The following is a 115343-nucleotide window of genomic DNA, read 5'->3' on the forward strand; positions in this document are numbered from 1 at the left end:
CCCCTTTCCCGGAAATTCCTTAAAATCCTGTATCGAAATAGCAGAAGAGACATTCAGCCACTTGACAATCTCACGGCTCAATGGATGGCTAGAGTTTCTACATACCGCATTCAGTAACTTTTTGTCAATTGCTGAAAGACTACCTTCAAAATAAATTGAAGTTGCTTTAGGCGATGATATTGTGCCAGTTTTATCGAACACCAAAGTATCAATCGTTGCCATCTGCTCAATTGCGGCCGTATTTTTCACATAGAACTTATTTCGATCAAAAATACTTAGCGCTGCAGAAAGGGTAAATGGAGAGCTCAACGCCAGCGCACATGGGCATGCAATAATCAATACCGCCGTAAAAGCTCCCCAAGCCCTACTTGCACTACCATCAACGGCCCAAAATAAGGCAGCCAATAGTGCAATAGCCAATAAAACAACAGTAAAATATTTACTTATAAAGTTGACAAATGTTTGAAAATGTTTGTCATAATCTTTATAATTCTCATTATTCCATAATTTGGTCAAATAGGACTGTGAAATCGGTTTGACCACTTCAAGTTCTATCGCTTCCCCCGTCTGGCGTCCGCCGGCATAGATAATTTCGCCTAAGGTCTTACTGACCGGACTTGATTCTCCCGTTACAAAGCTAAAATCTATCGCAGCATCGCCTTTTAAAAGCATGGCATCAGCGGGTATAATTTCATTGTTCCGAACCAAGATACGGTCACCGATATGAACGTCAGCTAATTGTACAGGTTTGTCCCCTGATTCCGTCAATACTGTTACAGCCACGGGGAAATAACTCCGGTAATCCCGTTCAAATGAGATATGATAATAGGTACGTTGTTGTACCCATTTTCCGATCAATATAAAGAATACAAGACTACAGAGTGTATCCGTAAAACCAGCTCCTGTCTGTGTGATCACCTCAAACGCGGAACGCAAAAATAACACGAGGATTCCTAGAGCTAATGGCACATCCAGATTCAATCTCTTTTGTTTCAGACTCCAATAGGCCGATTTGAAATAATCCGATGCACAATACAATAAAACAGGGAGACCAAAGGCCAGGTTTATATAACCAAAGAAATTGGCATATTCCTTTTCAAAACTCCCCATTCCAAAATAATCAGGGAAACTGAATAACATAGAATTTCCAAAACAGAAACCGGCAACAGCAATTTTTGCGACCAAAGGATTCAAATTATTTCTATTCCCTTCCTTTACAACATCCTGCAAAGTGATTTTAGGGTCATAACCGATATTGACCAAAAGATAAACCAGGTCTTTCAATGGCAGCTCATTGTGATTGAATGTAATGCTCGCCTGTTTCTTCATAAAGTCCACGCGCGACTGCAGTACGTTGGGATTTAGTTTATATAAATTTTCGAGCAACCAGATACAAGAGCTACAGTGAATAGCCGGAATATAAAAGGTGATGATAGTCATCTTATCATCTTTATAATCCACTAATTTACCGGCAATCTGTGGTTCATCCAGATAGGAAAAATCTTCTTGCTTGGATTTATTTGATTTACCCGGGTGCTGATTATAGCGATAATATTGCTGCATACCACTATCGTTCAGTACTTGGTAAACGGTCTGACATCCCAGACAGCAAAAATCATGATGATCGAGCTGATAACCCGTTTCCTCAATTTTATCGCCGCAATGGAAACATTTTTCTGCAAGTTGTATTTCATCCCTTAGCTCTGCCATACCTTCGTTCTAAATTGCCTGACTAAATAATTGATTTTGTGCTTTTGAACGCAATAATCGCTGATCAAAGGCCATACAGATATTTCTTAAAAAAGAGCGTCCAATAGCAGTACATTGAATTAAGTCGCCGGTTATGGAAACTAAACCATCTGCAACAAGTTCAGACAATTCGTCGATAATCTGCCCATTCAACGGCGCACCTGTCGGCAACTGCACTTTACCTTTACACATCATATCGAGGATATAACGCCTTACAAGAAGATCCTCCTCGTTGAGTATATGTCCTTTTACAACGGGCAATACCCCTGCATCGATAAGTTTATGGTATTCTTCTACGGTCTTCACATTTTGGGCAAAAGCCCCCCAAGCATCACTGATCGAAGAGACGCCAATACCGATTAACAGGGGGCTAAACCGATCAGCATACCCCATAAAATTGCGATGTAATCGCTCTTGTTGAAAAGCCACAAATAACTCGTCCTCTCTTTTCGCAAAATGATCCATACCGACATCTTCATAGCCATGGGCTAAAATCATTTTTTTTCCAAGATTATACAGGGCAAGTTTGGCCGCACCATTCGGTAGATCTGCTTCGGTATAATGTCGTTGACCGGGTTTTATCCAAGGCACGTGGGCATAGCTATAAAAAGAGATCCGGTCTGGAGCGAGCAGCATCGACTTTTGAATGGTATCGGCGACGGTCGCAAGCGTCTGCTTAGGCAATCCGTAAATCAGGTCAAAATTAATGGACTCAAATCCGATTTTCCGCGCATTCAGCATAACCTCTTCCACTTCCGCTGATGTTTGATGCCGGTTGATCACAAACTGTACAAGTGGATCAAAATCCTGTATTCCCAGGCTCAGGCGCCGAAATCCCAAATCGAATAAAGTTTGTAGATGCGCGATCGTTGTATTGGCGGGGTGAGCTTCAAAAGAGAAGGAATGATCAGGAGCCAGGTCTGAAAGTTTAAGGATTCCCTCAATCAGTACCCTCAAATTATCTGGGTGGAAAAAGGTCGGAGTTCCACCACCCAAATGTATTTCTGCCAATAACGGTCTTTCTCCTTTAAATAGAGCGACGTACATTTCCCATTCCTTCAAAAGAGACGCAATATAAGGTTCTTCAACGCGATGGTTTTTTGTAATGCGCGTATTGCAGCCACAATACGTACAGAGGCTTTCACAAAAAGGAAGATGGATATACAGGCTGATTCCTTTCTCCTTCGATTGCCCAAAGGTATGATAGACTTGATTAGTCCATGCCGTCCGGGAAAATGCTTCATTATCCCAAAAGGGAACGGTTGGATAACTTGTATAGCGCGGTGCGGCAACATTATATTTCTGCACCAATTCTTCCATTATAACCTGCGATGTAATCATTTTATTTTATTTTTTTTGCACAGTCGTTTAGACAACAACAGGCTTTACCCACACATTTTTCTATTCCCCATAAGTTGAGATTCCGGACGGTCTGCTCAGCCAGTCCTTTGGGACTCTGATCTTCGAACGGCGCATTGGCAATCTGAATATGCAGATCTCCAGCTTTCACTAAATCGATATGAGCAGTATCTTTACTCCGGGTCATAATTTTATTGATCCCTAACCCTTTTAAATTAAGTAGCATGCTCTCGTCCAAAATATCGCTCACGGAAATAACTACCGCATCTTTTCCACGCGCATAATTCTGTGTCTCCGCATTTAATCCATTTGAAATCAAAGTTAAGTCATGTTGTTTGGCATTTGCCAATGCCCAAAACTCTTTTTCAAATGACCTTACATTATATACTACTACTTTCATTCTGATTCTACAATCACCAATTAAGGTTTATCCTAAGAACAAAAGTAAATTATGCATATGGGCAAAAAGATGATGTAGCACCACACCTTAAAATGATATTTATCACAATTCACAAAAACTTGCATGATTTCGCAAATACCAACAGTTATGTACTAAAAAAGGCGTGTTCAGAAAAACTGAACACGCTTTTTTTTGTTGATTTTTAAATCTTCGTTTCTGTCACCTACTGCTTCACATCCCGCAGGTTCTTGATGGAATTGATGTATATTTTGCCTTTTTCTTTTGAAATCAATTTTTCTTCTTTAAAATCAGAGAGCATACGGGAAACAGTTTCATTGGCTGTCCCTGCAATTGAAGCCAGACCATCCCGTGTCACGTCAATTGTACATGCATTGACCTCGTTTATATTGATTCCACTTTTTTCAGCAACACTGATCAACGCGTTTGCGACCCGCTTACGGACAGAATGATAGGCAAAGCCAAGCAATTGTTCTTCCTTTTCCCGTAAATCGACAGAAAGAAGCTTAATAAATTTACTGGCTATTGCAGGCTTTTTCCATAACAGCTCCAGAAAACTGTCTTTTGGTATCAAGACAATTTCACTTGGCTCAACTGCTTCGGCGTAGTCTTCATAATTATCATTCAACAAAATCGAGGCATAGCCAAAATAATTTCCTGAAATAAAAATACCCGTAGACAGCTCGCGTCCATCTTTATAAGACTTAAAACTGCGCACCTGTCCAGATTTCACAAAATAGACATATGTTGGCGAATCGTCTTTTTCATAAATAGACTGTTTTTTCTTCACGGTTTTCACGCGTGAATTAGCGAGAAGTTCATGTAGCAATAATACCTGCTCTTCAGCACTCAAACTCAAATCATCTTCCTGCGAAACATCTGCTGCCAGCTGCTCATGTCTTTTGAGGCGCACATCTATTGCATTCATCAATTCAACATCATCAAAAGGTTTGGTCAGATAATCATCTGCTCCCATCTCCATCGCTTTGCGCATATCTGCGCGTTCCGCTTTGGCAGTCAGAAAAATGAACGGAATTTTGGTTGTACTTTCAATTTTGCTTAACATAAATAAGACGCCGTAACCATCCAATTCAGGCATCATGATATCACAGAGAATCAAATCAGGAATATGTCTTGTCGCCAGGTCGACGCCAACGCGCCCATTTTCGGCTGTAATGACATCATACCTACCTGTCAACTCCAATATTTCGGTAGTCCCTTCTCGGATATCGATATTATCTTCAATAATTAGAATTGTCTTTTTATTTCTCATCTGCAATTATTTATTCAGTTATGCGAATCTGCAAGCTCACCTTTATTTAAAGCTTACTCTGAATGAAGTTCCTTTGTGTACTTCCGATTCAAATTCCATCTGCCCCGCCATCAATTCGATGTATCGTTTTACAATATTCAGACCTAATCCCGTACCAGGGATATTACCTGTATTATGTGCTCTAAAAAAAGGCTCAAACAAATGTACCTGATCTTCCTCGGGTATACCAATACCATTGTCTTTCACGGATATTAAGCAGCCTTCTTCGTCGATACAGGTTGTGAATTCGATCAAGGTATCTTCTCCGGAATATTTGATCGCGTTGGAGATTAAGTTGACCAAAGCATTTTTCAACAAATTTGGATCTAGGGTGAAATGCCCAATTTCTCCGGTATGTTGGTATACAATATGCTGATTTTTCTTACAGATCAATTGCATTTCTTCGGTGATCTCTTCTGCCAGCTCAACGAGATTGATGTATTGCTTATTCATCACAACAATACCCGCTTCCAATTTTTCAAGTGACAGAAAGTCGTTCAGGATACTTGTGAGCAATTGAACTGCACTTTTAATTTTATTGGTGTGTTTAATGATATTAGCCTTATCATCCGGTCGTTCGGAATACTTTTCAATCAGAGAAGCCGAAAGCTGAACCGAGCTTAAAGGTGTCCGGAACTCATGCGAGGCCATGGACACAAACCGTGATTTCAGCTGGTTAAGTTCAATTTCTTTTTCCAAAGACTTTGAGACTTCTGCTTTAGCTTTTTCAAGTTCAGATACCAGAGAGATCAGGTCGCGTGTACGCTCACTGACTTTATGTTCAAGTTCGGTTGCATGTTGCTTGAGCATATCCTCGGCAGCTTTCTCACGCGATAAATCGTGAATAAAGCCAGTAAAGATATTCTTATCTTTTAACCAAACCTCACTGACTGCCAAGCGGAATGGAAATGTTTCTCCATTTTTCTTTAAGCCCATCACTTCACGACCGATTCCGATAATTTTCTTGTGGCCTGTGGTTTGGTAATTATGCAGATAACCATCGTGATTACCACGATCAGGTTCAGGCATTAACATGGAGATATTGTGTCCGATCACTTCTTCAGCCTGATAACCGAACAATTCCAAGGCAGCAGGGTTAATGCTTTCCACATTCCCCCTGTTGTCTATGGTAATTATTCCATCAATAGCGTGATCTATTATAGCAGCTAAAAGCCTTCCACCGTCCATGATCGTTGCTTATTTTACCAGTTTCTTGTATTTAATACGGTGCGGTGTCACGTCACCAACACGTTTTCTACGGTTTTCTTCATATTCAGTGTAGTTACCTTCAAAGAAATAAACCTGTGAATCCCCTTCAAAAGCAAGGATATGTGTACAGATACGATCCAGGAACCATCTATCGTGGGAGATCACAACGGCACAACCGCCGAAATTCTCCAAGCCTTCTTCCAGTGCCCGTAAGGTATTTACATCAATATCATTGGTCGGCTCATCAAGTAAGAGCACATTTGAGCCTTCTTTGAGTGTAATAGCCAAGTGAACACGGTTACGTTCTCCACCGGAAAGTACACCTACTTTCTTTTGTTGATCAGCACCGTTAAAATTAAATTTGGAAACGTAAGCTCTTGAGTTTACCGAGCGATTGCCCAGCATCATATTGTCGCTGCCACCCGTAATATTTTCCCAAACCGATTTTTCAGGATCGAGGTCGTGGTGCATTTGGTCTACGTAACCCAATTTTACTGTTTCTCCGACCTTGAACGAACCCGTGTCAGGTGTTTCCTGACCTGTAATCAGACGGAATAAGGTTGTTTTACCCGCACCGTTGGGTCCAATAATTCCTACGATACCCGCAGGCGGCAACATGAAGCTTAAGTTCTCAAATAAAATGCGATCGCCATAGGCTTTGGAGATATTCGTTGCCTCAATGACAGCGTTCCCCAGACGTGGCCCCGGCGGAATAAACAATTCCAATTTTTCTTCGCGTTCTTTCGTTTCCTCAGAAGCTAATTTTTCATAGTTATGCAAACGTGCTTTCGATTTAGCATGACGTGCTTTCGGTGCCATACGCACCCATTCCAGCTCACGCTCCAGGGTTTTTTGACGTTTGGTTTCCTGCTTTTCTTCCTGCGCGAGACGTTTTGCTTTTTGATCTAACCAAGAAGAATAATTTCCTTTCCAAGGAATACCCTCACCACGATCCAATTCAAGAATCCATCCGGCTACATTATCCAAGAAATAACGGTCGTGGGTAACGGCAATGACCGTTCCTTTATATTGTTTTAAATGTTGTTCTAACCAATCAATCGACTCGGCGTCCAAGTGGTTGGTCGGCTCATCCAGGAGTAATACATCAGGTTCCTGCAACAATAAGCGACATAATGCTACACGTCTGCGCTCACCACCTGACAAATTGACAATCTTCGCGTCTGGTTCGGGGCAACGTAAAGCATCCATTGCTCTTTCCAATTTCGAATCGATTTCCCAAGCGTTAGTGGCATCAATGATATCCTGAAGTTCCCCTTGTCTAGCCAACAATTTGTCCATCTCATCGGCATTTTCATAGACCTCTGGCAAGCCAAATTTTTCGTTGATTTCTTCGTATTCCTGTAAGATGGCTGTAATTTCAGCGACACCTTCCTGAACGACTTCAAGAACAGTCTTTTCAAGATCCAATTGAGGTTCTTGTGCTAAATAACCCACAGAGTAACCTGGGGAGAACACCACCTCGCCTTGGTAGGATTTATCCAATCCAGCGATAATTTTTAATAGGGAAGATTTACCTGATCCGTTTAAACCGATCACACCGATCTTCGCGCCATAGAAAAAAGATAAATAGATATTTTTTAACACTTGTTTTTGAGGCGGATAGATTTTGTTGACACCCGCCATCGAAAAAATGATCTTCTCGTCTGACATAAAATTTAAAAAAATTCGAAAACTCTTATTATATTAACATACAAATGTAATCTTTTATACTGACATTTTGGACGTATAACGGTCATGGCTTAATTGTTGATGACATTATTTAAAATAATTTTAAGGTTTGAAATGCAGAATTTACTACATTTATATATCCTTAATATAAAACAGAAAGGTATTCAATGGAAGCAAAATTTTCACCGCGCGTAAAGGATGTCATATCGTACAGTAGAGAGGAAGCTTTGAGATTGCGTCACGATTATATAGGAACGGAGCATTTATTGCTCGGATTAATTCGTGAAGGCGATGGTATGGCGATAAAGATCCTTAAAAACATAGGCATTGACACGACAGCACTACGTCAATCTGTGGAGGACGCAGTGAAGGGGGCATCGGTTTCACGCGCTCCTATTGGCAATATGCCATTAACAAAACAGGCTGAAAAAGTTTTGAAGATCACTTATTTGGAAGCTAAAATATTCAAATCGGATATCATCGGAACGGAGCATCTATTATTGGCTATCTTACGGGATGAAGATAATATTGCTTCTCAGATTTTACAACAATACAATGTGACTTACGACATCTTCAAATCTGAAGTTGAGCAAAATAGAACGACGATCAAGGACGAAGCTCCGGGCTCTCCTACCGGCGATGATGATTTTGCAGAGGATGATCAATATATCCAACCTAAAAAAGTTTCGGATATTAAATCCAAAACTCCAGTATTGGACAACTTTGGCCGTGATTTGACCAAAGCTGCCGAAGAGGGTAAATTGGATCCTATTGTAGGTCGCGAAAAAGAGATTGAGCGTGTGTCTCAAATTTTATCCCGACGCAAGAAGAACAATCCGTTGTTAATCGGTGAACCGGGAGTTGGTAAATCAGCTATTGCGGAGGGACTTGCGCTTCGCATTGTCCAACGCAAGGTATCGCGTGTACTCTTCAATAAGCGTGTAGTTACATTGGATCTAGCTTCATTGGTTGCCGGGACGAAATATCGCGGTCAATTTGAAGAACGTATGAAAGCGGTTATGAATGAACTGGAGAAATCACCGGATGTCATCTTATTTATCGATGAGATTCACACCATCGTTGGTGCAGGTGGCGCTTCAGGATCGTTAGATGCTTCCAATATGTTCAAACCAGCCTTGGCAAGAGGAGAAATCCAATGTATTGGTGCAACAACATTGGACGAATATCGTCAATACATTGAAAAAGATGGTGCTTTGGACCGTCGTTTCCAACGTGTAACGATTGAACCGGCTACACATGACGAAACAGTTGAAATATTGAATCGTATCAAAGAGAAATATGAGGATCACCACAACGTGACCTACACTCCAGAAGCGATTGAAGCCTGTGTGTCGTTAACAACACGTTACATTACAGACAGGTTCTTACCAGATAAGGCTATTGATGCTTTGGATGAGGCAGGCTCTCGCGTGCACTTAAACAATATTCATGTACCGCAGTCCATTATTGACATTGAGAATAAAATTGAAGAGGTCAAATTGGAAAAGAACAAAGTCGTTCGTAGTCAAAAATACGAAGAGGCTGCCAAATTGCGTGATACGGAGAAAAAATTGATCGAGGAGCTCGAGAAAGAAAAAATCGCTTGGGAAGAAGAGACGAAGTCTAAACGCTATACTGTTTCAGAAGAAAATGTTGCTGAAGTAGTGGCCATGATGACAGGTATTCCAGTACAACGTGTTAGTCAGACAGACAGTCAAAAGCTGTTGAATATGGCTGAGTTGATGAAGGGAAGAATCATTGGTCAAGATGACGCTGTAGGTAAATTGGTGAAAGCTATTCAACGTACCCGTGCGGGCTTGAAGGATCCTAAAAAACCAATCGGGTCATTTATCTTCTTAGGTCCTACTGGGGTTGGTAAAACAGAGTTAGCTAAAGAATTAGCACGATTTATGTTTGATACAGAAGATGCACTGATCCAAATTGACATGAGCGAATACATGGAGAAATTTGCGGTATCTCGCCTTGTTGGAGCGCCTCCAGGATATGTTGGTTATGAAGAAGGTGGTCAATTGACTGAAAAAGTACGTCGTAAACCTTATGCGGTTGTCTTATTGGATGAGATTGAGAAAGCTCACCCAGATGTGTTTAACCTCATGTTACAGGTGTTGGACGAAGGCCAATTGACAGATAGTTTTGGCCGTAAAGTAGATTTCAGAAATACCATAATCATTATGACTTCAAATATTGGTGCACGCCAATTGAAGGAATTTGGTCAGGGTGTTGGTTTCACCACTGCGGCAAAATCACAACAATCTGATGCGCATTCACGTGGAGTTATCGAAACCGCTTTGAAAAGAGCCTTTGCTCCAGAATTTTTGAACCGTATTGATGATGTGATTGTGTTCAATTCATTGACAAAAGAGAATATCTTCAAAATCATTGATATTGAGTTGAGGTCATTGTTCAAACGTATCGCTGATTTGGGTTATACGATCAATTTGACAGATGAGGCAAAAGATTTCATTGCGGACAAAGGTTATGACAGTAATTTTGGTGCACGTCCATTAAAACGAGCAATCCAGAAATATCTCGAAGATCCTATTGCAGAAGAAATCCTCAAAGGAAATGTGCAAACTGGTTCAGTTTTGACCGTGAGCATTAATCCGGAAACCAAAGATATTGAGGTTTCTAGCTCAGATTCGAAGTCTTCGAAAGACACCGCTGAGAAGTAAGCTTTAGCTGTATCAAAAATAATTTCAATAAAATGCACCTTTATGGTGCATTTTTGTTGTAAAGAAAGTTGGCGTTAAACTTTCGCACTATTTTATCGTCCTATAATAAAATTGTCACAAATAACACGAACAATATGAAAAGACTTTTATTAGCAGCATTAATTGGAACCGCAGCCTTGGTTTCATTTTCTTCTTGTAAGAAAGAATACGTGTCGAACTATTTACCTGGTCGATCATTTATTTATACAGTAAAACCGAATGAATGGACATCCGACAACAACAAAAGAATAATTCATAAGGTAAATCTACCTGAACTTACTGATTACTATATAAAGCAAGGGACGTTTCTGTCCACATGAGTTTAAACAATGAAGCTTCATACAAAATTCTACCAGCATCTTTGCATTTGATGACGGCAAGGAAATTAATCCGGTTAGTTTTCATGTAGACTATAAAGTGGGTGAAGTATCAATCATCGGTGAGGATCCTACCAACGATTTTTCAGTTAATTTTCCTACTCAAAATATAATTGTAAAGATCGTTTTAACAGATACAGATTACGTACAATAAAAAAAGTGAGCCTCAGAGTAAAACTCTGAGGCTCACTTTTTTATTGTACGTACCAACTGTAATTTCTTTTAGGTCTAATCCATCAACAAATCTAAATCATTTTCTCAATATATCTGCTCCAAATTATTTAACCAGTATTTTTATCATATTTAAATAATTAACAAACTAATTTCAAAACAAAATACACAAATGTGTAGTATTTCTTTTAAAGAATAAAATAATAAAAAAAAACAAGTATTTTTAAAATAAAAAAACAAAGATATTTTATTATTGTATTACGATATAAAAAAAGAAATGAAGAAATTAAACTTAATATTCTCTATCCTTTTCTCACTTTTATTTTGGAGTTGTAAAAAGGATATAAATTCCGCAGAAGTTACATCTAAATTGAATGATAAAGCAGAAATAAATTATTATGATCAATTCGCGATAATTCTTTCAAAAGCAGTAAAAGAAATCCTGATATAAGGAATTTTATACGGCAAAATGCTCTTTTTGAAATAGATTATGACCATGATGTATTTTATCAATTTATAAAAGATGAAAAAATTACAAATGATTCAACATTCAAAGATATTCTAAAAAAGTATGAGTCTTCACCAAACCAGCTTGATGAAATTGAGCGCGCAGCGCCGCTATTGACAATTTTTGTTCCTACAATAGAACCTAGTAAGTTTTCTCCAGAAACATGGAAGAGTGCTTCGCAGATACCTCTTGTGGCAACTAATATTATGGGAAGTGATAAAAAAATACCTATTTATAGTGACGGGACAAGGTTCTTTCGTTAAAAAGTAATGAAATACCAGGTTTTCCGTTTTAGTTATTAAAGGAAACGAAAGAATTAAGGTAAAATCCAATTCGAAAGCTTCAGCTAAAAGTTTGCTTGCTTCTCCGGATTTCGAATTTATATCCCCTATATTGATAATCTAAAGAATGCTAAAGCTATTTTAGCGACAAACCGAATAAAAGCTTCAACTTCATCAAGAATAACAAGTTCAAATGAAGCTGTATTAACTAATCCATTACCGATAGAACAATCGGTTATAGATGCATATAATATTTTTGGTACAGAGGTAGATAAATGGCAGCGAGACCATGTTTATTATAAATTGACACAAACTGATACCGTTGGCCCATTACAATCTAACATGGTAGAATCTGTGGTAGCATTAGGATTATCGACAGATGCTTTTTATAAAATTAGCGATCAAGCCGAAGACCCCAAACCCAACCCAAATAAAAATCCGATAATAAATCTGCCAGACAATTATACGAGATCCACTATCATTGATCTTATTCAAAAGAATATGTGGACAGATGGAAAATTTGAATTTAGATTTGACTTTTTAATCAATAATAAAGAAGGTATTGGTGCAACTTATCAATATTTCCTACCACTAGCACCTAAAGATCTTTTTAGAGTACAATATAATTATACTACTCGCACGACAAACGGAAAAAATCCTCAACTATTGATAGTATACACATCCGTAGAGAGTGCTCCGGGAGATCGTCGTACGATGGTAAATCTTAATATCCCAATCATAAATTGGAATATCAAATCTAATGCGCCAATTTGGAAAATCTCTTTAGCAGAAGTTGATACTCAGGAGGAAATTTTGAAAAAGAGACCTGTAACTAATGAATTTGCGACTAATTTTGGAACAAATTTTTCCATCTTCAAAATCGGATTTAATTTTGGTCACTCAAATAAAGAAACTTTCTCGAGAGAAATATCTACCAGAAGAACTTTAGGAGAAGATAATTTAGGTAGTTTTTTAGTAAATTTTGGTGATCCTATTCTTAAAACGACCAAAGATAGATTCGGAGCTGATACGTATGTATTAAACTCATATAGTAATGCTTATTTTACTATCTCCGTGATGCCGGTCAAGACATTTTAAAATAACGAAGAAATAGGGAATTCCTTTAAAAATTTAGAAATTCCCTATTTCTTCGTTACTAATGATAGATTATACTAATACAAATCCCGAGCTATTTTCAGGGTTTAAGAGATTTTTTCAACAATAACTCTGCGTGTTCAAGTGCCGCATCTGTTGGATTAGCGCCACTAAGCATCTGAGCAATTTCCTTGACTCTCCCCTCTTGATCTAAACGAACAATGTTAGATATGGTTCGGTTGGCTTTGTCTTCCTTATATACCTTATAATGCGCAGCACCTTTAGCTGCAATTTGGGGCAAATGGGAAATAGCAATAACCTGCATATTCTCAGCAAGACTTTCCATCACCTCTCCTACGCGTAGCGCAACCTCTCCAGAGATTCCTGTATCGATCTCATCAAAAATAATAGTAGGTAATGCGGAAGTTTTAGCAACTAAGGATTTAATGGCCAACATAACACGAGAAAGCTCTCCTCCGGATGCAACCTTATGAATGGATTGCAATGCCTGTCCTTTATTGGCCGAAAATAAAAACTGTATTGAATCCATCCCCGATTCCCGCATATCCCCTTCCTTCAATGGTTCTAGATTAATTTGAAGTCGTGCATTCGGCATACCTACATTTGACAAGGTCGCCTGCACATCCTTTGCGATCATCTCCAGTACCTTTCTTCTGGCTGCTGATAGTTCCTTTGCATTTTTTTGGGCAATGGCTAATTTAGCCACAACCTCTTTTTCCAATCGCTCCAATTGCTCATCCGAAGAATTTATAGCAAACAGTTTGGATTCAAGATCATCACGTAATTTGATCAGCTCCTCAACGGAGTCCACATGATGTTTTTTCTGTAAGGAATACAATAAGCTCAAGCGCTCATTGATTTCCAATAAAGTACCTTCGTCGATTTGGGTATCCTCCTCAAGAGAGCTCAGCTCTGCTGCGACATCCTTCAGCTCAATCCATGTGCTCTTCAATCGTGCAGCCAAATCTGCAGCCTCAGGCAGAAATGAGGCAATGCCTTCCACCTGGCTCATCGTCTCTTTTAAACGGCTTAAAACTGCTGTATCTTCGTTTTCCAAAAGATGTGATGCCCCAGTTAGTGCACGCTTGATATCTTCTGCATTTTCCAACTGCCGCTGTTGTACTTCGAGTTGTCCCTGTTCATCTGCTACCAATCGGGCGGCGTCAAGTTCATCAAATTGAAACTGAAAATAATCCTGTTCTATTGCAGCCTTTTTTACAAGATCTTTAAATTCTTCGAGTTCTTTTTTTGCTTTCTTATAAGCGAAGAAGCTCTCTCGATAGCTTTGCTTCAGTCCGAAAGAGCCTGCTACACTATCCACTACCAAAAACTGAAAATCTTCTGTATTAATCTGCAATGTTGCATGTTGAGAATGCACATCAATCAACTGCTCGCCTAAAGCTTTAAGGATAGCAAGGGTGACGGGAGAATCATTAATAAATGCCCGGGATTTACCATCGGGAGATATCTCTCTTCGAATAATCGTGTGGTCCGCGTAATCGAGATCATTTTCCTCAAAAAAACGAAGTAGCTGGTAAGGACCAATTTTAAATTCCCCTTCAATCACACATTTCTTGGTTGGGTCGAAAAAATGCTTGCCCTCTGCTCTATTTCCTAAGATCAACGATAACGCTCCCATGATAATAGATTTACCAGCACCGGTTTCACCGGTAATCATATTTAAACCTTTATCAAATTGGATTTCCAATTCGTTGATGAGCGCATAATTTCTAATATGTAAGGTATCTAGCATATTCTTGAAGGTCTTATTACAGTTTAGAGGAAATACCGTTCCTCAATCGGATCCTATGTTTCATGAACCTTTCTGTAGGTAATTTACCTAAAACTCAGGCGATTTCAATATATTTTATTAAAAAAAACAGCTACTCTGCTCCAATAACATGCCCACTTTTAATATTCGCAGGTACTAAATACTAAAAATAATATCATTTTTCCAAATTAAAAACTACTATTTTTAGCAAAATGATTTTATTTTTGACAAAAGAATGTTCTCATTTAGCACTATTGACATGAATAAATTCCTATTTTTATGTCATGCAAGATTATAGTGCTACGCTTAAAAAATACATGCCTGAAGAAGCTGCGCCGATTATATCCAACTGGATTAATCATACCCGCTGCTTATTTAAGATCTCTCGTTCAAGGAGTACCAAACTAGGAGATTACCGTGCACCGTTTAGAGGAAGCCCACACCGCATCTCAGTCAACCATGACTTAAATTCCTATTCATTTCTGATTACGACGATCCATGAATTTGCCCATTTACAAACCTGGAACAAACACCAGCATCGTGTCAAGCCACATGGTACTGAGTGGAAAAATAATTTCAAGGAATTGATGGAGCCCTTCCTTAAATTGAATATTTTTCCAATCGATATTAGCAGTGCCATTCATCGCTACATGGAAAACCCCGCGGCTTCAAGCTGCACGGACCTTCACCTGTTTCGCACCTTAAAATCATACGATACCGTCAAAACCAGTGCCCTTACGGTGGAATCTTTGGAGGATGGCCATTTCTTTAAACTAAAAAATGGTCGTTCATTTCAACGCATTGAAAAGATAAGAAAACGCTATAAGTGCATGGAATTGACCAGCAAACGCATGTACCTATTCAATCCAATAGCGGAGGTATTTCTGTTGGAACAATGATTTTTGATAAATACATTCATTATATTTTTATCTTTGCTAACTTAGGAAATAATTAAAGAGAGCTTTTATGTTACACTTACACTCGACTATAGCAATTGTATTATTGCTAGCCCTGGTGATATCGATCGTGATCACCCTATCAAACTACCTAGGCAACAAACCGTACAACCGTAAAATTGCTTTATTGGGTTTTATCGCATCGCATATTCAATTATTGGTGGGATTGATTTTATTCTTTTATTTAAAGTATCCATCGATGATCTCTGGCGCCGTAATGAAAGATCCGACATTACGTTTTAAAATCATCGAACACCCTTTGACAATGATCATTGCTATTGTATTGATCACAATTGGTTACTCTAAAGCTAAAAAGATTGAAAATGCAAAAAAAGCAAACCAAACGGTTGTTATTTTCTATATCATCGGTTTGATTTTGATCCTTGCTCGTATTCCTTGGTCTACTTGGTCACTTTTCGCATAGTCTGCGATAATCATACAAAAGAAGGCCTCACAGTTGTGAGGCCTTTTTTGTGCCTTATAGATCATGAAAGCATAACGGGACGGGATCGTCAACAATGAACTTGAGTTTAAAAAAAGGATTAAAATAAAAAAGCCCCAGTAAACTGGGGCTTTCAAATATCTTAGTTTACTTTTAATTAGTCACGGTTTTTTCCAAATCCCAAAATTCCGAAAACGGTTTTGAATGCGATAAGTGCACCTACGATCATAGCAATATTAGCTATTGCGGAAAACAAAAAAGTTTGTTGGCCCAATGCCGTACATACATCCGGTACAAAACGGATAAATGTACCTATTAAACCTAAAGCGATCGCTACTACCAATGTTTTGTAGTAATGAGTTTGGTTCGCATTATTATCAGTTGTCTTTGGACCTCTTGGTTGTACAGTTTCTGCCATTTCAATTTCGATTTTATTCGATACAAATGTACAAAATAATCTATGTTAGAAAAATAAAAATGAAAAAAGCGGAACCACTGTCATTTCATCCCCCAATACTGATAAATTAACCCCGTTTGACGCATTTAAAATATCTTTAAATGGCGCCGTATAGACGCTTGAAAAATCTACTCAGCGTCACCTTTACCTACAAAACTATCCAACTCTTTATTTACCTCATCCAGCAACTGTTGCTCTGTTGGTAAATAAAGCTCATATTGACTGGCGACAATCTGCTTTTGGTCTTCCGGAAGGGTAAATTTGACGACCGCATCGTTTTTACTGGCACAAAGTAAGATGCCAACTGTCGGATGCTCATGCGGAAGTTTTTCTATACGATCATAGTAATTGACATACATCTGCAATTGACCGATGTCCTGATGCGTTAATTTATGGGTTTTAATTTCAATGATCACAAAACTTTGCAGCAGACGGTTGTAAAAGACCAGGTCAACGAAAAATTCATCGCCCTCGATATGGATCCGTTTTTGTCTAGCGACGAATGAGAAGCCATTTCCTAATTCGAGTAAGAACTCTTGAAGATGGGCAATAATGGCTCCCTCAAGATCTTTCTCATAGTAAGCGCTTTCGCGTTTCAAACCCAAAAATTCCAGTACCATTGGATCTTTGATAATCTCCTTCGCATCAGAAGGTATCTTTTCCTTTTTTGCTACAGCCAGTACACTTTCCTTATCGTTGCTAAGCAGCAGGCGTTCATATAGATTAGTATTAATCTGCCGCTCAAGCTGTCTGACTGTCCAATTATTCTTTATGGTTTCGGCAATATAAAACTCCCGCTGTTCCTCGCTATTAAGACTTAAAAGCAGCTTATACTGGCTCCAACTCAATTGCGTCCACAGTGTAGACACAATTGGAAATGTGCGATAAAATTGGCGGTACCAATTTAGCTGTCTATACGAAAAACCACTACCAAACTCAGGCTGTAATTCTGCTGAAAGATATTTTATGATGTATTTCCCATAATCCGCTCTATCCTTACCTTCCTGCTCCTGTTCAAAAATACGTTGGCCAATATGCCAGTACATCAATGTGCGCTGATGATCGACAGCACGAATCGCATTATCTTTGGACTGCGCAATAATTGCCTTTATATCGGATACTAAAGTTTGATCGGACAACATAATTGTTTATTTTATTGGTATTACTTCTGTAAGTGAGCAATACAAAGATAGCAAAAAAACAAACAATATACTAAATATTTTAGTAAATAAATTAAAAAATAATTTCCTTTAGCATGTCTGACTTTAAATGTATAATACCTCAATAACAACCATCCTATGGAAGGGCTAATCTATTGACTTAGATACTCCAATGCTTTTTCCATTACCTCATCCCTACCTTCGCGAATCCCCTTGATACTCGGTTTGACAATCTCATCAATTTTAATACCTACACGCTGGGTTTCACGTTGATCGGGATAATATATCCCCAGTCCGGAAAGCATTGTCCGCTGATTGCCCGGTAACTCTATGGAACTGACATTGCCATCAGCACCCGCTGTCGGTGATCCGAAAACCTTGACATTGGAAGCTGCCTGATAAGCCATCACATGATATTCCGCAGAACTCTGGGTATCTTCATTGACCAGAATAGCCACTTTCCCCTGATAGCAATCATTGGTATTCTCCCCAACTTGTAATGGGCTGCTCATTACAAAAGTGCCGGGATATTGAAGGCTCGTACTGCTAAAACGAACGAAATCAGTAGGCTTGGTCAACAACAAGGGTGTAAGCTTGAATACTAAAAAATCACCGGGATAATTGCGGTTATCAATCACAATACCTTTTACCTTGCTCCAGTTTGCCATATTTTCTGTGATCATCTTAGCACGCAGTAAACTGTGATTGATATACAAAATATTATTGTCCAGCATCTTAAAAGGCACGGTATCTCTTGAAGCAGGTTTAATTTGGCTAGAGGGTATCGCAGCAATATCTACTTTAATCGGCCGGCCATCACGCACTAACTCACAGGGCACAATCTCGCTATTGCTTGTCACAAGCTTTCGCGCCAGATCACGGTTGGCTACAGCTTCATTCGGTGTACTCATATAAGCCCAAAGCGAATCTCTGATTTCTTCAATCTTTTTATGTTCCTTACTGATGAGCACATCTCCTATGCTAAGTTTATCTCCGGATTTCTCACTATCAAAAACTTTAGTTACCACAGCTTTTCCTTCTATCATTCGGATCTCCACCGGCATACGGTACTTGCCATAATAATTTATCAGTCCTTTGGGCATGCTCCAGAGTCCGGTATGTGCATCTTTTACCTGGGATACCATCTTGAGAAGTGAAAGGCCATAAGAACGATCATCCCGACTCAGGATCATTTCGGGCACAGCGGTCTTTAAAACAGCATCCCATTTCGGATCCGTCAGATGTTTATAGGGGGAAAAATATTCGATCATATTCCAAAAGCGAAAGAGCGCCAATAAACGAAACCCCGCATCTGCAGAAAATACATTTTCATATTTTTTTTCATTCTTGAAAAGAACATTGCCAGCACCTCCAGCAAAACCAAAATAATGATGTTGATCAAAATTACTGTAGCGAATACGTCTTAATTTATTCTTGATATCATTGTTAAAAGAGAGACCATCAATCCAGCTATAATCTACTTCATGAACCACATTTTCAAGCTGTGGCTTGGCATAGTTGGCCGTGGCACCGAGACTGTCTAAGAGCATCGCATAATGAGCCTCAACAGATTTATTATCCTTTGCTCTAATAATAGCGTCAATGGACTTAAACAACTGCTGATCCCAATCATATTTTCCTTGCGCCACAGCGGGATGTCTATATTTCAGGAAACCCCATATTCTCCCTAAATCCACTAAGCGTTGATCAATCTCGGGCGTAGTATTAAAATCAGAAATCCCCGAACTTGCAGGTTCACTGATCCCTTTCGCAAATGGCACAAACATTCCTACTTCTTTGGTAATATCCTTACCATCTACAGTAATGAGCACATCATCAACCCACATCTTACCTTCCCCAGAAAGAAAAAATGCAATGGATATCCCTTCGGTCTGGTTTGGCACCAATTTAGTTTTCAGCTTAATATTTTCCCAGTTTTTTGTCCCATTCATTTGGCGGTTAGCCATATTGTCGAAAAAGACTTTGGGATCGATCCGTAGCATCATCGACGCATAAGACCCTGCGATGATATTCTCACGCTTGATCATCGCAGACACTTCAATGGAATCCCCCTTTAAATTTGATGGTAACCACATCATAATCCCTCCGAAAGCGCTGTTCTTCTTTATACTTTCAATCCGAAGTGCTCCTTTTGCACTATAATACGTATCGTGATCTATACCACTCTTAAAAGCCGTCGTATCCCCAACCTTGAACCAGGGATTTATAATCGGTTGATCAAATGAAAAGTTAAAATTTTGTTGACTAAACACAGGAGTAGCTACCGTTGTTAGAAAAACAACAAGGAAAATAAATAGGCGATTAGATTTCATAATTGAAAATTTTCATTAAATTAACCATTTAATGAATTATTAACAAAACATTTTTAACTTTCCACAACAATCTTTTTCTCGCTTTCCTCCGAGATTTTAAAATTTTAGGTTCGTTATAACAAGCAGACAGAAAAGGAAATACACTACAATTTACTTTTATTCTATCATCAAGTTTGACTAAATTCACAAACAAGAAGAAAAGCAAATGAAAATAGTAGACAATTATTTATCTGGTTTAAAGAAAGCATACTATAGTAATGGTGGTGAAGAAACCTGGGATCATTTTGAACGGATTAAACATGGTGCAAGCAAAATAGATCTAGCGAAACTCCAGGAAGCATTTCCGGCAATCCCTCAGGGACTGGTAGATTTGCTCGAATTTGTCGACGGGACTTATTGGCGGACCTGACAATAGACTAGCCCTTTAATGAAAATGAGTCGAATAGCTTAATTATAGAACCTGTTCATATAATCAATCCAGATCAAAAAATAGCAAGATAAAGCTGATTTACAAAACCTATTGGATGGATGAAGATGTATAAAAAAACTCAATGACTGCCTTTACATTAAGATATCCCATCATATTGATCCACGGCACGGCTGCTGGGGATAACAGTTTATTTTGGGGCAGGATCCCCAAGACTTTCAAAAAAAACAATATCTCATTTTTTTATGGCAAGACCGATGGTTGGGGCAGCGTGGCTAACAATGCACAGATGCTGAAAAGAAATCTGTCAGATCTTGCAGAAAAAACAGGTGCCACTAAATTTAATCTCATCGCGCATTCTAAAGGAGGGATCGACGCCCGCTATTTTATTTCAACGCTAAAGGGACATCAAATGGTAGCCTCCTTAAGCACAATATCCACACCACACTTAGGAACACCAATAGCAGACTATCTAATGGAAAAACATCTATCCAGAGATTGTGTTACAAAAAAACTGATCCAACGTCTTTCTTTCTTATTTGGAGGGCAATCTCCCGCACCAATCGAACTAATTCGAGATCTCAGTGTAAAAGAAATGCGTGTTTTCAACCAGCTCAACCCCAATATGGACAATGTATTTTATCAGAGCTTTGCTTCGACAATGACTAAGCCACAAGATGATTTGTTCTATGCTTTGAGTTTTAAATACCTGAGGCGACTGGTAGGTGAAAATGATGGGATGGTCCCATTAGAAAGTGCAGTTTGGGGAGCAAACTTTAAACATATTCATGCTTCTCAGGGTATCTCACATGCTGGTATTACCGATGTCATCCGTAAAAATATTGGGGATGTGGATATACCGCAAATCTATTTAGACATTATTCGTGGATTAGGAGCTTTAGGATTATAACTATTAACAAATGTATACACTATACACGCTGATTTTTTTGATATGGTTTGGCATCCCAGGCCTATTCATCTATTTCACGTACTGGATCCTAAAAAAGTCTGGCCGTAAAAAGTTGGGAACTATCGTCTCGATTATTTTAATCTTGCATTTTCTTATATTCACGCTATACTTGCTATTTGATGATCTATTATTCTCTAAATCTGATGCAAGAAAACTACTCAGCGAACACCATATCACGCTAAAAGATGATTTTAAAATTATTTCCAATCAAAGTGGCGGCTTAAGAGATTACACACATCAATTTGAACTATCTATCTCCGAAAAAGACAAACAATCTTTTATTGATCAACGAAGCTGGAGTGACAAAATGGATGAAAGAATAGAAGTTCATACCACTGCAGTAGACAGATATGAAGGTGACACACTACGCGCTAATTATCACGACAAAGATTCCTATATTTATTCCATGTAACGTCCGAATGGCAAAGGTATCGTTCCGACATTTATAACTATTCGCGTATCAAAGAGTAAAAACACATTGACATACGAAGAGATCTTAGACTAATTCAATAACTGGCTGGCAGCCGTTGACTGTCGAACAGCGGATCCTCTTTCCTTGCTATCTGCATCTACAGCACCATTCTCAGAATAGCCTTTTTTAGTCTTCTCCGCAATTAGTTTTTCAGCATCCTTTAGACGGGCTTCCTCAGAATCAAAGGTTTTACTTTGCCCAGCCGTTCCGTTTCGTCCGTAGTTGACATCAATTAATTCGCTTACTGTTTAAATATAATGAAAGTAGCGCAAAAAAACGTATATTGACATTAAATCACAGACAGATCATGCGTATATATTTCTTATTCAGTTTTTCACTGCTATTAGTTACATTAACTTCAGAAGCCAAAATTTCAACAGTGGAAGAGTATACCCGAATATGGTCCGATCCCCCTTCTGACAATATGAAAAAGTACATGATTAAAATGGCTATTTCAGAAGGCTTAGATAAAAAATCCATAAAAATAGAAACCGATAGCTGGGGAGAAGTTATTCTTTCAGATATGTGGAGAAATACCATTAAATTTAGACGAGGTAGCCTGGGTGAATATACAACCGTAAATAAGAGTGGTATTAAACTGACTATAAAAGAAGACTTTTCAGGAAATATTGCCGTAAAAGATGAGGATGGAGGTGAAACTACTGTCAGAAAAAACAGTAGCGGCGATTTCGATCTTCCTAATCTAGACAGAAGTCCGTCCACAGTTTTTAAAAATATACACGGCAATTTAGAAATACGTGATGAAAAAGGAAATGTAAAAACTGTATCAAAAAATATTTTTGGAGGTCTCGACATCCGAGATAATCAAGGCAATAGCTCAACGATATCTAAAGATATTTTCGGCAATATGGAGATTCGAGATAACAAAGGTAATTCAAGCCGGATAACAAAAGATATTCTTGATAATCTCACTATCGAAAATAGCAATGGTCAACGTACCACAGTGAGAACTGATATTCTAGGTGGTAAAACAATTGAAGATAACAGGGGAAATCGTGTTTCCGTTCGAAAAGATATATTTGGAAATTATGAAGCTAGCGACAACAATGGAAATAGTGCATCCATGAAAAAAGACATTTTTGGCAAAATAGTTATTGATGATCCAAAAGGTATTTTAAATGACGCAGTGAAATTGCAATTGATCCAAGAACTTTCAAAGAACTAATTTTTTTCGAAAATTCACCTATTTTACAAGTGAATAATCCAAAATTACGATGGATCAAATATTATCGATTTAATTATAAATGAACTAACAAAACATCCTGAAATATCATACCGCAGGTCAAACACAAATGAGCTAAATATCTTTTGCACTCCTACTCAGGATTTTGACAGCACCTTTTTTTGAGGAATGATGAAAGGCTCAAGAACGTATTTACAAAGGTTTCAACATTCGCATAGTTAAAGATTTTCAAAAGAAAATTAAAATCCCTAAAATTGCAGTCTCATTTCAAGGAAATCGGATTTGATGTATTGATGCTATCAATCCTCAAATGATATTAGCGCTATGCAAATAGACCCTAAAAAGGGAAAACGCGAATTGAATAAAAATAAAACGATGAAAAAGATTATATTTTTTCTATTACTGATACCTTTTTGGGCAGCTGCTCAAGAACAAAATATTCAAAACTTTATCGTAAAAGAAAACCTTTCCAAAAATGGAAAACTGGCTGTAGTTGCATTGGATTCATTGGGAAACACCAATGAGACCATTAATGGCAATTACCTATTTACCATCAATGGTTTTTCGCAACCACTACAATTTCATGAGGGTGTTGCTGTCCCTAATCAGAAAATTGAGTCATCAACCTTTGTTTTCTTTAGCCATAAGAATCAACAAACTTCCAAGGGACGTTTATTCTATATCTATAAGAGCGATAGCGGACTCTCTCCTTTTGCCATTAGCGGATTGATGTTTTTGATTATCCCGGCCATTGTGTTAGGAATAGCTTACATGTTTAAAAAAGTGATTATGACGGCCATCGCGCTGGCTATAGTTTTCTTTTTATTCAACCATTCCCAAGGTTTGGATTTGAGTAAAATTTTTGAATCAATATTTTCAAGTCTCAAAAATCTCATCGGTTAACAAAGCGGTTTGTCTGAATGTCCCATCAACTGGTGGGATCAACGTAAATCATAACGAAACAGTTAGACATTAGAACGGCATACCGATTCCAAAATTGTATTGAATAAAATTGTACCTGTCGGGCCTATGGGTTTCATAATATTGGGCCTTAAATTCTTTTGAATCAAAGAAATGCTTGATAACCCATTGATCAGCACCTGAGAATTGCGGATCTTTTAGTTTAAGCCCGGCATCTAAGCGAATGACAAAATAGTCCCGAATCGAAACGAAGTCCGAAGCCGGTACCAATGGCGACCTGCCCAAGAAATTTATTGAATTTAAACTCCCCCCCGGATTTAGTTCTTCATCCTTCTTCAGTCGCCAAACATTTCCCATATCCAAAAATGTTGCTCCATTCATCTTTGCGCCCAGGAAGTTATTGAGTAACCTGAATCGATATTCGGCATTTGCTTCCAGTTTAATCTCCCCCAGTTGATCCAAATTACGCAGGTTTAAACGCAAATCCTCACTAAGACTCTGCCGGTTATAGGCACCTGGCCCCAAGGTACGTGCCTGCCATGCGCGTATGCCATTCATCCCGCCGCTATAAAAGCTCTTTTCAAAAATCAACAGTTTAGAGTTATTACCATAAGGAATCGCTATCCCCGGATTAAAACGGAAGACAAACTGCCTATTTCCACCGAGATTTCGGTATAAACGATAATCGAATTCTGTCTTGGCGTATGAAGAAAGGGCACACCGAATATTTTTTTCTCACCATCGCATTCTTAGGCAATTTTGCCAAGGAGCTAATAAGATCCAATACGTTTCCACTCACGTCCAATGTTCCTCTGAAATATTGAAAGTCCTCCTTGCTATTCAATTTTTTACCATTCAGGATAAAGGTATATTGTGTCCCTAAACCAAAATACTGACGGTCGTTGCTACGTACATACAGCTGATAACCTTCCTGTACAAGCTTGTTCCGAAAATTGGAATCCAAGCGTCCATCCCGATACTCCAACACAATAGGCGTAAAACTATGGTACTTATTTTCTGTTTCATACCATGAGTAATTCAGCGACGTGATGAAATAGCGGTTTGAATAGGTTTTATCTTGATCGAACAACTGCAATGTCATCGAGTAGGTCGTTTTGGGCAAACCAAACTTTCCACCTGGATTAATATGAAAGGGAACCATCAGACGAGGAATGACCAAATTTACGCCCGCTTGAAAATCGTTATTGAATATTTTGCTGGAAAGCCCACCTGCGAGGCGCGGATCAAACAATACACCATAACGTAATTTCACTTCCAATTGCTCCGAACCACCAAAGATATTACGTTGAGAGTATGTATTTCCAATATTAAATCCGCTCATACCCGAACTAAAGGTATACTCGCCCTCTATCTGGTTTCCCATCCGCGGTCTTGGAACGAAATCATAGTGCACATCGAGTTTATTGGAATCTTTTTTGACAAACTGCATCTTGACAGAACGAAAACCATTCATCTCATACAATCGGTCATAGGATTTATTTTCCTCCCGCAAGGAATAGTACTGACCTGAGCGTAGATACATATAGCGTTCCAAAGGTTTCCACCTGAAACTATTTGTTTCATCAACAAATAAAAGACGTTTTGCAGAATCTAGGATACGACGAGGCTCCTTCTTCGACATTGTTCCATAATTCCTTATCGTCATATAAACACTATCTATTTGATACTTTTTATGTATCGTTGAGTCAGACGGATTTTCGACATTAATTTTCAAGTCGATCAAAGGTCCATCGATCGTTGAATCTACCCCAGCACGCATATATTGCCTTACATAATCGTAATACCCATTGTTACGCATCGAAATATAAAGTTTCTCCCGCTCATCGAGCAACTTTGCGGCATCGTACTGGGTATTGGATTTTACAGCAGTTTTGGGGAGTACCTCCCGTTCAAATATTGCCTTAATATCTTCATCCTCAAATTTTCGATCTATATTTCTAACTTGATATGGGACACCTTCATCCACTTTAAAATCGATATGTGCTCGCTTTTTGGAAACTGAAATTGTTGGTTCGACCTTAGCTTTGAAATAACCTTTTGAAAATAGAAAGCGTCGGATTTGATTGGCGGATAAATCGACCATTGCCGAATCCAACAAATGAGGTGGTTCGCCAACATTCCGAATTTTCTTGGTTTTATAACGCCCGTTTTTAGTATTGAACGTATTGTAAATAAATAGATTTACCCTTGAATTAGGTCTTATTTGATTGGAAATATACGTTTCGGATGATTCTTTCAATGCAGGGGTGACACCAGAAATCTGTACTTTTGTAACCAGAGCTTGGTCATCGTCAAGATATTTTGAAGAACGGCATGATGCAAAAAATAACACTAAAAGCGTTATACTTGCAAATCCGATAAAACGAGGATACTTAATCATCAATAAAAATGTTGTCAAAAGCGCAAATCAGTCTAATAACGTCTCTACAAAATAAAAAGTATAGAAAACAACACGGCCTGTTTATCGTTGAGGGTATAAAATCCGTGATGGAATTTATTTCATCAAGCTATGAGGTTGAGTCTATTTTCTACACGGGCGACGCAAACACAAAAGTGGGTAAAATCTCGCATAATATAAAATCCTATGAACTAACGGATACTGAATTCCAAAAGATTAGTACACTGAAATCGCCACAAGGTATCCTCGCTTTGGTCAAACTTCCTTTACAGCAGAAAATTGTACCAAGTAATTTAAAAAACAAGTTTAGCCTTGTACTCGATGATGTGCAGGATCCAGGCAATCTGGGTACAATTATCCGCACGGCGGAGTGGTTTGGAATCGAACATATTATCTGTTCCATTGGAACTGTAGACGCCTACAACCCTAAAGTAGTGCAAGCAACCATGGGCTCACTGGCTAGACTGCAAATCCACTATACTGATTTAACGGATTTTATTCCGGCTACTGGATTAAAAGTGTATGGCGCCCTACTTAATGGTCAATCCATTTATCAGACTGTGTGGGCTAATGAGGGGCTAATTGTTATGGGGAACGAGGGAAATGGCATCAGTGATGAAATAATAGCGTTGATCGATCAAGCTATCACTATTCCGCGCATAGGCCAAGCCGAATCACTCAACGTAGCCGTTGCAACGACCATCTTCTGCAGCGAAATAGTCCGGCAACAGTTGATCTAGTAAGCTATATGATCTGAATTGCCGCTTATAACTTTTGATGTAGCCCGATCCTATTTCCTTCAGAATCTTCAATCTCCGCAACAGCAAATCCCAGATCGGCATGAAAAGTGGCGGGATATAGCTCTTTTCCACCCAAGCTCATGGCCCTTTCCAACGTAGTAGATATGTTTTCTACATGTAAATAAAGGAGTACTCCCTCGCGTGTAGGTTTATAAATTTCGCCTTTCGCCAGGGCGCCAGTAATCCCAGATAAGGTTTCTTGAAATGGAAAGTAAGCCATGTGGTTATCGTCAAAATCTTCCTGTTCAAAGGTAAAATTGAATAACTGGCTATAAAACGCGATTGCGCGATTCAAATCCGATACCGGAATTTCAAAATAAACACCAGGATTTCTAAGTTCTTGCATGTTCTAAATAAAGGGTCTTCCCAAAAATAATCTTTTTTTAGGCACTAACGTCCTCGCCTTCGTATTTTCTATCTTATATAAAGAATTCTATTATTTTTCCACCAAAAGAAACCGCTTAATCGTTCCAAAAACTGTACATTTGCTCCATTCCCTAGAAGGATGGATAATCGCCACAATCCATTATTCTTTTTTGAATACTCACACACGATAAAAATAGCGCCATGCCAGCTGAACAGAAATCCATCTATACGCTTCAATTTATTTTACTTTGCTTAAGCTCACTCCTATTTTCTTCTAGCTTCAATATGATCATCCCCGAACTACCCAATTATCTGAGCAGTTTGGGCGGAGCAGAATACAAAGGGTTGATCATAGCGCTGTTTACATTGACTGCCGGAATTTCGCGGCCTTTTAGTGGTAAATTGACCGATCGCTGGGGACGTGTACCAGTCATGGCCATTGGATCCATTGTCTGTTTCATCTGTGGTTTTCTTTATCCCATTTTAACATCAGTCGCGGGCTTTCTATTCTTACGATTGATACATGGTTTTTCCACTGGTTTTAAACCTACCTCAACTTCTGCTTATGTCGCCGATCTGGTTCCACAAAAAAGATGGGGTGAGGCGCTTGGGATGCATGGATTGGCCTTTAGCGTCGGTACAGCTGTCGGCCCAGCAATTGGCAGCGCTATTTTCGAGGCCTTTGGTATCAATGTGATGTTTTATTGCTCTTCTTTCATGGCACTTCTCTCCATCCTTATCGTCATTAACATGAAGGAAACACTGGCGAAAAAAGAGAAATTCAATCTCTCCATGCTCAAAATAAACCGAAAAGATATCATTGAATGGCGTGCACTACCTGCGGGAATCGTCACGTTTTTATCTTACACCGCTTATGGAGTCATTTTAACCCTAATTCCCGACTGGAGTGAATACCTTGGACTCAAAAATAAAGGGCTATTTTTCCTAGCCTTCACCATTGCGTCAGTATTGATACGTTTTGTTTCCGGCAAAGTTTCGGACCGTTATGGAAGACCTAAGGTTATTGTTGTCGGAATAGTTATTATCGCGATTGCACTCGTTGCTATTGGCATTGGAAATAGTTTCATTGGCATGATGATCGGCGCAAGCATCTATGGTGTAGGCACGGGTATACTCTCCCCTGCTGTGAATGCCTGGACGATTGACCTTAGTTTACCCGAACATCGCGGCAAGGCGGTTGCAACCATGTATATCTCCCTTGAAGCCGGAATAGGACTTGGCGCACTGCTTGCTGGATTGTACTATAGTGATGTTATCCTACGAATTCCAGTCATTATGTATGCCAATGCAGTAGTTTTGCTACTTGCTCTGACCTATATGCTGAGCTGGCAGAAAAGACACAGGGCCGTAAAATAAAGAAATTCAAGCGTCAAAACGACCAACAATCGATCGTTGCAAGGCCGAAATAAAAATAAGGGAACAGTCCCTTGTTTTTAACTTCGATTTTTTACTTTTGATCGTATCATGGTTAGCAATTATTTAAAGCTTCAATATACTTTACTGTCTCGGCATATTCGCGCTACAGGACTGCCGGTTTGGCTCGCCTTTCTCCTGTTGTTTGGATTATGTTATTTTGCTTATTATGCATTGGTTCAATATCCGCTTTTTGGTTGTTATGCCCTACTGCTTGGCAATTTCCAAGCACTGTTTCTGCTCACAGAAAAAAACAGAAATGACTTTCTCAAAAATACATACAGTAAATACGATTTCCACAAAATCAGAATATTGGAAAATGGCTTGTTAACGCTGCCGTCCTTCATCATTCTTTTCCTCCACAACCAATGGGGCTATGCAGTGTTATTAGCTATTTTGGCTATTATCTTTGCATTTTTGACATTTAAGGCTTTCGGAAAATCTATTCCGACACCTTTCGCAAAAAAACCTTTTGAATTTATCATCGGATTCCGACGGAGCTACCTGCTCTTGCTTGTATTGTATCTCTTGGCCGGAATCGGCTTTTATGTGGCCAATTCCAATCTTGTTTTATTTTGTGTGGTTTGCATTGCGCTCGCCTGTGTTTTCTATTATCAATTACCGGAACCTATTTTTTACCTTTGGAATAACCATTATACACCAACAGTCTATCTGATGCGAAAGTTTAAAAGAGGAATTTTACAATGTCTACTCTTGGTACTGCCCCTTCTTTTTCTGTATGTTATAATCTTTCCATCGGATTTATTTAATGTCTGTATTGTATTGGGCGGAATATTACTTTTGCTTCCTTTTGCAATCACCTTAAAATACGTCGCTTATCCACGGGAGATCAATTTCCCCGAAGGTTTTGCATTGGCACTTTGTTTTAGCTTTTACCCCTTGATCCTCGCGCTCTTGCCCTTCTATTATATCAAAGCAATCAACAATCTAAAAAACCACTTATGATCGAGCTTACGAATATCAGCAAGTCCTTTGGACGGCATCAAGTGCTCCACGAGATTACTTACACTTTTGAAAGCGGAAAAGTATATGGTATCGTCGGTGAAAATGGCGCCGGAAAGACAACGCTGTTTCGATGTATTGCTGGACTGGAAACCGCCTCGGGAAGTATAAAATCTGATTTGGCGCCGCTCAAAAACAATTTAGGTTACCTGACCTCCGATCCATATTTCCTCTCTAAGCTCACAGGTGAAGAGTATATTTATCTGCTGACAGATGCGCGTGGTAAACAGATCAAAAACCTCAGTGAAAGAAATATTTTCGAGTTGCCCTTAAAAGAGTATGCGAGCGACTATTCCACGGGTATGAAAAAAAAACTAGCCCTGACAGCTACTTTACTTCAGGACAATAATTATTATATCCTTGACGAACCTTTTAATGGCATTGATCTACAAAGCAGCATTATTCTTACGGAGATTATATTACGCTTAAAAGCGATGGGTAAAACGATCCTAATTTCGTCGCATATCTTTTCCACACTAAAAGATACCTGCGATGAAATCTTGGTACTCGAAAATGGCAGAATCAGTAAATCTGTTAACAAAGAACTGTTCGGAGACTTTGAGGAGGAAATGAAAGAAAAAATACTACAAAAAGATATCGACAAATTGTGGCTTTAGCATGCCTAACACTTGAGATAAACAATATGGAAAAACACTTACCTATACTGGAAACTGAACGTTTAATTATCCGTCCAATAGAGATGGATGATGCCGCTTATTTTTTCGCGATGGATTCACAGCCGGAGGTTCATACCTTTCTGAATAAGGAGCCTGTTCAATCCATTGAAGAAATGAAAAAAGCCATCGCGCCTATTCAACAACAATATGAAAAATACGGTATAGGCCGTCTAGGGGTCGTTGAGAAATCAAGCAATCAATGGATAGGCTGGACGGGATTTAAATATATTGACGAATTGGAGAACGGACGTATCGGTTTTTTAGACCTTGGTTACCGTTTCAGAACGGAATCTTGGGGAAAAGGCTATGCGACAGAAGCTTCACAAGCCTGCATGCAATATTATAGAGAACAGCTGATCCATTTTGAAGTACATGCCATCACACATACGGGAAATCTGGGTTCAAGACATGTCTTGGAAAAAGTAGGATTTCAGGTGACTGAAGAATTTCATTTCGATCTATGGGATATTCCCTGTTATTGGTATGATTTGGCCACTGACAACGAAACAAGCTAATTATATTAGTTTTAAAAACTAATTTTTTTAACTTTTCATAGTTTCGCTGGGATAAAACAAAATGGTTTTGTATTTTTACACGTTCGAATAAAATACTATTTCGAACATTTCTGTATTGTACAATTTAATCTATTGCTGAGTAAATGAGTGACGAAACGAACTTCCCAACGGAAGATAATCAAGAAGAACTGGGATCAGGAAAAACAGAGAGCGGAAGTCAGACGATACCTTTATCAGGACTATACGAAAACTGGTTTTTGGACTATGCATCCTATGTTATCTTGGACAGAGCCGTACCACATATCAATGACGGTTTGAAACCCGTACAACGTCGTATCCTCCATTCCTTAAAGGAAATGGATGATGGAAGATATAATAAAGCTGCCAACGTCATTGGTAACACGATGAAATATCACCCACATGGTGATGCTTCTATCGGTGATGCCATGGTACAATTGGGACAAAAAGATCTCTTGATTGACTGTCAAGGTAACTGGGGTTTCCCAATTACGGGTGACTCTGCTGCTGCTCCACGGTACATCGAGGGAAGATTATCCAAATTTGCAAATGACGTTGTCTTCAATCCCGAAACGACTGAGTGGCAATTAAGTTACGATGGACGGAATCGCGAACCTGTCACCCTTCCTGTAAAATTCCCGTTATTATTGGCTCAAGGTGCCGAAGGGATTGCTGTTGGTTTAGCGACCAAGATTATGCCCCACAATTTCATTGAGCTAATTGACGGATCAATTCAGGTATTACACGGTGAACGTCCGAATATCTTCCCAGACTTCCCTACGGGTGGTATGGCCGACGTTTCAAATTATAATGAGGGGCAACGTGGTGGTAAAATCCGTGTACGTGCAAAAATTGAAGAACGCGACAAAAAGACGCTCGCAATTACAGAAATTCCATTTGGAACGACAACCGGCGGTCTGATTGAAAGCGTGGTTACCGCAAACGATAAGGGAAAAATTAAGATCAAAAAAATCGAGGACAATACAGCGGGAAATGTAGAGATCATTGTACATTTGGCTCCTGGAATTTCTCCCGATGTAACGATCGATGCATTATATGCCTTTACCGCCTGTGAAGTCTCTATCTCTCCTAACACCTGTGTTATCAAGGATGAGAAACCTCACTTTATGAGTGTCAACGACATTCTGACTGAAAACACAATAAACACCAAAAATTTATTGAAACGAGAATTGGAGATTCGTTTAAACGATCTTCAAGAAAAAATCTTCTTCAGTAGTTTATTAAAAATATTTATTCAAGAGGGGATGTACAAGCATCCGGATTATGAAAATGCAGGTGACTTTGAGGTTGTTGTGCAAGTTCTGAATCGCTTATTTGAGCCTTTCTTCGATCAATTTTACCGCGAGATTCGTCCAGAAGATTACAAAAAATTGATCGATAAACCAATGAGTAGCATTACACGTTTCGACGTTAAAAAAGCGGACGAAATGATGAAAACACTCGAAAATGAGATCAAAGAAGTCAAGCGTCATCTACGTCAATTGACGGAATATGCCATTGCATGGTTTGAGAAATTGCGTGATAAATATAGTAAAGACCGCGAGCGTAAAACTGAACTGCGGGTATTCGACAAAGTAGAAGCGACCCAAGTTGCGCTAGCAAATACCAAACTATATGTCAATCGCGAAGAAGGATTTATTGGTTCGGGAATGAAGAAAGATGAGTTTGTATGCGACTGTTCGGATATCGACGATATTATTGTATTCCGCGAAGATGGCAAATATGTTGTCAGTAAAATTCAGGATAAAGTATTTGTTGGAAAAGGAATTATCCACGTTGCTGTTTTCAAAAAAGGTGATGAACGGACAATCTATAACGCCATCTATAAAGAAGGTGAAACTGGAACCAGTTTTATCAAACGTTTCTCGGTAGTAGGAGTTACGCGAGATAAGGAATATGATGTGTCCAAGGGATCCAAGGGCTCAAAAATCCTGTATTTCACAGCCAATCCCAATGGTGAAGCGGAAGTCGTTAATATACAGCTTAAGCCGCACACAAAATTGCGTAAGTTGAATTTTGACATGGACTTTGCCGAGATTGCAATCAAGGGCCGTGCTTCACAAGGAAACATTGTATCAAAATATCCTGTCAAAAAAATCAGCTTTAAAAGCTCTGGAGTCTCCACACTAGCAGGACGAAAAATATGGTACGATACCATCATGAAACGTCTAAACGCAGATGAGCGTGGACAATACCTTGGCGAGTTTGACGGCGACGACAAGATATTAGTAGTCCTTTCGGATGGTAGCTACGAATTAGCAAACTTTGATCTAAGCAACCACTTCGACGAGAAAATGATCCGGATCGAAAAATATTATCCAGACCATATCTATACAGTCGTGCATAAGGACGGCAAGAGCGGAACGTACTTTGTCAAACGTTTTAAATTTGACGATCAGCCTATTGGAAAACGTATTTCCTTTATCAATGAAGATGCAGGATCCAAACTGATCCTGATGAGTAATGCAGCTGAACCGATGGTCAAATTGGAGATTTTAAAAGGCAAATCCCAAACCGAAGAAACCCTTGATCAACCTTTGACTGAAATTATTGACGTAAAAGGAATAAAAGCGCAAGGAAACCGCCTATCTTTCCATACCGTAAAATCGGTTACACTATTTGACAGCGGATGAAGATTTAAGTCAAAAAAAGTAAAGAAAAGGCAGCCGAATCAAGTACTGATACCACAGAACCAACAGTTGATAGTACGACGACAGAAGTTGACAGTTCCGTGAACGAAAAAGAGGTCGAGTCAACCGAAAAAAATGACGACATCAAATTGGAGATCACCAATCCAAATGATATTCAAATCGATGATAAAGGACAGATGGAAATGTTCTAACTCATATTAAATACACAAAAAAAGCTCGAATAAATATTCGAGCTTTTTTTTGGGATACAACACCTTAAATATTGTCTTTTTAAAAATATTGTCTTTTTAAGCTTTAAATTCTTTTAGGAATTTTTGAAGTTTTGGAGCAATGACTACTGAACAAATGGATTTTCAGGATGATCATTGAAATAATTATGATGATAATCTTCTGCCAACCAAAATGTAGACGCAGGTTCTACCGCTGTGACAATAGGGTCCTCGTAAACATCCTCATTTTCCAATTCATCGATAAAATTCTGTGCTAAGATCTCCTGTTCTTCATTATGATAAAAAACAACTGATCGATACTGCGTACCCACATCGTTACCTTGACGGTTTAATGTTGTCGGGTTATGGGTCTTAAAGAAGATTTTCAAGAGATCTTCGTAATTCACCAGCTCTTCGTCATATTCTAACTCGACAACCTCAACATGATCAGTTGTCCCCGTACAGACCTGCTCATAAGTCGGCTTATCTACATGTCCCCCCATATAACCAGGTAATACCGATGTTACCCCTTCAGTGTTTTGGAAAATAACTTCTGTACACCAAAAACATCCTCCTCCAAATGTTGCTTTCATACTTTTATAACCTTGCGTATTTTACTCTTACTTTTATAAACCTATAGCCGATGCATCAGCTGCGGCTATAAGTTTAGACAAATATAATGATTAATCGGCAATGATATACCTTGCTATCATCGCTCCTCGAACCCGTAAGCCCCTATTTTTACTATTTATAGTAGTGCTTTCCTTTAATCAATAAATCTTGTTGTTTACTGTCACAAACCGCATAGGAAAAACCTTGTTGTAGCGCATAGGCACCATATTCCCCTTTTTTATTAATTGCTAAGAATCCAACTTGGATTTCCTTTGCAATTGCAGGCTTCTTCTTAACGATACGCATAACAGCTTCCTTACAGGCATCTTCGGGAGAATAACCCTGACGCATCAATTCGACTACCAAAAAACTACCTACATTTCGGATAACTTCTTCACCAACTCCGGTCGAAGTAGCACCCCCAACTTCATTATCGACATAAAGTCCGGCTCCAATAATAGGGCTATCTCCTACCCGACCATGCATCTTGAAAGCCATACCACTCGTGGTGCAGGCTCCAGAAATATTTCCATTGGCATCCAACGCCAACATACCGATCGTATCGTGGTTGTATTGATTTCCCGGCAAACGTTCTGCGGCAAAAGATTGGTTTTCAATATTGGCTACAGGTTTGTATTTTTTCTCTTTCAACCATTCCTTCCAGGCCTTTTCACCTTCCGGGGTCAGTAGATTTTCTTCCTTAAAACCATTTTCTAACGCAAATTGCAATGCGCCTTCGCCTACTAGCATGACATGGGGTGTTTTTTCCATAACCAGCCGTGCTACAGATATTGGATGTCCAATTTTTTCCATTCCGGCAACAGCACCGCAGTTACCATCCGCATCCATGATACAAGCATCAAGTGTGACGTGACCGTCGCGATCGGGATAACCACCTTTACCCACTGTCATATTCTTGAGATCAGCCTCGGGTACACGCACACCTTGTTCTACCGCATCCAATGCCTTGCCTCCTTTGGACAATATTTCCCAAGCGGCTTTATTTGCTGCGATCCCAAAGTCCCAAGTTGAAATTACAATAGGGTATTTTTTAACACTGCCTTTTGCTGCAATCGTCAATCCTTTCGCATCAAATGCGGTTAATGTCCCCATTGTCGTCGCAGCAATCAAACCTTGCCGAATAAAATCACGTCTTGAACTCATTTCCTTATTACTACTTTATAAAACTATCGCTATTTATTAATCCGGCAAAAAACAATCATTAAAACTGCTTTCAGTCTACCGAATACAAGAAATTTTCATCATTGACTGTACAAGAGCATCACTTTCTTTTCTAGCATATTACACTATCTTGCATCAGATCTCCCCCAAACCTACTTCGTCAATATCCGCTGTAAAATGTTATGCTACATTTTTACAGCTTCGCCGTAAACGGAAGAAGAATGTTGCCGTCACAATCAATAAGCAATATTACAAAATGGTTTTAGCAAATAGATGATTTAATTAAAATTAAACCTAAAAATTCGTTTTTTAGCAACATAACATCAAAATCACTTAAAAATCGACAATAAAAATTGACTTATATTATGAATTAATCCTATCTTTAGAAACAAACTAATTCGCATGAAAAACACTCTTAAATTCGCTATTTTAGCTTATGCAAGCCTTATAGGGGTTGAAAGCAGTCAGGCGCAGCAGCTAGATTCCACGACTTATTTCACGATCAAAGAGTTGCAAGAAAACGTAAAACGTGAATTTGCTCCCGATAAAAGAACCAAGATCGTGGCCATCCAGAAAGCGGATATAGCACAGAACCAATATGTGCTCGAAACAACTGAAAAAGATGCTAAATTCGTTTTAGAGCAAAAGGCAAAAGATATATCAGCCAATATTCAAGTACAGCTCTTGCCCGATGCAAGTGTAGGCGAAAAAACGACTGGAGTAATCAGGCTCTCCGTCGCAAATATGCGCACATTTCCAGATAATGCTGCCGAGCTGACTAGCCAGGTTTTATTAGGAACGCAAGTTGACCTTCTTCAAAAAAAGAGCGGTGACTACCGTGTCCGTACACCCGACGGCTATATCGCATGGGTTCCTAGTTCGTCTATTGAAGCCATGGACAAAACCATGCTGGCCAATTGGCGACAAGCGGAAAAAGTGATTTATACAGCTGAATTTGGAAAATCATATTCTGAACCCAATGAAAAAAGCCAGCGGGTATCTGATCTCGTTTATGGTGACATCCTTCAATTGAAAGGACAGAAAGGCAATTTTTATGAAATTGCCTATCCGGATGGACGTTTAGGTTATATTAAAAAATCAGAAAGTCTAACCTTAAAAAATTGGTTTGAAACACGCCAACCTACGGCGGAAAATATTATTGCCAGTGCAAAAACAATGTTGGGTCTACCCTATTTATGGGGTGGGACATCAGTAAAAGGCGTAGATTGCAGCGGTTTTACTAAAACAAGTTTCTTTATGAACGGCTTCGTAATTCCGCGAGATGCATCGCAACAAGTACTTGCAGGTGAAAAAATCGACATTTTAGATCAAGAAGGGCATTTCGACCCTGAGAAAGCACTTAAAAATCTGAAACCGGCAGACTTATTATTCTTTGCGGCAGGCAAAAATAGCAATCCTAATGCGCGTGTAACACACGTTGCACTCTATATCGGCAACGGAACCTTTATTCATGCTGCAGGCTTGGTACGGATCAACAGCATGCTAAAGGATGCGGCTAACTATGATGATTTTCAAACCCGAACTGTGGTTGCTGCACGCCGTTACCTCGGAGTTCACGATAGCGCAATACAGAAAGTCGTTGAAAACAATTACTACAACAATAAATAAACATAGCGATGAGCAATCAATCTGAATGGATTAGTAAAGATTTTGGGGCCTTTAAATTAAGGTTTCGGCCTTACACGCTAACTTTGCGCCATGTCTTTACAGTAGCTTCCTTTAGCCGAAGCACAACACCGGTTGTATTGACCGAATTAGAGTATGATGGCGTTATCGGTTATGGCGAAGCGAGTATGCCACCCTATCTTGGCGAGTCACAAGATAGCGTGATTTCGTTTTTGAATCAAATTGATCTCACAGGTTTTAACTCACCTTTTCAAACCGAAGAGATTCTGCATTATATTGATCAGCTTGCTTCGAAAAACACGGCTGCAAAAGCGTCCATTGATATTGCCCTACATGATATCCTTGGTAAAATTATGAACCAGCCCTATTATAAGATCTGGGGATTAAATCCTGACCTTATCCCACCGACGTCCTACACCATCGGAATCGATACAGAAGAAATGATCCGCCAAAAAGTTGCCGAGGCTGATCAGTTTAAAATTTTAAAGGTGAAGCTGGGGCTCGACACCGACAAAATGATTATTGATACCATCCGTCAGGTTACCGATCGACCATTATGCGCCGATGTGAACCAGGGTTGGAAAACACGTGAAGAAGCCTTGGAGATGGCGTATTGGCTTGCAGAAAGAAATGTTTCTTTCTTAGAACAGCCTATGCCTAAAGAGCAGATCGATGATAATGCTTGGTTGACAGAACATAGCCCAATTCCCACAATCGCCGACGAAGGATGCCAACGATTGGTCGATGTGCCGGGTTTAAAGGGGGTTTATTCGGGTATTAACATTAAACTGATGAAATGCACGGGCATGCGCGAAGCGAAGCGAATGGCAGAACTTGCTCGTTCTTTGGAAATGAAAGTTATGATCGGCTGTATGACAGAAACTTCTTGCGCCATCAGTGCAGCGGCACAACTTGCACCATTAACAGACTGGGCAGATCTAGACGGTGCTTTATTAATTGCAAATGATATATACGACGGCATGACCGTGGTAAATGGCAATTGCCTTCTCCCCGACCGTCCGGGAATTGGAATTGTAAGAAAATAACCCTATATTCAGTGCAATGTTTTTTTCTTAAAGAAAAGATTGCACTGAATTGCTATCGCAAGTTTGACCAACACTCGACAGCACCAAAATATTAACAACTAAATTAATCAATTCACACTTTTATGAAACAACATGTGCTCACAACGTTGTGTCTCATAGCCTGTAGTTCGATGCAGTCTTTATATGCACAACAGATCCAAATTGCTGGTAAAATAACAGACAGCAACGGAAAACCAATTAGCGGAGTTACGATTAATGTAAAAGGCGCTAATCAAGGGACATCCACAAACGAAAATGGCCTGTTTACCCTAAACGCAAACGCCAATGCAACATTGAGTATATCTGCCGTAGGTTATAGCTCACAAGAAGTACAGGTCAATGGCCGCAAAACTATCGGTATTTCACTTAACAGTGATGAAAAAGCTTTGGACGAAGTCATTGTCATTGCTTATGGAACGGCTAAAAAAAGCACCTATACCGGTTCGGCGGCACAAATAAAATCAGATGCTATTGATAAACAACCTGTCACCTCTTTTGAAAAAGCACTTACCGGTCGTGTCGCGGGTCTACAAATGTCAAATGGATCGGGGCAAGCGGGGGCTACTTCGGCGATTCGTATTCGAGGCATAGGCTCCATGAACGCATCGAATGAGCCATTATATGTTATTGACGGTGTTCCAGTTATTTCGGGAAGTGTCGGACAAATGGGAGATTACATTGTTAATACAAACAACGTCATGAGCACATTAAATCCGAGTGATATAGAATCAATCTCTGTGCTTAAGGACGCCGCTGCCTCTTCTCTTTATGGATCCCGAGCCGCAAATGGCGTCATCATCATCACCACCAAAAGGGGTAAAAATGGAGATCCAAAGATCAATGTCAAGTCTTCTATTGGCATTAGCCCTTCCTGGGCAACAAAAAATAATGAACCTGCTTCCGTACAGGATCAAATCAACATGCTTTATAGCGTTTTATATGATTCTAGAATAGCAGCTGGTCAAACCGCTGAACAGGCGAATAAAAATACTTTATTCCGCTTAAATTCCTTGGACTGGAATCCAAATTCGGCAAATTATGGTAAGCCAACTTCTTCTTATGGTTTTGGTATTCATGGTTATCAATTTAGTACGGATGGGACCACCCAATGGGAGAACGTACATATTTCAGGAAAAACTGATGGTGTCGTGAATAGAGATGGTCAATATTATGACTGGAACAATGCTTTATTCAGAACGGGAATATTCAACAGTAACGATATTTCGGTAAGTGGAGCAACTGAAAAAACCAATTATTATGCTTCCTTAGGCTATACGCAGGACAAAAGTAGGGTGATCGAGAATAATTTTGACAGAATTAATGGGCGGATTAATTTGACGCAAACAATTGGAAAATATCTTGAATTTGGATCAAATGTCAACTACGCCAACAACAAGCTTATTGGAATGAATGACACCCGAAATACAGGAACAAATTACCTGTATCAAACCAGTAATTTATTATGGCAGATGTATTGGCCAACGGATTATAAAACTGGTAAGGAATATACGGCTCGCTACGGTAGTCTTGCATACAATCCTTTATACTATAATAAAGAATGGGAAAACTCTTCGAAAACGAGCAAATTATCAGCTATAGAATCTCTATCATTGAAGTTATTGCCTGAACTTACCTTGAAGACTATTTTCTCCTATGACAGAACAGAGGTCAAAGATCATATTTACTATAGTGCGAAACATTATAACGGAATGGCAGATAATGGCCGTGTTACCGAGGTTTCTACGTCCATTGAGAAATTGGTATCATCCACAACCGCCAATTACAACAAAAGCTTCGGCTTACATCATATCGGGTTGTTAGCAGGCTTCGAGGCTGAAAAAAATACAACGGATTTTATCCGTGCCACGGGGAAAGATCTACCATCCTCTTCCCTTCATACGGTCGCCACTGCAGGTATATTGGATGCATCGGCTTATTCTTGGGGCAATAATATGATGTCTGTACTATCGCGGGCCGAGTACAATTATGATGAACGCTATTTTGCATCAGCATCCTTTAGAAGGGACGGTTCATCACGCTTAGCACCAGGTCCTCGTTGGGGTAATTTTTGGTCTTTAGCCGGCTCCTGGAATCTGGCAAAAGAATCTTTTATTAAAGGGATTGAGGAAATCAACAACCTCAGAATCAGAGGTTCATATGGCGTAAATGGAACATTACCTACCGACCTTTTTGCCTGGAGAAATCTGACAAGCTATTCCAACAAATACATGACGCAGCCAGGAGGTGGTCTAAATAATCTAGGCAATCCGGACGTCGCTTGGGAGAAAAATTACTCCACAAACGTCGCATTAGAATTTGGCCTGTTCCGCAACAAACTATTTGGTACTATTGAATATTTTAACAGAGACTCGAAGGACCTACTACAGAACGTTCCAATCTCCACAATAACTGGTTTCGGCTCCATACTGCGAAATGTTGGTGAAATGAACAATAAAGGGATCGAGATTGAATTAGGTTCAGATATCGTTAAAAACGAAAATTGGAAATGGACATTAAGCGCAAATGCCGCAATCATCGGATCCAAAATTACAAAATTATATGGTGGACGGGATATCGTTTGGTTCGATCCCACAGGGGGAGACGATAGAGCCCGATTTATTTACCGTGAAGGAGAGTCATCCTTATCATTCTTTGGCTTGGAATGGGCAGGTACCGATCAAACCAATGGCAAAAATGTCTGGTATACAAATGATGGCACTAATGGCGACTTTATATTTAATGGAAAGGCGGCAAGTTATGACTACAAAAAAGCGAAACAAACCATCATCGGAAATGCAAATCCTAAGTTATACGGAGGTATAAACTCTGATGTTGACTATAAAAACTTTTCACTAGGATTTAATTTCGCTTATAAAATAGGCGGTAAACTTTATGACGCTACATCCAAAGATGTTGCCGACGATGGCTATTATTGGGAGCGAATTCATGCGGCTTATTTTACGGAAAACAGCTGGTCACCATCAAATACCGGAGGATCTTACCCAATGGTAACGGGAAGAGATCTGGAAGATGTTAACCAAATCAGTAGCAGGCAGCTATTTGACGCATCCTATCTTAGATTAAAAAACATTTCGTTGAGCTATAGATTACCAAATGAGTTTTTAAAGCGGGCCGGCATTTCCAATGCAAGAGTATTTTTCAATGGAAGCAATTTGTTGACTGTTTCGAAATATAAGTATATGGATCCGGAAGTCAACCAGTTTGGTACGCGCGGTTGGGAAACACCATTGGCAAAAACATACACTTTTGGTGTCGAATTTAGTTTTTAATAAAAAAAACAGTATTATGAAAAAGCTTTTTATTGCCTCGTGCATAACAATATCATTAGCAATCAGCTCTTGTAGCAACTTTCTGGATGTCACACCGACTAATATGGGTGACTCTAATTCCTCTATCCAAACTGCTGCCGACGCAAAAGTTATCATCAATGGGTTAATGAGTAAAATGGCAAACGTCGCCTACTACGGACGAAATTTCCCACTCTATGCTGATGCTAAAGGAGGAGACTTTACGATAGCATCTCAGGGTCGCGGTTATGATTATCTTTATGTTTTTAATCATTCAGCCTCTTCTAATCCTTACTCAGGTATCTGGACACAAGGATTTCATGCACTTGTGCAGATTAATAATCTTTTGACGAATATCGATAAACTAGTCGCTGCCGGTTCAACCGAAAATTTTAATACCTACAAAGGACAAGCATTGACCGCAAGAGCCCTCATCAATTTTGATCTTGTGAGGCTATATGGAAAACCCTACAATATGGATAAATCTTCCCTTGGTATTCCTAATGTGACAAAAGTCCTCGAATATAGTACGCAGGAAAAACGCATTTCTGTCGAAGAAAACTACAAACAAATTGTACAGGATCTAAAGGATGCGGAAAACATTTTGCCAAAATCTAAATCGGATGGATATTTTAACTTTTTCGCCAATAAAGCACTGCAAGCTCGTGTGTATCTCTATATGAATGATTATGATAATTCGTTAAAATCAGCGCAGGAGGTCATAGACTCCAAAGTCTACACATTGTATAGCAATGAAAATTGGGTAAAATCCTGGACAGGTATGTTTGGAACTGAATCTATTCTAGAATTGGGTGTTTATCCGAATGAAGCTGATGCAGGGACTAGTTCACTGGGTGCGATGTTCCGCAGAAAAGGACATGGCAGTACAGCCATATTGGGAAACTTTATAGCCGCAGATCCATTCTTGGCCAAACTTAAGAAAGACGAGACAGATGTCAGATGGGGTGTTATGGCGTATGATGAAGTCGGCACCACCCATTTAGGAGCGGTTTATAAATATAGCGGTAGCACCACGCTTGCCGGTGATAAAAATTCAACAGCAAATAGTACCGCTGTCAATATTAAGGTCATCCGTTTGTCCGAAGTATATCTTATCGCTGCTGAAGCTGCTCTACTAAAATCATCTCCTGACAAGGTCCTTGCAGCAAATTACCTGAATGCAATACGCCAACGTTCTCCAAAATTAGATGTCGCGACCTCAGGCACGATTACTTTAGATATGATTGCCGATGAGAGAAGCAAAGAGCTCCTTGGAGAAGGTCATCGCTTCTTTGATATGATGCGCTGGAACAAATCGATAACTTTTGATGATGATTTAGGAAATATAAGCACAACAAATAGACAAAAAACGATCGATAGAACCTTCTTTAAAACCATTCTTCCTATTTCACTGGATGAGATGAATGCAAACCCAGCTATAGCAAATCAACAGAATACCGGCTACTAGTAGTCTCAAAAAAGAAAAAAGGTCACAGCCTATGCTGTGACCTTTTTTCTTTTTTGAGCTATATTAAGCATTCCTGACTTATCTGATTTTTATACTGCTGTTGCCTTGGTTTTTTCAAATCGACCACCCAACCATTAACTACGGCGTAAATGATCTTACCTTCTTTCCGAAGGAAAAAATCCGCCTGAGCTCCGAGAGCTAATTGTTGTGAAAATTCTATAGCTTTTTTAGTTAATACACGAATTGGAAGGTTATGCAAAACTTCTCCCGGGATCACATTTTCAATCATAACAGCGGCATAGCCTTTTTCAAGTAATCCCATCACGATGGCATCATCTAAATCTGCCAACGAAGCAAATGGCTCCATATACATCTTGGCTGGGCCAAACTCCATTCCTGTAACATCAATATCTACATAACCATAAAAATCTTGCAGATCGCCAATATCTTCAACAATACCCTCTACGTAATAGTCTGATCCAATTGTCTTTTCATTCTGCCGGATGGCAACATCGACAAGCAATGTTTTTCCACTCCGCTCAATGGTCAAATTTCTCAGCAACACATCATGGAGCTTTTCATCATTGAAGGGAATTGCATCGTAATCGGTAATCGAATACTGTTTAAAGGATTGGTCAGCAATTTCCTCAAATGCTTTAAACAAAGCCACGAAATTACATTTTCGGACCAGCATTTTTTCGATATCACCAACATAAGCTCCTGATTCAATTAAAATCGTCCTGGCGCCCCATTTTTGAAAATTATCACCGAAACCGCGCGGTGTATGCTCATCGTCATATTTTGCCACTGCATTTGGAACAAATTCCTGAAGGATCTTGTTTATTCCGACAATCACCCGCATCGCATCTCCCCGAGTTTTATTGATACTCCGCGCATAGTCATAAGCAGGCGCCAATAAGGAAATTGTCACTGGCGTATTTGTTCCGGGAATGTTGTAGTAATTGTTTTGGTTATGCAGGTTAAAAGCAAAATCAGGTTTTAGCAACATGGCTTGCGACTTCAATAAGGCTCCTTCCACTGTTGCTGCTGCCCTTGCATCTCTGTTCATATCCACATCCATGGCTGTCCTACGCTGAAACCTTTCGGTTCCATCAGGATTTAGCATCGGAATAAAATATAAAGTCATTTTTGATGCGATGTCATCTCTAAAGGCATCAAAACCATCATTTTTCCCGTTGAAAAAATTAAATAGATCAAACAGGGCCATTGTCGCCGTAGGTTCATCACCATGCATTTGTGACCATAAAAGTATCTTGATTGGCCCTTGTCCGTATTGTAGTCGAAAGATCAAACGATCTTCAGTGGACTTCCCAATTTCCGCTACAGTGAAACGTCCATAGCTCCTGATATTTTCTAATAACGGTAAAATATCAGCATGTTTAAATCTTCTATGCATCAAAGCCTTTTCTTCATATAAAGAAAAGGCTTTGATGAAATCAACTTTTACTAATTTCATATTAATCTTTTAATGCAGGCTCCATTAAAGCAATCGTTCCTTGCGAAGCATCTACACGGACTTTTGCTCCTACGGGCAAAATAAACTGTTCGGCAATATGCCCAACGACAGCCCCTGTATACGCCGGAATTTTCAAAGGTTTGATATAATCATTGAACAGTTGGTCAAGTGTTACGGATCCATAGCCAGCAGATGGTTTGCAATTGGTGCACTTGCCAAAAATAAAGCCCTTAATTACGCCTAATATACCCGCATTTTTCAATTGACAGAACATCCGATCTACCCGTTCCATATCTTCGTCTACCTCTTCAATAAAAAGAATTTTATCTTTAAAGTCCGGCAGATAAGGTGAACCACATAATCCGGTCAATACGGTCATATTCCCACCCAACAATATTCCTTCTGCTATGCCAGGATGAATCGTTGCTATTCGGTCTTTGGTCTGTACAATGGTATCCCCCTTCAACTTGGGATTCTCAAATATCGCTGGCTGATTGGCAACAAACTGGGCTTTAAAAGCCTCTGCAAGTTTTTGGGTCCATGTACTGATACCTACTGCGCCATGAAATGTAACAAGTCCTGTTTTTGTATACAGGGCCAAAAGAAGCGCTGTTATATCTGAATAACCCAATAGAATTTTGGGATTATTGAAAATCAGTTTATAATCTAGCCGATCTAAAAGGCGCGAAGTACCCGATCCACCCCTGATACAGACAATCGCTTTGACAGTCTTATCTGCAAACATATCGTGTATGTCGGCAATACGCTCCTGATCTGTACCGGCCAAATTACCGTAGCGACTGCGAATATGTTTACCTTCTTTTACTCTAAAACCCAGTGTCTCGAATATTTCACGCGCAATGCTAATGGACTCTTCCTCATCCAATACACCTGCAGGTGTAATTAAACCTATGGTATCCCCCAATTTTAACCTCGTTGCAAGCAAAGCCGCTTGGCCGTACAATTCATTTTTGTCTCCGGTTGGCAATCCCATTCCCAGTACAGGAATAGACAACATGCTTAAAGCAACCGATTTTAGAAAGGCTCTTTTTTCCATTGTTAAATACTATCGGTTGAACAACAGACGTTCACCAGCACCTTTCTCAATAAGTCGCCCATTGGAGAAAGCAAGTTTACCTGATACGAAAGTATGTTCAATCGTTGAACTAAATGTGTGTCCCTCAAATGGTGACCAGCCACATTTTGACAGGATATTTGCTTTCGAAACCGTATAAGGTTTATTCAGATCGACCAACACAAGGTCGGCCCAATATCCCTCACGAATGTAACCTCTATCTTCGATTTGGAACAATGTAGCCGTATTGTGTGCAGATTTTTGCACCAATTGTTCCAGGGTCATTTTTCCCGCTTTGACCATATCCAACAAGGCTTGCAATGCATGCTGTACAAGAGGTCCTCCGCTTGGCGCTGAAGCATAGGGCTGCGATTTTTCCTCCATTGTATGCGGAGCATGATCTGTCGCTATCACATCGATATGCCCATCTAATAAAGCTTTTAGAATTTGGTCGCGATCATTGGCTGTTTTTACAGCTGGATTCCATTTGATAAAATTACCTTTTGAAGCATAATCCTGATCAGAAAACCAAAGGTGATGGATACAAGCTTCAGCCGTTATTTTTTTATCCTTTAATGGAATATCATGACTAAATAATGCAATTTCTTTGGCTGTTGATATATGAAGGATATGCAAGCGTGTATTATGCTTTTTTGCCAATTCGACAGCTTTCGACGAGGATAAATAGCAGGCTTCCTCAGAACGAATCAATGGATGCATCTCAATTTTCAATCCATCCTCACCATATTTTTCCTTAAATAGGGCCAGATTTGCCTTTATCGTCGCCTCGTCTTCACAATGCGTAGCCACCAAGGTCGGAGCATTCGCAAAGATCCCTTCCAACGCTTTTTCATTATCCACCAACATATTCCCTGTAGATGACCCCATAAAAACTTTGATACCACAGACATCTCTTGGATTAGTTTTAAGCACCTCCTCAAGATTATCATTAGCCGCCCCCATAAAGAATGAGTAATTGGCCAATGCATTTTTTGCTGCAATATCATATTTATCTTGAAGCAACTGCTGAGTCAACGTATTCGGGACAGTATTAGGCATTTCCATGAAGGAGGTTGTCCCACCAGCAACTGCGGCGCGGCTCTCATGCCATATATCCGCTTTATAAGTTAACCCGGGTTCTCTAAAATGAACCTGGTCATCGATAAGTCCCGGTAGCAAGTGTAGCCCCTCAGCATTTATCTCCTGATCAGCAGGATGATTAATTTCCTGAGCAATCATTTCGATTCGACCATTGCTGATATATACGTCAGCAACCTCAACTTTACCTTCATTGACTAGTTGTGCAGATTTTATAAGAATAGATGACATGTTGAAATTTTTACTTTGCTTTAGGTCAAAAGTAAAGATTTGTTGCGGTGATATCAAGTCATCTCGAGAAAGAGTTCCCTATAACGATGGCAATTCCTTCACTAAATCCGCTCCTTTCTCTTATGTTAAATTGGAAACATCTGCCCCAGATTTGTCCAGATTTGGCGCAAGGCGAATCGTATAGAATCTATACTGCGGAAAGTTAATCAATAAAAAAAGAGGCCAAAGCCTCTTTTTTTTATTCTTTATCAAATTTGTATCCCACTCCTTTTACAGTGGTTACATAATCGTCTCCTATCTTTTCACGCAGCTTGCGGATGTGAACGTCAATTGTACGGTTAGTCACAACAACAGAATCTTCCCAGATGCTCTTTAAGATCTGTTCACGCGTAAACACCTTATTCGGTTTTGAAGCCAACAAATATAATAGCTCAAACTCTTTCTTTGCAAGAACGATCTTTTGTTCCCCTTTGTAGACTAAGAAAGAATCTCGATCAATAACCAAATCGGCAATTTCAATTTTATCCTGAACGGCAGCATCTGACTCTTCGGAAGCATTTCTTCTTAAGATAGCATTGATGCGACTCATTAGCGCACGCGGTTTGATCGGCTTTGCAATATAGTCGTCTGCACCGACATGAAATCCTGCGATCTCCGAATACTCTTCGCTTCTAGCAGTCAAAAACACCATAAATGTACTTTTGAATTCAGGCATTGCGCGCATGATGCGACAAGCTTCAATTCCGTCCATCTTTGGCATCATCACATCCAAAATGATGAGGTCCGGATTTACTTGTTTAGCAACGTTGATTGCCTCTTCCCCATTTTGCGCTGTAGAGACCTGATAACCTTCACGATTTAAGTTGAATGCAATTAAATCCAAGATATCTTTTTCGTCATCAACAATTAAAATCTTTTGTTTCGAAGAACTCATTTGTCTTATTTTTTTTGCTAAATTATAAACAAAATGATAACAATCAGTTAATCTAATGTTACCAAATTATTAAGTAATATAATATTTAACAATAACAGATTGATTATTTAATTGTTTTCTTCAAAAATGCCTCCAGCTCCTCGCCGCGCAGGTTCTTTGCTATAATAATGCCGTTCGGATCGAGAATATAAGAGGTAGGCAAGGCTTTCACACGGTAATCAATCACAACTGGTGAGCTCCAAGCTTTCAAATCTGATACATGTGTCCAGGTTAACTTGTCATCTTCGATAGCACGCATCCATGAGCCAGGATTATCATCAAATGAAACGGAGAGTATATCAAAGCCTTTAGCGTGGTAAGTATTGTACAACCTAACGAGATTGGGGTTCTCCTGGCGACAAGGCATACACCATGAAGCCCAGAAATCAACCAAGGTATATTTTCCTTTAAAACTCGACAATTTTACCTCTTTGTTGGAAGGCGTAAATGAAGTCAGTTCGGGAGCAGGTTGTCCAATAGCCATTTTTTTTAGCTTTTGGGTCTCCTCCTTAAACTGTGTCACATATCTGTTCTCCGTAAATTCATTCTTTATTTTCTCTGCATAGGTAATGATTTCATTTTCGGCGACTTCGGGATCTAAGGTAGAGATCGCATAAAAACCAGCAAGATCATTGTGTTTATTAGCGAAATCGACGGCTTTTTTTGTATATGTACGCAATTCTTCCGCAAACTTTGATTTATATTCAGCACGAATCTTTTCGATCTCAGCTGCTGTTGAATTGGCTGTCAGCTTAGAAAACACCGTCTGTAAGGAGTCCTGTAAATAATCGCGATAATTTCGCTCTTTGGCAAAAGGCTGTATCGTCTTTGACAATTCAGACCCATCCACTTGATAATCATTTACATCTTTATGAAGATCTGTCTTAAATGTGATCGTCTCCCCCGGAGAAGCAATCAAATCGTACCGATTTTTACCTACACGCAAGGACAACAGTCTGGATTGGCTAGCAGGTCGTACGAACTGAAATTTGTTATTATCGCCAAAAAACATTGAATCTAGCTTGGTATCACCTTCATACAATGAAATAACTTTGATATTGCCAGGATTTTCGACATTTCCAGCGATGGTAAATTGCTCTTTATTTTGGCAACCCATCATCAAACCAACGATCCCTACTGCTAAAAAAACTGCCTTTTTCATCCGTTTATTTTTATTTGTTAAGTACCTATTCCCAATTACGCAAATGGCTTTGCTCTGTTTGATTCACGCTACATGTCACAGCTTTAAGAATCGTGAAAACTATCCGATTTATTCGGATCTCCCAAGGAAGGCGCCGAATAAATCCGATGGCTTGGTATTGTATAAAATTTATTTCAAGAAATCTATTGCTCGCTCAATTGCAACCTTTAATCCAGCAGGGTTCTTACCTCCAGCTGTTGCGAAAAATGGTTGACCACCTCCGCCGCCTTGGATATCCTTAGCCAAATCACGAACAATATGACTTGCGTTCAACCCTTTTTCTTTGGCCAATTCATCTGATATGACGACGGTCAAACTCGGTTTACCTTCAAACTCAGCACCAATGACCAAAAACAAGTTGTTAACAGCTCCCTTTACCGCATACGCCAAAGTTTTTACAGCTTCGGCATTGGGCAGATCAACAATTGTGGACAAGAAATTTATAGATCCAACTTGTTGAATCTTCGCTTCCAGATCTGACTTCAATGCCAAGGATTTTTCTGTAATGCTCTTCTCGACTTCTTTCTTCAAAGCGCCATTTTCGTCGATGATTTTACCTAATGCAGAAACGAAATCCTTTGGATTATTCATAAGCTCTTTCAGGTGATGCACCAATTCGAAATGCTCACGGATAACTGAAGCTGAACGAGTGCCGGTAATTGCTTCAATACGACGTACACCGGCTGCAACAGCAGATTCAGAAACAATTTTGAAAAACCCGATTTGACCAGTTGCTTTGACATGCGTACCACCACACAATTCTTTAGAATATTGATCTTCAAAAGTGATCACACGAACAAAATCGCCATACTTTTCACCAAATAGTGCTGTTACACCAGAATCTAATGCCTGTTGATAAGGGACATTACGTTCCTCTTTCAACGGAATATTTTCACGAATTTTAGCATTGACAATATCTTCAACTTGTTTAATCTCTTCGTCAGTCATTTTCGCAAAATGAGAGATGTCAAAGCGTAAAATATCGGCGTTGACCAATGATCCCTTTTGATTCACATGGCTTCCTAGCACCTGTTTTAGCGCAGCATGTAATAAATGGGTCGCCGAGTGATTGTTTTCAGTATCGATTCTTTTGGATTTATCGACCTGAGCAACAAATGTTCCTTTCAATTCTAATGGCAATTTGTTTGTAAAATGTACAAATAGACCATTTTCCTTTTTTGTATCCGTGATATAAATCTTCTCGCCCGTTTCCTCGGAAACCAATTCTCCAGAGTCACCAACCTGGCCACCACCCTCAGCATAAAAAGGACTGACAGAAAGCACCAATTGGAATTGTTCTTTATTTTTTGCTACAACCTTACGGTATTTAATAACCTCTGTAACGGCAGTTAATGTGTCGTAGCCTACGAATTCAAATCCCTCATCATCATTTACCACAACCCAATCACCTGTATCTATAGCAGTGGCAGCACGAGAACGATCCTTTTGAATTTGAAGTGCTTGGTTGAAACCTTCCATATCAACCGTTAACCCTTTCTCCCGGGCCAATAATTCAGTTAAGTCGATCGGAAATCCGTAAGTATCATAAAGCTCGAAAGCAAAATCTCCATTAATTACGCTGTGGTCCTCTACATAATTTTCAAATCGTTGGACCCCCGTAGACAATGTTCTTAGGAAAGAAACTTCTTCCTCTAAGATTACCTTCTGTACAAAATCCTGCTGTTGAATCAGTTCGTCGAATACACCGGCAAACTGTGATGCCAAGACAGGGACGAGTTCATTAATAAAAGGAGTCTTAAAACCTAAAAATGTATAAGCATAACGCACCGCGCGACGTAAAATACGACGGATCACATAACCAGCTTTATTGTTAGATGGCAATTGACCATCGGCAATTGCAAAACTAACCGCACGAATGTGATCAGACACTACACGCATAGCAATATCAGACTTTTCATCTATACCGTATTTTATGCCTGATTTCCCAGAAATAAAATCAATGGTAGGTGTAAATACATCCGTATCATAATTAGATGTCTTTCCCTGGATGCATCGCACCAGACGCTCAAAGCCCATTCCCGTATCAACATGTTTAGCTGGGAGCGACTGAAGTGAACCATCTTTCAAGCGATTAAACTGCATAAAAACAAGATTCCAGATCTCAATTACCTGAGGGTGGTCGGCATTGACCAAACTCTGTCCTGAAGTTTGTGTACGCTCTTCTGCACTGCGCATATCGAAATGAATTTCGGAACAAGGCCCACAAGGCCCAGTCTCTCCCATTTCCCAGAAATTATCTTTTTTGTTACCAAGGAGAATTCTATCTTCGTCAATCCATTCCTTCCAGAAATCGAAAGCTTCCATATCACGTTCTAAACCTTCTTTTGCATCCCCTTCGAAAATGGTTACATATAAACGATCTTTGTCTAACTTATATACTTCTGTCAACAGCTCCCAGGCCCAAGCAATAGCTTCTTTCTTAAAGTAATCACCAAAGCTCCAATTTCCTAACATCTCAAACAATGTATGGTGGTAGGTATCAATCCCTACTTCTTCCAAATCATTGTGTTTGCCGGAAACGCGCAAACAGCGTTGTGTATCGGCAACACGCGGAAATTTGATGGGTGCTTCACCAAGAAACAAATCTTTGAATTGATTCATCCCCGCATTGGTAAACATTAATGTAGGGTCATTTTTTACAACTACTGGTGCTGAAGGTACTATCTGATGCCCTTTGCTTTTAAAAAAGTCCAAAAAGGCTTGACGAATTTCTCTACTTGTCATTTAATTATCTAAAAATATGTGCAAACTTACTCAAAATTGGTAGGTTATGCAATGTAGAATTCCATATATTGACCTTGAAACGACCGTTTTCTCTAAACGAGAAAAACTCCAATATTGACTTTTCAAACAAAAAAATCAGGAGATAACATACAGACAGTTAGAGCACAGGTATTTTATAGGTGACAAAAATCACAAACTGACATTAAATACAACATTTTAAAAGCGTTATTCGTTATTCATATTTGTCTAAAGCTCGTCAAATTCAACATGTAAAACAACAAAAACTATTTGACTTAAGGTCATCCACAATTACATTTGTTTTATTACATTTGATAGTAAAATAGGGAATCTAGTACACTTTCGCGCACATTCCCTAAAGGCAAAATAAATAAGATTAGATTTTGTAGATTAAATTCCTTCTAATGAAAAAAAACATTCTACTACCGATAGATTTTTCGGCTCATTCTAATAATGCTGTAGATTACGCAGTGGACCTTGCCCTCGAAAAGGGGTATTCACTTCATCTTTACCACAATTATACTTCAGCTTCTGCAGTATTTGAGGAGGAAAACAGCCGTAATGAGGCTGATTCTCCAACATTCAAAGCTGATATCCTTATTAAAAATCTGGCAGAATCAATAAAATTAAAACATCCTACGCTTGAAATAACAACACAATGTGAGCGCGGTATGATTACAGAAACACTACCCGAGCTCGCCACTCCTAATCGATTTGATTTTGTCATCATGGGAACTAAAGGCATCACCAATGACGACAGCCAGCTAATTGGCAGCACAACCTATGTTATTAGCAAAAAAGCCAAAATACCTGTCTTGGCCATTCCAACTGAAGCATCCTTTACTCCTATTGACAAAGTTGGCTTACTGTCTAATTTTAAAGAAGAAGAGGTACAAACCGTACAGGATTTTGTCAACATTATCGGCAAGGATTTTGAATTAAAATTGATGCATGTTCACTACGATCATTCCTCAGAAAACAGAATCGAAGACAAGCTTGAAGTATGGAAATATAAGATCAAAAAATATATCGGTGTGACCAATATTGCTATCGAAGTCGATTCAATACAGGGTGATATTGAGGACCTCGATACCGTTCCGGAAGTCATTAATGAGATGATCCATGAGGAAAAGATCAAAATATTATTGGTGACACGATCGAGAAAATCGTTCTTTGAACGTGTCTTCACGCGTTCAGTTGCAAAAGCACTATTTAGTCATCCGTTAGTTCCAATATTTTTCACTAAAGCATAACCTTATAGCCATGTCTAAACTATTAATACCTGTAGATTATTCCGAAAACGCACGAGTTGCCGCATTTTATGCCGCTCAAATCGCAGTGACAACAAACGATGAGATTACACTCTTTCATTCGTTCACTTCACATATCAACAAATTTGCAAATGCGAAGCATTTAGTAGACCCTACCGAGGGAGAAGCCCGCCATCAGATGGAAAAACTTGTAGCTGAACTTCTACAGGAATATCCTTCGCTTAAAATTTCTACCTTATTTGCTAACGGTATTTTAGCGGAAACACTGGATAAACAAGAGATAAAAGAGGTCTATCAAACGGTGATTATGGGTACAAAAGGCGTGACTGGACTTGAATCTGTATTGATTGGAAGCAATACATATGATGTCATTAAAGAGTCGAAGATCCCTGTTTTAGCCATCCCGAAAAACGCGATAAAATTCAAAAATGATAACATTGCGTTATTGACAAATTTCAAACCCGGTGAACTTGAGGTCCTCAAACAAGCCATACCATTGTACGGAAAAAACTTCCACTTACAGCTTATCCATATCAATAAAAACGAACTAGAAATCAACATATTAGGTAAAAAACTTGAAAATTGGATTGAACAGATCATTGCTGAAACCGGTATCGAGGATATTTCCTATATTATCAAGTCGCCAAGTTATTTTGCGGGTTCCCGAGAGAATATTGCAAACGGTATTCATACCATTATCCGGGATGAAGATGTCGATGTTATTTTGATTACAAAAAGCAGGAAAACTTTTTTTCAAAACATTTTTACTGAAAATATTGTTAAGCATCTGGCTTTTTGAAATTGAGGTGCCAAACTTTTTTGGGCGAGTAGAGTAACCAAATAATTTTTGGCAAATTTATTGCAAGAGTGTTCAGTGAGTTAATTTAACAACAGTATTATAGTAGATAATTTTACAAACACGCATTATGAAAATTAGCCTTAAAAAATCAGGATTACTTTTTGCGGCAGGAATTTTATCCACCGCATCCTTTGCGCAAAGCACAAAAGAAGCATCTATTGAAGGCACAACACCATTAGGCTCGGCAACACAATATAGAACGTGGTCGATCGGTGTGGGAGCAGGTGTAACGAGCTTGCAAAATATCGCCAAGTTTAACAATGGTGGTTACGATAAACTGGATTGGAATTTGGGTTATAGTGCTTACATCAAGAAGCAGATCTCCCCATCCTTTGGATTGAAAGCTACTTATTTTGGTGGAAAAACATCAGGCTATGTTAATAGCGATAAACAGACAGGATTTGAAACTAAAACACCTTGGTCTGTAGCGTTGTCGGGCGAGTTTTTAGCAGCAAATACCAACTGGAGATTTTTCAACAGCTTTATTAAACCGTACGCATCCATTGGTGTTGGTGTAATGAACGCCGAGACCGCTGGAATCGCTAACGGGAACAGAGGAGAATATGGTGACTCGTATTCTAAGATTTATGTACCGGCAGATTTTGGTTTTAAATTCGCCGTAGCAAAAGGTATCAACTTTGAACTTGGTTACCAATTGAATTGGGCGAACCAACGTTTTGACAACAGAATGGGTACCGATAACCCAGTGGGTCAACAATACAAAAATGACTTATTCACTTATGCTCACGCAGGCCTAGAATTTGCATTGGGTAATGGTAGCAAACCTGCTTTAAACAATTCTAACCCTGTCGCAACGCTTGTCAATGACTACACGGTTAAGTACGATGACTTAAAGGCTCAAAATGATGCGTTGAATGCTAAAAATCAAGCGTTACAAGGACAGTTAGATGGTCTCAACAATGATCTAAAAGATGACGACGGCGATGGTGTGGCTAACAAATACGATAAATGCCCAGGTACACCTTCTGGTGTCCAAGTGGATGGATCGGGTTGTCCAATTGTCGTTAAAAACGAAACCAAAGTCGTAGAGAAAGTTGTGGTTACAGAAGCAGATAAGAAAGTTGTTGCTGATGCGATCAAAAACTTGGAGTTTGATTTAGGTAAAGCAACTATTCGCTCCAGCTCTTATGCGACATTGAATAGAGTTGCCGCATTATTGATCGAGAAAAATTTTAGTTTAAAACTCGCAGGTCACACCGACAATACAGGTTCACGCGAATTAAATATGCGTTTGTCTAAAGAACGTGCAGAAGCGGTAAAAGCATATTTAGTATCTCAGGGTGCTAATGCGTCGCGTATCGAAGCAACCGGATATGGTCCAGACCAACCAATTGCATCCAATAAAAATGCAGCGGGCCGTCAACAGAATCGCCGTGTTGAATTTACACTTTATTAATAACTAACAAATTACACTAATAAAAAGGTGTTTTTAAACAGAAACACCTTTTTATTTACCAAATGTCATATTTCAACTACAAACCTATAGTGAATTTAATTTTTAACTTATTACTTTTGCATCGGTTTATACAAACACAAATTATATGAAACTAAAATTACAATTCGTACTCGCGCTTGCATCTGCGGGCTTATTTGCGAATACAGCAAATGCTCAAAATGCAAAAGCATCATCCATTGAAGGAACAACACCATTTGGACCAGCTACACAATATAGAACATGGTCTATCGGTATTGGTGCCGGGGTGACAAATCAAACTAACATTGCTGGCTTTAACCGTGCAAACTATGAGGATTTAGCATGGAATTTGGGATATAGTGCTTATATTAAAAAGCAAATCTCTCCTTCTTTCGGTATTAAAGCGAGTTACTTTGGCGGTAAAACAGGTGGCGCATTTAAAGATGGATCACAATCTTTTGAGGCTAAAACACCATGGTCTGCTGCATTGTCAGGAGAATTCCAAGCGGCTAATACGAACTGGAGATTCTTCAACAGTTTCATCAAACCTTATGCGTCAATTGGTGTTGGTGTTATGAACAGCAAAACAACATTGACAACAGGTTCTACTTCTCAAGAAGCCGATGGTATTTCTAAAATATATGTACCATTGGACATGGGTTTCAAATTTGCTGTTGCCAAAGGAATCAACTTTGAGTTGGGTTATCAGTTAAATTGGGTTAACCAAAACTTTGACGGTATTCGAGGTGGTCAATATAAGAATGACTTGTTTACTTACATCCATGGTGGCTTAGAATTTGCACTGGGTAATGGTAGCAAACCTGCTTTGAACAATTCAAATCCTGTCGCGACCTTAGTAAACGACTACACATTGAAATACGATGATCTTAAAGCACTAAATGATGCTTTAAATGCTAAAAACCAAGCACTACAAAATCAACTGGACGGACTAAACAGTGACCTGAAAGATGATGATGGTGATGGTGTAGCTAACAAATATGACAAATGCCCAGGCACACCTTCAGGTGTTCAGGTAGACGGTGCAGGATGTCCAATTGTTGTTAAAAACGAAACAAGAGTGGTTGAAAAGGTTGTTGTAACAGAGGCTGACCGAAAAGTTGTTGCTGACGCAATCAAAAACTTGGAGTTCGATTTAGGAAAAGCAACCATACGTCCTACATCATACGCGACATTAAATAAAGTAGCAGAACTGTTAATCGAGAAAAACTTCAGCTTAAAACTAGCTGGTCACACCGATAATACAGGTTCCCGTGAATTGAACATGCGTTTATCAAAAGAACGCGCAGAATCGGTAAAAGCCTATTTAGTATCTCGAGGTGCTAATGCATCGCGTATTGAAGCGACAGGTTATGGTCCTGACCAACCGATCGCATCAAACAAAACCGCCGATGGTCGTCAACAAAACCGTCGCGTAGAGTTTACGCTTTATTAATCGATATTCTTTGATTTATACAAGCCAAAGGCATCACTTCACGGTGATGCCTTTTTTATTACTCCTTTTCTTATCGAAATCTTATTCTTTGATAAGGTAAACGTAAAAAGATCCCCCTATTTAAAGTAATTATATGCCAATTTGATTTCGATGGAGCCTATTCGCTATTAGAAGCAATACAAAATCTTAAATCAAAACAAATAGAGGAATTGATCGTCGATTTACGTTATAATCCAGGTGATCAGGTTGCTTTTGCAGCATTTTATACCTAGTTAACAGCAGATTTAAATAGGAATATATTTTTGCACAATATCGGAGAAATAGTCAAATATATGTTTACGCCAGTGCTCCAACAATCTATCTTTGGCTTTATCGGAATTAAAGAAATCTATAATTTTATGTTGAGCATCCCTTTCAAATAAGCTAGGCTGTAAATGGTTTCACATTCAAAATAAAACTTGTTAAAGCGCGCTAAATCTAAGTAACACGACCCAATTTATTATCACTTAGTACAAAAGAATCAGATCACCTTAAAAATCAATTGTTTAAATTATTTGTTTATTCCAATATTATTCTTATCTTTGCATCGCCTTAGGCAATAGTGCCTATTGTATAAAATATTTCATGAACCCATTTTTAGAACTGGGAATCCGTGAGGAAGTTGTTAATGCCATCTCAGAATTAGGTTTCGAAAAACCTTCTGAAATTCAGGAAAAAGCCATTCCTGTTTTATTGACTGGTAACGACGATTTTGTCGGATTAGCCCAAACTGGCACAGGAAAGACCGCGGCATTTGGTCTTCCATTATTAGAGCAATTAGACTTTTCTCAAAAACACCCACAGGCATTAATTCTTTGCCCTACTCGGGAATTATGTTTACAAATCTCAAAAGATTTAGAAAAATTTGCTAAATACGTTGACAACGTACATGTTGTTGCTGTATATGGAGGTGCAAATATCTCAGACCAGCTACGTCAAATTAGACGTGGAGTGCAAATTGTAGTAGCGACCCCAGGTCGTATGTTGGATATCATCGGCAGAAATGCGATTGATTTTTCAAATGTAAAATATGTTGTATTGGATGAAGCGGATGAGATGCTCAATATGGGCTTCAAAGAAGACATCAACAACATTTTGTCAGAAACTCCTGACGAGAAAAAAACTTGGTTATTTTCGGCGACAATGCCTGCTGAGGTACGTCGTATCGCAAAGAATTATATGACCGATCCAGTTGAGCTTACTGTAGGTACAAAAAACACCGGTAATGCCAACATTGAACACCACTATTATTTGATCAAAGCAAAAGATAAATATGCTGCATTCAAACGTATTGTGGATTCAAACCCTGATATCTTTGGTATCGTATTTTGTCGTACAAAAATCGAAACACAGGATATCGCTGAAGCGTTGATTAAAGATGGTTACAACGCTGATTCACTGCATGGCGACTTGTCCCAACAACAACGTGATAAAGTTATGAAACGTTACCGTGACCGTAGTTTACAATTATTGATCGCAACAGACGTCGCCGCTCGTGGTATTGATGTAAGTGATGTAACTCACGTTATCAATTTCTCTTTACCTGATGAAACAGAAAACTATACGCACCGTTCTGGCCGTACAGCCCGTGCAGGTAAAACTGGTATTTCGCTTTCTTTGGTAAACGTAAAAGAGCTAAGCAAAATCCGTCATCTTGAAAAAATCATCGGTAAGCCTTTTGAGAAAAAACAAGTACCTCAAGGTGCTGAAGTTTGCGAAAAACAATTGTTCTCTATCGTTAAAAAGATTGAAAATGTTGAAGTAAACGATGAACAAATCAGTCCATTCTTGCCTGCAATTATGGAAAATTTGGAATCACTTTCAAAAGAAGATATCATCAAAAGATTCGCTTCTCTTGAGTTCAACCGTTTCTTGGATTATTACAAAAATGCACCTGATTTAAATATCGAAGCGCGTGATGGTGGTCGTGAAGACCGCGGTGATAGACGTGATGGTCGTTCACGTGAAGGTTCAAAAGGCTACACGCGTTTATTTATGAACTTAGGTTCAGTAGATGAATTCTCTCGTGGAGACATGTTAGGCTTTATCTGTAACAATGCGAATATTTCAGGAAAATCAATCGGTAAAATTGATTTGAAAGGTGTGTTCACATTCTTCGAAGTTCAAGATGCAGAAGTAGAAAAAGTATTCCAAGGATTCCAAGGTGTAGATTACAATGGTCGTCAAGTACGTATCGAAGTATCTGGTGAAGCTAGAGGAGAAGGTCGTAGCGACCGTGGTGGAAGAAGCCGTGGCGGAAGACGTGAAGGTGGATACCGTGGTGGAGATCGCGGTGGAAGACGTGAAGGTGGATATGGTGGCGGCGAACGCAGCGGAAGACGTGAAGGCGGATTCAGTGGTGAGCGTCGTGATCGTGGTGAGCGTAGCAGCAATGGCGGTGGCTTCCGTGATTTCTCTGGAAAACGTAAAGAATCAAAAAGCAAATACTAGTCATTAGTATTTAAAATAAGAGTTTAAAGACTCTGGTATAAAAGCACGTAGCTTGATTTACCAGAGTCTTTTCTTTTATATCCCCTTCTAAAAGTACAGGCACTAATATCTCCTGCCAATATAATAGTCTCTATAAAAAAGCTTAAATTAGCTGTATTATACGAACTGGACTTCTAACATGCCAATAGTAGCAACAAGATTATTTGATTTAGCATACCTGCAATATAATATTGCTCCGGATTTCCCGATGTTTTCTTTCAAAAAAGGTAACGAATGGGTAAAAGTAAGCAATACTTATTTTATTGAACAGGTCAACGAGACATCTAAAGGTTTGATCGCATTAGGCGTTCAGCCGGGAGAGAAAGTAGCATTAATTAGTGAGAACCGCATCGAGTGGAATATCCTTGATTTTGCTATTCAACAAATTGGAGCTGTAGTAGTCGCCATTTACCCTAATATTTCGACCTTAGATTACACATATATCTTCAATCATGCCGAAATCAGGAAGTGTATTGTCAGTTCAAAGACACTATACACAAAGATATTAACGATACAAGATGATTGTCCGCAACTAAATGCTATTTACAGTCTAGACAAAGAGGATGGTCTAAACCATTGGCATGACTTCGTCTCCAAGGGCGAGATCATTACAGATGAAACGCTAAACCAACTACGTGATGGTATAAAAACCGATACATTAGCGTCCATCATTTACACCTCTGGCACAACAGGAAATCCCAAAGGTGTTATGTTGTCTCATAAAAATTTATTGGCAGATACGTTGAGTAGTGAATATTCCTTTCCTGTCGAACGAGGTGATCGTGCCCTCTCCTTTCTTCCAGTTTGTCATGCCTATGAACGCGTATTCCAATATGTATATATGTACAAAGGTTTGACAATCTTCTTTGCTCAATCGATGGATACGATAGGTGAAGATTTTAAATCCGTTAAACCGCATATTTTTTCCGCTGTACCTCGTGTATTGGAGAAAGTTTATGAAAAGATTATGGCTACAGGAGAGCAGCTAACAGGAGTCAAGCGTAAGCTATTCTTCTGGTCCTTGAGCATCGGCGAACAATACAAACTGGAGGGACGTACATGGTGGTATGACCTTCAACTGAACATTGCCCGTAAATTAGTTTTTTCAAAATGGCGCGAAGCATTAGGTGGTGACATCAAAGGGATTGCCTCCGGGAGTGCTGCTTTACAGGAAAGATTAATCCGTCTGTATATGGCAGCAGGAATTCCAATATATGAAGGTTATGGCCTCACTGAGGCGGGACCATGTATCGCTGTAAACTGCTATAAACGAGGCATGAAAATTGGGACTGTAGGCTTACCGTTAATTCATATCGAAATAAAGCTTGCTGACGATGGAGAAATATTGACTAAAGGCGAGAATAATATGATTGGCTATTATAAAAATCCAGAGGCAACAGCAGAAGCGATCAAGGATGGCTGGCTTTATACTGGGGACATTGGTCAATGGGTAGACGGTAAATTTCTTAAAATTATAGACCGAAAGAAAGAGATGTTCAAGACTTCTGGAGGAAAATATATCGTTCCGCAGCAGATCGAATCTAAACTGGTCGAATCTTCATTTATCGAACAGGCTATGGTACTTGGAGAAGGCCGCAAATTTCCTGCGGCGTTGATTGTTCCCAACTATAATAATCTTCTAGAATGGTCAAGAAGTGCTTTTCCCGCCCTTGCCAATCTTTCTAGGCTAGATTTTCTAAATAGTCCTGAACTGAAACAGAAAATGAGATCGGAACTCAACCGTATTAATCAAAATTTTGGCAGCTGGGAACAGATCAAGAAGTTCATCATAGTCCCAGACGAAATGACCGTTGAAACCGGTGAATTGACACCGACTTTAAAAATGAAAAGAAAAGTTATCTTGCAAAAATACGAACAAGAGATTGAAGATATTTATCAAAACTAGTCTACAAAAAAGCCTTTGTCAAAAACAAAGGCTTTTTTGTAATCAACTAAATTATATTCTTTATTTTTTAACAATCCGTTGACGAATCGCTTCATAGATCACTACTGCGGCCGACACAGATACATTTAACGAACCTATTTCACCGTACATTGGTATCTTGGCCAGGTGGTCGGCAATACGGATTAGGTCATTGGAAACACCAACGTCCTCTGCACCCATAATCACACAGGTTGGAGCTGTATAATCCACATCATAAATGCTCGAGGTTGTTTTTTCTGTACTGGCAACTAATTGCACACCTGAATCAATCAAAAATTTACCAACTTTGGACAAGCTATCATGGCGACAGACAGGGATTTTATAGAGTGCTCCAGCAGATGTTTTAATGGCATCGGGGTTAACCTCAGCTGAGCCCTTTTTAGGGACAATGATGGCATGTACTCCAGAACATTCCGCTGTACGTGCAATAGCACCCAAATTGCGCACATCTGTCACTCCATCCAACATCAGAAGTAAAGGAGTTTCACCTTTTTCATAAATCTGAGGGAGAAGTTCTTCTATATCATGATAGGTAATTGGAGAAATAACCGCAATTACACCTTGATGATTTTTACGTGTTATGCGGTTTAATTTTTCAATTGGCACCTGTTGAGAAGCGATATTATGTTCCTTTAACAAGGCTTTCAATTCTAGAATCAAACTGCCGCTCAAACCGCGTTGTATAAATAATGACTCGATCTCTTTACCACTATCGATTGCTTCGATGACAGCACGAATACCAAATACCATCTGATTCACTTCACGTCTTTCCCCGTGGTCGCGATCACGTCTCTGAAAATTTCCTTGCATAATAAATACTAAATATTTCCCTCTTCATGGAAGAGTTTGCAAATGTACAAAAATAAAAAACAACTAGCGTGTTTGAATTAGCTTAGCCCCAAGTTAAACTCCTTCCGCAAAGTATCTAAAAGCGGGTTTTTTGTTGACCATTGCTTGATACTTCTCCTGGGAAGTATAGGGTTTGCGTGAAATAGTATGTTCCATCATCACCCCCTGCAGATCCAACGAAAAATTCTGGAGTTTCACACGTAGGTAGTTCAACACATCAACCTTTGCACTTTGCAATACATCCATCTGAACACCATTTTCGACATCAATTTCAATCAATACCCCATTTAACCGCGGTTGCATAGCCGTCATCATGGTATACAAGTTAATCTTGTTTTCCGCTTTCAGCTGTTCAGCATAACTATTCCAAACAGCAATAAATTGACCGAATGAAACATCACGTTGTTCGCTTCCACGTATTAATTCTGGCTCATCACCTTCTTTGGCAACCGCATTGTTATCGTATATGGTATTCAAATCCGGCAAAGACGGAATAATTGCTGCAGTAGATGCTCCCCACCCGCCTTTTTTTACTTTAGGAGGCACGTTGGAAATAGGATCTTTTTTCACCTCTTCCTTAGTCTCGGAAGCCTGATAATTTACGGGGTTAGCTTGCGAACGCGGTGTCACAGGGTTTTCAACGACAGGAGCATTCGCTGGAGAAGTCGCTTGCGGAGTAGGGACTACCGAGGTTTGTTGCGCTTGTCCAACTACTGGCTCAGGAAGTTTTTTTTTTTACGCCCTCGGTTGCCGAAGGAATCTGTACGGATCCAAGCTGGCTCAATTTAATCGCACTTGCGATATGACATGTCTTGAGGAGTGAAAGTTCAACTTGCAGGCGTTGATTTTTACTTGTCTTATAGTTGATCTCACATTGATTGGAAATATTCAATGCAGATAACAAAAATCCTGGAGAAGCTTTTTGGGACTGCTGCAGATACTTTTGACGAATACTATCACTGACTTCCAATAATTTTAGCGTAGCCGGCTCTTTAGCAACCAGCAAATTTCTAAAATGTGCAGACAGACCGGCTATGAAATGACTGCCATCAAACCCGTGATTTAAAATCTCATTGAAAATCAATAAAGTTTGTGGTGCATCCTCAGTTAAAATAGCATCCGTTAGCTTAAAATAATAATCGTAATCCAAGATATTCAAATTATCGATTACAGCTTGATAGGTGACATTTTTATTGGAAAAACTGACGATCTGATCGAACATCGACAAGGCATCCCGAAGGCCACCATCGGCCTTTTGGGCAATGATATGTAATCCGTCCTGATCATAAGCAATACCTTCCCTGTCAGCGATACGGGCCAAATGACTGGCCATATCTTCCACTTTGATCCGGTTAAAATCAAAAAAATCTGACAGCGCGAAAGAATCGTTGGTAAAATCTTATGTTTTTCAGTAGTCGCCAGGATAAAGATAGCATAGGAAGGAGGTTCCTCCAATGTCTTCAAAAAAGCATTGAAAGCCGCTTGAGAAAGCATATGCACCTCATCTATGATATAGATTTTATATTTTCCAGCCTGTGGTGGTATGCGTACTTGATCAATCAGGTTGCGGATATCATCTACGGAATTATTGGATGCGGCATTCCAGTTCATGAATACTGAAAGAATTTCCATTTTGGAAAGACTTACAGCTAGCACATGCACCACAAGGTTCAGTGCCTGCTAAGATATTTTCACAATTTATTGTTTTAGCTAAAATACGCGCACAGGTAGTTTTCCCCACACCGCGGGGACCACAAAATAAAAATGCCTGCGCCAACTGATTGTTGTGTATCGCATTCTTTAAGGTACCAGTAATGTGTTGCTGACCTACAACCGAATCAAGGTAATCGGGCCGGTATTTACGTGCCAGAAAACAATAAAATTATCCATTGCACGAAGATACGAATTTTAATATTATTTTTCTACGTAACATTAATTTGTAGCGGTAGTGGAGTGCGACAATTTCGCGGTATTATCTCATTTTCTGGCATAAAAAAAGACATCCCTGTACAAAGTAATTATGGACAACCCTTGCCTACCTGCACATTGTATCAAAACAAGTCGTATAGAGATGGTTAGCAATAATACTACACTAAAGTGTTTTAGACTAAGTCATTTTTAAATGTTAATTTCGCCGAACTAAAGACTATTCGAAAACAACTTTATTAATTATTGATAATAAAAAGCAATATATCCCTGCATTAGAATACCTTTGACTGTAGCAGATAGTTAATAGCTTTCGTTAATCTTACAAAAACCAAATTTATGAAGCACTTAACACACCTATTTTACTTTTTGTTATTTAGTACATTTTTATTTGTAGGCTGTAAAAAAGAAGACGACTATGGAGAACTCACTAGCCTAGCAGACGATAAAATCCAACAAGCTGTTAAACTAACTGAAAATCTTTCCTGCAATGACCTAAAGGAATGTCGTATTGACACGCTTTATTACACCTATGTCCCCGTACATCCGAGCTTTGAGCAAGCTTATAATAAATTAATTGCCGAAGCTGCAGACCTTAAAGAAACGGCACAGAAAGTATATAAAGGGCCTATTGTTTACAATACCAGTCCAGCTGAAAATTATCTTCCGCCTCATTTTGGAATACGCTGCATTGCAGGCAAAGTCAAAGTCGCCAGCGCTAGGGATCTGGAGCTGCCTGAAATTAACCCAGCGGCTGGATGAACTGTTACCTAAAATTGACCACATTTTTCAATGACATTCCCTGTACCGACCCAAGTAAATGGCATATCGCCCCTTTCGTAAAGACTGTGAATTTATCTCTATATTGTATACTGACAAAGAAAACTTTGCTGAGTTTGGCAATATGGCAGAACAGTATAATCATTTGGATCATGCAAAAAGAGTGCTGGACAAAAGCTTGAACTGTCCAGACAAAAATGACAAACCAGCCAAAGGGGTGGTTTGTGAAAATGGCAAGCCTAAGATTACCTATTAATAGACCCTGTACCATCAAATCTTATATTCGATAATACAGATCATTCTTTATAGGAATAACTTGATTTAGATAAAGCTCAGTCTTCAGGTGACGGAGCTTTATCTAGCTCTCTACTACTTCATCAGGTATCCAAAAGCTTTGGGTCTAACCATAGTTTCTTGATAAACCTTACCAAAACGATCAGTTACTTTAATTAACAAGGTGCTGGTGGGAGAAGAGGCCTTCACTTTAAACATATGCGCTGTCAGGGTGCTGACAAAGTCCTCGGTGGGGGTAGCATTTCGATTAAGCCGCTGTGCTGAATAGGAAACAATATGCAATGGATCTCGCATACGGACACGGGAGACTGTCAACGGTTGACCATTTTCACTCACTTCGACTTTCCAATTTTTATCGTAGTTCCAAACATTGATCAGTACCTCATTGTTGTTATTGGGATTCGCATATTCCGCCGCATAACTCTGCCATTTCAGATCACTTGTAGGCTTAAAATTGGGGCATATTTATCTTTGGTAAGATGCACCTGATTAAGATCATAAGCCCTAAATTGATAATCAGCATGCTCACCAATACTCTTATACCCCCACTTTAAATCTCTTCCGTCTATCGCCCATATTCCATAGCCTCCTGGGGCCCCATCCTTACAAATATGATTGCCTGCATATCCCGCGTTACCGGTCCACCACCAGGTCGCACAGATGGCAGCTGTATTATGCTCCATGATATGCGGCGTAGCAGCTGTTTCTACGTTATAATTGATATGCGTATGTCCCGTGAGCACATGCACGGTGTTAAATCCATTCAAGGTATTCACAAAATCCTGCGCATTGCTTATCCGATATCCTGTGGTTTCGGCACCGCTCGTATTGAGAATTGGATTGGTATGTAAATGTGCATGCATAGCGATCACAATCGGCGTATCCTTATCCGTAATGGTTGCTAGATCTTTTTTGAGCCATTCAATCTGATCGGCGACAATTTTTGTATTATAGTTCCTTGCATCACCGGCATTAATATATTCAATATTATCTAAAACAATGTAATGTACCTTACCGATATTGAATGAATAATAAGTCGGCCCCAATACATCACGGAACTTATCTTCAGCCCCCCAATCTTCATAAAACTTTGGATCGTTATCATGATTGCCCATGGTATTAAATACCATCGCGTTGATCTTATTCATTTCAACAATATACTGCGGCAGTGCATAATTATTGGTATACCAGTACCCATCCCAAGTCATATCTCCCAATGTCAGCGCATACACTTTATTGCCGCATTTTTATAGTTTTGTATTGATTGATTAACATCGGGCAGGAATCCTTTCTGAAACTGATTCAGGTCATCCGTACGTTTAGCCAAGTGCATATCCCCCAACACCATGACCACATGTTTTTCATTATTTACAGCCTTAAGCTCAAAATCTTTAATCTCAACAATATTAGCCGGCTGCGAAAGGCGTTGAAAGAATTGAGGCGCATTGACGTTTGAATCAACTTCGTAGTTTCCCGGTATGGAGATAAACACATATTTTCCTTTTTGGAAGAAGGTAAATAATATATACCAGCTGCATCCGTCATTGTCACTTCAAAGCCGTCTGATACCACAACATTGGCAACACCTACACCATTAGCGTAAACAACACCCTTTACAGTCATTCCTGTTTTGTCGGGGATATTCGCATTAAAAAATAAATTGACAATGGTTGATCCCAACAAAAATGACTGGGCTCCGCGTTTTACGGATATCCGATAACTATCCGATGGCAAGTCCGTTGGGAAACAAAAACAATATGATCTGCAGAAGCAGATTTGCTTGCGACGGTAAATTTCCCCATTACACCGGGTTTATTCAGTGATTCAAAATATAGCTGATCTCCCGTCTTGAATCCCATTCCTTGTATTGTATATTCGCCCCCTTGGAAGATTCTATCCGGGCGGACAATAGCACACCGGTTATCCGTAATGTATTATCTTCATTCTCCGGTTCGGGTTCACCGGGCTTATTTTCGGGAATAGCTGAAGCTTTGGTGCAGCTGTATAAGTTTAATGTTAGGCCAAGTCCGGTTACCAATGTAGTTCGAATAAAGACCCGTCGGTTATATTGTTCTTTTTTTTCATAAAAAATAGGTGATTAAAGGCTATTAACAATTACTTAGCAGGGGGCACAAAATAGCCCATGCAATTTTTCTGAAGAGAAGTATGCATGGGCCAGGTTTATTATTTAGCGACGGTAACAACGATATCGTCGACAAAGATACGGTTAACAGTAGCTGGCCAATTACCAGCACGCTGATCAAAAGCGCCACCCAATAACCAAATTTGAGTCTCCGCAGTAGCTCCCGTAACAACAAAAGAATAGGTCGCCTCTGGAGCTTGCCATGCAGCCCTGCACGATTCTAGATTCGAATTAGGAGTTGCACGTTCATCACATTAAATTGGCTCACGCTGACCGTTCCCGGTCCTTTGACACCAACGTTGAGTAGATAATGATCACCAGTGGCATATCGTACAGCTTTGAAGGTAACCAATAGATTTTTGTACGCTGTACATTGGCCAGCTTCGGCGAAATTAGATCGCCGCCGTAGTTCGTACGCCCTAATTTAATAAAGCCTGGTCGCGCATAAATCGATGCATAATTACCGCCACCTTCTGTCGTATTGATCGTACTGGTCCAGCCTTTGGCCACTCTTCCGTGCTCCATAAAGCAATCCTGGTTTCGCCTGAAGTCGCATTAAAGATCTCGCTTCCATAGGTCAGCCAGTTAAAGTCCTCCTGAAGAACGACATCGCCCTCTACTTGCAATTTTGGCCTTTCTGATATACCGTTAGCGGAGATGCCTGTTGCACATCGTCTAAAAATAACAATAGATTTGCTGTACGCTCAATGTCGGTATTTTATTTACAGTGATTGTTATCGGGGTATCGCCCTCACCTTCCATAGGGGAAACCTTAACCCAGTCAGACTCGTCCTCCACCGCAACTTCCACTTACCTGTAGAACGGAGAATATATTGTCCATTACTTCCCTCTTCCAGAACTTCCAAACGGTTGGATATGCCATCTATTTTTAAATAGGGATCTTTCACCTGTCCTTGATCTGTGGTTCCTGCCTGTTCTACCTTCAGCACGTTATTTTGTAACTTTCCATCTAAAGTAAAAAACAAAGTCAGTTCACGCGCTCGGGATCGGTATTTTTGTGGACGGTAACGGTAAATGTTCCATTTCCATTCCCCTCCATTGGATCGATTTTAAGCCAGTTTTCTTTTCGGAGGGGCTCAACTTCCATTTGCCTGTCGCCTGAACAGTGTAGGTTTCAGATAAACCATCAGCCGCAGCGGTCAATTTTGATGGGTTATCTTTTAGTGCAAAAGCACCATCTACCGCAAGATCGTCTTTACAGGATGTTAGTATCATTATCAAACTAAGACAAAAGACAACTATTGATTTTGGAAACGTATCCAATTTATAATAATTAATCGTATTCATGAATTCCATAATTTTATTTAACCTGCATTTCAACACGTTCCTTCATAATTGTCGTCACATTGCCTATCGTATATTGATATGACAATAAAACACGTTTGTGCGCATACCAAATGCTTCTTCCACTTTGAATTTATTCGGATACATTGGGTCATTGTCCAATTGTACGACCTGAATATTTTGTAGGGCTTTATCTTTACGTTATTAAAATCATCTATCTCCAACGTAAGACAGTTTTTCGTAATATTAGGTACTTAGATTAAAGGTTTCATTCCGGCGACCATCCGCACGCTATTGCTGGTTAATGGAAATAGCTGTTTATTCGCCGCTGTAGACAAACCATTGGCAAACCCCACCATTGAATACATGGTATTTTTGGCCTGTGATGCATATTCATTCTCTATGATGACCTGATACAATATGGTGCTTTTCTTAGGATTGATTTCAACACCGGATGAACCTGTTGCTTTCAGCCCAATAAAATAGGTAGAGTCCGGAGATAATCCATCTGGTCGCAATTTAACCATGGTACGGCCTGTTAGCTCGCCTGCTTTGATCACAATCCTTTTGTCCATGATGTCATACTTCTCTTTAGGAAGTAATTTGGCATACAGATCTTCCGAATTATCGTAAACAGCAAAATTGTATTTTACTAAAGGTTCTGAATCCTCTTCCAGTGCAATAACAAGATCTTTATCAGGCGCATGGGTACCTCCTGAAGATGCCGCTACATAGCCAATTACCTCTTCTCCCGTCAAGCGAACCACTTCTTTAAACGTATTGTGATAATCAGAACTTATTAATGCTACCTCATTTTTATACATTTCCTTTTCGAATACTTCATTGTCCTTACAGGCAACTAAAGCCATCGAAGCTGTCAGTATAGCGATAAAACTTCGTTTCATAATTTAATATTTTAATGTCTTCCACAAACCAAAACGGTTATGGAAGACGGTTATATTTTCCTTTTTTAATGCTTAATCCTAATTATAGCCCGGATTCTGATCCAATGATGGTAATCTGCGCATTTCGGCACGAGGTATAGGCACCCAAATTAATTTTTTGTCTACCTGACGTGTCAAGAATGACGATGTACCTGGTGAAATTCGCTTGTAGAAAGATTCCCGGTCCGCACCATCGGGGTTCATACCACGAATTGGTTCGCGTTCAGTCTCTTCGTATTTACCCCAGCGGCGTACGTCGTAAAAGCGTCTGTTTTCCCATAGAAACTCCACCATACGCTCACGTTCTATTTGCTTCTGTACCTCTGCCTTGTTGGCAAGCTGCGCAGCAGACAATCCTGGTAAACCCGCACGGTATCGAACAGCATTAAAAGAACCTTTTATTTCACTTTCATCCCGGCTCACGGTATAGGTTTTATCACCAAGCTGTACCGTATGGCTTCCAGTAAGGTTATTTAGTGCTTCAGCGTAGGATAACAATATTTCTGCATAACGTATAATAGGATATGCTTTGGGCATCATTCTGGCCCCCGTGCCACTGATTGCATCAAATGGATTTACCCATTTCTTAATAACATAACCAGTTAATGGATAGTTAGGCGACGATGCCGAGACACCACCTCGACCATCAGGTTCCTGATAAAAATATTTAGCCGTATGTGTATTCAACGTTGTACTCGACAAAGCCTGCCACACAGCACCGTTGAAACCTATCGATGCATAAAAACGCATTTCACGGTTTGCATACATCTTAAATATCCCCGCATTCAGTGGGTAACCTGAAAATTTACGCGGTTGAGCCGTAAATAAATCGCCAAAGGTTCCACCGGCAGGAAGATCAGCCACCGCCTCAAAATACGTATCGCCACGTGCTTCTTCTTTGGTACGTCCGTCATCCATCAGATAAGCATCTACAACTTTTTGTGTCACCGAGAAACGTCCCCATCCTCCTAAAGTTGGCGGAAATGCCCCCTGATTCAAATCCGTTCTAAAATATTCTGTATTACGCCCCCAAATGTATTCGGGATTGATTGAAGCGACAGCCTCACCGGTAAAGACGTCAGAATATGATCTAAATGCATCAATATCAGCCGCCCCATTCGGAAAGCTTCCATAGAAGTTGGGATCGGACGTTACGCCAGCTGGAAGTGTAGGCGTTCTTTCGTCCGCAGGCACTGTATATAATTTATACCGGCCCATATCCATAACACGCTTAGCAGCGGCAGCGGCTACTGCCCAACGTTTTTCATCGTATTGTTGTGATACATAATGTGTGCCATCGGTCTTGCGAATCCAGCTACCAAAATAGGATGCGGCAACAGGTCCGCCATTAAACAATGGACTGGCATGGATCAAGCGCAAACGGGCGATCAATGCAAATGCGGCACCTTTTGTCGGTTTGCCGAAATCCAATAGACTAACATCAACAGGAAGTTGTACAGCAGCCTTTTCAAATTCACCACAGATGTATTCCATAGCCTCATCATACGTCGCCCGGGGCCGGTCATAATACGCAATATCCTCATTGGTATTCACAACTTCATCTCCCAACAAGATTGGTGGGCCAAAATCTATAATGAGGTTATAGTATGCGTAAGCTCTAATAAAACGTGTATATCCTTCGATACGGTTACGATCTGCGTAGCTCATGTCCTTTGGCACATCAATGTTTTTCAATACATTGTTCGCCTTGCGGATAATTTTATAATATTTTCCCCATTGGTTAAGTCCACCATAAAAATCAGGCGTAATATTTCCGGTGACAAAATCCATCCCGTAGTAAATATTGGTTGTCCCAGTACCTGTAAGGCCATTTATAGCTTCATCTGTCGCCATTGGCCCTGGTGTATAGTTGGATCTGATCGTATTGGATTCGTCAGGGAACATTGCTGCCGCCCCCCACATATACGCTTCTAAGTAACGTGTATTTGCATATGCCGAATCAATATTAAATTCATCGTCAAAGTACTGATCAATATTTAGATAGTCCTTACAAGATGTCACCATAAACAACACTAGTATCGCTAAGCTGGATTTGGCAATTCTATTCATGATTATTGACGTTTTCATGTCTTTCGATTATTTCTATGGTATTAAAAATTAATATAAGCCTGTAACGAATAAGTCGTCGGAATTGGGTATTTACGTCCACCCCAAGCCGCCTGTTCGGGGTCAAAAATCTTAACGTTATCCCAGATATATAGGTTGTTTCCAACAAACTGAAGATCCATGGATTTGACACCTAATCGCTTTAAGAAATTCGGGCTTACATTATAGCTCAACGTAAGTTCTTGCAATCGCAAATAGCGGGCATCATCCATCCAAAAGGAGGATAACTGACTGTTGTTCCTGTTATTACCATATTGCAAACGCGGGAATTTGGCATTTGGATTTTCGGCTAAGGATAAATCAATACCATGCTGTAGCGCATAATCTCTCGGGATCCAACGATTGGCAGGATCATTAGCCATGGTAATGACGTTACCATCTGTACCGCCGAAGAAGGGCATATAGCCCATACCCGTATTTTCAGTAACATCTTTATATTTCATCGGCTGCCCAACATAGAAGAAGGAAGTCTTACCTGTTCCTTTGAAAAGGACACCTAATGATAGATTTTTGTAACGGAACTCTCCCCCGAATCCATACATGATTAATGGATAGTTACTATGGGTCAATGGTACTTTATCAAGGGTATTAATGATACCATCACCATTCACATCCTTGTATTTAATATCACCGGGTAATACCGTTCCAAAGCTTTGTGTCGGACTGTATTTAATGTCATCTTCGTCTTTAAATAAGCCTAATGCTTGATAACCACGAATGGAATTATGAGGATAACCATTATACTCTAGGTAAGAATACTCTAGGTAAGCCTGTTCCCAGTTTTGCACAACATTTTTTGAATAAGTGAAGTTACCCCGCAAAGTAAGGGTCATATCACTATTCAACTTGGTGGTGTAGCTAATATTACCATCAGCACCCGAGCTCTTCATACGCCCCACATTGGCATACGGATTAGAAATTACGCCCACATAATCCGGCACTTGCACCCGCGGTTGAAAAATACCGTTCCGTTGATCTTGGAAAAAGTCTATAACAAAATCAATTTTATTATTAAAGAGCTTTCCTTCAATACCCAAATTGGATTTAATAGCTCTTTCCCACGCTAGATTGTCTGCACCGATACGGGTTTCGGTAATCGTTTCTATCCCATCAATTCCCCAGACCTTATTCCGATCTATATCCGCCTTAGTGAGGTAGGGGAAACGTACGTCATCTACAATTCTATCGTTACCTACAGTACCATAAGACGCCCTGATTTTGAAGTAATCTAACCAAGGAGCTACATTCTTCATAAATTGGTAACTTGTAGGTACCCATCCTATCGCTACCGAAGGAAAAAAACCATACTGGCGACCAGGTTGAAAATTCTCGGAACCGGTATAACCGAAATTGGCATCCAATAGGTAAGTATCCTTATAACCATAGGTAAATCTACTGGAAACACCTTGATAACGAACAGGTATCGCCGTCAAATTATTGGTTGCATCATCCGTATTTTTGGCATCGCTCAGGTAATAATAAACTAAAGCTGAAGTACGATGATCTTCTCCAAATTTTTTATCATAATTAAGTGTAGACTCAAAATGATACTTTCGATATTGGCTTACGAATTTTGAATAGGACGCGGGCCTTTCCTGTACCTTTTGAACCATGATCAATGACCCATCCAAATTACGGCCTGTTGCTTCATACAATGCAGGCTGCATCCACCTACGTTCAGAAAAATAGCTCTGGATATCATAAGCACCTTGACCACGGATTTTCAGCCCTTCAAGCACACTGCTCAAGTCCTGATCCAATGCCAGTGTTACCTTACCTTTATAGTTTTGATTATTATAGTTACCTGTACGGTTGATCATCACATAAGGTGATGAACGCTGCCCTGATCCAACCCCGGGTAATAAGCCATTAGAGTACTTAAGCGGGATGGAAATGGGCGTAAGTGTCGATTGTGTTTTCCAGATATCATCCGTATTACCATAACCAGGTTCTTTTTTAACAGATAGAAAGCCATCTGAACCCAAAAATACCTTCGTTGTTTTGGTTAAGTTAATATCAAGATTAACACGGTAATTGTAAGTATTGTAGCCAACATTAGAACTGTAAATACTATTCTTATCGACTTTGTACGCTGCTGTTTCGCTATTACCGCCCAAACTCAGGAAGTATCGTGCTACCTCAGAACCGCCGCGCCCAGAGGCATAATAGCTCTGACGCCAAAAGCTTCGGTTTAGAATCTCATCCTGCCAACTGACATCTGGATACATATCTGGATCTAGATGTTGTTGTATAATACCTAATTCTGTATCATTAAACAAGGGCTCGCTCCCCCGCACTACGGAAGCTTCATTAGCCAATAGGGCATAATCATAAGCACGTAGGTATTTCGGTAGGCGATTAAGTCGTGATAACGTAGAGTTTGCTCGCCCTGTAATCTGGATACGGTCTACGGTACCGCGTTTAGTGGTTACCAATACAACGCCATTTGCACCCCGCACACCATATACCGCTGTTGCCGAAGCATCTTTCAGAATGGAGAAACTCTCTACATCAGCGGGATCGATCGTATTTAAATCACCTTCAAGTCCATCAATAAGCACTAAGGCTTTCGCATTGGCACCAAATGTACCAATACCACGCACCCAAAAATCTGCAATATTTGCTCCAGGCTCACCCGAGGTCTGCATCGAAATAATACCAGCGGCGCGGCCCCCTAACATATTCGCGATAGAAGGTGCGGGACTTTGTAACTGTTTTACATCTACTGTTGTAATGGCACCTACAGAACTAATTTTTCGCTGTTTGGCTCCCAGACCGACAACCACAACCTCGTCGATATTGGTGCTCTTGTCCAGCATCTTTAATTCAAGATTACTGGTGGATTCTACCACCAAATGCTCGGCAACGTCATAGCCCACACTGGTAAATACCAACCAGTCTCCATACACAGCTTTAATAGTAAACTTTCCCTTATCATCTGTAGAAGTTGCTCCTTTCGGTTTATCCTTGACATAGATTGATACTTTAGATATAGGTTGCCCCTTGCTATCAACGACAGTTCCGGCAATCGTTAACTGTTCTTCTGTTTGTTGTGCAAGCGCAGGTGATAGCCAGAGGCACAGCGGCAGCATGCACAAAAAATAAAAAATCTTCATAATATAATAAGTAGGTTAATTATTCGATAACTAATTTACGGATGCGCGCATTGCTCCAATCGGCGATATAGATATCGCCCTGATCATTCACCGCAACTCCCCAAGGTTGGTTGAACTGCGACTCTACAGGCCCACCGTCTTTATAACAGCTTTAGTCGGTTGTCCGGCAACAGTAGAAACAATTCCATCAGCCGATAGCATACGGATACAGTGATTACCATAATCGGCAATAAACATATTTCCGGTCTTGTCAAATTTGATATCCTTTGGATAATTGAAAATTGCATCTTTAACGGGGCCGTCGCGAAATCCCGACCCACCCGGTGCATTGATACGTTTGAAGCCTTCGTTGATATGTTCAGGACGTAGGTCTAATACAGAAATTCCTTGTGCAAACGTGTTCGGGCTAGCGTTTGAGTGTAACGTAATATACAACTCCCAAGGTTTTGCTGGATTAATAGCCTGTCCATATTGTGAACCATAAGGCCCTTTGTGCACGATCGTCGCAGCATATGTCACCGGATCTATTTTAGCGATATGACCATCACGGAAGCGTGTATATAAATGGCCATCGTAGGGCAAAAAGTCACAAAGTTGGCATATCTATCCGCCTGAACAATTTTGCCGTAATCAGCTGCTGAGAACTGTGCATTCCGCTGGCGAAGTGTCCAAGCTTCTCTTGGATCAAAGGAAAAAAAAACACTCCGCAACCGACTCGTGCGAAACTGTCATAATACCTGTTTCCCGATCCACTGTCACCCCGTTGGCATAAGGGTTTGGTGAGGATGCAGCTGAATATAAAGGGGTAAACGATATTTTCCTTTTCGTTGATACGCGCTATCCCAAATGATCCACCATCACGCCAGGTCATAAATAGGTTGCCTTGCGCGTCCATATCTAGGTATTTGCCATAGACATGTGCCTGATCGAGTGTACCTGCTAAAAAGTCCTTATCCCTGTACCGGTAACTGTACTGACCTGCGCCTGATATGATAAGTAAATGATTTATCATAAATCAATGAATCTTTACCGATGACAACCGAAATTTTGGGATCATCACCAGGAAGACGTGGCACAATAGCATAAAATACGTTCTCCACTTGAGGAGACTACTGCAGCCCGTGCATTATTAAAATACACTTTGATCTTATTTGGATCGGATCCAAAGTTTTGACCATCTAATAAGATTTTATCCTTAGCTCCGCCTTCTGCAGGATAGAAAGAAGAGAGCACGACCGGTTTATTGGGATCATGCTCACCTTGCCTTGTTGCAACATCTTCTTTACAATAAGAAAAAAACAGCAACGATAACAAAGAGAATGTTAATTGATTATATTTTTCATAATAATTTTGGTTAAACAAATCTATAACTGGTTCTGACTTGAGATCGAATACAATTCAGAAAAACAAACAAAACAAATATTTCAAAACAAACAAAACAAATGTATTTCTTAAAAATTGAAAGAATAAGAAATAAACAACACAAGTTAAAAACAGGTATAAGATTTAGATTAAACGCTGCAAAACTAACAAACAAGACCACAAAAACTACCATAACAATGATTACCATATTGTTAACATTGTTTTAATTTAAAAATAAGTAGTTAGTTTCATATTTAAGAAAAAAAAAACAAAAAGAAACATCACCAAAAACAAACGAAACAACATTATTGTAACATCTCAATTCACAGTTTACGCAGATACTAAGACAAACCGTGGTGTTTTCTTTCACTTCCCATATTTTGGGGATTTTTGCGGGACATTAAAAAAACAAAAAAATTGGCAGTTAAATGATGATATCGCAACTAGTTCATCCTTTTTCATAAATCCTTCGTACCTGCCTCGCCCCTTATTCGGAGGCCGCCCGCTTTTCTCCACTGTTTCCCTACTCCTTCCCTACTGATTATGTAGGCAATATGTAGATAATCTGTAGGAAATATGTAGGCGCATTCCGAAGATGGCACGAACCAGACACGAAAAAATGGTGAATAAAGGGGAGAGAAAAAGAGCATAATGATTAGCCAATTTTCGGCCACCATATGGCCGCTTTTCGGCCAAAAAAACCTTCCATATCCTTGAACTGGTAACAGTTAAAAATTCAGGAAAATGAAAAAAAATCTAGCGCCATACAGCCATTGTTCAGTGCGAGCATGTCCTAGTCTTGTCCTAATTTCTCCAAAAGTGTCCTTATTTCGCAAGAGGTGCGAGCATTCCCACTAAAATCCAGTATTATGTATTTTGAAAACTAGTGGGCTAGTACGGAAAATGTACAACTCTTTCTCCAGATTTGGACAACTTTTAACCTTATATACTCGATATATTTGGGATCAATTCAGCAGTGACAGGAAGTAGTGTCGATCAATTGAGAAGTAATGCAGTTGATTTAGGAATTAATTCTACAATATAAAACAATCACAAATTCTATGTTTGAATTCACTCATCCATTAGCTGGGATTTAGGCGTAGTCAATAAATAACAGTCAAACCGAGCTATAAAATAGCAAAAATATATTAAATAAACATGTGCTGGACGGTAGTATTTAGTAAATAAATTATAAATACTTTTCCATACCGTAAAAGTTGAAAAATAAACCACGATCAATTATGAAGAAGACCTTCAAATTTATATTACCAAAAGTAGCTTATTTCGAGGACGAAAAACACCCATTTCTCACCCAATTACCTGGTGCCAAGCGTAATCTATATGAGGATCCTTCTATCCAGCTTGTAGAGGAATACATAGATTACCGGCAGACCATATTATATCGGCTACAGGCCCATGTGCCCACTGATTGTATCGTGCAACTTAAAACAAACAGGCCAGACTTTCACCTGATTTATACCAAGAACGCGACGGACGATATTATCGTTCAAAAACATGGTACCAAAAACGAAATAGTACTTCCCCATAGACATAGTACTTTTACCTACATTCCGCGCAGTAAATTCGATATACTGCTAAAGCCCGGGAATTACCTGGTCTACGGGCTATTGATTGATATCGGCCTGGTGCGGGACATCATCTACCATCACGGCCACTTTCTATCCGAATTAAAAAATGCCAGAAAAAGGGATAAATCCAGTCTTTACCAGACCGCCTTATGGCCGATCAAAGAGCTGACTGATTACCAGCTCAACCGCATTGAAACAATCTTTTTCAACTATAGCAAACAAAACGAAGCAAAGGTTGTCGAGCAGATTTACCAGTTATTTGATATCGCCGAATCAAAACAATTTGCATTCTATGAGAAACTGAGCGAAAGTGAAATACTGGCCAGAAAAGCTAGAACAATGATCCATGATATCGTCAACCAAGGTTTTCAGGAAGTGAATATAAGCCTGATTGCCACTATCCTAAGCGTTTCTGATGCCCACCTGACGCGCTGCCATAAACGCCATTACAGACAGACTCTTTTACAGTATAGGGACGAAATACTCCTTCCGCTGGCAAAAGAAAGATTGCTTTCGACTTATAGTATTGGCGAAGTAGCCAATTTTTGCGGATTTAAATACCCAAGTGGTTTCTCCAAATATTTTGAAAAACGGGTAGGCCTGTATCCCTCCGATTATATTGAACTCCATCGTAATCCCGACAATGACAAAAATGAATACATCATATGATCAAAAATGGATAAATGAATTCACCGAGGCTGCCTTACCTTTGAAATACGCTTAAAGAACGAAAAGCAAAAGAGATGGCAGGCGTACAAGTGCCATGCGATCCCCGTCTTTCCCGACTGGGAGTCCAGCTATCTTCGGTACGTCTGCGAAAGGTTGGGAGGAGATAGCTGGAGCAAAATAAAATAGGGACGCGGGTACAGCGATAAAGTGCAAAACAACACAGAGGGCAGGCCGCACCCAGGATGTGCCGCTGCGCTACAGGTTATGGATAGGTAAAATGAACGAAGATGAAAAGTCTACAAACAGTAAAAACGAAAATCAGCCAGCTAGGCCTGCAGATCAGGTCGGGGCTCCAGTCCTTAGGGATCCTACTGTTTGGGCAGTTTGTCCTTCGATTCAGGTATAGAGCCATTCTTTGGTTCAGCACACTGCGCTATGCTCCTATCTGTCTATCCTTGGCCCTAAAGAGAGTCGCAAGCAAGATGTTGTATCCGCGTAAGTTTGCACTGTTCCCGAGTTAGCTGGCTTCTCGGCTTCCAGGAAGCTGGCCGACCATACAATAGGAACCCTCGATTGCATAACTGTGAGGCAAAACCGATGTGCAAAATGATTACCAACAGAATTTCAAATTAAAACATTACACCATGATAACGTTAAAATCAAAAATCATAGCTGGATTTACAGCATTAATACTATTATTCGGAGCTTTCTATATTGTGAGAGCGAACCAGAACAAAACGGAGCCTACTGTAGCACCAAAGATGCTTGCAACGCAATGGTTTGAATTTATCGGGTCTTCATCGGATTCCCCGACCGATCCAACTAAGTATCGGCTCATAGAAGAAGATGAACCGATGCCGACCTGTAACCCAGGGGATCAGGTATGTGCACTACGGGCACCTGTAGATTTAAACGGGCAGCCCGATATAGACAGCACATTGCAGAATGAAATACAGACTGCGACTTCAAACGAGCAACATTCGGCAAACGTACGGGTGAGGGAATAATCTGACTACTCCTGAAAAAGAGAGGAAAGACTGATTGTTTTTCCTCTCTTTTTACTGTCAATTCTGAGTGAGCGACCCATTATCAATCACTTCATCAGGTAGTTTATACAGATACCTGACCACATCGGACGGCTTCATTGTATATGTTTTCCCTTCGGCGGTCCTGGTCATTGTTTCCACCTGTTCACCGAGTAGGATATACCTTCTGATATCTGACCACCGCTGTCCCCTAAATATCAGTTCCCTTTGACGTTCCTTTTTTATGTATTCCAGTGCCCTCCTTTGGTCTGTAAACACTACGGGTTTAAAGTCATCTGTGGAAAAACGCCCTGCCCGAACCAAATCGATGTCTTTTGCCGCATCGTTCAGCCTGTTTTGGCGGATATTCGCCTCCGCACGGATAAGGTACATTTCGGCCGTCGTTGTCCCGCAAAATAACTGGGAGGAATTTAAACCATTATAATTTCCCTTAAAGAGGATTTCCCCGAGGTTGTTCAGGGAGAAAAATGCCACTTTCCTCAGATCCCCCTTTTCATAATTGTCATATTCAAGCATGTTTACCCGTCTCCTTGAAGGCGCAAGGGCTACGCCGCCGTTCATGGCTACGTCGAAAATCACTTCCTTATTCCATTTGGAAAAAGGAAGACTCGCGGTAGCGGTTATTTCCGTTCCATAGTCCATAACTTCTGACCGGATCATCAGGGCGGAATCCGCGTACCGTCCAGCAGTTTCAAATTCGGACATGACCAGGTATATTCTGGCCAGTTCTGCATAGGATGCCGCTTTTGAAGGTCTTGTCGGGATATCGGTTCTGTCCGGCAATAACCCAATGGATGTTTTCAGGTCAGTGATGATAAAATCATAGCATTGACGGACAGTACTTCTTGAGATCTGTTCATCCAGGGATGGCTCAGTCCGTAAGACCACTCCAAGCTGGGCATTGCTCCCCGAAGGATCATAAGGAAGGGAAAATACCTGCAGCAGGTTGAAGAGCTGGTGCGCCCTATAAAAAAGGGCTGCCCCCCGAAGCGTATTCACCTCCGCTTCATCACTGGTGGCCGTTTTTATAGAAGGCAGGTATTTTAGTACCGTATTGGCATACAAGATCGCCTGATAGGGGCCGGTCCATTGGCTGGCCACGGGACTATACGGTTGCCAGAGATAAAGCAGCCTATCTCTTTCGTTGGTCATTCCTGCCCACGAAGTTTCATTTAGGTAGTAACTGTCACAGGCTGTTTCCCCAAGGCCTGTTGTGGCAAAGTTCATTACCACCTCGCTGTTGCCAAGCAGGCCCCGCAGGTCCTGCAGGCTGCTGGGAATGGAGAAACTGTCATCAGGTTTTAAGTCAAGATATCGGGAGCAGCCTGAGAGGACGCATGCTACAAGGCTAATAATTGCGCCACTTTTTAAAAATTTAAGTTTTTTCATTGTTTTCTACGTGTTTTAAAATCCAATCTTAAACCCTCCCGTTAGTGTCAGCGGAGGTGCTATCGCACCGTTGGATACGGGGTCTATCCCTTCTTTGTTCGCTGTCCAGATCAGCCCCATATTTGTACCCATGAGAAATAGTTCCAATGACCTTATCCGCTGTCTTGCGATGTTGGAGAAACGGTAGGAAAGCCTGATATCCTGTAGCCGGATATGGTCTCCCCGCCTGACAAGAACTTCGCTGAGGCTATAGAAAGTTTCCCGGTCTGTATTCAGGGGATAGTACATTGCTGGTACATCGGTGTGCAGTTCATCACCTGTCTTTTTCCATCGTATGGAAATATCTGAATGCCCTGACCAGTTGCTGAAAAAGGAAGAATAGTTGATGCTGTTCTTTCTGAAAAAGTAAACAAATTGCCCTAAGACGGTGAATGCAAACTCCAGGTTCCTGTAGCCTATCCTGTTCCGGTAGGATGCCGTTAGCCGGGGTACACTTGAGCCATGATATACCAGATCATCCAGATCCGTGTTTCTGATTATATTTTGATAATTGATCGAAGGTTCTCCATTTTCGAATCCCCTTGGAGCTCCCTGATCAGCTGTTAATCCGTCCCAGCGGAAGCTGGTCAGCATATTTCGGTCCTTTCCCACAAAATACCCGGCATACATCGCCTGATTGGTCACAGCCAATATCCTACCATGATATTTTTCCAGGGTGGTCCTGTTGTACCCGGTCCGTAATACCCCGTTCCATGACCAGTTGCGGCTGCTTATAGCCGTCGAGACGGTGAGGTCTAATCCCTGGCCTTTGAGTTCCGCGGAATTCATTGTCACGGAGGAGGTACCCAGTGTTGGATCGACAAGAGCGAAACCGATCAGGTCGAGCGATTTCTTTCTGTAATAATCAAATGTAAAATCCAGTCTTTTATTCCACATTTTCCATTCTATGCCTGCATTGAAAGTTTGAACTCTCTCCCAGCGCAGCCCCGGATTCTGCAAGGACAGGATATTGGTAAACGGCTGGTTCGAATAAAAATCCAGATAATTGGCCTGTTGGAGTACAAGTTCAGCAGGGATACTTGCATCCACATTTCCGCTATAGCCGAAGGAAGAACGTATTTTAAGATAATTCACCGCATCGGAATGATAGAATGGTTCCCCCGATATTTCCCATCCACCGCCCAGGGACCAAAGCGGGGACCATTTATTTCTTGTGTCCACGCCGAATATATTGGAGGCATCGCTTCTGGCACTGGCAGACAGAAAATACCGGTCGGCAAAGCTGTAATTTACAGTTGAGTAGATGGATACATATCTATTTGCCGTTCTTCCTGTCCCCAGCCCATTTGGTATATAACCTTTACCGCCGATGGCGGGGAACAGGGGATATGTGTTGGCAAAATCGACTGGCGAAAAAGTATTCCTGTCTGCCTGGACCCCATAAGTTCGGTAGGATGAATTGCTGTTATTGATTTCCCTTACCTCGGCCCCGGCTATCCCCTGAAGGCGGTGCCCCCTGCCCAGCTGCCTGTCGATGTCCAGCTGGGTCCGGAGGGAATAGCCCCATAGTTTGGCATTGCTTCTGTCCTGTATGCCACCATCAGGTATCCCATAGGTCGTCTTGCCTCCGTTTATGGCTGTAAAGCGGTTGTACAGGTTCCGGGTATAATAACTGTTTTCTTCCAGTAATGACGAGGATTCTGTTAGGGCACGGTTCAGCTGCGACTGAAGGGTGAACCGTAGGCCTTTAGCTAAGTCGTAACCCAGATCAAGCCCCGCGACAATCTGCTGATTTTCTGACCTGCTACCGGTTCTTTCGAGCTCATCCAGGGGGACAAAATTCCAATTCCTGGATACCAGCCCCTGATTTTGGTCGATAAACGTTCTGTCATAGTCCGTGTAGAGTATGTCATTAACCCCGTCGCTGTTTTTCAATTGTGCATATGGATAGAGTTCTTTGTTGTTGACCTTGATGTGGCCGTAGCCTACCATATTGGAAGTGTTATACATGGTGCCCGTGATCCTGCTAAAAGAAAGGTCTGTCGAAAGGGTCAGTTTTGATACCGGCCTGTAGGTCTGGCTAAATCTGGCCGTGATCCTATCCTGGCCGTTTGTTGGCATACTATAGGTATTTTTATTGTAACCGAGCGAAAAAGAATAGCTTACCTTATCCACGCCTCCACGCAGGCCTATGGAAGAGCTGCTTTCAATAGCATTTCTGTAAACAAAGTTCAGAAAATCATTTCTTACGTCAATTCCCCGCAGTACTCCTAATCGTTCCTCGAGCTCCTTTTCGCTGATTTCCTGTTTCTGTTGCTGAATGAGAAGCTTTACGACTGGCGTGATCACCGGCTTTTTGCTGTCATTGATCTGTGTACCATAAAAACCTTTTTCAAAAAGAAACCTCTCCATGTCAATAAAATCACTGGACGAGGCGGTCTGGCGCGAGAACAGGTCCGGTTTTCTCGAAACCATCAAGCTGGAGGAAACATCTACGAAAAGAGGCTGGTTCAGTTTGCCTTTTTTTGTTGTGATGACCAGTACACCATTTCCGGCCCGTACACCCCAGATTGAGGCGGCGGCAGCGTCCTTTAGCACGGTAACTGTTTCTATATCCTGGGGATTGATATTTTCAAGCGTGCCCTCAAAAGGGAAGTTATCCACAACGATCAGGGGAAAGGTCTGGCCTATAAGGCTGGACTGTCCCCTAATGGTGAGGTTGGGCTGTTGCGCCGCTCCATTAAAATTATAGCCGGTCCTATCCGTATAGGCACCTGAAATAAGACCATCTATCCTGTCAAGTAGGTTTCCCGATGTATTATACTGTATTTCTCGCTCGCTGATCGTTGCTACGGAGCCGGTAGAAGCCCTTCTGTCAATACGCTGATATCCGGTGTTGATCTTCACTTCCTCCAGCGTGTTTGACCTTGGGAGCAATTCAACAGAAATATATTGCGCGTTTCCCAATAAAATCGGTCGGGATACCGGTACATATTGCACATCCCTGATCAGGATCGTGTCTTGGCCACGGGCAGTCGGCACAAGGGTAAAATTACCTGTAAGGTCTGATGATGTCGACACATTGTTCCCTTTAAGCATAATGGTTGCGCCCCGGATAGGTCTTCCGTTGGATTTATCCACTATCTTTCCTGAAATTGTGATATTGGTCTGCGCAGATAATGAGCTCCACAATATCAGCAGCAGGAGTGTTGTCCATATTTTCAAAGCAGCCCCCCTTTCTTTTGAGTATTGACCTGTTTTCGGCTTTGGATATTTCCGGCTGCTTTGGAGCTTATTGTTGACCAGTCATCGGCTTGTGCCTTTATTATGTTTTCAACGTCAAGATATTTGGCAGATGTGATTGCCCTGATCTTATTGCCCTTGATCCATACAATATGCGGTACAGACTGTACTCCGAAATAATAGGTCAGAACGAAATCTTCGGCTACAGAGAAGGGCTTGTAGTCCTTGAACCAATATAAAATGGTCTTTGAATGTTCGATTTCGTCGGTAGTTTGCGCAGTAACAGGTATCACGGAAACGGATGCTGGCAGTTCTATTTCTTTTAGCTTTCGCAGTGAATTCAGGCAGCTTCCGCACCAGGTTGCCCAAAAGTCCAGTACAATGAGTTCCTGCTTTCCAAAATCATTCAATGTAATCCTTTGTTTTCCGTCTGGGTGGTTTACAGTCAGTAGGTGGAGCCCCCACAATGCGTCTGGAATGGTATCTCCGATCTGTAATGGCTTGATGCTATTTAGCCCATCCGCCCCGCTGTCTTGGCGGAGCGTCTGAGCAGATAAACCAAACATATAAAACATAAGAGCTAATAAGATAAACGCTCTTATGTTCTTCAATGCCTTAAAAGAAAAATATAAATATTGAAAAACTATAGCTGTAAGCAGAAGCAATCCCCTACCAACTCCTGACCAACTTCGCCCTTTCCGCGGGTTTTCATCGAGTCGGCTGCGGAATTTCAGTGGGTCACACCGATGAAAACCCGATGCCAATTCGAAGCGAATAGCATAAAAGGCAGAAGAAAGGCCGGTATTAACTGGGAAAAAGTCCAAAGCCAGTAGGCGTACTTTTTTCAGCACTCGGCCAGTACCCTTACAATAGGATCTGCTCGAGTATCTGGCCAGTGCTTGGCAGATGTAGGTATTTATATTTATCTTGACTAGCGTCAATAATTTTAACGTATTCATAATTTGTTTGTTATTGGTTATTTCGATAACCGACTGAAAAAATCAGCGATTTTTTTGCTCAATTCCAGTTCTTTTTCTATAAGCTCGTCTGCTTCCGATTACAGCTCAGCTTTAGTAATATCTAGTTTACGATGATTGACGATACAGTATACGATCAACAGACGATACACTGCAATTGCAAACTCCTGCATTTCTTCATCTTTCAAAAGCTGACGCCTTTCTACTCCATCATCAACATAAGCACTCAACAGCACTAGGATATTAGCAGATATCGCATTTAAGGCATACCGATCTCAGAATATTTCGATCTCCTTTATAGAGCCATAATCGACCTTGTGGACATCGTAAATCATCCAATCAAAAGCAAATTGTAGCACCAAAATCCTTTTCATTTTTCAGTTTGTAAATCCGTAACCCAAAGTACATAAGATCCCCTTTCCGATCGAAATCAGCTTTTTTGAGGCCTGATCATACTCAGGTCAGTTTGACAATAATTTAATTAATTCAGTAAGCCAGATCGCGTTTGAATGAGGGGTCACACAGGTAAATATATTGGCGTTACGCGATCAATGACTAAAAGAGACCAAATAGTATTTGGCAGAGCCAGCCGAGCTATTCGGGAGCTGTGATGATGTTTTTTTGTAATTGCTTCCGAAAAACAAAAGCACCGATAAAATCACATTTTTGTAATGTTAATTGGTGCTTTATTTTTTTGATTTTATTTCTCATAATTCGTCAAATTAAAACGAACTCAAAGAAATAGTCAAAAATGGATGACTACTTGCTTGTCGTAGCAGCAGAGGCTCTGGCGGAACCTTTACTCATTACCCTAGGAAATAACTTTCAGTACCATTATTAAAAAATAATGGGTGATGCCAAAGATCAAGCAAGCGCCATCCTACCCTAGGAATATTTTCCAAAGATAGGATAAATTGACGCATTACTCACCCTCCATATCACAATAATCGCCAGATCCTGCTACGAGAGTTCGCTATTAAGTTTAGTTTAATTCCTACTTTTTATTTTTTACCATTAAATTCAGATAATTATATTTAACCACCACAAATATATAAAATCATTTAAATAACTCCAAATAAAACGTATCGTTTTATGGAGTGGTGTTTTACCTACAGCTTCCGTTCTTTTATAGAATGGAACATAAAAACAATAATAATATACTAGTTCTTGATGTTGAACAAAAACTAATTGGCCTGCGTTTCAAGCAAATAAGAAAAACCATGGGCTATTCTAGTCATGAGAACTTTGCTTATGATTACAATCTTGACAGAGCTCAATACGGAAAAATCGAAGCGGGATCGTCCAACATGACACTAAAGGTTTTCATTAAACATCTAAATGCCATTGGTTATTCCTTTCCAGAGTTTTTTAATGAAGATTATGACTCAATAAAATTAGATTCTTAAAAGCAAGGTGAAAATTTATAAAATCATGAATCTTCAATCGTAGTAAGTGTCGCTGGATTCTTATCCAGCACACGGCGTTGATCTGCAAGACGTTGATCTTGATAAAGTCCAGAAATTTACGAATAAAGTAAATGCGGCAGTTGGAAAATTTAAAGACGCTCAAGCTGATCGATTAGGAAAATCATGTTACCAGCGCGGCCCTTTTTTATTCGGGAAAGCTATATTGGCTATAATGTCCACGTAGGCCGGCTGAAAACACCATCTTTTATCATCGATGACCGAAATGTTTAATAATGCTCTTTTTAATGTTATTGAAGATGCAATGCGTTTTTGAAAAACTAAATGAAATCAACATGATACAATCCAAGATTATTCAGACCATCTGTATCAAACGAAAAAGCCATCCTCTAAAGAATGGCTCTATAATATTTTATAAGCAAAAAATCCTATGTCAGCTCCTCCACCTGTTCGACAGTCAGTCTTAAAGCTTTAGCAATATCTTCTACAGCTACAACAATTTTCTTAAATTCTAACGCTGATTTAAGCTTTTCAGCTAATTTCTCAGCTTCGGCTTTGGCACGCTCTTCCAATCGGCCTTTCTCCATACCCTCCTTTTCAGCATACGCAATTGTAGCATTATAGACACGTTTCTGTTCTAAGCTTGATATGTATGACATCTTCTCTTCCAGCGTTAAATTTGCCAGTTCTCCTATAGCAAAACTAAGCTAAATTTCAATACGAAAGAAATTTAGCGATCTCTCATCCGCTTTATACATATTATTAAGTCGGATGAAAATACGCGATAACATTCTTTTATCCAAATACTTAGGTGATCCGTCCAGCTCATCCAGATGCTTCATCAGGTACATCCATTGATCTATGATTGTATCCAACCTGGACAGTGGCTTAATGAAATTGGGCAAGACAAACATCTTATAGCTCAGCTTGGGATAAAGAACTTCTTGGTCAAGTTCATCAAAGATCTTGGCACTGTAATAATATTTCGCCCTGTTCAATGGATCAAGCCGAAACCCCAGTACGGCAATAAAATATACCGGTGGCAGCTCATAATTATTTCCCGCAGTTGCTTTCTTGGTCAAGCGACTAATCGTTCGGGAGGTATAGCTTACCCCACGGTCAAAAATCACTTTCCGATCATACGGCAAATCGCCGTCTTCTTCAACATTGCTGTAACTGAGATCCTCGACCACATGCTCTCCCTCAAGCAGACTATTTAACAAATTGATTAAATTCTCTTTATTTTCCTCCCGTCCAAAATATAGCTTCCAGCCAAAATCAGAAAGCATACTAATGTATTTTGATGTTTTAGTAAAAAACACTCACAAATGAATCATATCCACAATATTTAGTAGAAATAACAGACTTATTGCAATCCCAAAAACATTATTCAATAATCGGTATAAAAAGCAACTACAATTTGTTAAATTTACATTACATTAATGTTATCAATTTGTTAATAATTGAATATCAAAGGATACTATATTGCGTTTTTAACCATTTTATTTTGGTTAACCTACAGTCCAAAACTCGTTAGGGCGCAGCATCATGATTTCGATTTTTATGATGGCAAAGTATCTATTGATATTCCATCGTCCTTTAATATTCCATTCAATGACAGCCTAACAATAGCTCACATACAAAAATTCTATCAAATAGCTGATCAAACTAATTACATACAGCTTATAAATAGCCTACTCGAATACAAAGATGAACATCATCTAAATGATTGGGTATATTATCAGCTGATTCGCCGCACCGCACAACAGATTGCTCCCAAAACGGAAAATTACACCCGCTACACATTATATAAATGGTTTTTAATGTGTAAATCTGGTTATGATGCTCGTTTGGCTGTGGGTAGTAATCAGATCATATTTTTCATTCAGAACAAAGAAGATATCTCTGATATTCCCTTTTTTGAAATTGATGGCAAGAAATACACCTGTTTAAACTTCCATGACTATGGAAAGCTCTTTCAACGCGCAGACACCTATATTCCTGTTAAAATTAAAGTACCAGAAGCTATCGAAGATTTCAGTTACAAAATCACAAAATTACCTGATTTTGTACCCGCAAATTATAAGGAGAAGCAAATTGAGTTCAATTATGGACATAAAGCCTACCATTTTAATGTCAAGTTGAATGAAGATATCAGTGATCTTTTTAAAAACTATCCTGGCGTAGATTTTGAAACTTATTTCAATATTCCACTTAGCAAAGAGACTTATCAATCACTGATTCCTGCGCTCAAGGAAAATTTAAAAGGAAAAAATCAGCAGGAAGGTGTCGATTATTTAATGCGGTTTACGCGATATGCATTCTTATACGAAAATGACGAAGAGAATTTCGGATCCGAAAAGCGCCTTTCTGCAGAACAAACGCTATTGAATAAATACAGTGACTGTGATGACCGTGTTGCCCTGTTTTTTTATCTGGTAAAGGAAATCTACAATCTTCCTATGATCACCCTGCTCTATCCCACTCATGTAACGATGGCCGTCCAATTTGAACATCCTATCGGTGATGCTATTTTGTACAATGGAAAATATTATTCTGTCTGTGAACCTACACCACAAGCGCAAACGCTAGATATAGGTCAATTGTCTGAGGAGCTTAAAAATCAGTCTTATCAAATTGTTTATCACTACGAGCCGAGATAAGCGCGGATTTTTTTTCGGATTAGTGTAAGTCATTTAAAATTCCTTTTCGATATTATCCTAAGAAAAGGAATCGAGTTCTTCAATAATTGCAGAACTCGATTCCTTTAATATTGGTCAGAAATAGCTTCTATATAAAATCAGGTTTAATCAACCATTACAGAAAAGAAAGAGGTCATATCGCTTAAATTTTGATTGCTTACACTTTCAATTTTGATCTGTAAATTATAAAAATTATGTCCTCCTGCAGTATAAAGGTTATTGGGTAAATCAAAACTATATGTTCCCAAATTTGGAATATTATTACCAACCATCTTGACCATTTTTTTATTTTGATACAGATAGACATTTATTGCTTCCGTATTTACGAGATTAAGGTTCCAATTTACACCAACCTTATCATCATTATATAGAGCTATATGTGTATATCTTACAGTATTCGAGGAAATATCATAATAAAGCTTTTGCTCAGGATAGGTAATCCACTTATCCAGTAAAGAATATGGATAAATTGTTTGGGTAGCCAAAATATCATATTGGGAGAAACCGTTCCACAAATTTAAGGCTGTACCGCCGTTCATCACGGACGAACCATCTTGTTGTGGCGTCCCTGTAATTAAGGATGCACCGTCCTGATTTTCATTCATTTGCTACCAATTTGTATGTCTAAATCCCAAACAATGCCCAATTTCGTGGACCATATTATAAATTTTTCCAGATTCGCTCACTTGCTGATTATTATTAAAATCTAAATTTATTCGTACTCTAAAACCTACTTCATCATTTGACGGAAACTCTGCAGCAGCAATAACATTATTTGGAAGAATACCGCCGTCATTCATAAAAATTATCCAATTGTCAGTTGGAGTTCTGGACTTGCAAATAAAATCGCAGTGCTAGTTAAGCAGCTTTTTTAATTTTTTGCTCTTTGTTATTAAATTGCTCAATTGTAAGATTTCCCAATGTGGAGTGACGACGTTCTCGATTATACCAGATTTCTATGTATTCGAATAGTTCTGCTTTCATCCGACCCTTGGTATGTCTTGTCCTGAAATAGCTTTACACTAAATTGTAAAGTATATGACAAAAAAGAGTAATGTGGATAAATCCAAGCCGTTCCAAAGAGTTGGAAGGTCTTATCCAGAAGATTTAAAAAAGATCCTTGTGCAAGAAGTTGAGAGCGGTCGGCTCAGTCAACGTGCTGTAGAAAGGACTTATAAGATTAATCGGAGAACCATTGACAGTTGGATAACCCAATTTTCTTTGCTTCCTTTGATACGACCGACTCAAAAGCCGATGAAGGAACCAAATGAAAGCTCAAAGATAAAGCTACTATCCAAACAAGTTTTAGAATTGCAGAAAGCCTTGGAGAAGGCCAACCTAAAAATAAATGGATTAGAAACGTTAATCCAGGTTAGCGAAGAAGAACTTAAAATCAAAATAAGAAAAAAGCCTGGTGCCAAACAGTCAAAAGAATGAGGCAGAGCTATCCCTATGTAAGTCTAGGGGATCTCTGTGCACTGTTTGGCGTAACGCGACAAGCTTATTACGACGCTATCCGACATGCTGAAAAAGCTACTATTGCTAATATGGTTGTGCTGACGCTGGTGAAAGAAATACGGACTCAGATGCCAATGTTGGGAACAAGAAAACTAATGTACGTGCTGGAACCAAAGTTAGTTGAACATGGTATTAAAATGGGGCGGGATCAACTTTTTGATTTACTTCGGTTCCATGGCCTGTTAATCAGACGTCGCAAGCGTATCGCACGTACAACAGATTCCAACCATGTTTTTAGAAGGTATCCAAACCTCATAAAGGAACTAATGATAACTGGCCCCGAGCAGCTGTGGGTAAGCGATATCACATATATTAGGACTTTGCATGGGTTTAGTTATCTCAGCTTGATTACGGATGCCTACTTAAGAATGATTGTCGGCTATTCATTGTATCCGACGTTAGAGGCGATTGGTTGCTTAAAGGCATTGGAAATGGCGATAACAGGTTGGAAGCATTTATCTCCGTTTTATCTCATCCATCATTCCGATCGAGGTATCCAGTATTGTTGCAATGAATATACAGAAATGCTCCGGCGTTATGGCATTGCGATTAGTATGACGCAGAGCGGTAGTCCTTACGATAACGCTCTAGCTGAACGCGTTAACGGTATTCTTAAAAATGAATTCTATCCTAAACGAGTATACCAAAATCATAAGGATGCGGCTAAAAACATTGATAAGATTATTAAAGTTTACAATTTGCAGCGCCCGCATAGCAGTTTGGATTTCCAAACTCCCAAAAATGCACATTCTAAAACTGGTGAAATAAAAAAGAGATGGAAGCAATATCCTAGAAAACCGGTGGCCATAACAGCGGAAGTTTAAATCAATATTTTAGATGTGAAAAGTACTTTGTATAATTGTAAAGGATTTTCAGGATTACCAAAAAATGCTGTAAGATCTATTTAGGACTAATGGTTAAATCTGTAAAGTTTTTTTCAGGACGAGACAGTAATCAACTTATTGCCGTAAATCTGCTCGGATTTTAGCGTTTTGAAGAAGCTTTCTGCTACTGCATTATCCCAGCAATTACCTTTTCTACTCATACTTCTTATTATGATTTTATAGGAATCTAACGTGTTACTAAATTTTTCACATGCATATTGTACGCCTCGATCCGAATGAAAAATTAGACCAGGAGACAGTTTGCGGTGCTTAATTGCCATTTTCCAAGCTGCCAATGAAGTTTCTTCAGTTTTCATCCCATCACTGATACTCCAACCAATACATTTGCGGTCATATAAATCCAGAATGGTGGTTAGATATAAAAAACCTTCTTTGGTATGGATGTAAGTAATATCAGATACCCAGACTTTTGAAGGCTCTGAAGCTTTGAAATTTCGGTCTAATACATTGTCCATTATTTTATGTGCATGTTTTGAATCGGTTGTAGCTTTAAATTTCTTGCCTATTTTACTGCGTAGCCCCATCTTTTTCATATACTTAGCGACTGTATTTCTAGAAACTTTTATTCCATCATCCAACAGCTCCGCTGTTAATCTAGGACTGCCATACCGTTGTTTCTTATCGAAATAAATAGCCTTTATCTTGTCCTCCAGATTGCTGCATTTCCCGCTTTTTGTCTGTTGGGACCGTTTTTGCCAAGCATAATAGCTTCTAGATCCAACACCCATAACTTTACACATCTTTTCAATCGAATATAGCCCCTGTGTTGCTTGATAAAACTATATATTACCGATCGCTCTTGGAAAAGATGCCTATGGCCTTTTTTAGTATTTCTAGTCCCAGTTCTGAGTCTTTAAGTTTTTTCTCCAAGAAACTAATCCGCTCTTGTTCTGGCGTTTGCTTCAGATTTCCATTCCCGGGGAAACTTCCTGATCCAAACTCTTCTTACTCTTTACGCCACTTATATAATTGGGCAGCAGAGATTCCTAACTCACGAGCTAGCTCAGAAAGATTCTTCCTGTTTTTACTTAATTCAACTGCTCGCTCTTTAAAAATGCGATCGTACTTTCTACGGACTTTAATCATTATTTCAAAATTAAGATATTTTATTGTTCTTAACTTGATCTGCCGACTAAGTTAGCAACTCCATTCCATCCATTACAGGAAAGAAATTCACAGTAGTACTTGATATTTGGCTCCAATTCGTTACAGCTTTTTGAATTGCTGAGTTCCAAGTATAATCGACATCAACTTTATACAGTATTACTCCTGAATTATAAGAGAAAATCAAATTTGGAGTTCTAGCTTGAGCTTTCTTAGGATTAGACGCTTTTGTTTTCGAACTAACAGCTTCACTACTATTGTCTGCGGAGTCTAAAAAGGATTTCAACGCAATCAAATCTGTTCCTTGCTTTTTAACCAACAGATCATTTTCAACTAAATAATATCCCCCAAATCTTGAATCATAGTAGGTGATATTCCCTTTTTCAATAAAGTACTATATACTTCATCATTTTTTGAGTGAGATGCATCGTCTGCAATAGGGCTTTGCTCCTTCTTACAAGATGTCAATAAGATTGGGATCAGGAATGAAATCGTCAGCATCCTTCTAAAGGCTACTGTTAATTGGTTTAATTTTTTTTATAATTTATCTTTTCCATTAAATTAAAAAAGATAAATAAATTTAATGTTAACACATTAATAAATAGAAATAAACAAATAAAAAATTAAACAACAAACCTAAAATAAATTAGCAAAAGCAACTTTATAAGTAATGATTCAAACAACAAAAATAGACACGACTATCTAATTTTAAAGAAATTGAGTTCTTTCAACCGATTAGTCCCTTATCCCCAAAAATAAAAAATCCCGCCAAGGCAGGATTTTCCATCTATTTTACTAAACTATAATTATCTATTTCTTAGAAAGAAGCACCAGTAGCAGCTACTGATCCTGATTTCAAAATAAAGTTTGGCGCTGTTAAACTATATGGATTAACCAAAAGATTTTTAGCTGCTGCATCGTCCAAGAATGTATTATTATTTGTAGTCAAATACGTTTTCAATAAATCAACAGTCGCAAATGAAGGTACTGTACCATCGGCTATAACGTCTCTACCTGCCGTAAATGATTGGTAAATGTTGTTTTTGATCAAAGATGTTTTATCTGTCAAAGCATCACCAGTTTCTTTATCGCGTATATCGATACCATAACGCATGTTGATAAAGATAGAGTTAGCAAGGATCATCTTACTTCCTCTTCTCCACAAATTTGCGTACTCATGTTTTGGATCAACCTCTGTATTACCAGGTCCAACCAATGTCATATTTGATATAACAGGACGTGTTCTTGGAGAAGAATCAAATACTTTTTCCGAATTATCAGATTCAATACCATTTGATTGACCAGCTTGATCCGCTAATTTCGGATCTCTAAGACCTACTAAGAATTGAAGTTTTCCTGAGTAACCATTATCGAAATCGAAAACATCATCGATGTTTGCAGTAGAGACAAGGTGCTTAGCATTTACTGTACCACCAAACCACTCAAAAGAATCATCACCAGAATAAGCAACTTGAACGTATTCAACAGTTGTTTTAGAACCAACTGATCCAAATGTAACACCGTTTATCTCGTTGTTTGTTGTATAAGCAATACCTGGGAACTCAACACGTACATATTTAAGAACTCCTGAGTTATCATCAGCAATAGTTCCACCATGATTTCCGTATGGAGCTGTTAAACCGCCTTCAATAAGACCTGTTCCACCTGGGATATTATTAGGTGCCTTACCTAAGATAATAATTCCACCCCAATCACCTGGAGCTCTTGTACCAGCGGGTTGGTTTGAAGTAAATACAATTGGCTTAGCAGCAGTTCCTTCTGCATTGATTTTACCGCCCATTGTAACAACCAATGTTGCTTTAGTATTTTTATCTCCTCTAATTACTGTTCCAGCTGGAATCGTTAATGTAACACCACTTTTAATGTAAACAAAACCTTTTAACAAGTATGTTTTTGAAGCATCTAAAGTTTTATCTGCAGTTATTTCACCGGAAAGTTCCTCTGTAGCAGCAGAATATGCAGTTTTATTTGGTTCGTAATTAACCCATCCTGATGTCCAGTCAGTAGAACCAAATGCACCTTTGTAAGCTACTTTCTCAAAGAAAGAATCAGCAAGCGATTCATTTGAATCACCCGGGGTAACAGGAGGTTCAATTACCGAAGGATCACTCTTACTACAGCTTGCAAATGCAGTTAAACCTGCCGCTAAAACAGCTAAAAGATTTAAGTTTAAATTCGTTTTCATTTTCATGTTTTATTTATACAAAAAGAATAATTTAATTTAACGATACAATTAACTCTATGTTAAGTATTTATGAATTAACAACAGACTACCAAAATTTATAAGAGAGTGTAAGAGACACAGTAGATCCATATTTCTCAGCTCTATTGATATTATCTGTGTTTTTATTGAATGCTGCGTTTGGATCAGAACCTTTTGGTTTTTGATAGAAATAAGCTTTATTATTTAAAATATCACTATAATTCAATTTCACTTCGGCTCTGGAGTTCGCAAATTTTTGCGCCAACTGTAAATCAAGAATATTTCTAGAATATTCGTAAATATCTGGATCTTCAGCATTACCAATTGCCCATATTCTTGGTCCAACTCTATTATACAAGAGTGTAATCGCTGTCGTATTTGGATTTTTGGTCGTATACGATAATCCCGCATTGATTAGATAAGGTGATTGTCCTTGTAGTTTTCTTTTACCTGTTGAGTTCACAGTAGTTGGAACAATAACTTTCGAATAAATGTATGATCCATTCGCGTTGATGACAAAATTGTCCAATCGCTCATCAATGAATTTCAGGTTCTTTCTTACTTCTGCTTCCAGTCCAAACACATCCGCAGACTTTGAATTGGTATAATTAAATGAACGGCCTGAGTTTCCTAATTGTAAAGCTTGTTCGATCGGATTTTCAAAATATTTATAAAAAGCTCCCACCGATAAAACTTCACCAGCTGTTGGATAATACGCATATCCCAGATCAAAATTTGACGTTTTTGATTGTTTCAAATTGGGATTTCCACGAACGTTCATGTTTTTATTGAAGTCATAAAATGGGAAAGGTGCCATTTCTCTAAACTCCTGTCTTCCCACCGTTTGTGAAGCTGCAAAGCGAAAACTTTGCTTACTATCTAAATTATAGATTAAATTCAACGATGGTAGTAATGAAATTGTCGTTGTGTCGACACCTACTGGATTGCCATTGTCTTCACTATTTAATTTCAAATTATATGACTCAAGACGTGCTCCAGCAATAACCCTCAATTTCTCCATCACAAATCCATCATACATCAAATAGCCTGCGTTCAAAAATGCTTTCGCATCATAATGATCTCCACCGTTGGTTATTTCATTTAGTATAAAGCCGTTTGGACGAATATTGGCTTGATCAAAAATTTTGTCTTGCGGTAATTTCAACAAACTCGCATCAAAGTTTCCATTTCGAATAAATCCAATCACCCTTGCATTAAAATTTCTGTCACGCAATTGATTGAAATAACCTGCTTTTAATTTGTCATTTTCTGAGAATAAACGGATCGGTAATGTCAAATTTAAAGCCCCACCATACGAATTCTCAGTCATTGTCGAATTGAAATTACCTGCTCTGTCGGCTGTAGATGAACTGGTCGCAGAAATCGATGCAATACCATCTTTTGAATATTCCATCCGCTTATAACCGGGCTCATATCTATCCGTACGACCATAATTCAAGGACCAATCCAATTTTAATTTACTGTTATCTGAAAGGATATGTTCACCAGATAATTGATTTGTTAAAATAGATCGTTGTAATAGATAATCTCCCGTGCGATAAAATTCACTCCCCGAATCATCTTTTCCTTCACGGAACGTAAATTGATTCTCTAAAATTCGATTATATAAGTTTTTGAAAGAGATTTTGTTTGACTTCCAAGAATACGCGAAGTTTGCAAGGGCTCCTAAATTTGTATTGTAACTATATTGATCGTCATGGAATACTTCTGGCAACGACTGGCCAACATACGCTTTTTGGTCTGCTTCGCGTTTCCTTTGGTCGTAACGATAAGTCAATGAAAAAATAGCTCCAAATTTAGAATCATCTTTAAAATTCTTAGTGGAACCGTAATTCAGTTGAAAGTTAGGCGTTAATGTTGACTTCTTCGTATCATAGCCCCAATTGTTTTTAAACAATTTAGAATACTCAAAAATTTCATTTGAATTATTTTGTAAAGATTGAAAATCCTTTGTGGAAGGAAAACCTTTAGGAATTTCACGGTCACTTCCTGCAAAACCAAACACTTCACCACCAGCTCTTTTTGCTGAGGTAAAATCTTTAAATGTGGATTGTGTATTATAAGATGTACCTATGGATGCATCAAAGAAATTTTTCTCTGGAAAATCTTTAGTATTCACTTGAACTACACCTCCGGAAAAATCAGCAGGGATATCTGGGGTTGCAGTTTTATTAATTATGATTGATTCAATTAAATTTGAAGGAATGATATCAAAAGAAAAAGCACGTTTATCTACTTCTGTATTGGGTAAAATCGCATTATTCAACATAGCTGAATTGTAACGATCACTCAGCCCCCTTACAATAACATATTTATTATCTTGGATACTAGCACCACTTACACGCTTAATTGCCTCTGACGTATTTCTATCTGGACTTCTCTTAATTTGTTCGGTCGAAATCCCACTGGAAATTCTAGCACTATTTTTTTGCTGCGAGTACAAAGCACTTATCGACTCTTTTTTGAAAGTTCCCGTAACAACAACCTGATCCAATACAGTTCCCCCAGTATTATCGAGTACTACATCTAGCGTCGTAACATCCTTATCCTTTATCTCTACATCAGTAATTTGCTTAGTAGCAAAGCCTACATAACTAAATTCTAATGTATACTTCCCTGCAGGTACTGCAGGAATATTATAATTACCAGTCACATCTGAACTTCCCACTCTCGCCGTACCGAGTACCTTAACAGTCACCCCTGTGATTGTTTCACCTGTTTTGACATTTGTTACTTTACCCGCCACCTTTCCACTGCCCTGTGCATAAACTGTTGTTGACGCAGCTACTGCTAGCGTTACGACTGCAGCGATTCTTTTAAGTTGTAATTGTGGTTCCAATTTATTTGTTTTTTGTTTCTGCAAAGCTATTAGCAGAATATTAGATTAACATTAGCAACAAATTACCATTGCGTAAACCAGTTGTTAAATTAATGTTACTTACTTCCTGTTTTTTTTGATTCTCAGCAAAAAAGGCCTTTTAATGCTATTTATACGTATCCATTCTACCAAGTACATATTGACTTAGGTCGGCTCAGTGGTTAGCTTTGCTGTTATGAACAACCTTCAAGAAAAACGTGAGCGTATGCTGTCTATGATAGCAGACTGGCAACAGAGCGGAAAAAGCAAGAAAGCGTATTGCACGGAAAATGGGATCAAGGAAGCGACTTTTTATTATTGGTTTTCGCGCAGTAAAGAAAATGACACTACCGGAGGGAACTTTATCACAATCGACAACGCGCCCCGAAGGAACGATGTTGAGATTATCTATCCCAACGGTGTGCGTATAAAGGTCGAAAATGATCTTGCCCTTGTATCACAGCTGATCCGTCTGTACTGATGTTTGCACTGGGGTCATCGCACCGCTTTTATCTTTACGATGGGTTTTGCGATATGAGAAAGTCATTCGACGGGCTCTGTGGATTGATCAGTTCGGGGATGGGTCGTCAGGCTACCAATGGTGAGGTTTTCGTATTTCTGAACCGTAGCCGTACGCATATGAAACTGCTGCACTGGGAACAAGGAGGCTTTGTCCTTTATTATAAGCGTCTGGAGAGCGGAACATTCATGCCGCCGAAGGTAAAAAACGGAGAATTGTCCTGGAGCGACCTGGTACTGATGGTCGAAGGGATACAGGTGGTAAAAAGTATTCAAAAAAGACGTTTTTCTTTACCTTAAAAATGGACTTAAAATAGGAATAAAGGTATCTTTTGAGTATCTTTAGGGTATGGAAACAGCACTGGAAAACCTATCAAAAGAAGACCTTCTGAAAATGGTTTCCAGTATGTCCAAACAGAATGAACTCCTCCATCAGGAGCGTGAGATTCTTTCACAGGAGCGTGATTACCTGAAAGCTCAGGTGGAGATGCTTCAGCGTATGCAGTTCGGACAGAAGCGTGAGCGCTTTGAAGGCGATCCTGATCAGACGATGCTCCCTTTTAATGCAGAGCCTGCTGAAGCAGAGCAGCAACAGGAAGAAATCAAAGAAAAGATCGAGTATGTCCGTAAACGTCCCAATCATAAAGGACGCGCTAAATTACCTGCCCATCTCCCTGTAGTCGAGATCGAGATACACCCTGAAGGAGACCTTTCCAAAATGGTCTGTATCGGCAAGGAAATTACCGAGGAACTGGAGTGCGAGCCTGCAAAGTTCTATATCAAACGTTACATCCGTTATAAATATGCAGCTAGAAACGGAAATGGCGTATCCATCGCCGAACTGCCTGAACGGGTCATCGATAAAGGAATTGCAGGGCCGAGCTTACTGGCGATGATATTGGTAGGTAAATATCAGGACCACCTTCCGCTATACCGGCAAAAACAGATCTTCGCAAGGGAAAACATACAGATCCCATCCTCAACCATCGAAGGATGGACCAGACAGGCCCTGGAAAAACTGGAACCATTATATGAACAGCTGGTCTTCGATACCAAATCTCAGGGCTATCTGCAGGTTGATGAGACCCCTATAAAAGTACTGGACAGCGATAAAAAAGGAGCTGCCCATCAGGGGTACTTTTGGGTCTACCATTCGCCTTTGGATAAAACGGTACTGTTCGATTATAACCCTTCCCGTGGTGGTCATGTACCTAAATCCATGCTGGATAACTTTAAAGGATATCTGCAGACGGATGGGTATGCGGCCTACGAAAAGTTTGGCAAAAAGAAAGACATCACCCATCTGGCCTGCTGGGCACACGCACGCCGTGAGTTTGAGAAGGCCCTAAAGAATGACCCGGCAAGGGCCCAAAAGGCACTGCTGATGATACAGGAACTTTATAAAGTTGAGCGAAAAGCCAAAGAAGAAAAGTTATCACCCGATAAGATCAAGGAGCTGCGGCTGAAAGAATCGCTCCCGGTTATCAACGAGCTGGGCAAATGGATCTTTGATGAAATAAAGGACACCCTGCCCAAAAGCCAGATCGGGAAGGCTATGGCCTATGCATACGTACGTTGGGACATGCTCTCGGAATATCTGCGCGACGGGAATCTGCAGATTGACAATAACCTTATCGAGAATGCCATTCGCCCTGTTGCTCTGGGACGCAAAAACTGGCTGTTCGCCGGAAGCCATGAGGCAGCACAGCGATCAGCAATGATCTACTCTTTCTTCGCTATCTGCAAAAAGCATGAGGTGAACCCATTTCTGTGGTTAAAACATACGCTAATGAATATAGCGTCAATAAACCACAAGAATATAAAAGAGCTTTACCCACAGAACTTCAAAAAATCAACTGATATGTAGTTCATAGGCCGGATACATTTATACGAATATTTACCCCCCTTAAGCGGTCAGCATATTAATGAAGTGTAAGAAAATTATTAAGCACTTAATTTATTAACACAATAAGGATATTTTTCTAAATTACACTTTAATGAATGCCATTTACGGCCTTATATAGATAAGTGGTACTGCTAGTTGAGAGAGACCGATCATCTTCCATTGCCAACTGTTAACTCACTGCAGTAAATTGCTTTTTATATGCAATATAATTGCAATTATATTGCATATAAAAAGCAATTTATCTAAGTTTGAATATATTTTCAATTTCTGATCCTCATGAGCACTCCAATCGTATCGACTACACAGTTATCATTTCAGTATCCTAATTCAACGCCAATTGAATTTCCAGATATTCACATCGAGAAAGGTCAGCATACGCTGTTATTAGGGGATTCGGGTTCTGGAAAAACAACGTTACTTAATATATTAGGAGGTTTGTCACGACCAGAGACAGGTCTAGTCAAAATAAATAACCAAGACCTATCCTTATTATCAAACAGCAAATTGGATCAGTTTCGTGCGCAATATATCGGATTTATATTCCAAGAAGCTCACCTCCTAAGAAATTTAACACTTTTGGAAAACATCAAGTTGGCACAGTCTTTAGCAGGGAAAAAAATAGACATAAGTGCAATTCATCTTATACTTAAACAACTACAATTAGATGAAAAAAGTGCTGCCTACCCGAACGAATTGAGTCGCGGCCAATTACAACGTGCTGCTATTGCACGCAGCATCATTAATAAACCAGCTCTACTTATTGCTGACGAGCCAACTGCCGCTCTAGATGACAACAATACCTACAGGGTATTAGAACTGTTATTATCGATAGCTGACACTGCAGGATCGACTTTATTGATAACAACACACGACAAGAGAATAAAAGATCAGTTCTCCAAAATGTACCTTTTAAAATAATTGTTTTACTTTAATTTACGCGTCACCCTTAGTTTTTAGAATTTGTTATGAACACGATACAATTGGTTTGGAAAAATTTAAGTAGGCAGTTTGGCTCGGTCTTTCTAAGCATTCTGTTAACGGCGTTTGGAATTTCCATCCTTGCCGTGCTTTCAATTACCGGCGAAACTTTTGAAAAGCAGCTTGACAATAACAGTAAAAATATTGATTTGGTTGTTGGAGCCAAGGGAAGCCCCCTTCAATTGATCTTATCAAGTATTTATCATATTGACAATCCAACCGGCAATATCCCACTGGACGAACTGGAACCATTACGCCAAAATCCCCTTGTTCAGCTTGCAGTGCCCCTATCTTTAGGTGACAATTTCAAAGGCCATCGCATTGTTGGAACAGATTCATCTTTCTTAGCTATTTATGAAACAGCAATAACTGAAGGCCGTATCTGGCAAAATAACTTTGAAGTAGTCATTGGTGATCAAGTTGCAAAAAAACAACAGCTCAAAATTGGCGATCAGATCCATAGTTCACATGGCTTGAGCAAAGATGGACATCATCATGACGAACATCCGTTTACCATTGTTGGTATTCTAAAACATAACAATAACGTTACCGATAACTTAATACTAACCAACTTAGAAAGTGTTTGGGATGTACATGGCATTGCACATAAACATGAGCATCAAGAAACAGCAGTAGAGAAAGAATTACGGGAACGCCAAGAAGACCGGGAGGAAACCCTCAAAGCACATCTGCACCATCATGGTGAAGATATAGCAGAAAATTCATCTGCTCCAGCCCAAACGAACGAAAAAGAACATCAGGAGCAGGAAGACCATCATGAGCACGCAGAGGAAGGCATGTTTGTGAAGTCAATAGGTGCCGACATGGTAAAACAGAATGGACTGGAAATAACCGCCATTCTACTAAAATATCAATCTCCTGCAGCGATCGGAATTTTGCCAAAATTGATTGATCAGCAAACAGACATGCAGGCCGCATCTCCCGCCATGGAAAGCACTCGTCTATTCTCGTTATTAGGCGTAGGGATAGATTCTTTATCGATACTCGCTTATGTAATTATGTTTATTGCAGGTTTAAGCGTCTTTATTAATTTATATAACGCATTAAAGCAACGTAAATACGATCTTGCCATCATGCGTACGCTTGGAGCCTCCAAAGGAAAACTCTTTGCCATTGTGCTTCTTGAAGGACTAATCATTACGATTCTTGGTGGGTTAATTGGGCTTATAATGGCACATCTAGCGCTTTACTATATCAGTAATCAGACAAGTCAAAGCGCCGATTTTATAGAGGCTTTTACACTTCATCCTAAAGAACTGATTTTCTTGTTTGTTGCTTGTCTAATAGGTATCTTCGCAGCACTTATTCCGGCGATCAAGGCCTACAGGACAAGTATTTCTGGAACACTATCAAATAAATAAGTTTAACTAAGATTACACAACGACAAAAGATCGCAATAAGAAGAGCAGCTTATCCTCTAGGCAGGAAAACGGAAAATACATTCGAACAGCTTCTCGATACATAACACTCGATACATAACAATAGCATAACACATGAAAAAAACACTGACAGTATTCTTATTTATATTATTCTGTACCATACAGTCCCAAGCCCAAATAGGCAATAATCCGGATGTTCCCGATCATACACCTATGATGAACAAAACTTGGGAAGCAATTGATAAAATGGCTTATAAAGTAACTTATAATGGGGCAAAGAAAGTATATACTCCTTTCTACCCAAAAGAACTTAAAGCGCTTGAAAATAAAATTGTTGAATTACCAGGTTATATGGTTCCTCTTCATAGTGGTCTTAATCATAAAAACTTTATGATGTCTGTATTACCCGTGATGCAATGCCAATTCTGTGGATCCAACGGAATACCACCAATGGTTGAAGTAACATTAAAGGGCAATGCAATAAAATTCTCTGAAGATCCGATTAAATTAAAAGGGAAAATGATCTTTACCAAAGATCCGCTTAAAGGAAATGCTGAAATCCAGATTGTAGATGCAGAACCAATAAAATAAACTAGCGTCTATTATTAAACCATTAAATGGGCTTTGCAGATCTCTCACAGCCCATTTAGTGGGCCAGGGTCCGTCTTTTATCCCCTATCCTCTATTCAGCAGGGAAACTTCCATACAAGCTGCTAAAGCAGCCGTTTCGGTTCTTAAACGCGCTTCTCCCAACGAAATCGGATGAAACCCCATCTGTAGTGCCAAATCAATTTCCTCTTCAGAGAAATCTCCTTCCGGACCAATGAGGATAATATAATGCTGGTCTGGCTCCAAAACCTGGTTTAAATACTTCTTTTCAGCGTCAACACAGTGTGCAATTGCCTTTTGAACACCTTCTTTTGGGATTTCCCTCAAAAACTGTTTAAACGATACTGCTGGATTTAGCTTCGGAAGATAGGCTTTCAACGATTGTTTCATCGCTGCAACAACCACCTTATTTAGACGATCTAATTTCACCTCTTTTCGCTCAGAATGCTCACAGATAACTGGAGTTATTTCTTGAATTCCAACCTCAGTCGCCTTTTCCAAAAACCATTCGATGCGATCAATATTCTTCGTTGGACCAACAGCAATATGCAAATGATATTTTGGCCGCTGAAACTCCTCCTCAACATTTAAGATCGTGATAACAGTACGTTTGGGGTGAGGGTCAATAATTTGAGCTTCGTACAAACCACCGCGACCGTCTATGAGATGTAAACGATCACCAGTATCCATACGAAGCACACGAATAGCATGTTTACTTTCTTCTTCACTAAGGATAAAATTTTCTAATGAAGGGTTTAAATCCGGTGTAAAAAATAACTGCATGTGCTTTCGTTATTGTTTTATTCTTCTGTATCATCATCGGCCGATTCGACCAATTCCAATTTGACAAACTCTATGTTCTGCTGGGCCTTACGGATAATAGTGAATACGTAACCATATTCTTCTTTACGCTCACCGACTTCAGGAATCTTATCAAAGATTTCGCTCACCAGACCGGACATCGTATCGTAATCCTGACTCTCGGGTAATTCTATCGGGAGAAATTCATTCACATCATGAATACTAGCGCCTGCATCGACCATATATTCCGTTTCCGAGATACGTTCGACAACTGGAGTTTCCTCATCGTATTCATCCTGAATCTCACCAACAAGTTCCTCAACAATATCTTCCAGGGTAACCATACCCGCAGTTCCACCAAATTCATCCAATACAATCGCTAACTGTAGACGCTTTTGCTGGAACTCAGCCATTAGATCATTGATCTTCTTCGTCTCAGGAATGAAATAAGGTTTGCGCATGATATTTCTCATGACAACCTCTTTTCCTTTAGCTAAGAGGGGTAAAATATCTTTCGTATGGACAATACCAACGATTTGATCAATATTATCCTCATAAATTGGCAGACGAGAGTACCCTTCTTCAGTCATGGTTTCTATCAGCTCAGAGGCATCAGCCGTGACCTCCACAGCCACAATTTTGGTACGAGGTACCATAATATTCTTAACGATACGTTCGTTAAAATCAAATACATTTTTGATCAACTCGTGCTCAGAAATATCCAAAGCACCAGACTCTTTACCTTTATCCAAAAGATATTGCAACTCTTCAGAAGAGTGCGCAGATTCCCCTTTAGTAACTTCAAATCCTAAAATCTTCAACAGAAAATTAGCGAAACCATTTAAAATCCAAATAAATGGTCTAAAGATAAAGTAGAAAAATTGCAGTGGAACCGCAATTTTCATTGTTGTTGCAACAGGTTTTTGAATCGCAATTGATTTAGGAGCGAGCTCTCCAAATACAATGTGTAACACGGTAATAATCGTAAAAGCCAATATATGACCTGCATTCGTCGCGATTGTACCTGTCAATTCAACACCGAAAAAACCTAGTACCCCCTGCACAATTTGGGTCATTACAGCCTCTCCTACCCAACCTAAGGCCAGTGAAGAAAGTGTAATACCCAATTGTGTAGCGGCCAAATAACCATCCAAATGCTCCGTTATACTTTTGGCTATTGTAGCAACTTTGCTACCTGTTTTTGCCTGAACTTCAATTTGGGAGACTCGGACCTTGACAATAGCAAATTCTGCCGCGACAAAAAAGCCGTTGGCCAATACTAAAAACAATGTCCAAAATATATCGAGCGCCATGCTTGGGGTTATTTGTTAACAAATTCTTTTTTGTACAAATCGATAGCCTCGATCAAGATTCTTTGTGCTTCTTCACGTCCTTTTACACCCTCAACAATGACATGCTTCTTTTCAAGTGCTTTATAACTCTCAAAGAACTGTACAATCTCCTTCATGGTATGCGGAGGTAACTGATCAATATCTTTAATGTAATTAAAAACGGGATCATTTTTAGCTACCGCAATAATTTTATCATCTTGTTCTCCACCATCAACCATATTCATCACACCAATGACCTGTGCTTCAACCAATGTTAATGGTAAAATATCCACTGAACAAATGACCAAAATATCCAAAGGATCTTTGTCATCGCAATAAGTCTGTGGGATAAAACCATAATTGGCAGGATAAACGACAGATGAACTCATTACTCTGTCCAAAAGCAACAAACCAGTTTCTTTGTCTAATTCATACTTTCCTTTGGATCCGTTTGTAATCTCAATGATAGCATTTACGGCATTTGGAACATTCTCACCTGGAGAAACCATGTGCCAAGGGTTTTGTTTACTCATTTTTTATTTTACTGTATATTTTGTTTGTTTCTTTTATCTTTTATACGCTTTTTTAACAACGTTATTGCAATTGGTAAAAATGCGATCACAATCATACCAACGACAACATATTCTACATAATGTATAATCCAAGGGAACTCAATACCAAGGAAATATCCAGACAGGGTCAATACAAGTACCCAAATGGCAGCTCCGGCAACATTATACAGAACGAACTTCTTAAAATCTAATTTTACAACACCTGCAAAGATAGGTGCAAAAGTACGAACTATTGGAACAAATCTTCCTATAATTAAAGCAGTTCCACCATATTTATGGTAAAATTCTTCGGCCATGACCACATATTTTCGCTTAAAGATGAAACTATCTTTTCGCTTAAACAGCATCGGCCCCGCTCGATAACCAAACCAATACCCTGTAAAATTCCCTAACACTCCCGCTATAAACAAGCCCAAACAAAGCGTGTATATATTAACGTCAATTTTATTTAGCGCGCAAAATAATCCTGCAAGAAATAATAAATAATCCCCAGGTAGAAAAAATCCAAAAAATAGGCCCGTCTCAGCAAATACAATTAAGATAACCAGATAAAACCCTCCTGAACTCAATAGCTCCTCCGGGTTTAATAATTGTTGAAATGACAACAAGAGTTCATGCATAACCTTTAGTAAAAATCAATGTTGCGTTCCTTTTTTAGAACAACTTCCACGCTTATCTCTGTACAAATTTGAAACGACAAGGTACAAATATAGCATTCTTCTAAAAAACGAACGTAAATCAAGTGTAATATAATCCTTTCTAATTATTGATTTTGAGCAGTTATACTGACGATAGACTCGCGAATAGTAGTCGCAATTTCATGAAGTTCGTCCTCTGCCAAGCTCAATTTAGGTCCAGCAAAGTTTAAATCACTAATTTTATTAATAGGCACCAAATGTATATGTGCGTGAGCCACTTCTAAACCAACAACTGCAACACCAACTTTTACACAGGGAATTACCTTTTTAATACCTTGAGCAACAATCTTAGCAAAGACCCAAAGCGCCATATATTCATCATCTTCTATATCAAAAATGTAATCGGTCTCTTTCTTAGGGATCACAAGAACGTGCCCCTTAGCCAATGGACTGATATCCAAAAAAGCTAGAAAATCATTACTTTCTGCAACTTTGTAAGCTGGGATCTCCCCAGCAACGATTTTTGAAAAAATTGTCGACATATTATTCTAATCTTGGAATAAATCTTTTAAACAATAATTAGCAAAAAACAGACTTTAAAATGCAAAGCCTTCGGTATGTTAGCAATTAAAAATTTAACTGCAGATTTTATCACACCCTGTTTTTCTACTGCCAACAAATATAAACAAAAAAGGTCGCGATTACTATATCACGACCTTCTTAATATAAAGTTAATTTGTGGATGTGCGGTTATGGCATACCGCACATAACCGACATATATTATCTTGAAATCTCTACGATCTCGAATTCAATTTTACCGGCAGGCACTTCAATAACAGCTGTATCACCTTTCGATTTTCCCAACAAACCCTGGGCAATAGGAGATTTAACTGAAATCTTGCCCGACTTCAAATCTGCTTCTGACTCCGCCACCAATTGATAAGTCATTTCAGCACCATTCTTTTTGTTCTTGATCTTAACAATCGATAAGGCCAAAACTTTAGATGTATCCAATTTGGACTCATCAATTAAACGTGCAGTCGCCAATGTATTCTCCAAATTGGCAATTTTAGCTTCGTGAAGCCCCTGAGCTTCTTTAGCTGCATCATACTCTGCATTTTCTGACAAATCTCCTTTGTCTCTAGCCTCTGCAATAGCATTGGCAATTTTAGACCTTCCTTCCGTCTTCAGATAAGCCAATTCTTCTTTAAGCTTACGCAATCCTTCTTCCGTAAAATAAGTTACTTCTGCCATAATTTTATCTTTTTTCTTATTTTCTACTTTTTAAAAAAGAAACAAGACCATATTTCCCTCGTCAGGAAACATGGTCTTGCTTTGAATCTATACGAAGATAATAATTGTTTTCAACAAAACAAATTCTTACCCGTTAAATAAAATTAAATCTCTTCCTCATCAACAAATTTATACCCCAGCCCCCGAACTGTTTGTAGATAATGTGGCTTATCTGGATTTGTTTCGATCTTTTTCCTTAAACGAACCACATGCATATCCAAAGTACGTGTGTTGACATTGGAGCTATAACCCCAGACAACCTCCATTAACTCCTCGCGTGTAATCTCCCGGCCTAAGTTTTGTAAAAAATGAAGCAAAATTCGGTTTTCCAAAATGGTCAACTCAACTTTCCTTCCGTCACGTATTAAGGAATGAATATTCGGATGATGTTCCGTTTGCCCAAATTTATATACTTCGGGACTGTTCTTAGGTAAGAAAAATTTCACCTTATTATCGATCATAGCAATAAGCACATCCATATTGAATGGCTTACTAATGTAATCAGTCACACCAAAGCTATAGGCTTCAATTTTGTCCACATCTTGAGACTTCGCTGTCATCATGATAATGATATTCTCAAACCCGGCTTTACGGACATCTTCACAGATTTCGTTGCCTTCTTTTCCTGGAAGCATCCAATCCAACAAAACCACATCGGGTCTCTTTTCCAAGATCAAACTTTCCGCTTCATTCCCATTTCCACTCTGAATGACCTGATAGCCTTCGGATTCCAATCGATGTTTTACCAAGAACCGTAAGTTCTCATCATCTTCAATAACAGCAACAGTGATGTCTTTATTCATATTTAAATTTATTTTTTAAACCGGAAATACCAAGGTAAAGGTGGTCCCCTGTCCCAATTGACTTTTTACTGTAATATCACCGCCTATAAATTCGGTAATCTCTTTACAGAAAGCCAAGCCCAAACCGATACTTCCTTGCTGATTATATTGACTTTTTATTCTATAAAACTTTTTGAAGATGTTGTTAAACTCTGCCTTCTCAATACCTATTCCTTCATCCTTAAAAGTGATAACAAAATTCTTCTTGTTTTGTTGTATCGCAATATCTAAGATTTTATGCCCCGCTTTCGAATATTTATAGGCATTATCGATCATATTTTGAAACACACTACTTAACAGTACCGGATCTGCAAGCATTGATGTCCTTACATCAATTTTTGTGCTAATCTTGAAATCCGCATATTTTATTCTTGACGAAGCTACTAGATTTTCGGTAAATTCCTCCAAATCAACTTCTTCTTTATTTAATTTTATGGTTTTATTTTCGATCTGACTAAAAGACAACAGCTTATTCATCAAGTTATTTAATCGGTCTGCCTCCTGATCTAATATATTTCCATACATTTTCCGCTCTTCATCAGAGAGTACCTGCGCACTCTTAATATTATTTCCAGCAATTTTAATAACACTCACAGGCGTCTTAAACTCGTGGGTAAGATTATTGATGAAATCGTACTGCAATTTAAAAAGTCTTCCGTTAATTTCTAAATTTCTATAAATTAAATATAATATTGCAATCAAAATAATATAAATCAGGGATACCCCTCCCAATACCGGCCAAAAACTGCGATTTATCTCTTTTGACAGAAAACTTTTACTCGACCTAAAAAGAAGTTTGTAGTCTGCTAAGGCTCCAGGTAACGGCATCTCCGTTGAAATCTCGTCATTTTCCGGCGTGATCGGAGCACCAACCAGTGGCACTATTTCTACTTTCTCATAAAGATTTGAATAACTATTTTTTACTTCCAGATACATTGGATCAATCTGAAAATTGAACATATCCTGTTCATATCCGACAGTATGATCCAAATTACCTTCCATAATAGACTTATAGACTATTAAGTCGTTGACCCTTGGAATATTCAGATAGGTAATCTGTCCAGGTCTTATGGTATAAAAAACCTTCAGAATATCCTTATCAGAAAGCTTGGCATTCGGTTGCAATTTATCGATATAAGTTGCCAGCTTCACACCAATATTATTAATCTCTTCGGAATGCAAGCCCATCTGCCCTCGATCCCGAATCGTATTTTTATTCAGGCCAGACCTGGAAACGGTAAAAAAAGTAATGGTTTTCGGTTGAATTCTAAGGTTATTAACAATAAAACCATAGTTCAAGTTATGATCATTATTAAATTGTAAATCAAAAAAACCAATTTCTCTAACGAATGGGTAGGAACTTAATATACTATATGCATATTTTCCCGCCTGGACTGAATCCAAAAAACCTTGATAAAAAGATACTTCAGGAATTCTATTCTGAAAAAAATCATTGAAAGGGACTAAGGTTTGATCAAATATCTCCGATTTCCGATTGGTAAATTCGTTCTTAATATGCGATTCTGTATAATTACGCGAAAGAAAAAGGGCAAATATATACAGACCACTAATCACGATGAAAAACATCAACAATAATCCGTAATTTTTTCGATAGCTATATTTCTCTGCTTTCATAATCTCCCGCCCTTAGTCTACAAGATATTTCGCCAAAAATCGCTCCAACTCATTATAGTAACCAAAGACATTCTCGTCCCGTTTAAAAGTTCTATCCTCGTCCTCTTTTAGGATGTATTGTACGGGAATATTATTATTCTTTAATTTCTGTACAAATTGATTTGCATCTGTTACCGAACTAAACCGATCCTTTCCTCCCTGTACCAATAGCACCGGTATCTTTACTTTATCCGAATGAAATACAGGTGAAATATTTTTAAATAGCTCAGCCTCCCGAATCGGATTCCCAACTACTTGATACATTTTCTGCACATACGATTTAAAATATGGCGGTATATCTCTAAAGTAAGTGAACAGATTGGTATAGCCGGAATAAGACACGGCACATTTATAAAGATCAGAATTAAAACAAGCAGCGTGTAGCGCCGAATAGCCTCCGAAACCTTTCCCTACAATAGCGACACGTTCCCGATCAGCAATTCCTTCTTTAATCAACCATTTTACTCCATCAGTAATATCATCCTGAATCTTCCCGCCCCATTCCTTAAATCCCGCAGTCCAAAACTTCTTACCAAAACCGGTCGATCCCCTATAGTTCATCTGAAAAACCAAATAACCCCTGTTCGCCAAAAACTGCGCTTCGTTATCGAATCCCCAAACCTCCCGTCCGTTAGGTCCATCATGGGGCAATACAACCATAGGCAGATTTTTGCGATTGGAATGAATGGGATAAGTTAAATAACCCGAAATCTGAATGCCATCTCTCGCCGTATAAGTGATATACTCATTTGGAGAAAGTTCTTTGTCTTTTAGATCGGAATTATTATCTGTTAGCTTCGTTAATTTTTGAGTCGAAAAATCATAGAAATAAATCCCGCCCGGGTTTACGTCCGTATAGGTTTTGATAATGACCTTGTTCCCCGAAATATCAGTATTCAATACCTGAAACTCAAAGCCATCAATCTGCTTCGACAATTGATCATATTTCTTTTTGGTAGCCTCATCAAAAAAATGTCTGTTCTGTCTTGATGTGCTATAATTGACAAATAACAGCTTATTCTGTTCAGTGAAATACCCCCCAGGGCTCACGTCAACATCTTTATGACTATATAGCTCGCCCAGCTCTTTTTGGTTTACTAAATCATAACTTACCAAGGCCAGTTTATCCCTGTCTATATTGGATAAAGCATAAATGATGGCATTTGAACTATCCTTATAACCCAGTGGAGTAAAACTACTTTCAACATCACATCGTATAATCTCTTTAAATGGTTCTTTTTCTGAACTTCTATAGAGCACAGATTGCTGTACAGAATCGTTGGCCACAGCCAATCGTACCTGCCCATCATTAGATACAACCCAGGAGCTCATATTTCCCGGATTCTGTAAAACCAATTCCCGAGGCCTCCCGTCTAAATAGATACGATAAAGGTCAAAAAAAGAAGAGTCTCTATCGTTGATTCCCGCTATAAAACTATCACCTCCGGTCGCCATAGCATGAATCCATCGAAACCGACCTCGTACCGGTTTAATCAATGGCCAAATCTTTTCTGTGTTGATGTCCACAGCATATAAACGTAAACTGTCCTGCGAAGATTGTTCCGTCAAAAAGGAAATTTTTGAATCATTGTTCCAAGCGAAGGATTTTACATTAATATCATTTTGATAAGTAAGCTGTTTGGAACTATCCTTATTGATCAAATCTATTAAATAGATATTTTTGCAATGATTATCTAAGCCAATGTAAGCGATAAATCGACCATTTGGAGAAATCTTAAAATTTGATTTTTCAGGTGTAGAAAAAAATTGATTTATTGGAATAAGATCAACACTATGTCGTTGACACCCCAACATGATCATGGCAGAAAAAAACAAACCTATCCAAAATTTCATCCTCATAATCCCAAATACATCCTTATCATTTATTCCAAATATTGCAATTAAATACGGAATTGCATGAAATGCAACCTTATTTTTACAAGATATAGTAATTAAATGTAATATTCAAACTTATCTCGGTTCTGTCCTTTAGAATCTTTTTTATCGCAGAAAAATAGCGTATTTTTGCATATGTTTTTATACAATGTCTCCGTTATAGCAGAAGAAACAATCCATCAAGAGGTCGTTTCATGGATTCAGGATAATATCGTGCAATCCCAAAAATTTCAAGTGCATTTTCTGGAAATGCTACAGTCTCCACACGAAGGTATGACCTACTGCATTCAAGTTATACTCCCTACAGAAGACCATATAGCAGATTTTCAGCAAGTGCATCTAATTCCATTACAACAACTCATTTCGGAAGTATATAAAGACAAGGTGTTCCTTTTCGACAGTACCATGAAGTATCTAAAAAAATAAAAGAGCTCTGTAGAGCTCTTTTATTTTTTTATTTCATTAATATCGTTACCATCTTCTTCAAAGTTCTTATTATTCTTTTCACCTATCTCTGCCGCCAATTCATAGCGCGGATCATAACTGATTTTTGGCGTTAAAAAATGAAGTAAAATCAAACGGGCATATCTAAAATTAAAAGGTGCGAAGACCAAAATGGTTACAGCTAGACCAATCAGATAAGACCAAGGAGACTCGCTTCCTGTCAAAATTGCGATAGCAACAGATACAGTAACAATCTCAGCGACAGACAAAGCATAACTCACATACATGGCAGCATAGAAATACCCCGGCTCAACCTCGTACTTGACACCACAATAAGGGCAAGTATCATTCATATGCTGCTTATGTAAACTGTATACCTTTCCTACAAATACATTACCAATATGACACTTCGGACATTTGGAATGTATCATTGCATGGAATTTGGATGTGGGCATTAAGAATCTATTTTATTTCGTTTAAAAATTTCTTTGTTACGGGGTTCTTCTTGCGGTATTTTTTATACCATAAATAACCAAGGCCCGCCGCGGCTAGATAAGGTATTACCAATAGAAACAAAATACCGTCATTCAGACCTCTTCCTTGCATATTTCCTTCCTTCGTAGAATTCTCAGCGTTCAATGTACACATCGCACACTGTCCGTACGAAACAGACACAGCCGAGCAGCTTAAGGTAAATATTAGGAGTAAATATTTAAACCATTTCATAGCACAAAGGTACTGAAATTTTAACGATTAGCGTGCCAAAGATTCAAATTTATCCCAAAAGCCATCTTTCGGCAAAGAAGCGATCAATTCCATCTTATCCTTTTTTATTGGATGCGTAAAGGTCAATGAACGAGAATGTAAACAAATACTGCCCAAAGAACTGCCTCTTGGATATCCATACTTATTATCACCAACAATAGGACATCCCATCGCTGCAAGTTGCGCACGAATCTGATGTGTACGACCTGTTAAAGGCTCTACGCGCAGCAAATAGAATCCATTCAACTCACCCACCAATGTATAATCCAACTCGGCATAACTTCCGCCTTTCACCTCGCGTGGAAAGGCCTTTGTTACCCTTGTTTGTCTATTCCGAACCAACCAATTGATAAGTTTCCCCTCAGTTTTTCGCGGACGCTGTCTAACGATTGCCAAATAGGTCTTTTTCACATGTCTATCCTGAAAAAATTTATTCATTCGCTCTAGCGCCTTGCTTGTTTTGGCGAACAAAATCATACCACTAACAGGTCTATCTAATCGATGAATAACACCAACAAATGCTTCATTTGGCTTATCATATTTCTTTTTCAAATATACTTTCACCATATCTTCTAAAGATAGGTCTCCTGTTTCATCCACCTGCACAATATCCCCGGCTTTCTTATTTATAGCGATGAGATGATTGTCTTCGTAAATGACGTCTTTATCGGTTATTTCGCTGTGATTCATTTCTTTCAAATATAAAAGGGTTATCCAAATACTATACAGTGCTAAGACCTGTTGAGTTGGATCCCATAATGACGCTATTATTTATTAAAAAAGGCCCTACGCAAGCGTACAGCCTTTCCTTATGTTCTTTTTTAACACAACTTACTTTGCAGTGTCCGCTTTAAGCAACTCAGCTTTTTTCGCATCCTCCTTCATCTTCTTTTTAAAGAAACCACGCAACAAGAAATTATGCTGCAATGCCTCCATATTCTCGTCCAGTTTGGATGTGCTCGAATTTAAATTATTGATTGCCGATTTAATTTGATTTGCCGATGCCGGGTCATTCAATAACACACCCACCGCATTATCTTTATCATTCAATCGACTTGAAGCATTATTCAAATTGTTTATCAATGCATTTGCTGTCTGAGAAACTCCTTGCAACTGCGCTGCAGACTGACGCAGGTTAGAGAATATAGCGGTATCAGTCGTTAAATCATGAATCAAGCCCTTATTGCTATTTAAAGAGTTTGTCAAGGTAACCAAATTAGCAGATGCTTTATTCGCATTATTCATTGCAGCACTGATTGACAATAATGTAGCACGCAATGTATTAACCATAGAAGTATCGGTCAACATCGCTCCAACCATTCCTTTTCCGTCGGCCAATCCACGTGATATTTCTACAAAGTCAGTCGTAATCTTTGCTAAGT

General features: G+C 39.4%; 106 protein-coding genes and 3 pseudogenes (2 of these 109 cut by a window edge). 42 read left to right on the forward strand and 67 right to left on the reverse strand.

Translation table 11 applies throughout. The annotated features are described in order from the left end of the window. From DTA23_RS06710 to ettA, 6 genes are all read right to left on the reverse strand, one after another. Positions 1 to 1710, reverse strand: partial view of a heavy metal translocating P-type ATPase gene (locus DTA23_RS06710; protein ID WP_112374204.1) — the 5' portion only. Its footprint begins 684 nt before the window's first position; only the first 1710 of its 2394 coding nucleotides appear in the window; the start codon lies at positions 1708 to 1710; its stop codon lies beyond the left edge, outside the window. A 9-nt stretch (positions 1711 to 1719) separates the two neighbouring features. Beyond that, positions 1720 to 3090, reverse strand: a complete 1371-nt coding sequence (hemN, locus tag DTA23_RS06715; RefSeq protein WP_239468719.1) for an oxygen-independent coproporphyrinogen III oxidase — start codon at positions 3088 to 3090, stop codon at positions 1720 to 1722. Position 3091: 1 nt separating this feature from the next. Further along, complete coding sequence (locus DTA23_RS06720; protein ID WP_112374205.1) at positions 3092 to 3508, reverse strand: Rossmann-fold NAD(P)-binding domain-containing protein; 417 nt, start codon at positions 3506 to 3508, stop codon at positions 3092 to 3094. Between the two features lie 223 nt (positions 3509 to 3731). Further along, entirely contained in the window at positions 3732 to 4799 is a 1068-nt protein-coding gene (locus tag DTA23_RS06725; protein ID WP_112374206.1) for a response regulator, read from the reverse strand. A 42-nt stretch (positions 4800 to 4841) separates the two neighbouring features. After that, positions 4842 to 6026: a PAS domain-containing sensor histidine kinase gene (locus DTA23_RS06730; protein ID WP_112374207.1), complete on the reverse strand. Its 1185-nt coding sequence runs from the start codon at positions 6024 to 6026 to the stop codon at positions 4842 to 4844. 9 nt (positions 6027 to 6035) lie between these two features. Next, positions 6036 to 7718 (reverse strand): energy-dependent translational throttle protein EttA, encoded by a 1683-nt coding sequence (ettA, locus tag DTA23_RS06735; protein ID WP_112374208.1) that lies wholly within the window; start codon positions 7716 to 7718, stop codon positions 6036 to 6038. A 185-nt stretch (positions 7719 to 7903) separates the two neighbouring features. Between ettA and DTA23_RS06740 the strand changes: the two genes are divergently transcribed. The 3 genes from DTA23_RS06740 (at position 7904) to DTA23_RS06750 (ending at position 12903) form a co-directional block, all read left to right on the forward strand. Further along, the gene (locus DTA23_RS06740; RefSeq protein ID WP_112374209.1) at positions 7904 to 10429 is read left to right on the forward strand and encodes an ATP-dependent Clp protease ATP-binding subunit; all 2526 of its coding nucleotides are present in this window, start codon (positions 7904 to 7906) and stop codon (positions 10427 to 10429) included. A 134-nt stretch (positions 10430 to 10563) separates the two neighbouring features. After that, on the forward strand, positions 10564 to 10788 hold the full coding sequence (locus DTA23_RS26885; RefSeq protein ID WP_146753020.1) for a hypothetical protein: 225 nt from the start codon (positions 10564 to 10566) through the stop codon (positions 10786 to 10788). Positions 10789 to 12108: 1320 nt separating this feature from the next. After that, positions 12109 to 12903: a hypothetical protein gene (locus DTA23_RS06750; RefSeq protein ID WP_146753021.1), complete on the forward strand. Its 795-nt coding sequence runs from the start codon at positions 12109 to 12111 to the stop codon at positions 12901 to 12903. Positions 12904 to 13000: 97 nt separating this feature from the next. Here the strand turns inward: DTA23_RS06750 and recN are convergent, their stop codons facing one another. Further along, positions 13001 to 14674, reverse strand: coding sequence for a DNA repair protein RecN (gene recN, locus DTA23_RS06755; protein ID WP_112374212.1), 1674 nt, complete (start codon positions 14672 to 14674; stop codon positions 13001 to 13003). Between the two features lie 302 nt (positions 14675 to 14976). Between recN and DTA23_RS06760 the strand changes: the two genes are divergently transcribed. Together DTA23_RS06760 and DTA23_RS06765 are read left to right on the forward strand one after the other, a co-directional pair. Next, on the forward strand, positions 14977 to 15591 hold the full coding sequence (locus DTA23_RS06760; RefSeq protein ID WP_112374213.1) for a SprT-like domain-containing protein: 615 nt from the start codon (positions 14977 to 14979) through the stop codon (positions 15589 to 15591). Positions 15592 to 15658: 67 nt separating this feature from the next. Then, positions 15659 to 16072 (forward strand): hypothetical protein, encoded by a 414-nt coding sequence (locus DTA23_RS06765; protein WP_112374214.1) that lies wholly within the window; start codon positions 15659 to 15661, stop codon positions 16070 to 16072. A 175-nt stretch (positions 16073 to 16247) separates the two neighbouring features. Here DTA23_RS06765 and DTA23_RS06770 read toward each other — a convergent pair whose 3' ends face one another. The 3 genes from DTA23_RS06770 to DTA23_RS06780 all read right to left on the reverse strand — a co-directional run bounded on the left by DTA23_RS06770 (position 16248) and on the right by DTA23_RS06780 (position 20040). After that, on the reverse strand, positions 16248 to 16508 hold the full coding sequence (locus DTA23_RS06770) for a hypothetical protein (protein ID WP_070567197.1): 261 nt from the start codon (positions 16506 to 16508) through the stop codon (positions 16248 to 16250). 167 nt (positions 16509 to 16675) lie between these two features. Next, positions 16676 to 17689: a PDDEXK nuclease domain-containing protein gene (locus DTA23_RS06775; protein WP_070567198.1), complete on the reverse strand. Its 1014-nt coding sequence runs from the start codon at positions 17687 to 17689 to the stop codon at positions 16676 to 16678. A 170-nt stretch (positions 17690 to 17859) separates the two neighbouring features. After that, positions 17860 to 20040 (reverse strand): S41 family peptidase, encoded by a 2181-nt coding sequence (locus DTA23_RS06780; protein ID WP_112374215.1) that lies wholly within the window; start codon positions 20038 to 20040, stop codon positions 17860 to 17862. A 205-nt stretch (positions 20041 to 20245) separates the two neighbouring features. Here DTA23_RS06780 and DTA23_RS06785 point away from each other — a divergent pair, with 205 nt between their 5' ends. The 3 genes from DTA23_RS06785 (at position 20246) to DTA23_RS06795 (ending at position 21849) form a co-directional block, all read left to right on the forward strand. Further along, positions 20246 to 20449, forward strand: coding sequence for a hypothetical protein (locus DTA23_RS06785; RefSeq protein ID WP_112374216.1), 204 nt, complete (start codon positions 20246 to 20248; stop codon positions 20447 to 20449). Between the two features lie 142 nt (positions 20450 to 20591). Next, a complete protein-coding gene (locus DTA23_RS06790) occupies positions 20592 to 21377 on the forward strand; it encodes a lipase family alpha/beta hydrolase (RefSeq protein WP_070567205.1) in 786 nt (261 codons plus the stop codon). Between the two features lie 10 nt (positions 21378 to 21387). After that, positions 21388 to 21849: a hypothetical protein gene (locus tag DTA23_RS06795; RefSeq protein WP_070567207.1), complete on the forward strand. Its 462-nt coding sequence runs from the start codon at positions 21388 to 21390 to the stop codon at positions 21847 to 21849. 89 nt (positions 21850 to 21938) lie between these two features. On the opposite strand, the gene DTA23_RS30210 is transcribed toward DTA23_RS06795, so the two are convergent. Beyond that, positions 21939 to 22142 (reverse strand): WGR domain-containing protein, encoded by a 204-nt coding sequence (locus DTA23_RS30210; protein WP_083296024.1) that lies wholly within the window; start codon positions 22140 to 22142, stop codon positions 21939 to 21941. A gap of 74 nt (positions 22143 to 22216) precedes the next feature. Between DTA23_RS30210 and DTA23_RS06805 the strand changes: the two genes are divergently transcribed. Further along, on the forward strand, positions 22217 to 23095 hold the full coding sequence (locus DTA23_RS06805; RefSeq protein WP_070567209.1) for a hypothetical protein: 879 nt from the start codon (positions 22217 to 22219) through the stop codon (positions 23093 to 23095). Positions 23096 to 23488: 393 nt separating this feature from the next. After that, on the forward strand, positions 23489 to 24016 hold the full coding sequence (locus tag DTA23_RS06810) for a hypothetical protein (RefSeq protein WP_070567618.1): 528 nt from the start codon (positions 23489 to 23491) through the stop codon (positions 24014 to 24016). 69 nt (positions 24017 to 24085) lie between these two features. On the opposite strand, the gene DTA23_RS28620 is transcribed toward DTA23_RS06810, so the two are convergent. Both DTA23_RS28620 and DTA23_RS06815 read right to left on the reverse strand, forming a co-directional pair. Then, positions 24086 to 24760, reverse strand: a complete 675-nt coding sequence (locus tag DTA23_RS28620) for a BamA/TamA family outer membrane protein (protein ID WP_256603071.1) — start codon at positions 24758 to 24760, stop codon at positions 24086 to 24088. Then, positions 24687 to 26435, reverse strand: a complete 1749-nt coding sequence (locus DTA23_RS06815; protein ID WP_256603001.1) for a POTRA domain-containing protein — start codon at positions 26433 to 26435, stop codon at positions 24687 to 24689. Before DTA23_RS06815 ends, DTA23_RS28620 begins: the two co-directional genes overlap by 74 nt. Before the next feature lie 8 nt (positions 26436 to 26443). Between DTA23_RS06815 and DTA23_RS06820 the strand changes: the two genes are divergently transcribed. Continuing rightward, entirely contained in the window at positions 26444 to 27193 is a 750-nt protein-coding gene (locus DTA23_RS06820) for a TrmH family RNA methyltransferase (RefSeq protein WP_070567214.1), read from the forward strand. Positions 27194 to 27218: 25 nt separating this feature from the next. Here DTA23_RS06820 and DTA23_RS06825 read toward each other — a convergent pair whose 3' ends face one another. After that, positions 27219 to 27599: a VOC family protein gene (locus tag DTA23_RS06825; protein ID WP_112374217.1), complete on the reverse strand. Its 381-nt coding sequence runs from the start codon at positions 27597 to 27599 to the stop codon at positions 27219 to 27221. A 221-nt stretch (positions 27600 to 27820) separates the two neighbouring features. On the opposite strand from DTA23_RS06825, the gene DTA23_RS06830 reads away from it, so the two are divergent. The 5 genes from DTA23_RS06830 (at position 27821) to DTA23_RS06850 (ending at position 33940) form a co-directional block, all read left to right on the forward strand. After that, complete coding sequence (locus DTA23_RS06830; RefSeq protein WP_070567216.1) at positions 27821 to 28996, forward strand: MFS transporter; 1176 nt, start codon at positions 27821 to 27823, stop codon at positions 28994 to 28996. Between the two features lie 108 nt (positions 28997 to 29104). After that, positions 29105 to 30019: a hypothetical protein gene (locus DTA23_RS06835; RefSeq protein WP_112374218.1), complete on the forward strand. Its 915-nt coding sequence runs from the start codon at positions 29105 to 29107 to the stop codon at positions 30017 to 30019. After that, positions 30016 to 30693 carry an ABC transporter ATP-binding protein gene (locus DTA23_RS06840; RefSeq protein ID WP_112374219.1) on the forward strand — a complete coding sequence of 226 codons (678 nt, stop codon included), beginning with the start codon at positions 30016 to 30018 and terminating at the stop codon, positions 30691 to 30693. The genes DTA23_RS06835 and DTA23_RS06840 overlap by 4 nt, the downstream gene beginning before the upstream one ends. Before the next feature lie 26 nt (positions 30694 to 30719). Then, complete coding sequence (locus tag DTA23_RS06845) at positions 30720 to 31268, forward strand: GNAT family N-acetyltransferase (protein ID WP_112374220.1); 549 nt, start codon at positions 30720 to 30722, stop codon at positions 31266 to 31268. Between the two features lie 143 nt (positions 31269 to 31411). Then, positions 31412 to 33940, forward strand: coding sequence for a DNA gyrase/topoisomerase IV subunit A (locus tag DTA23_RS06850; protein ID WP_112374221.1), 2529 nt, complete (start codon positions 31412 to 31414; stop codon positions 33938 to 33940). A gap of 352 nt (positions 33941 to 34292) precedes the next feature. On the opposite strand, the gene msrA is transcribed toward DTA23_RS06850, so the two are convergent. Both msrA and DTA23_RS06860 read right to left on the reverse strand, forming a co-directional pair. After that, positions 34293 to 34760 (reverse strand): peptide-methionine (S)-S-oxide reductase MsrA, encoded by a 468-nt coding sequence (gene msrA, locus DTA23_RS06855; RefSeq protein WP_256603004.1) that lies wholly within the window; start codon positions 34758 to 34760, stop codon positions 34293 to 34295. Between the two features lie 151 nt (positions 34761 to 34911). Further along, positions 34912 to 35943, reverse strand: coding sequence for a glycosylasparaginase (locus tag DTA23_RS06860; RefSeq protein WP_070567228.1), 1032 nt, complete (start codon positions 35941 to 35943; stop codon positions 34912 to 34914). Between the two features lie 420 nt (positions 35944 to 36363). Between DTA23_RS06860 and DTA23_RS06865 the strand changes: the two genes are divergently transcribed. The 4 genes from DTA23_RS06865 (at position 36364) to DTA23_RS06880 (ending at position 43469) form a co-directional block, all read left to right on the forward strand. Next, positions 36364 to 37590: a C40 family peptidase gene (locus tag DTA23_RS06865; RefSeq protein ID WP_112374222.1), complete on the forward strand. Its 1227-nt coding sequence runs from the start codon at positions 36364 to 36366 to the stop codon at positions 37588 to 37590. Between the two features lie 8 nt (positions 37591 to 37598). Next, positions 37599 to 38654, forward strand: coding sequence for a dipeptide epimerase (locus DTA23_RS06870; RefSeq protein WP_112374223.1), 1056 nt, complete (start codon positions 37599 to 37601; stop codon positions 38652 to 38654). A 122-nt stretch (positions 38655 to 38776) separates the two neighbouring features. After that, positions 38777 to 41983, forward strand: coding sequence for a SusC/RagA family TonB-linked outer membrane protein (locus tag DTA23_RS06875; protein ID WP_112374224.1), 3207 nt, complete (start codon positions 38777 to 38779; stop codon positions 41981 to 41983). Between the two features lie 16 nt (positions 41984 to 41999). After that, a complete protein-coding gene (locus DTA23_RS06880) occupies positions 42000 to 43469 on the forward strand; it encodes a RagB/SusD family nutrient uptake outer membrane protein (RefSeq protein WP_112374225.1) in 1470 nt (489 codons plus the stop codon). Between the two features lie 58 nt (positions 43470 to 43527). Here DTA23_RS06880 and DTA23_RS06885 read toward each other — a convergent pair whose 3' ends face one another. From DTA23_RS06885 to alaS, 6 genes are all read right to left on the reverse strand, one after another. Beyond that, entirely contained in the window at positions 43528 to 44946 is a 1419-nt protein-coding gene (locus DTA23_RS06885; protein ID WP_112374226.1) for a M14 family zinc carboxypeptidase, read from the reverse strand. A 1-nt stretch (position 44947) separates the two neighbouring features. Continuing rightward, positions 44948 to 46003, reverse strand: a complete 1056-nt coding sequence (locus DTA23_RS06890) for a S66 peptidase family protein (protein ID WP_070567237.1) — start codon at positions 46001 to 46003, stop codon at positions 44948 to 44950. A 9-nt stretch (positions 46004 to 46012) separates the two neighbouring features. Further along, complete coding sequence (locus tag DTA23_RS06895) at positions 46013 to 47350, reverse strand: dihydroorotase (RefSeq protein WP_070567239.1); 1338 nt, start codon at positions 47348 to 47350, stop codon at positions 46013 to 46015. A 238-nt stretch (positions 47351 to 47588) separates the two neighbouring features. Continuing rightward, positions 47589 to 48284, reverse strand: coding sequence for a response regulator transcription factor (locus tag DTA23_RS06900; protein WP_046672195.1), 696 nt, complete (start codon positions 48282 to 48284; stop codon positions 47589 to 47591). Between the two features lie 103 nt (positions 48285 to 48387). Continuing rightward, entirely contained in the window at positions 48388 to 49485 is a 1098-nt protein-coding gene (locus tag DTA23_RS06905; protein WP_070567241.1) for a TlpA family protein disulfide reductase, read from the reverse strand. Positions 49486 to 49653: 168 nt separating this feature from the next. After that, positions 49654 to 52269 (reverse strand): alanine--tRNA ligase, encoded by a 2616-nt coding sequence (gene alaS, locus DTA23_RS06910; RefSeq protein ID WP_112374227.1) that lies wholly within the window; start codon positions 52267 to 52269, stop codon positions 49654 to 49656. A gap of 422 nt (positions 52270 to 52691) precedes the next feature. Here alaS and DTA23_RS06915 point away from each other — a divergent pair, with 422 nt between their 5' ends. From DTA23_RS06915 to DTA23_RS06945, 7 genes are all read left to right on the forward strand, one after another. After that, complete coding sequence (locus DTA23_RS06915; protein ID WP_112374228.1) at positions 52692 to 53540, forward strand: universal stress protein; 849 nt, start codon at positions 52692 to 52694, stop codon at positions 53538 to 53540. 10 nt (positions 53541 to 53550) lie between these two features. Then, on the forward strand, positions 53551 to 54357 hold the full coding sequence (locus tag DTA23_RS06920) for a universal stress protein (protein ID WP_256603010.1): 807 nt from the start codon (positions 53551 to 53553) through the stop codon (positions 54355 to 54357). A 127-nt stretch (positions 54358 to 54484) separates the two neighbouring features. Beyond that, entirely contained in the window at positions 54485 to 55834 is a 1350-nt protein-coding gene (locus tag DTA23_RS06925; RefSeq protein ID WP_112374229.1) for an OmpA family protein, read from the forward strand. 145 nt (positions 55835 to 55979) lie between these two features. After that, on the forward strand, positions 55980 to 57305 hold the full coding sequence (locus tag DTA23_RS06930) for an OmpA family protein (protein ID WP_112374230.1): 1326 nt from the start codon (positions 55980 to 55982) through the stop codon (positions 57303 to 57305). Between the two features lie 131 nt (positions 57306 to 57436). After that, a complete protein-coding gene (locus DTA23_RS30215; RefSeq protein ID WP_368072493.1) occupies positions 57437 to 57577 on the forward strand; it encodes a S41 family peptidase in 141 nt (46 codons plus the stop codon). A 352-nt stretch (positions 57578 to 57929) separates the two neighbouring features. Then, positions 57930 to 59795, forward strand: a complete 1866-nt coding sequence (locus DTA23_RS06940; protein WP_070567253.1) for a DEAD/DEAH box helicase — start codon at positions 57930 to 57932, stop codon at positions 59793 to 59795. Between the two features lie 178 nt (positions 59796 to 59973). Beyond that, the gene (locus DTA23_RS06945) at positions 59974 to 61740 is read left to right on the forward strand and encodes an AMP-dependent synthetase/ligase (RefSeq protein ID WP_112374231.1); all 1767 of its coding nucleotides are present in this window, start codon (positions 59974 to 59976) and stop codon (positions 61738 to 61740) included. 60 nt (positions 61741 to 61800) lie between these two features. On the opposite strand, the gene rlmB is transcribed toward DTA23_RS06945, so the two are convergent. From rlmB to DTA23_RS28635, 5 genes and pseudogenes are all read right to left on the reverse strand, one after another. Continuing rightward, positions 61801 to 62589, reverse strand: a complete 789-nt coding sequence (gene rlmB / locus DTA23_RS06950) for a 23S rRNA (guanosine(2251)-2'-O)-methyltransferase RlmB (RefSeq protein WP_046672182.1) — start codon at positions 62587 to 62589, stop codon at positions 61801 to 61803. 93 nt (positions 62590 to 62682) lie between these two features. Then, positions 62683 to 63258: a DUF8439 domain-containing protein gene (locus tag DTA23_RS06955; protein WP_112374232.1), complete on the reverse strand. Its 576-nt coding sequence runs from the start codon at positions 63256 to 63258 to the stop codon at positions 62683 to 62685. An 88-nt stretch (positions 63259 to 63346) separates the two neighbouring features. Then, entirely contained in the window at positions 63347 to 63961 is a 615-nt protein-coding gene (locus DTA23_RS28625; RefSeq protein WP_256603013.1) for a hypothetical protein, read from the reverse strand. Positions 63962 to 64047: 86 nt separating this feature from the next. Further along, positions 64048 to 64260, reverse strand: a pseudogene (locus DTA23_RS28630) (DNA polymerase III delta subunit-related protein); the annotation flags it as partial. Next, on the reverse strand, positions 64214 to 64498 hold the full coding sequence (locus DTA23_RS28635) for a DNA polymerase III delta subunit-related protein (protein ID WP_370445068.1): 285 nt from the start codon (positions 64496 to 64498) through the stop codon (positions 64214 to 64216). The pseudogene DTA23_RS28630 and the gene DTA23_RS28635, both read right to left, overlap by 47 nt. 395 nt (positions 64499 to 64893) lie before the next feature. Here DTA23_RS28635 and DTA23_RS28640 point away from each other — a divergent pair, with 395 nt between their 5' ends. Next, complete coding sequence (locus DTA23_RS28640) at positions 64894 to 65316, forward strand: hypothetical protein (protein WP_256603014.1); 423 nt, start codon at positions 64894 to 64896, stop codon at positions 65314 to 65316. Between the two features lie 387 nt (positions 65317 to 65703). Here the strand turns inward: DTA23_RS28640 and DTA23_RS06970 are convergent, their stop codons facing one another. The 14 genes from DTA23_RS06970 to DTA23_RS28675 all read right to left on the reverse strand — a co-directional run bounded on the left by DTA23_RS06970 (position 65704) and on the right by DTA23_RS28675 (position 76625). Next, positions 65704 to 65964: a calcineurin-like phosphoesterase C-terminal domain-containing protein gene (locus DTA23_RS06970; RefSeq protein ID WP_502263817.1), complete on the reverse strand. Its 261-nt coding sequence runs from the start codon at positions 65962 to 65964 to the stop codon at positions 65704 to 65706. A 95-nt stretch (positions 65965 to 66059) separates the two neighbouring features. Beyond that, complete coding sequence (locus DTA23_RS06975; protein WP_146753023.1) at positions 66060 to 66860, reverse strand: metallophosphoesterase family protein; 801 nt, start codon at positions 66858 to 66860, stop codon at positions 66060 to 66062. A gap of 136 nt (positions 66861 to 66996) precedes the next feature. Then, on the reverse strand, positions 66997 to 67251 hold the full coding sequence (locus DTA23_RS30220) for a metallophosphoesterase N-terminal domain-containing protein (RefSeq protein WP_218565308.1): 255 nt from the start codon (positions 67249 to 67251) through the stop codon (positions 66997 to 66999). A gap of 80 nt (positions 67252 to 67331) precedes the next feature. Continuing rightward, positions 67332 to 67487, reverse strand: coding sequence for a hypothetical protein (locus tag DTA23_RS27065; RefSeq protein ID WP_172462339.1), 156 nt, complete (start codon positions 67485 to 67487; stop codon positions 67332 to 67334). Between the two features lie 548 nt (positions 67488 to 68035). Then, positions 68036 to 68296: a hypothetical protein gene (locus tag DTA23_RS28650; protein ID WP_256603017.1), complete on the reverse strand. Its 261-nt coding sequence runs from the start codon at positions 68294 to 68296 to the stop codon at positions 68036 to 68038. 209 nt (positions 68297 to 68505) lie between these two features. After that, entirely contained in the window at positions 68506 to 68721 is a 216-nt protein-coding gene (locus DTA23_RS28655; protein WP_256603019.1) for a hypothetical protein, read from the reverse strand. Positions 68722 to 68759: 38 nt separating this feature from the next. Further along, positions 68760 to 68879 (reverse strand): BACON domain-containing protein, encoded by a 120-nt coding sequence (locus DTA23_RS31035; RefSeq protein WP_502263818.1) that lies wholly within the window; start codon positions 68877 to 68879, stop codon positions 68760 to 68762. 451 nt (positions 68880 to 69330) lie between these two features. Continuing rightward, positions 69331 to 69981: a DUF1735 domain-containing protein gene (locus tag DTA23_RS06995; RefSeq protein ID WP_256603022.1), complete on the reverse strand. Its 651-nt coding sequence runs from the start codon at positions 69979 to 69981 to the stop codon at positions 69331 to 69333. Between the two features lie 78 nt (positions 69982 to 70059). Further along, a complete protein-coding gene (locus DTA23_RS07000) occupies positions 70060 to 72108 on the reverse strand; it encodes a RagB/SusD family nutrient uptake outer membrane protein (RefSeq protein WP_070567268.1) in 2049 nt (682 codons plus the stop codon). A gap of 23 nt (positions 72109 to 72131) precedes the next feature. After that, positions 72132 to 75263 (reverse strand): SusC/RagA family TonB-linked outer membrane protein, encoded by a 3132-nt coding sequence (locus DTA23_RS07005; RefSeq protein WP_112374237.1) that lies wholly within the window; start codon positions 75261 to 75263, stop codon positions 72132 to 72134. A 19-nt stretch (positions 75264 to 75282) separates the two neighbouring features. Continuing rightward, positions 75283 to 75354: a hypothetical protein gene (locus DTA23_RS30225; protein ID WP_370445069.1), complete on the reverse strand. Its 72-nt coding sequence runs from the start codon at positions 75352 to 75354 to the stop codon at positions 75283 to 75285. Between the two features lie 32 nt (positions 75355 to 75386). Continuing rightward, a complete protein-coding gene (locus DTA23_RS28665; RefSeq protein ID WP_256603024.1) occupies positions 75387 to 75845 on the reverse strand; it encodes an NHL repeat-containing protein in 459 nt (152 codons plus the stop codon). Between the two features lie 4 nt (positions 75846 to 75849). Then, positions 75850 to 76275, reverse strand: coding sequence for a hypothetical protein (locus DTA23_RS28670; RefSeq protein ID WP_256603025.1), 426 nt, complete (start codon positions 76273 to 76275; stop codon positions 75850 to 75852). Between the two features lie 44 nt (positions 76276 to 76319). Further along, positions 76320 to 76625 (reverse strand): IPT/TIG domain-containing protein, encoded by a 306-nt coding sequence (locus tag DTA23_RS28675; protein WP_256603027.1) that lies wholly within the window; start codon positions 76623 to 76625, stop codon positions 76320 to 76322. 1241 nt (positions 76626 to 77866) lie between these two features. Between DTA23_RS28675 and DTA23_RS07020 the strand changes: the two genes are divergently transcribed. The 3 genes from DTA23_RS07020 to DTA23_RS07025 all read left to right on the forward strand — a co-directional run bounded on the left by DTA23_RS07020 (position 77867) and on the right by DTA23_RS07025 (position 79890). Next, the gene (locus tag DTA23_RS07020) at positions 77867 to 78883 is read left to right on the forward strand and encodes a helix-turn-helix domain-containing protein (protein WP_070567275.1); all 1017 of its coding nucleotides are present in this window, start codon (positions 77867 to 77869) and stop codon (positions 78881 to 78883) included. 287 nt (positions 78884 to 79170) lie between these two features. Further along, positions 79171 to 79404, forward strand: a complete 234-nt coding sequence (locus DTA23_RS26890) for a hypothetical protein (RefSeq protein ID WP_139145028.1) — start codon at positions 79171 to 79173, stop codon at positions 79402 to 79404. A 123-nt stretch (positions 79405 to 79527) separates the two neighbouring features. Continuing rightward, positions 79528 to 79890, forward strand: a complete 363-nt coding sequence (locus DTA23_RS07025) for a hypothetical protein (RefSeq protein ID WP_070567277.1) — start codon at positions 79528 to 79530, stop codon at positions 79888 to 79890. Between the two features lie 57 nt (positions 79891 to 79947). Here the strand turns inward: DTA23_RS07025 and DTA23_RS07030 are convergent, their stop codons facing one another. From DTA23_RS07030 to DTA23_RS07040, 3 genes are read right to left on the reverse strand one after another with little or no spacing between them, the layout of a single operon-like run. Next, positions 79948 to 81318, reverse strand: a complete 1371-nt coding sequence (locus DTA23_RS07030) for a RagB/SusD family nutrient uptake outer membrane protein (RefSeq protein WP_070567280.1) — start codon at positions 81316 to 81318, stop codon at positions 79948 to 79950. A 15-nt stretch (positions 81319 to 81333) separates the two neighbouring features. Continuing rightward, the gene (locus DTA23_RS07035) at positions 81334 to 84543 is read right to left on the reverse strand and encodes a SusC/RagA family TonB-linked outer membrane protein (protein WP_172462340.1); all 3210 of its coding nucleotides are present in this window, start codon (positions 84541 to 84543) and stop codon (positions 81334 to 81336) included. Then, entirely contained in the window at positions 84540 to 85520 is a 981-nt protein-coding gene (locus tag DTA23_RS07040) for a TlpA family protein disulfide reductase (protein ID WP_112374241.1), read from the reverse strand. The genes DTA23_RS07035 and DTA23_RS07040 overlap by 4 nt, the downstream gene beginning before the upstream one ends. Before the next feature lie 1151 nt (positions 85521 to 86671). Here DTA23_RS07040 and DTA23_RS07045 point away from each other — a divergent pair. Continuing rightward, a complete protein-coding gene (locus DTA23_RS07045; RefSeq protein WP_070567287.1) occupies positions 86672 to 86944 on the forward strand; it encodes a helix-turn-helix transcriptional regulator in 273 nt (90 codons plus the stop codon). 446 nt (positions 86945 to 87390) lie between these two features. Here the strand turns inward: DTA23_RS07045 and DTA23_RS07055 are convergent, their stop codons facing one another. Then, a complete protein-coding gene (locus DTA23_RS07055; protein ID WP_112374242.1) occupies positions 87391 to 87621 on the reverse strand; it encodes a hypothetical protein in 231 nt (76 codons plus the stop codon). A 48-nt stretch (positions 87622 to 87669) separates the two neighbouring features. Further along, positions 87670 to 88251, reverse strand: a complete 582-nt coding sequence (locus DTA23_RS07060; RefSeq protein ID WP_112374243.1) for a PD-(D/E)XK nuclease family transposase — start codon at positions 88249 to 88251, stop codon at positions 87670 to 87672. Positions 88252 to 88425: 174 nt separating this feature from the next. Here DTA23_RS07060 and DTA23_RS07065 point away from each other — a divergent pair, with 174 nt between their 5' ends. Then, positions 88426 to 89625, forward strand: a complete 1200-nt coding sequence (locus tag DTA23_RS07065) for a hypothetical protein (RefSeq protein WP_239468720.1) — start codon at positions 88426 to 88428, stop codon at positions 89623 to 89625. Between the two features lie 143 nt (positions 89626 to 89768). Here DTA23_RS07065 and DTA23_RS07070 read toward each other — a convergent pair whose 3' ends face one another. The 3 genes and pseudogenes from DTA23_RS07070 to DTA23_RS07080 form a co-directional block, all read right to left on the reverse strand. Beyond that, the gene (locus DTA23_RS07070; RefSeq protein WP_112374244.1) at positions 89769 to 90269 is read right to left on the reverse strand and encodes a hypothetical protein; all 501 of its coding nucleotides are present in this window, start codon (positions 90267 to 90269) and stop codon (positions 89769 to 89771) included. Positions 90270 to 90272: 3 nt separating this feature from the next. After that, positions 90273 to 90464, reverse strand: coding sequence for a hypothetical protein (locus tag DTA23_RS07075; RefSeq protein ID WP_112374245.1), 192 nt, complete (start codon positions 90462 to 90464; stop codon positions 90273 to 90275). Positions 90465 to 90522: 58 nt separating this feature from the next. Next, positions 90523 to 90642, reverse strand: a pseudogene (locus DTA23_RS07080) (IS3 family transposase); the annotation flags it as partial. A gap of 60 nt (positions 90643 to 90702) precedes the next feature. Between DTA23_RS07080 and DTA23_RS07085 the strand changes: the two are divergent. After that, entirely contained in the window at positions 90703 to 91101 is a 399-nt protein-coding gene (locus DTA23_RS07085; RefSeq protein WP_112374246.1) for a transposase, read from the forward strand. Then, positions 91098 to 92006: an IS3 family transposase gene (locus tag DTA23_RS07090; RefSeq protein WP_112374247.1), complete on the forward strand. Its 909-nt coding sequence runs from the start codon at positions 91098 to 91100 to the stop codon at positions 92004 to 92006. Before DTA23_RS07085 ends, DTA23_RS07090 begins: the two co-directional genes overlap by 4 nt. Before the next feature lie 113 nt (positions 92007 to 92119). Here the strand turns inward: DTA23_RS07090 and DTA23_RS07095 are convergent. From DTA23_RS07095 to DTA23_RS07115, 5 genes and pseudogenes are all read right to left on the reverse strand, one after another. Then, positions 92120 to 92848, reverse strand: a pseudogene (locus DTA23_RS07095) (IS3 family transposase); the annotation flags it as partial. A gap of 184 nt (positions 92849 to 93032) precedes the next feature. Beyond that, on the reverse strand, positions 93033 to 93173 hold the full coding sequence (locus DTA23_RS30230) for a transposase (RefSeq protein ID WP_112374249.1): 141 nt from the start codon (positions 93171 to 93173) through the stop codon (positions 93033 to 93035). 46 nt (positions 93174 to 93219) lie between these two features. Beyond that, entirely contained in the window at positions 93220 to 93510 is a 291-nt protein-coding gene (locus DTA23_RS07105; RefSeq protein WP_112374250.1) for a hypothetical protein, read from the reverse strand. A 498-nt stretch (positions 93511 to 94008) separates the two neighbouring features. Beyond that, positions 94009 to 95397, reverse strand: coding sequence for a beta-helix domain-containing protein (locus DTA23_RS07110; RefSeq protein ID WP_146753025.1), 1389 nt, complete (start codon positions 95395 to 95397; stop codon positions 94009 to 94011). Between the two features lie 85 nt (positions 95398 to 95482). After that, entirely contained in the window at positions 95483 to 98275 is a 2793-nt protein-coding gene (locus DTA23_RS07115; protein ID WP_146753026.1) for a TonB-dependent receptor, read from the reverse strand. A 214-nt stretch (positions 98276 to 98489) separates the two neighbouring features. Here DTA23_RS07115 and tnpA point away from each other — a divergent pair, with 214 nt between their 5' ends. The 6 genes from tnpA (at position 98490) to DTA23_RS07145 (ending at position 103687) form a co-directional block, all read left to right on the forward strand. Further along, positions 98490 to 98774, forward strand: a complete 285-nt coding sequence (gene tnpA / locus DTA23_RS07120; protein ID WP_239468721.1) for an IS66 family insertion sequence element accessory protein TnpA — start codon at positions 98490 to 98492, stop codon at positions 98772 to 98774. Beyond that, positions 98774 to 99112, forward strand: a complete 339-nt coding sequence (gene tnpB, locus DTA23_RS07125) for an IS66 family insertion sequence element accessory protein TnpB (RefSeq protein WP_112373523.1) — start codon at positions 98774 to 98776, stop codon at positions 99110 to 99112. The genes tnpA and tnpB overlap by 1 nt, the downstream gene beginning before the upstream one ends. A 49-nt stretch (positions 99113 to 99161) precedes the next feature. Further along, a complete protein-coding gene (tnpC, locus tag DTA23_RS07130; RefSeq protein ID WP_112373524.1) occupies positions 99162 to 100679 on the forward strand; it encodes an IS66 family transposase in 1518 nt (505 codons plus the stop codon). A 315-nt stretch (positions 100680 to 100994) separates the two neighbouring features. Continuing rightward, positions 100995 to 101636 (forward strand): ABC transporter ATP-binding protein, encoded by a 642-nt coding sequence (locus tag DTA23_RS07135; protein WP_112374253.1) that lies wholly within the window; start codon positions 100995 to 100997, stop codon positions 101634 to 101636. Positions 101637 to 101683: 47 nt separating this feature from the next. Next, on the forward strand, positions 101684 to 103078 hold the full coding sequence (locus DTA23_RS07140) for an ABC transporter permease (protein ID WP_112374254.1): 1395 nt from the start codon (positions 101684 to 101686) through the stop codon (positions 103076 to 103078). A 132-nt stretch (positions 103079 to 103210) separates the two neighbouring features. Further along, positions 103211 to 103687 carry a hypothetical protein gene (locus DTA23_RS07145; RefSeq protein ID WP_112374255.1) on the forward strand — a complete coding sequence of 159 codons (477 nt, stop codon included), beginning with the start codon at positions 103211 to 103213 and terminating at the stop codon, positions 103685 to 103687. A gap of 84 nt (positions 103688 to 103771) precedes the next feature. Here DTA23_RS07145 and DTA23_RS07150 read toward each other — a convergent pair whose 3' ends face one another. The 9 genes from DTA23_RS07150 to DTA23_RS07190 all read right to left on the reverse strand — a co-directional run bounded on the left by DTA23_RS07150 (position 103772) and on the right by DTA23_RS07190 (position 112710). Beyond that, entirely contained in the window at positions 103772 to 104488 is a 717-nt protein-coding gene (locus DTA23_RS07150; RefSeq protein ID WP_112374256.1) for a 16S rRNA (uracil(1498)-N(3))-methyltransferase, read from the reverse strand. A 17-nt stretch (positions 104489 to 104505) separates the two neighbouring features. After that, complete coding sequence (locus tag DTA23_RS07155; protein ID WP_088160665.1) at positions 104506 to 105819, reverse strand: hemolysin family protein; 1314 nt, start codon at positions 105817 to 105819, stop codon at positions 104506 to 104508. 8 nt (positions 105820 to 105827) lie between these two features. Then, complete coding sequence (locus DTA23_RS07160) at positions 105828 to 106370, reverse strand: inorganic diphosphatase (RefSeq protein ID WP_075991667.1); 543 nt, start codon at positions 106368 to 106370, stop codon at positions 105828 to 105830. Between the two features lie 8 nt (positions 106371 to 106378). After that, the gene (locus DTA23_RS07165; RefSeq protein WP_075991666.1) at positions 106379 to 107029 is read right to left on the reverse strand and encodes a DedA family protein; all 651 of its coding nucleotides are present in this window, start codon (positions 107027 to 107029) and stop codon (positions 106379 to 106381) included. Positions 107030 to 107172: 143 nt separating this feature from the next. Continuing rightward, positions 107173 to 107589 (reverse strand): HIT family protein, encoded by a 417-nt coding sequence (locus DTA23_RS07170; protein ID WP_075991665.1) that lies wholly within the window; start codon positions 107587 to 107589, stop codon positions 107173 to 107175. Positions 107590 to 107827: 238 nt separating this feature from the next. Next, positions 107828 to 108301: a transcription elongation factor GreA gene (gene greA / locus DTA23_RS07175; RefSeq protein ID WP_046674213.1), complete on the reverse strand. Its 474-nt coding sequence runs from the start codon at positions 108299 to 108301 to the stop codon at positions 107828 to 107830. 143 nt (positions 108302 to 108444) lie between these two features. Next, positions 108445 to 109143: a response regulator transcription factor gene (locus tag DTA23_RS07180; RefSeq protein WP_046674214.1), complete on the reverse strand. Its 699-nt coding sequence runs from the start codon at positions 109141 to 109143 to the stop codon at positions 108445 to 108447. A gap of 15 nt (positions 109144 to 109158) precedes the next feature. Next, positions 109159 to 110817, reverse strand: a complete 1659-nt coding sequence (locus DTA23_RS07185) for a sensor histidine kinase (RefSeq protein WP_088160664.1) — start codon at positions 110815 to 110817, stop codon at positions 109159 to 109161. A 12-nt stretch (positions 110818 to 110829) separates the two neighbouring features. Then, positions 110830 to 112710 carry an alpha/beta hydrolase family protein gene (locus DTA23_RS07190; protein WP_112374257.1) on the reverse strand — a complete coding sequence of 627 codons (1881 nt, stop codon included), beginning with the start codon at positions 112708 to 112710 and terminating at the stop codon, positions 110830 to 110832. Positions 112711 to 112887: 177 nt separating this feature from the next. On the opposite strand from DTA23_RS07190, the gene DTA23_RS07195 reads away from it, so the two are divergent. Next, positions 112888 to 113178 (forward strand): DUF4286 family protein, encoded by a 291-nt coding sequence (locus DTA23_RS07195; protein ID WP_070567317.1) that lies wholly within the window; start codon positions 112888 to 112890, stop codon positions 113176 to 113178. A 20-nt stretch (positions 113179 to 113198) separates the two neighbouring features. On the opposite strand, the gene DTA23_RS07200 is transcribed toward DTA23_RS07195, so the two are convergent. The 4 genes from DTA23_RS07200 to DTA23_RS07215 form a co-directional block, all read right to left on the reverse strand. Continuing rightward, positions 113199 to 113549 (reverse strand): DUF983 domain-containing protein, encoded by a 351-nt coding sequence (locus DTA23_RS07200; RefSeq protein ID WP_232475712.1) that lies wholly within the window; start codon positions 113547 to 113549, stop codon positions 113199 to 113201. A gap of 109 nt (positions 113550 to 113658) precedes the next feature. After that, a complete protein-coding gene (locus DTA23_RS07205; protein ID WP_070567322.1) occupies positions 113659 to 113922 on the reverse strand; it encodes a hypothetical protein in 264 nt (87 codons plus the stop codon). Positions 113923 to 113949: 27 nt separating this feature from the next. Next, complete coding sequence (locus DTA23_RS07210) at positions 113950 to 114651, reverse strand: RluA family pseudouridine synthase (protein ID WP_070567324.1); 702 nt, start codon at positions 114649 to 114651, stop codon at positions 113950 to 113952. A gap of 141 nt (positions 114652 to 114792) precedes the next feature. Continuing rightward, positions 114793 to 115343: the 3' portion of an MlaD family protein gene (locus tag DTA23_RS07215; protein WP_070567326.1), read on the reverse strand. The gene runs 454 nt beyond the window's last position; the window shows 551 of its 1005 coding nt (coding positions 455-1005); the start codon falls outside the window, past its right edge; the stop codon is at positions 114793 to 114795.

Origin of the sequence: Sphingobacterium multivorum (genome assembly GCF_900457465.1) — a bacterium.
In the GTDB taxonomy this organism is placed as follows: domain Bacteria; phylum Bacteroidota; class Bacteroidia; order Sphingobacteriales; family Sphingobacteriaceae; genus Sphingobacterium; species Sphingobacterium multivorum.

Excerpts from the sequence above, each read along its gene's own strand:
- rlmB (WP_046672182.1), bottom strand. The coding sequence starts at position 62,589 with ATGCAAGGAAATTTTCAGAGACGTGATCGCGACCACGGGGAAAGACGT.
- DTA23_RS07070 (WP_112374244.1), bottom strand. The coding sequence starts at position 90,269 with ATGAATGAAAATCAGGACGGTGCATCCTTAATTACAGGGACGCCACAA.
- DTA23_RS26885 (WP_146753020.1), top strand. The coding sequence starts at position 10,564 with ATGAAAAGACTTTTATTAGCAGCATTAATTGGAACCGCAGCCTTGGTT.
- DTA23_RS06815 (WP_256603001.1), bottom strand. The coding sequence starts at position 26,435 with ATGATTAAGTATCCTCGTTTTATCGGATTTGCAAGTATAACGCTTTTA.
- DTA23_RS07090 (WP_112374247.1), top strand. The coding sequence starts at position 91,098 with ATGAGGCAGAGCTATCCCTATGTAAGTCTAGGGGATCTCTGTGCACTG.
- DTA23_RS06915 (WP_112374228.1), top strand. The coding sequence starts at position 52,692 with ATGAAAAAAAACATTCTACTACCGATAGATTTTTCGGCTCATTCTAAT.
- DTA23_RS06895 (WP_070567239.1), bottom strand. The coding sequence starts at position 47,350 with ATGTCATCTATTCTTATAAAATCTGCACAACTAGTCAATGAAGGTAAA.
- DTA23_RS07150 (WP_112374256.1), bottom strand. The coding sequence starts at position 104,488 with ATGCAGTTATTTTTTACACCGGATTTAAACCCTTCATTAGAAAATTTT.
- DTA23_RS06930 (WP_112374230.1), top strand. The coding sequence starts at position 55,980 with ATGAAACTAAAATTACAATTCGTACTCGCGCTTGCATCTGCGGGCTTA.
- DTA23_RS28625 (WP_256603013.1), bottom strand. The coding sequence starts at position 63,961 with ATGGCCAGTCATTTGGCCCGTATCGCTGACAGGGAAGGTATTGCTTAT.
- DTA23_RS06890 (WP_070567237.1), bottom strand. The coding sequence starts at position 46,003 with ATGGAAAAAAGAGCCTTTCTAAAATCGGTTGCTTTAAGCATGTTGTCT.
- DTA23_RS06860 (WP_070567228.1), bottom strand. The coding sequence starts at position 35,943 with ATGAGTTCAAGACGTGATTTTATTCGGCAAGGTTTGATTGCTGCGACG.
- tnpB (WP_112373523.1), top strand. The coding sequence starts at position 98,774 with ATGTTTGCACTGGGGTCATCGCACCGCTTTTATCTTTACGATGGGTTT.
- DTA23_RS06810 (WP_070567618.1), top strand. The coding sequence starts at position 23,489 with ATGAAAAAGATTATATTTTTTCTATTACTGATACCTTTTTGGGCAGCT.
- tnpA (WP_239468721.1), top strand. The coding sequence starts at position 98,490 with ATGAACAACCTTCAAGAAAAACGTGAGCGTATGCTGTCTATGATAGCA.
- DTA23_RS06840 (WP_112374219.1), top strand. The coding sequence starts at position 30,016 with ATGATCGAGCTTACGAATATCAGCAAGTCCTTTGGACGGCATCAAGTG.
- DTA23_RS07165 (WP_075991666.1), bottom strand. The coding sequence starts at position 107,029 with ATGCATGAACTCTTGTTGTCATTTCAACAATTATTAAACCCGGAGGAG.
- DTA23_RS06730 (WP_112374207.1), bottom strand. The coding sequence starts at position 6,026 with ATGGACGGTGGAAGGCTTTTAGCTGCTATAATAGATCACGCTATTGAT.
- DTA23_RS06775 (WP_070567198.1), bottom strand. The coding sequence starts at position 17,689 with ATGTTGTCCGATCAAACTTTAGTATCCGATATAAAGGCAATTATTGCG.
- DTA23_RS28670 (WP_256603025.1), bottom strand. The coding sequence starts at position 76,275 with ATGATAAATCATTTACTTATCATATCAGGCGCAGGTCAGTACAGTTAC.
- DTA23_RS07160 (WP_075991667.1), bottom strand. The coding sequence starts at position 106,370 with ATGAGTAAACAAAACCCTTGGCACATGGTTTCTCCAGGTGAGAATGTT.
- ettA (WP_112374208.1), bottom strand. The coding sequence starts at position 7,718 with ATGTCAGACGAGAAGATCATTTTTTCGATGGCGGGTGTCAACAAAATC.
- DTA23_RS07020 (WP_070567275.1), top strand. The coding sequence starts at position 77,867 with ATGAAGAAGACCTTCAAATTTATATTACCAAAAGTAGCTTATTTCGAG.
- DTA23_RS07030 (WP_070567280.1), bottom strand. The coding sequence starts at position 81,318 with ATGAAAAAACTTAAATTTTTAAAAAGTGGCGCAATTATTAGCCTTGTA.
- DTA23_RS26890 (WP_139145028.1), top strand. The coding sequence starts at position 79,171 with ATGAAAAGTCTACAAACAGTAAAAACGAAAATCAGCCAGCTAGGCCTG.
- DTA23_RS06790 (WP_070567205.1), top strand. The coding sequence starts at position 20,592 with ATGACTGCCTTTACATTAAGATATCCCATCATATTGATCCACGGCACG.
- DTA23_RS06865 (WP_112374222.1), top strand. The coding sequence starts at position 36,364 with ATGAAAAACACTCTTAAATTCGCTATTTTAGCTTATGCAAGCCTTATA.
- DTA23_RS31035 (WP_502263818.1), bottom strand. The coding sequence starts at position 68,879 with ATGGAAGTTGAGCCCCTCCGAAAAGAAAACTGGCTTAAAATCGATCCA.
- DTA23_RS07180 (WP_046674214.1), bottom strand. The coding sequence starts at position 109,143 with ATGAATAAAGACATCACTGTTGCTGTTATTGAAGATGATGAGAACTTA.
- DTA23_RS30230 (WP_112374249.1), bottom strand. The coding sequence starts at position 93,173 with ATGATTAAAGTCCGTAGAAAGTACGATCGCATTTTTAAAGAGCGAGCA.
- alaS (WP_112374227.1), bottom strand. The coding sequence starts at position 52,269 with ATGACAAGTAGAGAAATTCGTCAAGCCTTTTTGGACTTTTTTAAAAGC.
- DTA23_RS07005 (WP_112374237.1), bottom strand. The coding sequence starts at position 75,263 with ATGAAGATTTTTTATTTTTTGTGCATGCTGCCGCTGTGCCTCTGGCTA.
- greA (WP_046674213.1), bottom strand. The coding sequence starts at position 108,301 with ATGGCAGAAGTAACTTATTTTACGGAAGAAGGATTGCGTAAGCTTAAA.
- DTA23_RS06995 (WP_256603022.1), bottom strand. The coding sequence starts at position 69,981 with ATGAAACGAAGTTTTATCGCTATACTGACAGCTTCGATGGCTTTAGTT.
- DTA23_RS06795 (WP_070567207.1), top strand. The coding sequence starts at position 21,388 with ATGTATACACTATACACGCTGATTTTTTTGATATGGTTTGGCATCCCA.
- DTA23_RS06885 (WP_112374226.1), bottom strand. The coding sequence starts at position 44,946 with ATGAAATTAGTAAAAGTTGATTTCATCAAAGCCTTTTCTTTATATGAA.
- DTA23_RS07045 (WP_070567287.1), top strand. The coding sequence starts at position 86,672 with ATGGAACATAAAAACAATAATAATATACTAGTTCTTGATGTTGAACAA.
- DTA23_RS06720 (WP_112374205.1), bottom strand. The coding sequence starts at position 3,508 with ATGAAAGTAGTAGTATATAATGTAAGGTCATTTGAAAAAGAGTTTTGG.
- DTA23_RS06925 (WP_112374229.1), top strand. The coding sequence starts at position 54,485 with ATGAAAATTAGCCTTAAAAAATCAGGATTACTTTTTGCGGCAGGAATT.
- DTA23_RS07205 (WP_070567322.1), bottom strand. The coding sequence starts at position 113,922 with ATGAAATGGTTTAAATATTTACTCCTAATATTTACCTTAAGCTGCTCG.
- DTA23_RS06940 (WP_070567253.1), top strand. The coding sequence starts at position 57,930 with ATGAACCCATTTTTAGAACTGGGAATCCGTGAGGAAGTTGTTAATGCC.
- DTA23_RS06905 (WP_070567241.1), bottom strand. The coding sequence starts at position 49,485 with ATGAAAAAGGCAGTTTTTTTAGCAGTAGGGATCGTTGGTTTGATGATG.
- DTA23_RS06850 (WP_112374221.1), top strand. The coding sequence starts at position 31,412 with ATGAGTGACGAAACGAACTTCCCAACGGAAGATAATCAAGAAGAACTG.
- DTA23_RS06880 (WP_112374225.1), top strand. The coding sequence starts at position 42,000 with ATGAAAAAGCTTTTTATTGCCTCGTGCATAACAATATCATTAGCAATC.
- DTA23_RS07085 (WP_112374246.1), top strand. The coding sequence starts at position 90,703 with ATGACAAAAAAGAGTAATGTGGATAAATCCAAGCCGTTCCAAAGAGTT.
- DTA23_RS06945 (WP_112374231.1), top strand. The coding sequence starts at position 59,974 with ATGCCAATAGTAGCAACAAGATTATTTGATTTAGCATACCTGCAATAT.
- DTA23_RS07075 (WP_112374245.1), bottom strand. The coding sequence starts at position 90,464 with ATGAATGACGGCGGTATTCTTCCAAATAATGTTATTGCTGCTGCAGAG.
- DTA23_RS06835 (WP_112374218.1), top strand. The coding sequence starts at position 29,105 with ATGGTTAGCAATTATTTAAAGCTTCAATATACTTTACTGTCTCGGCAT.
- DTA23_RS06770 (WP_070567197.1), bottom strand. The coding sequence starts at position 16,508 with ATGGCAGAAACTGTACAACCAAGAGGTCCAAAGACAACTGATAATAAT.
- DTA23_RS07110 (WP_146753025.1), bottom strand. The coding sequence starts at position 95,397 with ATGAAAACGAATTTAAACTTAAATCTTTTAGCTGTTTTAGCGGCAGGT.
- DTA23_RS06780 (WP_112374215.1), bottom strand. The coding sequence starts at position 20,040 with ATGAAATCTAATCGCCTATTTATTTTCCTTGTTGTTTTTCTAACAACG.
- tnpC (WP_112373524.1), top strand. The coding sequence starts at position 99,162 with ATGGAAACAGCACTGGAAAACCTATCAAAAGAAGACCTTCTGAAAATG.
- DTA23_RS07140 (WP_112374254.1), top strand. The coding sequence starts at position 101,684 with ATGAACACGATACAATTGGTTTGGAAAAATTTAAGTAGGCAGTTTGGC.
- DTA23_RS06870 (WP_112374223.1), top strand. The coding sequence starts at position 37,599 with ATGAGCAATCAATCTGAATGGATTAGTAAAGATTTTGGGGCCTTTAAA.
- DTA23_RS28650 (WP_256603017.1), bottom strand. The coding sequence starts at position 68,296 with ATGGAGCACGGAAGAGTGGCCAAAGGCTGGACCAGTACGATCAATACG.
- DTA23_RS07060 (WP_112374243.1), bottom strand. The coding sequence starts at position 88,251 with ATGCTTTCTGATTTTGGCTGGAAGCTATATTTTGGACGGGAGGAAAAT.
- DTA23_RS06765 (WP_112374214.1), top strand. The coding sequence starts at position 15,659 with ATGTTACACTTACACTCGACTATAGCAATTGTATTATTGCTAGCCCTG.
- DTA23_RS28640 (WP_256603014.1), top strand. The coding sequence starts at position 64,894 with ATGAAGCACTTAACACACCTATTTTACTTTTTGTTATTTAGTACATTT.
- DTA23_RS06845 (WP_112374220.1), top strand. The coding sequence starts at position 30,720 with ATGGAAAAACACTTACCTATACTGGAAACTGAACGTTTAATTATCCGT.
- DTA23_RS06820 (WP_070567214.1), top strand. The coding sequence starts at position 26,444 with ATGTTGTCAAAAGCGCAAATCAGTCTAATAACGTCTCTACAAAATAAA.
- DTA23_RS07195 (WP_070567317.1), top strand. The coding sequence starts at position 112,888 with ATGTTTTTATACAATGTCTCCGTTATAGCAGAAGAAACAATCCATCAA.
- DTA23_RS07040 (WP_112374241.1), bottom strand. The coding sequence starts at position 85,520 with ATGAATACGTTAAAATTATTGACGCTAGTCAAGATAAATATAAATACC.
- DTA23_RS07145 (WP_112374255.1), top strand. The coding sequence starts at position 103,211 with ATGAAAAAAACACTGACAGTATTCTTATTTATATTATTCTGTACCATA.
- DTA23_RS07200 (WP_232475712.1), bottom strand. The coding sequence starts at position 113,549 with ATGAATGATACTTGCCCTTATTGTGGTGTCAAGTACGAGGTTGAGCCG.
- DTA23_RS06920 (WP_256603010.1), top strand. The coding sequence starts at position 53,551 with ATGTCTAAACTATTAATACCTGTAGATTATTCCGAAAACGCACGAGTT.
- msrA (WP_256603004.1), bottom strand. The coding sequence starts at position 34,760 with ATGAAAGCAACATTTGGAGGAGGATGTTTTTGGTGTACAGAAGTTATT.
- DTA23_RS07025 (WP_070567277.1), top strand. The coding sequence starts at position 79,528 with ATGATAACGTTAAAATCAAAAATCATAGCTGGATTTACAGCATTAATA.
- DTA23_RS07055 (WP_112374242.1), bottom strand. The coding sequence starts at position 87,621 with ATGTCATACATATCAAGCTTAGAACAGAAACGTGTCTATAATGCTACA.
- DTA23_RS06740 (WP_112374209.1), top strand. The coding sequence starts at position 7,904 with ATGGAAGCAAAATTTTCACCGCGCGTAAAGGATGTCATATCGTACAGT.
- DTA23_RS06725 (WP_112374206.1), bottom strand. The coding sequence starts at position 4,799 with ATGAGAAATAAAAAGACAATTCTAATTATTGAAGATAATATCGATATC.
- DTA23_RS27065 (WP_172462339.1), bottom strand. The coding sequence starts at position 67,487 with ATGGGATTCAAGACGGGAGATCAGCTATATTTTGAATCACTGAATAAA.
- DTA23_RS06900 (WP_046672195.1), bottom strand. The coding sequence starts at position 48,284 with ATGAGTTCTTCGAAACAAAAGATTTTAATTGTTGATGACGAAAAAGAT.
- DTA23_RS07155 (WP_088160665.1), bottom strand. The coding sequence starts at position 105,819 with ATGGCGCTCGATATATTTTGGACATTGTTTTTAGTATTGGCCAACGGC.
- DTA23_RS06760 (WP_112374213.1), top strand. The coding sequence starts at position 14,977 with ATGCAAGATTATAGTGCTACGCTTAAAAAATACATGCCTGAAGAAGCT.
- DTA23_RS06785 (WP_112374216.1), top strand. The coding sequence starts at position 20,246 with ATGAAAATAGTAGACAATTATTTATCTGGTTTAAAGAAAGCATACTAT.
- DTA23_RS07135 (WP_112374253.1), top strand. The coding sequence starts at position 100,995 with ATGAGCACTCCAATCGTATCGACTACACAGTTATCATTTCAGTATCCT.
- DTA23_RS06805 (WP_070567209.1), top strand. The coding sequence starts at position 22,217 with ATGCGTATATATTTCTTATTCAGTTTTTCACTGCTATTAGTTACATTA.
- recN (WP_112374212.1), bottom strand. The coding sequence starts at position 14,674 with ATGCTAGATACCTTACATATTAGAAATTATGCGCTCATCAACGAATTG.
- DTA23_RS06830 (WP_070567216.1), top strand. The coding sequence starts at position 27,821 with ATGCCAGCTGAACAGAAATCCATCTATACGCTTCAATTTATTTTACTT.
- DTA23_RS06875 (WP_112374224.1), top strand. The coding sequence starts at position 38,777 with ATGAAACAACATGTGCTCACAACGTTGTGTCTCATAGCCTGTAGTTCG.
- DTA23_RS07185 (WP_088160664.1), bottom strand. The coding sequence starts at position 110,817 with ATGAAAGCAGAGAAATATAGCTATCGAAAAAATTACGGATTATTGTTG.
- DTA23_RS07210 (WP_070567324.1), bottom strand. The coding sequence starts at position 114,651 with ATGAATCACAGCGAAATAACCGATAAAGACGTCATTTACGAAGACAAT.
- DTA23_RS07170 (WP_075991665.1), bottom strand. The coding sequence starts at position 107,589 with ATGTCGACAATTTTTTCAAAAATCGTTGCTGGGGAGATCCCAGCTTAC.
- DTA23_RS07190 (WP_112374257.1), bottom strand. The coding sequence starts at position 112,710 with ATGAAATTTTGGATAGGTTTGTTTTTTTCTGCCATGATCATGTTGGGG.
- hemN (WP_239468719.1), bottom strand. The coding sequence starts at position 3,090 with ATGATTACATCGCAGGTTATAATGGAAGAATTGGTGCAGAAATATAAT.
- DTA23_RS30220 (WP_218565308.1), bottom strand. The coding sequence starts at position 67,251 with ATGACTGTAAAGGGTGTTGTTTACGCTAATGGTGTAGGTGTTGCCAAT.
- DTA23_RS07000 (WP_070567268.1), bottom strand. The coding sequence starts at position 72,108 with ATGAAAACGTCAATAATCATGAATAGAATTGCCAAATCCAGCTTAGCG.
- DTA23_RS06825 (WP_112374217.1), bottom strand. The coding sequence starts at position 27,599 with ATGCAAGAACTTAGAAATCCTGGTGTTTATTTTGAAATTCCGGTATCG.